117 protein-coding genes and 1 pseudogene (2 of these 118 cut by a window edge) are annotated in these 115,343 nt (G+C 38.5%); 90 read left to right on the top strand and 28 right to left on the bottom strand.

Features of this window, described 5'->3' with window-relative positions:
• A protein-coding gene (locus SJW71_RS17090) for a CamS family sex pheromone protein (protein WP_431811252.1) crosses the window boundary here: on the top strand, positions 1-420 show its 3' portion. Its footprint begins 684 nt before the window's first position; 420 of the gene's 1,104 nt are visible here — the last part of the coding sequence; its start codon lies beyond the left edge, outside the window; it ends in the stop codon at positions 418-420.
• A gap of 275 nt (positions 421-695) precedes the next feature.
• Here the strand turns inward: SJW71_RS17090 and SJW71_RS17085 are convergent, their stop codons facing one another.
• From SJW71_RS17085 to SJW71_RS17075, 3 genes are all read right to left on the bottom strand, one after another.
• Entirely contained in the window at positions 696-1,604 is a 909-nt protein-coding gene (locus SJW71_RS17085) for a TIGR03943 family putative permease subunit (protein ID WP_274796287.1), read from the bottom strand.
• A gap of 11 nt (positions 1,605-1,615) precedes the next feature.
• A complete protein-coding gene (locus tag SJW71_RS17080) occupies positions 1,616-2,614 on the bottom strand; it encodes a permease (protein WP_431811251.1) in 999 nt (332 codons plus the stop codon).
• A 132-nt stretch (positions 2,615-2,746) separates the two neighbouring features.
• Positions 2,747-3,946, bottom strand: coding sequence for an AraC family transcriptional regulator (locus tag SJW71_RS17075; RefSeq protein ID WP_431811250.1), 1,200 nt, complete (start codon positions 3,944-3,946; stop codon positions 2,747-2,749).
• 155 nt (positions 3,947-4,101) lie between these two features.
• Here SJW71_RS17075 and SJW71_RS17070 point away from each other — a divergent pair, with 155 nt between their 5' ends.
• On the top strand, positions 4,102-4,860 hold the full coding sequence (locus tag SJW71_RS17070) for an SDR family NAD(P)-dependent oxidoreductase (RefSeq protein WP_274796290.1): 759 nt from the start codon (positions 4,102-4,104) through the stop codon (positions 4,858-4,860).
• Between the two features lie 57 nt (positions 4,861-4,917).
• Here SJW71_RS17070 and SJW71_RS17065 read toward each other — a convergent pair whose 3' ends face one another.
• The 6 genes from SJW71_RS17065 to SJW71_RS17040 form a co-directional block, all read right to left on the bottom strand.
• On the bottom strand, positions 4,918-6,579 hold the full coding sequence (locus SJW71_RS17065; RefSeq protein WP_431811249.1) for a methyl-accepting chemotaxis protein: 1,662 nt from the start codon (positions 6,577-6,579) through the stop codon (positions 4,918-4,920).
• Complete coding sequence (locus SJW71_RS17060) at positions 6,576-7,562, bottom strand: BMP family lipoprotein (RefSeq protein ID WP_431811248.1); 987 nt, start codon at positions 7,560-7,562, stop codon at positions 6,576-6,578. The genes SJW71_RS17065 and SJW71_RS17060 overlap by 4 nt, the downstream gene beginning before the upstream one ends.
• A 384-nt stretch (positions 7,563-7,946) precedes the next feature.
• A complete protein-coding gene (locus SJW71_RS17055) occupies positions 7,947-9,215 on the bottom strand; it encodes a PTS ascorbate transporter subunit IIC (RefSeq protein WP_274796295.1) in 1,269 nt (422 codons plus the stop codon).
• Between the two features lie 35 nt (positions 9,216-9,250).
• Positions 9,251-9,514, bottom strand: coding sequence for a PTS sugar transporter subunit IIB (locus tag SJW71_RS17050; protein WP_274796296.1), 264 nt, complete (start codon positions 9,512-9,514; stop codon positions 9,251-9,253).
• Positions 9,511-9,969 (bottom strand): PTS sugar transporter subunit IIA, encoded by a 459-nt coding sequence (locus SJW71_RS17045; protein ID WP_274796297.1) that lies wholly within the window; start codon positions 9,967-9,969, stop codon positions 9,511-9,513. Before SJW71_RS17045 ends, SJW71_RS17050 begins: the two co-directional genes overlap by 4 nt.
• Before the next feature lie 39 nt (positions 9,970-10,008).
• Complete coding sequence (locus SJW71_RS17040; RefSeq protein WP_431811247.1) at positions 10,009-10,947, bottom strand: LysR family transcriptional regulator; 939 nt, start codon at positions 10,945-10,947, stop codon at positions 10,009-10,011.
• A gap of 138 nt (positions 10,948-11,085) precedes the next feature.
• Between SJW71_RS17040 and SJW71_RS17035 the strand changes: the two genes are divergently transcribed.
• From SJW71_RS17035 to SJW71_RS17000, 8 genes are all read left to right on the top strand, one after another.
• Positions 11,086-12,051, top strand: a complete 966-nt coding sequence (locus SJW71_RS17035; protein WP_429979446.1) for an ABC transporter ATP-binding protein — start codon at positions 11,086-11,088, stop codon at positions 12,049-12,051.
• Entirely contained in the window at positions 12,048-13,073 is a 1,026-nt protein-coding gene (locus tag SJW71_RS17030; RefSeq protein ID WP_312505700.1) for an ABC transporter substrate-binding protein, read from the top strand. The genes SJW71_RS17035 and SJW71_RS17030 overlap by 4 nt, the downstream gene beginning before the upstream one ends.
• Positions 13,074-13,133: 60 nt before the next feature.
• A complete protein-coding gene (locus SJW71_RS17025; RefSeq protein ID WP_274796301.1) occupies positions 13,134-14,795 on the top strand; it encodes an ABC transporter permease in 1,662 nt (553 codons plus the stop codon).
• Positions 14,788-15,858 (top strand): MBL fold metallo-hydrolase, encoded by a 1,071-nt coding sequence (locus SJW71_RS17020; protein ID WP_431811246.1) that lies wholly within the window; start codon positions 14,788-14,790, stop codon positions 15,856-15,858. The genes SJW71_RS17025 and SJW71_RS17020 overlap by 8 nt, the downstream gene beginning before the upstream one ends.
• Entirely contained in the window at positions 15,851-16,660 is an 810-nt protein-coding gene (locus tag SJW71_RS17015; RefSeq protein ID WP_313470686.1) for a hypothetical protein, read from the top strand. Before SJW71_RS17020 ends, SJW71_RS17015 begins: the two co-directional genes overlap by 8 nt.
• Positions 16,661-16,847: 187 nt before the next feature.
• Entirely contained in the window at positions 16,848-18,146 is a 1,299-nt protein-coding gene (locus SJW71_RS17010) for a M48 family metallopeptidase (RefSeq protein WP_431812220.1), read from the top strand.
• An 84-nt stretch (positions 18,147-18,230) separates the two neighbouring features.
• A complete protein-coding gene (locus SJW71_RS17005) occupies positions 18,231-19,049 on the top strand; it encodes a YitT family protein (RefSeq protein WP_312505696.1) in 819 nt (272 codons plus the stop codon).
• Between the two features lie 123 nt (positions 19,050-19,172).
• Positions 19,173-19,544, top strand: a complete 372-nt coding sequence (locus SJW71_RS17000; RefSeq protein ID WP_431811245.1) for an MmcQ/YjbR family DNA-binding protein — start codon at positions 19,173-19,175, stop codon at positions 19,542-19,544.
• Positions 19,545-19,612: 68 nt separating this feature from the next.
• On the opposite strand, the gene SJW71_RS16995 is transcribed toward SJW71_RS17000, so the two are convergent.
• Together SJW71_RS16995 and SJW71_RS16990 are read right to left on the bottom strand one after the other, a co-directional pair.
• Complete coding sequence (locus SJW71_RS16995) at positions 19,613-19,957, bottom strand: GIY-YIG nuclease family protein (protein ID WP_274796307.1); 345 nt, start codon at positions 19,955-19,957, stop codon at positions 19,613-19,615.
• 17 nt (positions 19,958-19,974) lie between these two features.
• Positions 19,975-20,729 (bottom strand): annotated as a pseudogene (locus tag SJW71_RS16990) (DUF2087 domain-containing protein).
• Positions 20,730-20,986: 257 nt separating this feature from the next.
• On the opposite strand from SJW71_RS16990, the gene SJW71_RS16985 reads away from it, so the two are divergent.
• Positions 20,987-21,688: a metal-binding protein ZinT gene (locus tag SJW71_RS16985; RefSeq protein WP_431811244.1), complete on the top strand. Its 702-nt coding sequence runs from the start codon at positions 20,987-20,989 to the stop codon at positions 21,686-21,688.
• Between the two features lie 317 nt (positions 21,689-22,005).
• On the opposite strand, the gene SJW71_RS16980 is transcribed toward SJW71_RS16985, so the two are convergent.
• From SJW71_RS16980 to SJW71_RS16965, 4 genes are read right to left on the bottom strand one after another with little or no spacing between them, the layout of a single operon-like run.
• Positions 22,006-22,881: an ABC transporter permease gene (locus tag SJW71_RS16980; RefSeq protein WP_313470682.1), complete on the bottom strand. Its 876-nt coding sequence runs from the start codon at positions 22,879-22,881 to the stop codon at positions 22,006-22,008.
• On the bottom strand, positions 22,881-23,801 hold the full coding sequence (locus tag SJW71_RS16975; RefSeq protein WP_274796311.1) for an ABC transporter ATP-binding protein: 921 nt from the start codon (positions 23,799-23,801) through the stop codon (positions 22,881-22,883). Before SJW71_RS16975 ends, SJW71_RS16980 begins: the two co-directional genes overlap by 1 nt.
• A 5-nt stretch (positions 23,802-23,806) precedes the next feature.
• Positions 23,807-24,208, bottom strand: coding sequence for a DUF3021 domain-containing protein (locus tag SJW71_RS16970; protein WP_274796312.1), 402 nt, complete (start codon positions 24,206-24,208; stop codon positions 23,807-23,809).
• Position 24,209: 1 nt separating this feature from the next.
• On the bottom strand, positions 24,210-24,659 hold the full coding sequence (locus SJW71_RS16965) for a LytTR family DNA-binding domain-containing protein (protein WP_274796313.1): 450 nt from the start codon (positions 24,657-24,659) through the stop codon (positions 24,210-24,212).
• A gap of 218 nt (positions 24,660-24,877) precedes the next feature.
• On the opposite strand from SJW71_RS16965, the gene SJW71_RS16960 reads away from it, so the two are divergent.
• The 5 genes from SJW71_RS16960 (at position 24,878) to SJW71_RS16940 (ending at position 30,106) form a co-directional block, all read left to right on the top strand.
• The gene (locus SJW71_RS16960; protein ID WP_431811243.1) at positions 24,878-25,906 is read left to right on the top strand and encodes an AbrB family transcriptional regulator; all 1,029 of its coding nucleotides are present in this window, start codon (positions 24,878-24,880) and stop codon (positions 25,904-25,906) included.
• Between the two features lie 161 nt (positions 25,907-26,067).
• The gene (locus SJW71_RS16955) at positions 26,068-26,208 is read left to right on the top strand and encodes an RAxF-45 family protein (RefSeq protein ID WP_004232534.1); all 141 of its coding nucleotides are present in this window, start codon (positions 26,068-26,070) and stop codon (positions 26,206-26,208) included.
• 104 nt (positions 26,209-26,312) lie between these two features.
• Positions 26,313-28,115: a ribosomal protection-like ABC-F family protein gene (gene abc-f / locus SJW71_RS16950; RefSeq protein ID WP_431811242.1), complete on the top strand. Its 1,803-nt coding sequence runs from the start codon at positions 26,313-26,315 to the stop codon at positions 28,113-28,115.
• Positions 28,108-28,899, top strand: a complete 792-nt coding sequence (locus SJW71_RS16945) for a GNAT family N-acetyltransferase (RefSeq protein WP_431811241.1) — start codon at positions 28,108-28,110, stop codon at positions 28,897-28,899. The genes abc-f and SJW71_RS16945 overlap by 8 nt, the downstream gene beginning before the upstream one ends.
• Positions 28,900-29,371: 472 nt before the next feature.
• The gene (locus SJW71_RS16940; protein ID WP_274796317.1) at positions 29,372-30,106 is read left to right on the top strand and encodes a hypothetical protein; all 735 of its coding nucleotides are present in this window, start codon (positions 29,372-29,374) and stop codon (positions 30,104-30,106) included.
• 154 nt (positions 30,107-30,260) lie between these two features.
• On the opposite strand, the gene SJW71_RS16935 is transcribed toward SJW71_RS16940, so the two are convergent.
• Positions 30,261-30,638, bottom strand: a complete 378-nt coding sequence (locus SJW71_RS16935; protein ID WP_431811240.1) for a hypothetical protein — start codon at positions 30,636-30,638, stop codon at positions 30,261-30,263.
• Between the two features lie 153 nt (positions 30,639-30,791).
• On the opposite strand from SJW71_RS16935, the gene SJW71_RS16930 reads away from it, so the two are divergent.
• Entirely contained in the window at positions 30,792-31,322 is a 531-nt protein-coding gene (locus tag SJW71_RS16930; protein WP_431811239.1) for a hypothetical protein, read from the top strand.
• A gap of 15 nt (positions 31,323-31,337) precedes the next feature.
• Positions 31,338-32,891 (top strand): flotillin family protein, encoded by a 1,554-nt coding sequence (locus SJW71_RS16925; RefSeq protein WP_274796320.1) that lies wholly within the window; start codon positions 31,338-31,340, stop codon positions 32,889-32,891.
• Between the two features lie 39 nt (positions 32,892-32,930).
• Here the strand turns inward: SJW71_RS16925 and SJW71_RS16920 are convergent, their stop codons facing one another.
• Entirely contained in the window at positions 32,931-33,476 is a 546-nt protein-coding gene (locus SJW71_RS16920; protein WP_312505679.1) for a GNAT family N-acetyltransferase, read from the bottom strand.
• A gap of 14 nt (positions 33,477-33,490) precedes the next feature.
• A complete protein-coding gene (locus SJW71_RS16915) occupies positions 33,491-34,315 on the bottom strand; it encodes a methyl-accepting chemotaxis protein (RefSeq protein ID WP_431811238.1) in 825 nt (274 codons plus the stop codon).
• A gap of 293 nt (positions 34,316-34,608) precedes the next feature.
• Here SJW71_RS16915 and SJW71_RS16910 point away from each other — a divergent pair, with 293 nt between their 5' ends.
• Both SJW71_RS16910 and SJW71_RS16905 read left to right on the top strand, forming a co-directional pair.
• Positions 34,609-35,814, top strand: coding sequence for an MFS transporter (locus SJW71_RS16910; RefSeq protein WP_431811237.1), 1,206 nt, complete (start codon positions 34,609-34,611; stop codon positions 35,812-35,814).
• A 32-nt stretch (positions 35,815-35,846) separates the two neighbouring features.
• Positions 35,847-36,566, top strand: a complete 720-nt coding sequence (locus SJW71_RS16905; RefSeq protein WP_431812219.1) for a sulfite exporter TauE/SafE family protein — start codon at positions 35,847-35,849, stop codon at positions 36,564-36,566.
• Positions 36,567-36,613: 47 nt separating this feature from the next.
• Here SJW71_RS16905 and SJW71_RS16900 read toward each other — a convergent pair whose 3' ends face one another.
• From SJW71_RS16900 to SJW71_RS16890, 3 genes are all read right to left on the bottom strand, one after another.
• Positions 36,614-37,396 carry an enoyl-ACP reductase FabI gene (locus tag SJW71_RS16900; RefSeq protein WP_431811236.1) on the bottom strand — a complete coding sequence of 261 codons (783 nt, stop codon included), beginning with the start codon at positions 37,394-37,396 and terminating at the stop codon, positions 36,614-36,616.
• A 156-nt stretch (positions 37,397-37,552) separates the two neighbouring features.
• The gene (locus SJW71_RS16895) at positions 37,553-38,152 is read right to left on the bottom strand and encodes a hypothetical protein (protein WP_431811235.1); all 600 of its coding nucleotides are present in this window, start codon (positions 38,150-38,152) and stop codon (positions 37,553-37,555) included.
• A 130-nt stretch (positions 38,153-38,282) separates the two neighbouring features.
• On the bottom strand, positions 38,283-38,531 hold the full coding sequence (locus tag SJW71_RS16890) for a ferredoxin (protein WP_274796327.1): 249 nt from the start codon (positions 38,529-38,531) through the stop codon (positions 38,283-38,285).
• A gap of 106 nt (positions 38,532-38,637) precedes the next feature.
• On the opposite strand from SJW71_RS16890, the gene SJW71_RS16885 reads away from it, so the two are divergent.
• From SJW71_RS16885 to SJW71_RS16855, 7 genes are all read left to right on the top strand, one after another.
• Positions 38,638-39,669, top strand: a complete 1,032-nt coding sequence (locus SJW71_RS16885) for a helix-turn-helix domain-containing protein (protein WP_274796328.1) — start codon at positions 38,638-38,640, stop codon at positions 39,667-39,669.
• Positions 39,670-41,112, top strand: a complete 1,443-nt coding sequence (locus tag SJW71_RS16880; RefSeq protein ID WP_431811234.1) for a RecQ family ATP-dependent DNA helicase — start codon at positions 39,670-39,672, stop codon at positions 41,110-41,112. It begins immediately after the preceding gene.
• A gap of 86 nt (positions 41,113-41,198) precedes the next feature.
• On the top strand, positions 41,199-41,939 hold the full coding sequence (locus SJW71_RS16875) for a LysM peptidoglycan-binding domain-containing protein (protein WP_431811233.1): 741 nt from the start codon (positions 41,199-41,201) through the stop codon (positions 41,937-41,939).
• 113 nt (positions 41,940-42,052) lie between these two features.
• On the top strand, positions 42,053-42,808 hold the full coding sequence (locus SJW71_RS16870; RefSeq protein WP_341385837.1) for a metallophosphoesterase: 756 nt from the start codon (positions 42,053-42,055) through the stop codon (positions 42,806-42,808).
• A 113-nt stretch (positions 42,809-42,921) separates the two neighbouring features.
• Positions 42,922-43,887, top strand: a complete 966-nt coding sequence (locus SJW71_RS16865) for a YpdA family putative bacillithiol disulfide reductase (protein ID WP_431811232.1) — start codon at positions 42,922-42,924, stop codon at positions 43,885-43,887.
• Between the two features lie 59 nt (positions 43,888-43,946).
• The gene (locus tag SJW71_RS16860; RefSeq protein WP_274796333.1) at positions 43,947-44,507 is read left to right on the top strand and encodes a glycerol-3-phosphate acyltransferase; all 561 of its coding nucleotides are present in this window, start codon (positions 43,947-43,949) and stop codon (positions 44,505-44,507) included.
• A 4-nt stretch (positions 44,508-44,511) separates the two neighbouring features.
• A complete protein-coding gene (locus SJW71_RS16855) occupies positions 44,512-46,083 on the top strand; it encodes an aminotransferase class V-fold PLP-dependent enzyme (RefSeq protein ID WP_312505664.1) in 1,572 nt (523 codons plus the stop codon).
• Here the strand turns inward: SJW71_RS16855 and SJW71_RS16850 are convergent.
• Positions 46,063-47,031 (bottom strand): asparaginase, encoded by a 969-nt coding sequence (locus SJW71_RS16850; protein ID WP_274796335.1) that lies wholly within the window; start codon positions 47,029-47,031, stop codon positions 46,063-46,065. The genes SJW71_RS16855 and SJW71_RS16850 overlap by 21 nt on opposite strands.
• An 84-nt stretch (positions 47,032-47,115) precedes the next feature.
• On the opposite strand from SJW71_RS16850, the gene prsW reads away from it, so the two are divergent.
• The 37 genes from prsW to SJW71_RS16665 all read left to right on the top strand — a co-directional run bounded on the left by prsW (position 47,116) and on the right by SJW71_RS16665 (position 81,648).
• A complete protein-coding gene (gene prsW / locus SJW71_RS16845) occupies positions 47,116-47,790 on the top strand; it encodes a glutamic-type intramembrane protease PrsW (RefSeq protein ID WP_004232588.1) in 675 nt (224 codons plus the stop codon).
• A gap of 98 nt (positions 47,791-47,888) precedes the next feature.
• The gene (sleB, locus tag SJW71_RS16840) at positions 47,889-48,698 is read left to right on the top strand and encodes a spore cortex-lytic enzyme (protein WP_274796336.1); all 810 of its coding nucleotides are present in this window, start codon (positions 47,889-47,891) and stop codon (positions 48,696-48,698) included.
• Positions 48,699-48,713: 15 nt separating this feature from the next.
• Positions 48,714-49,997 carry a PepSY1/2 domain-containing protein gene (locus SJW71_RS16835; RefSeq protein WP_274796337.1) on the top strand — a complete coding sequence of 428 codons (1,284 nt, stop codon included), beginning with the start codon at positions 48,714-48,716 and terminating at the stop codon, positions 49,995-49,997.
• Positions 49,998-50,083: 86 nt separating this feature from the next.
• A complete protein-coding gene (locus SJW71_RS16830; protein WP_274796338.1) occupies positions 50,084-50,743 on the top strand; it encodes a flagellar brake protein in 660 nt (219 codons plus the stop codon).
• 95 nt (positions 50,744-50,838) lie between these two features.
• A complete protein-coding gene (gene cmk / locus SJW71_RS16825) occupies positions 50,839-51,513 on the top strand; it encodes a (d)CMP kinase (protein ID WP_274796339.1) in 675 nt (224 codons plus the stop codon).
• 102 nt (positions 51,514-51,615) lie between these two features.
• Positions 51,616-52,752, top strand: a complete 1,137-nt coding sequence (gene rpsA, locus SJW71_RS16820; RefSeq protein WP_274796340.1) for a 30S ribosomal protein S1 — start codon at positions 51,616-51,618, stop codon at positions 52,750-52,752.
• Positions 52,753-53,716: 964 nt separating this feature from the next.
• Positions 53,717-55,027: a ribosome biogenesis GTPase Der gene (der, locus tag SJW71_RS16815; protein ID WP_274796341.1), complete on the top strand. Its 1,311-nt coding sequence runs from the start codon at positions 53,717-53,719 to the stop codon at positions 55,025-55,027.
• A gap of 107 nt (positions 55,028-55,134) precedes the next feature.
• Positions 55,135-56,151, top strand: a complete 1,017-nt coding sequence (locus SJW71_RS16810; protein ID WP_274796342.1) for an NAD(P)H-dependent glycerol-3-phosphate dehydrogenase — start codon at positions 55,135-55,137, stop codon at positions 56,149-56,151.
• 224 nt (positions 56,152-56,375) lie between these two features.
• Positions 56,376-56,588, top strand: a complete 213-nt coding sequence (locus SJW71_RS16805; RefSeq protein ID WP_155590613.1) for a DUF2768 domain-containing protein — start codon at positions 56,376-56,378, stop codon at positions 56,586-56,588.
• A 23-nt stretch (positions 56,589-56,611) separates the two neighbouring features.
• Positions 56,612-57,394: a hypothetical protein gene (locus SJW71_RS16800; protein ID WP_274796343.1), complete on the top strand. Its 783-nt coding sequence runs from the start codon at positions 56,612-56,614 to the stop codon at positions 57,392-57,394.
• Between the two features lie 92 nt (positions 57,395-57,486).
• Positions 57,487-58,965, top strand: coding sequence for a stage IV sporulation protein A (gene spoIVA, locus SJW71_RS16795; protein WP_274796344.1), 1,479 nt, complete (start codon positions 57,487-57,489; stop codon positions 58,963-58,965).
• Between the two features lie 198 nt (positions 58,966-59,163).
• A complete protein-coding gene (locus SJW71_RS16790) occupies positions 59,164-59,436 on the top strand; it encodes an HU family DNA-binding protein (RefSeq protein WP_004232618.1) in 273 nt (90 codons plus the stop codon).
• Positions 59,437-59,646: 210 nt separating this feature from the next.
• Positions 59,647-60,216 carry a GTP cyclohydrolase I FolE gene (folE, locus tag SJW71_RS16785; protein WP_036126769.1) on the top strand — a complete coding sequence of 190 codons (570 nt, stop codon included), beginning with the start codon at positions 59,647-59,649 and terminating at the stop codon, positions 60,214-60,216.
• A gap of 62 nt (positions 60,217-60,278) precedes the next feature.
• Positions 60,279-60,497, top strand: coding sequence for a trp RNA-binding attenuation protein MtrB (mtrB, locus tag SJW71_RS16780; protein WP_008180408.1), 219 nt, complete (start codon positions 60,279-60,281; stop codon positions 60,495-60,497).
• Positions 60,498-60,810: 313 nt separating this feature from the next.
• Positions 60,811-61,581: a heptaprenyl diphosphate synthase component 1 gene (locus SJW71_RS16775; protein WP_274796345.1), complete on the top strand. Its 771-nt coding sequence runs from the start codon at positions 60,811-60,813 to the stop codon at positions 61,579-61,581.
• 15 nt (positions 61,582-61,596) lie between these two features.
• Positions 61,597-62,301 (top strand): demethylmenaquinone methyltransferase, encoded by a 705-nt coding sequence (locus SJW71_RS16770; RefSeq protein ID WP_274796346.1) that lies wholly within the window; start codon positions 61,597-61,599, stop codon positions 62,299-62,301.
• Positions 62,302-62,320: 19 nt separating this feature from the next.
• The gene (hepT, locus tag SJW71_RS16765; protein ID WP_274796347.1) at positions 62,321-63,295 is read left to right on the top strand and encodes a heptaprenyl diphosphate synthase component II; all 975 of its coding nucleotides are present in this window, start codon (positions 62,321-62,323) and stop codon (positions 63,293-63,295) included.
• Positions 63,296-63,381: 86 nt separating this feature from the next.
• Positions 63,382-63,798: a nucleoside-diphosphate kinase gene (gene ndk, locus SJW71_RS16760; protein ID WP_016994415.1), complete on the top strand. Its 417-nt coding sequence runs from the start codon at positions 63,382-63,384 to the stop codon at positions 63,796-63,798.
• A 250-nt stretch (positions 63,799-64,048) separates the two neighbouring features.
• Positions 64,049-65,197 carry a thiolase family protein gene (locus SJW71_RS16755; protein ID WP_313471474.1) on the top strand — a complete coding sequence of 383 codons (1,149 nt, stop codon included), beginning with the start codon at positions 64,049-64,051 and terminating at the stop codon, positions 65,195-65,197.
• Between the two features lie 16 nt (positions 65,198-65,213).
• A complete protein-coding gene (locus SJW71_RS16750) occupies positions 65,214-65,981 on the top strand; it encodes a 3-hydroxyacyl-CoA dehydrogenase (protein WP_274796358.1) in 768 nt (255 codons plus the stop codon).
• An 82-nt stretch (positions 65,982-66,063) separates the two neighbouring features.
• On the top strand, positions 66,064-67,689 hold the full coding sequence (locus tag SJW71_RS16745; protein ID WP_312505633.1) for a long-chain fatty acid--CoA ligase: 1,626 nt from the start codon (positions 66,064-66,066) through the stop codon (positions 67,687-67,689).
• 125 nt (positions 67,690-67,814) lie between these two features.
• Complete coding sequence (locus SJW71_RS16740; RefSeq protein ID WP_274796360.1) at positions 67,815-68,045, top strand: hypothetical protein; 231 nt, start codon at positions 67,815-67,817, stop codon at positions 68,043-68,045.
• A gap of 81 nt (positions 68,046-68,126) precedes the next feature.
• Entirely contained in the window at positions 68,127-68,900 is a 774-nt protein-coding gene (locus SJW71_RS16735; RefSeq protein ID WP_274796361.1) for a CheR family methyltransferase, read from the top strand.
• A gap of 302 nt (positions 68,901-69,202) precedes the next feature.
• Complete coding sequence (aroC, locus tag SJW71_RS16730) at positions 69,203-70,384, top strand: chorismate synthase (RefSeq protein ID WP_274796362.1); 1,182 nt, start codon at positions 69,203-69,205, stop codon at positions 70,382-70,384.
• A 3-nt stretch (positions 70,385-70,387) separates the two neighbouring features.
• On the top strand, positions 70,388-71,479 hold the full coding sequence (gene aroB, locus SJW71_RS16725; protein ID WP_274796363.1) for a 3-dehydroquinate synthase: 1,092 nt from the start codon (positions 70,388-70,390) through the stop codon (positions 71,477-71,479).
• A complete protein-coding gene (gene aroH / locus SJW71_RS16720; protein ID WP_274796364.1) occupies positions 71,476-71,841 on the top strand; it encodes a chorismate mutase in 366 nt (121 codons plus the stop codon). Before aroB ends, aroH begins: the two co-directional genes overlap by 4 nt.
• Positions 71,842-71,863: 22 nt before the next feature.
• Positions 71,864-72,964: a histidinol-phosphate transaminase gene (gene hisC / locus SJW71_RS16715; protein WP_312505630.1), complete on the top strand. Its 1,101-nt coding sequence runs from the start codon at positions 71,864-71,866 to the stop codon at positions 72,962-72,964.
• Positions 72,961-74,058 carry a prephenate dehydrogenase gene (locus SJW71_RS16710; RefSeq protein ID WP_274796367.1) on the top strand — a complete coding sequence of 366 codons (1,098 nt, stop codon included), beginning with the start codon at positions 72,961-72,963 and terminating at the stop codon, positions 74,056-74,058. The genes hisC and SJW71_RS16710 overlap by 4 nt, the downstream gene beginning before the upstream one ends.
• Positions 74,059-74,117: 59 nt before the next feature.
• A complete protein-coding gene (gene aroA, locus SJW71_RS16705) occupies positions 74,118-75,410 on the top strand; it encodes a 3-phosphoshikimate 1-carboxyvinyltransferase (RefSeq protein ID WP_407133373.1) in 1,293 nt (430 codons plus the stop codon).
• 89 nt (positions 75,411-75,499) lie between these two features.
• Entirely contained in the window at positions 75,500-76,768 is a 1,269-nt protein-coding gene (locus tag SJW71_RS16700; RefSeq protein WP_274796370.1) for a tetratricopeptide repeat protein, read from the top strand.
• 14 nt (positions 76,769-76,782) lie between these two features.
• The gene (locus SJW71_RS16695) at positions 76,783-77,340 is read left to right on the top strand and encodes a ReoY family proteolytic degradation factor (RefSeq protein WP_036123193.1); all 558 of its coding nucleotides are present in this window, start codon (positions 76,783-76,785) and stop codon (positions 77,338-77,340) included.
• Between the two features lie 140 nt (positions 77,341-77,480).
• Complete coding sequence (locus SJW71_RS16690; RefSeq protein ID WP_274796371.1) at positions 77,481-77,930, top strand: DUF2487 family protein; 450 nt, start codon at positions 77,481-77,483, stop codon at positions 77,928-77,930.
• Positions 77,931-78,084: 154 nt separating this feature from the next.
• Positions 78,085-78,591, top strand: a complete 507-nt coding sequence (locus SJW71_RS16685) for a ubiquinol-cytochrome c reductase iron-sulfur subunit (RefSeq protein ID WP_312505623.1) — start codon at positions 78,085-78,087, stop codon at positions 78,589-78,591.
• Between the two features lie 17 nt (positions 78,592-78,608).
• The gene (gene qcrB / locus SJW71_RS16680; RefSeq protein ID WP_008181573.1) at positions 78,609-79,283 is read left to right on the top strand and encodes a menaquinol-cytochrome c reductase cytochrome b subunit; all 675 of its coding nucleotides are present in this window, start codon (positions 78,609-78,611) and stop codon (positions 79,281-79,283) included.
• 41 nt (positions 79,284-79,324) lie between these two features.
• Positions 79,325-80,092, top strand: coding sequence for a menaquinol-cytochrome c reductase cytochrome b/c subunit (locus SJW71_RS16675; protein WP_313471002.1), 768 nt, complete (start codon positions 79,325-79,327; stop codon positions 80,090-80,092).
• Positions 80,093-80,316: 224 nt separating this feature from the next.
• Positions 80,317-80,913, top strand: a complete 597-nt coding sequence (locus tag SJW71_RS16670; RefSeq protein WP_312505622.1) for a DUF1405 domain-containing protein — start codon at positions 80,317-80,319, stop codon at positions 80,911-80,913.
• Positions 80,914-80,973: 60 nt separating this feature from the next.
• Positions 80,974-81,648, top strand: coding sequence for a zinc metallopeptidase (locus SJW71_RS16665; protein WP_312505780.1), 675 nt, complete (start codon positions 80,974-80,976; stop codon positions 81,646-81,648).
• A 55-nt stretch (positions 81,649-81,703) separates the two neighbouring features.
• Here SJW71_RS16665 and SJW71_RS16660 read toward each other — a convergent pair whose 3' ends face one another.
• Positions 81,704-82,573, bottom strand: coding sequence for a YitT family protein (locus SJW71_RS16660; protein WP_274796374.1), 870 nt, complete (start codon positions 82,571-82,573; stop codon positions 81,704-81,706).
• Positions 82,574-82,688: 115 nt separating this feature from the next.
• On the opposite strand from SJW71_RS16660, the gene SJW71_RS16655 reads away from it, so the two are divergent.
• From SJW71_RS16655 to SJW71_RS16630, 6 genes are all read left to right on the top strand, one after another.
• Positions 82,689-83,024, top strand: a complete 336-nt coding sequence (locus SJW71_RS16655) for a nucleotide pyrophosphohydrolase (RefSeq protein WP_274796375.1) — start codon at positions 82,689-82,691, stop codon at positions 83,022-83,024.
• Entirely contained in the window at positions 83,024-83,821 is a 798-nt protein-coding gene (gene dapB / locus SJW71_RS16650) for a 4-hydroxy-tetrahydrodipicolinate reductase (RefSeq protein ID WP_274797290.1), read from the top strand. The genes SJW71_RS16655 and dapB overlap by 1 nt, the downstream gene beginning before the upstream one ends.
• 19 nt (positions 83,822-83,840) lie before the next feature.
• Entirely contained in the window at positions 83,841-84,245 is a 405-nt protein-coding gene (mgsA, locus tag SJW71_RS16645) for a methylglyoxal synthase (protein ID WP_431811231.1), read from the top strand.
• Between the two features lie 33 nt (positions 84,246-84,278).
• Positions 84,279-85,424, top strand: a complete 1,146-nt coding sequence (gene bshA, locus SJW71_RS16640) for an N-acetyl-alpha-D-glucosaminyl L-malate synthase BshA (protein WP_274796377.1) — start codon at positions 84,279-84,281, stop codon at positions 85,422-85,424.
• A complete protein-coding gene (locus SJW71_RS16635; protein WP_431811230.1) occupies positions 85,411-86,580 on the top strand; it encodes a CCA tRNA nucleotidyltransferase in 1,170 nt (389 codons plus the stop codon). The genes bshA and SJW71_RS16635 overlap by 14 nt, the downstream gene beginning before the upstream one ends.
• A 163-nt stretch (positions 86,581-86,743) precedes the next feature.
• Positions 86,744-87,727, top strand: coding sequence for a biotin--[acetyl-CoA-carboxylase] ligase (locus SJW71_RS16630; RefSeq protein ID WP_312505619.1), 984 nt, complete (start codon positions 86,744-86,746; stop codon positions 87,725-87,727).
• 43 nt (positions 87,728-87,770) lie between these two features.
• On the opposite strand, the gene SJW71_RS16625 is transcribed toward SJW71_RS16630, so the two are convergent.
• Genes SJW71_RS16625 through SJW71_RS16615 form a run of 3 tightly spaced genes read right to left on the bottom strand, consistent with a single transcriptional unit; the run spans position 87,771 to position 89,522 of the window.
• Positions 87,771-88,607: a DUF4097 family beta strand repeat-containing protein gene (locus tag SJW71_RS16625; RefSeq protein WP_431811229.1), complete on the bottom strand. Its 837-nt coding sequence runs from the start codon at positions 88,605-88,607 to the stop codon at positions 87,771-87,773.
• A complete protein-coding gene (locus tag SJW71_RS16620; protein ID WP_312505616.1) occupies positions 88,604-89,209 on the bottom strand; it encodes a DUF1700 domain-containing protein in 606 nt (201 codons plus the stop codon). The genes SJW71_RS16625 and SJW71_RS16620 overlap by 4 nt, the downstream gene beginning before the upstream one ends.
• Positions 89,202-89,522 carry a PadR family transcriptional regulator gene (locus SJW71_RS16615; protein WP_274796382.1) on the bottom strand — a complete coding sequence of 107 codons (321 nt, stop codon included), beginning with the start codon at positions 89,520-89,522 and terminating at the stop codon, positions 89,202-89,204. The genes SJW71_RS16620 and SJW71_RS16615 overlap by 8 nt, the downstream gene beginning before the upstream one ends.
• Positions 89,523-89,932: 410 nt before the next feature.
• Between SJW71_RS16615 and panB the strand changes: the two genes are divergently transcribed.
• From panB to SJW71_RS16560, 11 genes are all read left to right on the top strand, one after another.
• A complete protein-coding gene (gene panB, locus SJW71_RS16610) occupies positions 89,933-90,772 on the top strand; it encodes a 3-methyl-2-oxobutanoate hydroxymethyltransferase (RefSeq protein ID WP_274796383.1) in 840 nt (279 codons plus the stop codon).
• Entirely contained in the window at positions 90,769-91,623 is an 855-nt protein-coding gene (panC, locus tag SJW71_RS16605) for a pantoate--beta-alanine ligase (RefSeq protein WP_431811228.1), read from the top strand. The genes panB and panC overlap by 4 nt, the downstream gene beginning before the upstream one ends.
• 2 nt (positions 91,624-91,625) lie before the next feature.
• Positions 91,626-92,009 (top strand): aspartate 1-decarboxylase, encoded by a 384-nt coding sequence (gene panD, locus SJW71_RS16600; RefSeq protein WP_431811227.1) that lies wholly within the window; start codon positions 91,626-91,628, stop codon positions 92,007-92,009.
• Between the two features lie 218 nt (positions 92,010-92,227).
• Positions 92,228-94,375, top strand: a complete 2,148-nt coding sequence (locus SJW71_RS16595; protein ID WP_431811226.1) for a 5'-nucleotidase C-terminal domain-containing protein — start codon at positions 92,228-92,230, stop codon at positions 94,373-94,375.
• 207 nt (positions 94,376-94,582) lie between these two features.
• Positions 94,583-95,059 (top strand): IS200/IS605 family transposase, encoded by a 477-nt coding sequence (gene tnpA / locus SJW71_RS16590; protein ID WP_274797225.1) that lies wholly within the window; start codon positions 94,583-94,585, stop codon positions 95,057-95,059.
• A 231-nt stretch (positions 95,060-95,290) separates the two neighbouring features.
• Positions 95,291-98,062, top strand: coding sequence for an ATP-dependent DNA helicase DinG (gene dinG / locus SJW71_RS16585; RefSeq protein WP_431811225.1), 2,772 nt, complete (start codon positions 95,291-95,293; stop codon positions 98,060-98,062).
• Positions 98,063-98,215: 153 nt separating this feature from the next.
• Positions 98,216-98,983 carry an isocitrate lyase/PEP mutase family protein gene (locus tag SJW71_RS16580; RefSeq protein WP_341385849.1) on the top strand — a complete coding sequence of 256 codons (768 nt, stop codon included), beginning with the start codon at positions 98,216-98,218 and terminating at the stop codon, positions 98,981-98,983.
• A 25-nt stretch (positions 98,984-99,008) separates the two neighbouring features.
• Positions 99,009-99,566, top strand: coding sequence for a bifunctional transcriptional activator/DNA repair enzyme AdaA (locus SJW71_RS16575; RefSeq protein ID WP_312505604.1), 558 nt, complete (start codon positions 99,009-99,011; stop codon positions 99,564-99,566).
• Between the two features lie 13 nt (positions 99,567-99,579).
• Complete coding sequence (locus SJW71_RS16570) at positions 99,580-100,494, top strand: DNA-3-methyladenine glycosylase family protein (protein WP_341385850.1); 915 nt, start codon at positions 99,580-99,582, stop codon at positions 100,492-100,494.
• The gene (locus tag SJW71_RS16565; RefSeq protein WP_274796396.1) at positions 100,481-100,966 is read left to right on the top strand and encodes a methylated-DNA--[protein]-cysteine S-methyltransferase; all 486 of its coding nucleotides are present in this window, start codon (positions 100,481-100,483) and stop codon (positions 100,964-100,966) included. The genes SJW71_RS16570 and SJW71_RS16565 overlap by 14 nt, the downstream gene beginning before the upstream one ends.
• A 200-nt stretch (positions 100,967-101,166) precedes the next feature.
• Entirely contained in the window at positions 101,167-101,496 is a 330-nt protein-coding gene (locus tag SJW71_RS16560) for a DUF378 domain-containing protein (protein ID WP_274796397.1), read from the top strand.
• Positions 101,497-101,647: 151 nt separating this feature from the next.
• On the opposite strand, the gene SJW71_RS16555 is transcribed toward SJW71_RS16560, so the two are convergent.
• Positions 101,648-103,009, bottom strand: coding sequence for an aspartate aminotransferase family protein (locus tag SJW71_RS16555; RefSeq protein ID WP_431811224.1), 1,362 nt, complete (start codon positions 103,007-103,009; stop codon positions 101,648-101,650).
• 170 nt (positions 103,010-103,179) lie between these two features.
• Entirely contained in the window at positions 103,180-104,349 is a 1,170-nt protein-coding gene (locus SJW71_RS16550; protein ID WP_274796399.1) for a PucR family transcriptional regulator, read from the bottom strand.
• A 140-nt stretch (positions 104,350-104,489) separates the two neighbouring features.
• Between SJW71_RS16550 and SJW71_RS16545 the strand changes: the two genes are divergently transcribed.
• The 9 genes from SJW71_RS16545 to SJW71_RS16505 form a co-directional block, all read left to right on the top strand.
• Complete coding sequence (locus SJW71_RS16545; protein ID WP_341385852.1) at positions 104,490-105,734, top strand: Zn-dependent hydrolase; 1,245 nt, start codon at positions 104,490-104,492, stop codon at positions 105,732-105,734.
• 44 nt (positions 105,735-105,778) lie between these two features.
• Positions 105,779-107,182 carry a dihydropyrimidinase gene (gene hydA / locus SJW71_RS16540; protein WP_274796402.1) on the top strand — a complete coding sequence of 468 codons (1,404 nt, stop codon included), beginning with the start codon at positions 105,779-105,781 and terminating at the stop codon, positions 107,180-107,182.
• Positions 107,183-107,280: 98 nt separating this feature from the next.
• Positions 107,281-108,648 carry an NAD(P)-dependent oxidoreductase gene (locus SJW71_RS16535; protein ID WP_341385853.1) on the top strand — a complete coding sequence of 456 codons (1,368 nt, stop codon included), beginning with the start codon at positions 107,281-107,283 and terminating at the stop codon, positions 108,646-108,648.
• A gap of 81 nt (positions 108,649-108,729) precedes the next feature.
• Positions 108,730-109,992 (top strand): NAD-dependent dihydropyrimidine dehydrogenase subunit PreA, encoded by a 1,263-nt coding sequence (gene preA, locus SJW71_RS16530; protein WP_312505593.1) that lies wholly within the window; start codon positions 108,730-108,732, stop codon positions 109,990-109,992.
• 134 nt (positions 109,993-110,126) lie between these two features.
• The gene (locus SJW71_RS16525; RefSeq protein WP_274796406.1) at positions 110,127-111,632 is read left to right on the top strand and encodes an NCS1 family transporter; all 1,506 of its coding nucleotides are present in this window, start codon (positions 110,127-110,129) and stop codon (positions 111,630-111,632) included.
• A gap of 45 nt (positions 111,633-111,677) precedes the next feature.
• The gene (locus SJW71_RS16520; protein ID WP_274796408.1) at positions 111,678-111,887 is read left to right on the top strand and encodes a hypothetical protein; all 210 of its coding nucleotides are present in this window, start codon (positions 111,678-111,680) and stop codon (positions 111,885-111,887) included.
• 311 nt (positions 111,888-112,198) lie between these two features.
• Positions 112,199-113,566, top strand: a complete 1,368-nt coding sequence (locus SJW71_RS16515; RefSeq protein WP_312505591.1) for an amino acid permease — start codon at positions 112,199-112,201, stop codon at positions 113,564-113,566.
• A 142-nt stretch (positions 113,567-113,708) separates the two neighbouring features.
• Positions 113,709-115,142: a spore germination protein gene (locus SJW71_RS16510; protein WP_312505589.1), complete on the top strand. Its 1,434-nt coding sequence runs from the start codon at positions 113,709-113,711 to the stop codon at positions 115,140-115,142.
• A protein-coding gene (locus SJW71_RS16505; RefSeq protein WP_312505778.1) for a GerAB/ArcD/ProY family transporter crosses the window boundary here: on the top strand, positions 115,129-115,343 show its 5' end (the start). The gene runs 865 nt beyond the window's last position; only the first 215 of its 1,080 coding nucleotides appear in the window; its start codon is at positions 115,129-115,131; the stop codon falls past the right edge of the window. Before SJW71_RS16510 ends, SJW71_RS16505 begins: the two co-directional genes overlap by 14 nt.

Genomic DNA, 115,343 nt, shown 5'->3' with positions numbered 1-115,343 from the left:
ATTCCAGGCGTATTTTTAGCTGAAACATTTATGACACAAGGGGAAGATACCATAACAAAGTGGTCTGAGGTTGATAAAAAGTATTATTTATTCCCATCAGATGCGTTATATAGTTTAGACCAAAATATGTATAATAAATTATTAAATTTTAAAGAAGAAATACAAGATGGATTTAAACATTTAAACCCGAAAATTATAGGGAAACTTCAATATGAGGATGACCAATTAACTGATATTAAAATCGATGTAAATGTTCCTCTTATTAATGATACAGAATTGGTAGGGCTATTACAGCTGATTAGTACTAAACTAAATTTTGATTACATTCCCATTACAGTTCGAGTTATCGATCAGGGAGCGGATGTGGGCATTGTTCTTTGGGACCCAATTGAAAAAAAAATTTTTGCAACCCCTTTGTGAGTAGTTAATCATTTCAAACATAAAAAATCTAAAGGCTCAGCTACCTATTGTTAATTTCGTAACTTGTATTTACAGCTATGCTCTTTTATGAATTTGGTGCTCGTTAATAGAGTACCTATCTTTTATGGATAAATGGCATGGATGTTAGCGCCAAATTGATAACTATTCCCGGTTATTGTAAAAATGAAAAGACACTTTTTTTATGGGTAGGCATTTAGCTGTTTCTGGGATTAAATGATGAAAAAGGGCAAATTATTCGCTTTGCCCTTTTATTACTAGAAGCTCATTCGGATATTAATAGGATAAAGGTAAGGTGATTCGGGTTGTTCTATTGTTACCCAATCTTCAATATGGATAACAGGTAAGCTAGTTCCCTCATAGGTTGTTTGACTAATTGTACCAACCACTTCAATCCATGTATCTTCTGTGAGAGAGGGAGCCTCAGGAAATTCTGTTAGGAAGCCTACGATACTTGCATCAGCTACACAATGGGTAATAAGAAATCTTGAAATAACGAGTTGCTTTTCTGTAAAGCTTTCTTCTTTTAAAACAAAGCCCTTCAGCTGTATTTTCTTCCCTAAATAGTTGACCAAATTTTGATTAATCTCTTCATAATAAATCGTATAGTCCTTATCAGTCATTTTCAGTATAGGTTTTTGTGAGAGTTGTTGCTTTAATCGCTCATATTGCTTTTTTGTCATCTCCTGTTTTTCCTCCAACAGTCGGGGATCAGCCTCATGTTCATCGTAAATATTTTCATCAATCGTTTCATTTGAAGTGAGGTAATCCTCTATTTTAGATGATTGACTTTGTTGGGTGAGAATAAAGGCACCACCTTTTTTATCAGCAATGGCAGCATCTAAAATTTTAGCTGGTACGAAGAAGCCTGTCAGTATGGGGGTCATGATAATGAGATAGGCTATCCATGAGTAACCATGGTGGTGATGAGAGCAACAAGCTTGTCCAGCATGATCACAGTGATGGGGAGACTTTGAAAAAGATATAACTCTAGTCAATTGAACAAGAAAGAGTACAAAAAATAAAATGGCAGCTGTTTTACTGAGGCTTTCATATTTAGGGTTTATGAATTTTGTTAGTTCCCCGGTCCAATGCAGGCTGGCAATCATAGCTGAAAAGGCGAGTAACATCAAGGCTTTTAACGCTTGTTGAAAGTGAAATTTCATGGCTTTCCCCCTTAGAGATACGCTGAAAGAATCCATATACTAATGTAGACAACTGTAGCCACTAAGGCGATTAACCATAAGACAAATTTAATACGAAATACGCTCATCAACATAATAGTATTTTTTAAATCAATCATAGGGCCAAAAATGAGAAATGCCAGAATGGATGGAGTGGAGAAAATAGCACTAAAGGATGCACCAATAAAGGCATCGGCTTCCGAGCAAAGTGATAAAATGAAGGCTAAGCCCATCATAACTAAAATAGAAGAGGGGACACCTTCTCCAATTTCTACGAGTGTTTTGGTAGATACATATGTTTGTACAAAGGCAGCTAAAAATGCTCCGATAATTAAGTATTTGCCCATATCAAAAAATTCATCAATGGCATGTTTGAACATATTTATTAGCTTTGTGACAAAGGATGGTTGTTGATTAGTTGTTGTCAATGAAATGGGTTGTACAGAGCTCTTAAATTGTGAACCTTTAAAAAACAAGCTAATGAGTAATGCGATAATAATAGCAATGACAAAGCCAACTAGCATCCGAAGGCCAGCTATTTTTAAATCATTTCCAAATGCCATGTAGGTGGAGAGAATAACAATGGGATTAATGAGTGGACCAGTTAACATAAATCCTATAGCAGCATGTATTGGTACGCCTTTGGCAATCAATCTTCTAACAATAGGAACAATCCCACATTCGCAGGCAGGAAATAAGGCTCCTACAAAACAACTCATGACAACAGCCATCAACGTATTGCGAGGAATCCATCTTTGGATATGTTCCTCTTTAATGAAAATTTGAATAAAACCGGCAATCAGTATCCCAATTAAGACAAACGGTAATGCTTCAATTAAAATACTTAAAAATATAGTGTGTAGACTGAGTAAAGAAGAACTTAGATCTTTGAGTGCTGAGAAGTTGAATAAGATTAGTGGTAGCAGACTTACGAATAGAATAAAGAGGAACCAAAAATTCAATACATATCTAGTAATAGGGAGACGTTCCACATATACCTCCTTAAAGTGTAATGATTACGTTTTAATGTAAGGTATGTTTTAGGAGATACAGGTATTACTTCAAATCAGGAAAGAGAAAGTAAAAGTAGGTGGCTACAGTGCTTCACTTTCTCTTTTTTTACATCATTTACGAGAATACTCATTTCTATATTGCTTAGGGGTGATATCCGTAAATTTTTTAAAAACTTTAATAAAATAACTTTGGTCTGTGAAGTTCAGTAATGAGCCGATATCAAGGATTGGATAGTTTGTAAAGGTTAATAGTTTTTTCGCCTCCTCAATTTTTTGTTGCTGAATATATTCGCTTAAGGAAATTCCTACTTCTTTTTTAAATAAAGAAGAAAGATAATTTGGGCTTAAGTGGCAAATGGCTGAAAGTTGATCAAGCGTGATTTCACCATATAGTTGATTTTCGATCGTGTGGATGCAAGTTGTAATGGGTGCTGAATATTTCTGTTTATTTGTCTTTGACACACGACGCGTAAAATCGTAAATAGCTTCCTCCATTAATGAAAGAATGTCGATTAAGCTATTTTGATCCTCAAGCTTTTGTATGTAGAAATCATTTAATGTAAAGGCTGTTTCTTCATTTAAACCACCTTCAATTGCTGCACGACATATAAGGGCAACTCCTGTAATCATCAAGTACTGTACACTTCTTAAATTATTACGTTTGGAAAGTACTCCTAGTTCTGCTTGCTCCATAATGGAATAGTTTAAAACTTCATTTAGATTTTCCATACGTCCATTTTTCACATAGTCTAACAGTATTTTTTCGTAGTAAAGATTTGTATGAACAATAGCATTTCTTCTAGCATGTGAAAGTTCTATCGCAGTATTTTCCTCATGACGAATTAGGGGCTTTAATGCTTTGTTGTGTTGAATAACAGCCGTTTTAGTTAATTTCTTTTGATAGATTGAAAAATAAACAAATAAACTAATAGCTAAACATTGCTGATAATGAAGATGAGGAATCATCTCGTGCTTATGATAAGTAGTTGGATTCACAGCTTCTTCCATTTCTGGTGAAAGGGAAGGGCCAACGACAATGGCTCCTAAATATTGTTCATCGATTTTTAGGTTGATATAGAAAAAATTAAATTCAGCATGAGAGAAAAAAATTGGATAATCATTTGAAGCTCTATGATATGGATATGCTGTTAACTGTTCCTTTAAAGAATGATAGGAAGGATTTTCTTGATAGTCAGCTGATGAATAGTCAAAAATAACTTCTCCTAATGCATTGATATAAGAAACAGGAAGGTGATGGGTTTCATAGATGAGTTGACTTATGTATTGAAGATCAATTGTCGATATTTTCACGTTTCTCCCCCCGTTTATAATAGTAATGAAAGCAATTACAATTTTTATTGTATAGACAATGAGAAAGTTCTATTTTGTGTAGAATAATACAATAAATTAAGGAGAAGTAGCAATAAAATAGATACTGAATTCAAGATGTTAGGGAGGAATAGAAGATGGATCTTTTGAATAAAATTGCAGTTGTAACAGGTGGAGGAAGTGGTATTGGAAGAGCCAGCAGTTTGAAACTTGCTAGCAATGGTGCAAAAGTGGTAGTTGTTGATTTCAACAAGGAAACAGGGGAAGAGACATTAAACTTAATTAAAGAGCAAGGCGGAGAAGGCATTTTCGTTCAGGCTGATGTTTCAAAAAGTGAAGATGTTCAGAAATATGTCAATGCGGCAGTAGATACTTATGGACGTATCGATGTATTTTTCAATAATGCTGGAGTTATTCAAAAAATTTCTCCATTAACAGAGATCGATGATTCAGAATATGATCGTATTATGGCAATCAATGTGAAGGGTGTATTCCTTGGCTTAAAACATGTTTTAAAAGTAATGGAAGGACAAGGTAGCGGCTCTATTATTAATACGGCTTCAACAGCTGGCGTTCGTAGTGAGCATAGTATGGCTGTCTATTCTGCAAGTAAGCATGCAGTAGTAGGTTTAACAAAGTCAGCTTCCTTAGAATATGTAAAAAAAGGCATCCGTATCAATGGTATTTGTCCAGGTGGAGTAGAGACAGCGTTAACAAACAGCGTAACAAATATGTTTGAAACAGGTGGCTATATTCCTGAGGAACTTCCGAATATGAGAATGGGACGCTATGCGAAACCAGAGGAACTTGCTGAAATGGTTGTGTTCCTAGCATCAGATAAAGCAAGCTATATGACAGGCTCAATCGTGCTAGTAGACGGTGGCTTAACTTTATAACATTCAGAAATCCAGTGAAAGTCTTCACTGGATTTCTTTAGGTATTGCCTCTAATGGCTATAATGTAAATTTTTTTAGCTCATTCATCAATGTATCTGTCATTTCTTGAAGGTCGATTATTTTTGTATTAATTTTTTCGAAGGCTAGTAGCTGTTCCTGTGTCGATGCAGATATTTCTTCTGTACCAGCCGCTGTTTCTTCAGTAATGGCTGAAATATTTTCAATAGTACGATTTACTTGTTGGCTCATGTCATTCGTATGACCCATTTCTTTTATAAGATGTTGTAAATCATGATGGATATTTGCAATTTGGGTCGCAATCACTGCGAAAGATTTTTCTGTTTCTTCCATAGATTGTGCTTGCTCATTTGAAAGCTGATAGCCACGTTCAGCCGTAGTTAGTATATGGGTAATGCCATCTTGAATTTGCGTTACCATTGAAGATATTAAAGTCGTTGCATGCTCTGTTTCTGTTGAGAGCTTTTTAACTTCATCTGCGACAATGGCAAACCCTTTACCCGCTTCTCCCGCGCGTGCAGCCTCGATAGCGGCATTTAAGGCAAGTAAATTCGTTTGGCTTGCAATCGTGTGGACAGCATTAGCTGCTCCTTCAATTTCTGAGGTAAATTGGGAAAACTGCGTAACAGCCTCTTTAATATCAAGTGATGTGGTTGAAATATCCTTCACAATAGTAGCTTGCTTTTCTAATGAGTACTGCCCATTATGAACGGCTTCCAATGCCTGTTTACCTTTTGTAGCTGATTGCTCGCTTGTTAGCATGACACCTTTGAATTGATCAGCCATACCATTCATCAGAATTGCAACAGATTGGATGTCCTCTGACATTGTGTAGCTTCCTTTTGCTAATTCATCAGTAGATGTAGCGATTTGGTTACTGCTTTCATGAATATTTTTCATATGGCTCGTAACATCTTGTGTAAATAAATTAACATCCTGTCCGATATGATCAATTGATTGAACTGTACCTTTTAGATTATTCATCATCTGTGAAAAGCTTTCTGTTAATCGATCGATTTCGTTTCGACTGTTTGGGTGATAGGAAAGGGTAGCGGTATCAATCGTTAGATCCCCTGTAGCTGCGGCCTGTGCACATTCTACAATTTGATTAATCGGTTTGGTAATTCTTTTCGCAGCCAAATAGGAGTAAATAATTGTTGCGATAATTAATAACACACTACCTATGATTGTCGAATTTGTAATGAATCCTATTTTTTGCTTTGTGACTTGTATCATCTCCTGATACCATTCGTTCGTTTCTTTTTTCAGCAAATACATATCATTTAAAATACCTTTGATTCTGATGGACTGCTTTTTAATTTCAGAACGGTTGTTTTCTTGAAAGCCGCTTTCTGTAGCTTGTTCTAGATCTTTAAATTTACTAGCTATTTTCTCGATGATTGCTTGATGCTCTGGTATTTTTGAGAGAGCGGCTAATTCGTCTACATTACTTTTTGTTTCTTGTAATATAGCAAGTGCTTCGTTTTTATTGGCTTCACTTTCTAAATAGGTGTAATTATTTAATGATTGGCTGGCAACCACCAGACTTTGTTCAAGTTCCTTTACTACAAGTAAAAGTTCAGTGTCATCCTGTGCTGTTGTTTGAATCGTAAATGTTTGCATGATAATGAAACCAATCATAGCCATTGCCAGTACGATTGGGATCAGTGTATTCATAAATAATTTTTTACGTAATGTCACTGGCCATCCCTCTTTTCTGCATTTACTTTTATCGTACCTGCAACAATGGCTTCTCTTGCTTTTTCAATGGCAGCTTGTTGCTCGGTTGTCAGTTGAATAACGCGAATATCGGCTAGTCCCACGCCTTGATCGGCGAGACCTAAGGCAAACGATTTTTCCGTTATTTTTCCGTCTTCTACTAATGTCTTCGCAAGTTGATAGACGGCAAGGTCAACATTTTTTAGCATGGATGTAACCACCGTTTTTTCAGCAACAAAAAATTGATCAATATCAACACCGGCTGCATAAATGCCTTTTTCTTCGGCCTTTTTAATTGCCCCAAAGCCAGTAAAACCAGCGGCATGGTAAATAAAATCAACGTTATTTTTAATATATTGATCAGCTATTGCTGCGCCTGCCTGAGTATCATCAAAAGTACCAGCATATTTACTCAAAATTTCAATAGTAGGTTTTACGTAACGAGCTCCCTCAATAAATCCATTTTCAAAGTGATGGATAACAGGAGCATCTGCCCCACCAATAAAGCCTATTTTTCCTGTTTTGCTTGTCATAGCTGCCACCATACCAACTAAAAAGCTACCTTCCTGTTCTTTAAAGGTAATGGAAATTATGTTGTCGACCTCGGATTGTCCATCAATCAGTATAAATTGCTGCTCTGGAAATTGTTTTGCTGTCTTTTCTAGCGCTTCTTGTACTGAAAAACCTAGGCCGATGATGATATCGTATTTTTCAGCAACAAGCTCGTTCAGCTTTTCCTCGTAATTACCATCAGGTGCCTCTTTGTAATCAAATAAAATGCCAAGCTCATCTCGGGCCTTTTCTAGCCCCTTAAAAGCAGAATCATTAAATGACTCATCACCAAGTCCTGCATCTGAAAGTAAAATACCTATTTTATATTCCTCAGTTGATGATTCTGTCTGAGCTGTCGAGCAACCTGCTGCTAACAGAGCAATCAAAAGAAAAATAACCATTAATTTTTTCAAATTGTGTACCTCCTGTTGTTTATAGAGTATATATCGGCAAAATGTGAAGTTTTTTAGTCTGATGTCAGACATCGAGAAAAAATAAATATTAGTTTTCTGCTATATATCCATACTAAGTGACACATATAAAGGAGGATTACAAATAAAGTAATCGTTTTATTAAAGTTTCCGCAGCAAAAAGCCTACCGCTAATAGCGCTAGGCATTCATAATGTAATTTTTATGAAAATTGATAAGACTTTCCATGCCAGAATTGCTTGGTGATGAATTCCTGGTGGCATGCAATGAGCCGCGCGATGCCACTAGAAAAGAACGCTGGCATAACCAAAATCAACTCCACGTCAATCGTTCTTTATTAACAAAATGAAAGCTAATTACATCAGCTTTAAACCGCTCCAAATAATTTTAATAAATTAATAATAATAATACCGATAACACCGAAGTCTGAATCGCCAAAGGTTGTTCCTTCATAGCCAATGTCTCCCATAAAGATAAGAAGGATAGCTGGGATAAAACTAATTAATAAACCGTTAGCAAAAGCTCCTGCCATGGCACCAATTCTGCCGCCTGTGGCATTACCAAAGACGCCTGCTGCAGCACCTGTGAAGAAATGCGGAACAAGCCCTGGAACAATAACCTTTAGTCCGATGAAGGGGAGGATAAACATAGAAACCACCCCTGCTAAAAAACTAAAGATGAAACCAATGATGACGGCATTCGGTGCAAAGGGGAAGATGGTTGGGCAATCTAGTGCTGGCTTTGTATTTGGTACGAGTTTATCAGCAATTCCTTTAAAGGCTGGAATAATTTCTGCAATTAACATCCGAACGCCTGCTAAAATAATATAGACGCCTGCAGCAAATGTAATCGCTTGCATAATCGCGAAAATAATAAAGTTAGACCCATTAGACAATTGTGCCTCGATATAAGAAGGTCCTGCGAAAAGGGCAACAATGACAAAGAATATAGCCATTGTTAAAGAAATAGCGACAGAAGTATCACGTAAAAAGCCAAGTGATTTTGGTACTTGTATGTCCTCTGTTGTTCTCGCTTTATTACCAACTAACTTGCCGATTTTGGCAGAAACATAATAGCCAACACTGCCAAAATGACCGACGGCAAAATCGTCACTACCAGTGATTTGTCGGACTGTTGGTTGTAAAATAGCAGGGAACACGACCATACAAAGACCGAGGATAATAGATCCGACAATAATAAGTGGTATACCACTCATCCCACCTACAGACAATGAAGCAGCGATTAAACAAGCCATAAATAATGTATGATGCCCAGTTAAAAAGATATATTTTAATGGCGTAAATCGCGCTAATAATAGGTTCATAATCATTCCGAATACCATAATCAGTGCAGTAGCTGTACCAAAATTAGTCTGAGCAGCTGCCACAATGGCTTCATTGTTAGGAATGACCCCCTGTACTTGAAAGGCATGGTCGAACATTTTACTAAAATGATCTAAAGAGCCAATTAGGACAGTTGCTCCTGCACCAAGGATGACAAAGCCCATTATGGTTTTTAAAGTACCTGAAAGAACTGTAGAACTTGATTTCTTTTGAATCAGTAAACCAATCAATGCGAATAGGCCGACTAATATAGCTGGTGTTCCTAAAATGTCATACATGATAACATCTAACATATTCAACACCTCATCCTATCCAATTTTTTAAGTGCCTAAAGAAATGGTTCTAGCTTTTCTTTAATTTCCGCAATGCTCATCATATTAACGATGCTCACAATGATTCCTTTGTCTTTTGCTAGTTCATTTACAATGTCGGCGGCGCCTAAATAAATATCTGCTGTCTCCGCCTTTGCGGATGCTAAATCCGTATGTGATACCTCAGCTTCTTTCCCTAATGCCTCTAATGCTTTTTTGACATTTAACTCTAAAATAAAACTACTGCCTAAGCCGCTCCCACATACAACTAAAATTTTCATTCTGTTGACTCCTTTGTTGTATATTGTTTGATTTTCTCCCATAGCGTGTCTTGATGCTGACAGGCAATAAGGTCGTCAATCTGGTCAGGATTTTGTAATACTACTATCAAATCTGCCAAGGCTTGTAAATGTGACATATTATCGATGGCCGCTAACACAAAAATTAAGTAAACAGGCTGATTGGGACTGAAAAATACAGGCTTTTCTAAGCATAGCAAACTCATTCCTTGTTCATAAACGCCATCAGTTGGTCGCGCATGTGGAATGGCCACTTTCGGTGTGATAACGACGTAGGGACCATATTGCTCAATGGATTGAATCATAGCTTCGATGTAACGTTGTTCAATCTTGTTGTACTGTAATAATGGGCTTGCCGCTAAATGAATGGCTTCCTGCCACGAATGGACAAAATTTGCAAGCTGTATACAATCCTTTGTCAACAGCTTGGTTAGCAAGGACAACCCTCCTTTCTAAAAGAATAAAATGTCCCCATTTCATGTTATTACGGCTACCTGTGGAATTATGTCATGACGGAAGACTTTTTTTAATTGTTGTGCAACTTCATCAATCGACTGTTTGACAAATTTATCAATCGTGTGATCTAAGCGTGTTTTAGGATAAATAAATTGAATTTTTCTCTTAAGTGTCACATCATGTAAATCCTTTTTTACTAGTAATCCGGATTTTAATTCTTCCTCTATTAAAGCAACAGATAAAAAAGCCACATTTTTTTCAAAGGTCAGCATCTTTTTAATCGTGCTTACAGAATCCAATTCAATCGTATACATAGAGGGCTGAAAAGGATTCATCCATTTTTCAATAAAGTGATTCGTGGAGCTAGAGGACGTGTGCAATAATAGTTTGTTTTTAAGAACATCTTCTTTTGTGATGTTCTTTTTTGTTGCTAGCTCGTGTGTAGGACTGCATGCCAAAACGAGTGCATCTTCACCAATAGTCTCGTAATGAAGTAAAGGATTTTCCTGTTTAGTTTCCATAATAAGTCCGTAATCTAACTCTTGCAGTGCAACTTTTTCTTCAATTTCAGGTGCTGTTTTTACTTCCAATGAAATGCGAATCTCTGGATAAGCTGTTGAAACTTGATGGATTAAATCTGGCATGAAAATATGCGCAGGCAATCCACTTGCCCCAAGTCGCAATGAGCCAATATGTCCTGCCAAAAGGGTTTCGACAAAACGATTCATATCCTTTTGGAGTTGAACGATTTGACGGGCATAATGATAAACACCCTCGCCAGCCTCTGTTAAACGATATCCTCCTGCATTTGTTCGAAACAAGCGAATGCCGTATTCCTCTTCAATAGAGCGGATATGAAAGGACACTGTAGGGGCTGTAATGCCAAGTTCTTTGGCAACAGGGGCTAATTTTTTTAATTCTACGAGTAAGCAAAATGCCTGTAATTTACTATTATTCATTTTATCCTCCTAAAGCAAATTAGAAAAAATCTTGCATTTACTTTAGTTTATTAGATTTATTTTAACGAGTTATTAATAGTAGATTAATATTTTCTAAATATCTGGAATTTATAGTTGTACATAACGAGGAGGATATGTATGAAAATCTCATTAACCAATATCGAGAAAAAATATGGGCAATCCCAAGCATTATGGCCTATCGATGTGGAGTTAGATCAACAATTCATTACCATTCTTGGACAATCAGGCTGTGGTAAAACAACTTTACTAAAATTGCTTGCAGGCCTTGAACAACCAACGAAAGGGGAAATTCGATTTGATGACACCGTAATTTATTCTTCGGAATCTCGCAAAAATGTCAAACCGAATAAACGCAATATTGCCATGGTTTTTCAGGATTTTGCACTGTGGCCACATATGACCATCTATCAAAATATTGCCTTTGGCTTAAAGGGGATTGTTCCTAAGTCAGACATTCCGGCTCGAGTGGAGCATGTCATGCAAATGGTTAAAATGCAAGGCTATGAGCTACGGAAGCCTGGTGAATTATCGGGCGGCCAACAGCAACGGGTAGCATTAGCGAGGGCTTTAGCAACCAATCCTAAATTGATTTTATTTGATGAGCCACTGTCAGCTCTTGATGCTGTCCTCAGAGAGCAAATGCAAGACGAAATCATGCATCTTATTCATGAGCTTGATTGCCAGGCTATTTTTGTCACACACGATCAAACAGAGGCCATGACCATGTCTGATCAAATTATTGTCATGGAGGCAGGGAGGATTGCTCAAATCGGCTCACCAGAGGAAATTTATCGAGCACCAGCAACACCGTACGTAGCAGATTTTATTGGCAAAGTGAATTGGCTACAAAATGGACATTCCATTGTACGTCCTGAATGCGTTTCGAGTATCCAACGTCCAGGGACGATAGCGAAGCAAGCGGAGATTATGAAAAGTACGTTTGTGGGTGACCGTTATTTAGTGCAAGCACAGGTGGAAGGAAAGCCATGGAGTTTTTATGAAAATCATCCCTTAGAGCAGGGAAAACGACTACAAGTATTTATTGATGAAAAACAAATCTATCAATTGGAGGGTTTACATTGAAAAAACGACGTTTTAAGTTATGGGCAACTGCTGGGATTTTATTGACATTAGCATTAGCAGGTTGTGGTAATAAAGAGGCAAAAGATGTGAAAGAAGCAAGTGCAAAGACACCGGAGGAGAAAGTACTGACGGTATATTCTGCTGGTCCAGATGGTTTAGCTGCAAATATTCAAGAAGCTTTTGAAGAAAAAACAGGGATCAAGGTTGAAATGTTTCAAGGAACTACTGGTAAAATTCTTTCTCGTTTAGAGGCAGAAAAAAATAATCCTGCAGCAGATGTTGTGGTGCTTGCGTCCGTTGCCTCAATGGATGGCTTAAAGGCAACAGATCAATTGCAAAGCTATCAAGATGCTGCCAACAAAGACAACATCAACAAGGACTGGTCTGATGGAGAGGGCTATTTCTATGGCTATAGTGCTTCAGCTTTAGGTATTGCGTATAATACGAAAAATACAACACAAATACCTGAAGATTGGTCCGATTTAGCAAAAGCCGACTGGCAAAACAAAATCAATATCCCCGATCCTAGCTTGTCTGGTTCTGCTGTTGATTTCTTATTCGGCTATACGGAAGCAGATAACAAGGCTTGGAGCACGATTGATACGTGGAAGAAAAATGGCTTACAAGTCAATGGTGCAAATAAAGAAGCATTAGATGCTGTTATTACGGGTGAGAAAAATGCCACGATTGCAGGCGTAGATTATATGGCGTATAAAGCAAAAGCGGACGGTGAGCCGGTAGAGATTATCTACCCGAAAAGTGGGACGGTAGTTAGTCCTCGTGCTGTTGGTATTTTAAAGGAAGCTAAACATGTAGAAGCTGCAAAGGCCTATGTTGATTTTTTACTGTCAGATGAAGGCCAAAAACTTGTAGCTGATGCTTATTTATTACCTGGAAATAAAGAGATTGCTGTTAAAAATCGCGCCGCATTAGATGAAATTCCACAGCTACATGTCGATTGGATTGGTGCAGAAGCTAAGCAGCTGGAAGTATTAACAAAGTTTACTGATTTATTTCGTTAAATAGTTAAATAGGGGGGCTATACCTCCTTTTCAGTTTTCTATAGAAGGGTTGTAGTAGTCATGATTATGGAAGGAAGACGAGCTTTTGGATTTTTAATGGCACTTGTCACCGTTTTTGCTGTCGCTCCATTACTGGCAATATTATTTTATACCTTTGCAAAAGAGGGGCAATTCGATGTTTCTCAGTTTGGCCGAATGTTCGAGCATGAAAGATTATGGAAGACACTTGCCAATTCAGTAGGACTAGGGCTGTTCGTTATCATCGGGACAACGGTTATCGCTTTTCCTATGGCGTTTATCCGAACGAAAACAAGTTTATATCAATATGATTGGCTTGATATTGTGTTAACAATTCCATTTATGACACCGCCTTATATTGGTTCGATGGGCTGGATATTGTTTATGCAAGAAAACGGATTTCTTCAGCAACTAGTTCCAAGTGCGGCTTGGATGACGGACTCTTTCTTTTCTTTATTTGGCATGGTCATGATTATGAGCCTCCATCTCTTTCCGTTTTTGTATTTAATGTTAAAAAATACATTGCTTCGAATGAATGGCTCGTTTTTAGATGCGGCACTTATTTTTGGAAGAAGTTCTTGGCGGAATTGGCTAACAGTTGTTTTACCACTTGTACTTTCAAGCTATGTTTTAGGCAGTCTACTCATTTTTATCAAAACGCTTGCTGAATTTGGAACTCCTGCCACATTTGGTAGTCGTATTGGATTTCAAGTATTTACAACCGAAATTCACACGTATCTATCGAGATGGCCAGTCGATATTAGCATGGCGACCTCTCTCTCTTTATTTTTACTATCCGTTTGCTTAATCATTTGGTATTTCCAAAATCTTATTGGACGTCGTTATACGTATGGTGTACTTTCTGGAAAAACACCTGCTAAACGTGAAATCAAAGACAAGTGGTATATAAGAGCAAGCTCATGGATATTTGTAGGCATGGTCCTATTGCTGTCTATTGGTATACCTTATTTTTCTATTATCGTTACCTCTTTGCAAAAAGTAAGAGGAGATGGTTTACAAGCCGGAAATTTCAGCTTCGCTTCTTACCAGGAGGTATTTACAGGAGGAAGTGCAGGCTTAACGGCATTTATAAATAGCATTACTTTTTCAATTATGACAGCTATTATCACAGCCATTGTTGGATTATTAATTGCTCTTTATATTAAAAAAGGAGAAACCAAAAAACAACAGGTTTTAGATTTTTTTAGTTTAATGCCTAATATTATTCCAGGGATTGTTTTTGTTGTAGGGCTAATTATGTTTTGGAATGCTCCATGGCTGCCAGCAACCATTTATAACACGAAAGCAATGGTTGTTGTCACATATTGTGTTCTATTCCTACCCTACTCGGTACAGTATATTAAATCTTCGTTTTCCCAATTAGATGCTTCTATTTTTCAATCAGCCTCTATTTTTGGGCGTAGTAATTGGCATGTGTATCGTCGCATCATTCTTCCGTTATTAATGCAAGGGATTCTGACAGGAATGATGATGACCTTTATTATTTCAATGCGAGAGCTAGTAGCAGGTCTCCTCATTTTGCCGCCTTCTGTCGAGACAGGTGCCACATTTATCTATAGTCAATTTGAGCAAGGGAATGTAGGAGTAGGGATGGCGGTTGCTGTCATCACAGTCATTATGACAGTAATTTTTATGTTTCTATTAGATTGGCTGCAAAGACGAGGGGGTCAGGCCAATGCTTAATATTGACATTTTAGGTGGCGTTGGGGAGTATGGGCGCAATTGCTTTTATATTGAAAACCGAGGACAGGCCATATTATTGGATTGTGGCATTATGAAAAATGCTGAAAAAACGCCACCAAATTTAGCGCCTGCCCATATAAAAAAGCTACAAGCTGTCTTTATTTCTCACTCGCATATTGATCATGTAGGCGCATTGCCATTACTAAAAAAGATGGGGTATTCAGGACAAGTACTGATGAGCCACAGGACCGCACAGCAGCTTCAACAGCCTATACCAAATCTTCATACTTTCCATCCAGATTCCATAGGAAAATGGATTAAGGTTAATGACTGTATTGCCTTCCAATGGGGCTATAGCGGACATTTAATCGGAAGTGTGTGGTTCAAAATTCAATTTTTTGATGAAGTACTTTTTTTCTCAGGCGATTATGTAGCCGATTCTTATTTGTTAAAAGCAACCCTACCAGAGGAGGACGGGACCGTTTATGATGTAGCGTTTATTGATAGCGGCCATATAGAAAAATGTATTGATAATCTGGAAGTGTTACAGCAACTTGCTGCTTTCATTAAGGCTCAACAAAATCACGCTTTTATTTTTCCCTCCTCGTTTTCTGGCAAAACAGTTGATATGATCAGCTATCTTTCTGAACATACTTCGCGAGCTATCCATGTAGATACTAAATTACAAAATTTATTGGAGCAATATGATGAAGACCCTGACAACCTGTGGCCAAGCAAGAAGGTGTTGCCATTACGTCATCAGCACCTAGCGGACAGTGATCATATGCTTTATTTCGTTATGGAGCAGAATGACGCTCGGTTAGAGGAACTTGTAAAGAAGTATCCAACGGCCATTGTCATCCAAACTGGTTATGCTCATTCCTCGCTTAAGAGAAAAGATTTGAATCGTCCTGTAACGGAGTTTTTTTATAAAACGCATCCTGACTATCGAGATCTTATGAAGCTGTCGCAATGTATTCATGCGCGAAAAACTATCTATTTTCACAGTACTCATACAAATTTAGCAACAACATTAAAAAGGGAGGAAATCAATTATGGTTAACTTGAAAAAATGGGCTGTATATATGTGTGTGATGGGTTTGACAATTATCAGTATTATGGGTGTAAGCACAACAAAGGTGAAAGCAGCAATTGAGCCAGGACATGAAATTAAATTCAATGTCAAATCAGAGCTTTTCACAGAATCATCCAATATTCTAGAGGTTTTTCAGGCGGTTAAGAAGGATGATGTGAAGATTTACTTTTATGATACGCCTGATCAATCCTTTCTCCAAAACGATTATATTCACCGCTTGCGTGTATACAAAGGAAGCAATAAGATGGATATTACCTATAAAAAGCGCTTTTTGAATACACCATTGAGCAAAGCAATTGCAGAGACAGAAAGTCATGGTTTCACTGGTTCTGAATCCAATTACAAGTTTGAATTAGATATAAAGGGAAATCATCGTACGTTTACCATTAGTCGTAAAGAATCTTTAAAAACATCCTCGAATGTTTCTTACGATGAGGTAGATACGAGTACTGCAAAAAAACTGATTGTTGATAATTCACCAAAGAAAATTCTAAATTGGGATTCTGATGCTTGGTATAAAAATACTTTATCTCAAGCCGTTGTGTACGGTCCTGCTAATGCTACTACTTATAAAGGAAGCTTTTTTGGACAGGATGCAGATATTGAGGTGTGGCAGTATAAAGGAGACATTATGGTTGAGCTTTCTACAAAAGTAGATCATGAGGCTCAGGCAGCCGTAATTGAAAAGCAATGGTATGAGCAGCTACTATCAGCTGGCTATTTAAGTGAAGACCAACGAGGAAAAACAGCTTTTGTCATGGATAAATAGGATATAATATATTCGCAATATTTCGAAACAGTGAGAAAGCTTTTATGTCCTCGTTGATAGAAATGTTGCGAATTTTTTCTTAGTGAGCGGAGATGTTAAAAAAGTAGGTCCTTGTTTGTTCTAACTTTGGTAATTTCGCTTACACTTACTATAGGACAATCTTTGGGTGATATGAGGGGGAAATGACATAGCAAAAAAAATGGGCATTGTTACGCTGCTTCTATTCGGTGTTTACGTGCTTTGTATGTACTGGTATATATTCCATAGTGGTGGAGGGAAAATACCTAGTGCTTTACAAGGAACGGTTGCAGATCCAGTGATGTTTATGTCTGGCAAGGAACTTTTTTTGAGTGGTGAATATTCAAAAATACGGAACTTTTTATTCTTTGTAGCGACACCTTTGGAGTGGCTTGTTTACTTTATGATTTTATTGCTGGGCGTCTCGCGGTATTTTGAGAAGGTGTCTACATCTCAATCGAAATGGAAGCTATTACAAAATGCAGGCTACTTATTCCTATTGTCTTTATTAGTCTATGTAGTTTTATTCCCACTTAACTATTATCGCTACTATCTTAGTAAAAGCTATGGGATTAGTACTCAAGCCTTTGGATCGTGGATGAAGGATGGAGTCATCGATTTTTGGATCAACTTTGGAATGAGCCTGATTATCGTTACCGTTATTTATTGGCTTATTAAAAAAAGCGAAAAAAGATGGTGGCTCTATGCATGGCTATTAACTATCCCATTTACAATTTTTGTAATGTTCATCCAGCCAGTAGTCATCGATCCTTTGTACAATGATTTTTATCCGCTAAAAAATAAAGAGCTAGAAACGAAGATATTGTCACTTGCTACGCAGGTAAATATCCCGGCAGAGCATGTTTATGAGGTGAATATGGCGGAAAAGACCAATTCCTTAAATGCTTATGTGACAGGGATCGGTAGCAATTCGAGAATTGTGTTATGGGATACCACCTTAAATAGACTTACGGACAATGAAATTTTATTTATCATGGCGCATGAAATGGGACATTATGTAGAAAAGCATATATATTTTGGAATCGCAGGCTATCTTCTGCTTACCTTAATAGGGTTGTGGATAACGGCGAAACTTATGCGGCGTCTAGTTGCACGATATGGACAGGTTTTGAAAATTAATAAAGTGAGTAGTATCTGCTCGTATCCATTATTTTTACTCATCACCTCCATTTTATTATTTGCTTCCAATCCAATGTCAAATTTCGTGTCAAGATATCAGGAAACACGAGCAGACCAATATGCGATTAACCTCATGAATGATCGTGAAGCGGCAGTAACAGCATTTCAAAAGCTAACGATTTCAGGCTTAAGTGAAGTCAATCCACCACTATTGGTGAAATGGTTCCGTTATACCCATCCACCAATGCTAGAGCGTATTTATAAGGTTGCTGATACAAGCGTTCACAAGGAGAATGGCCCTTTGAAGGAAGAACAAAAGAAAAAGTAAGGTCGTTAGGTTTTTCATTTAATGAAGTTGGGTAGTCTAAGAGAAAGTTCTATCAAAAATCGGTCGATTATAGGGGACATCATTATGCGTAATGTGATTATAATTACACTTTCTTCCATCGTAGTGGCCTTTGCTTATAATTTTTTGTTAATTCCTCATGAAATTCTCAGTGGTGGATTGAGCGGGATTGCCATCATGCTTGGGATTGTGACACCTTTAAATACAGGAGTGTTAAATTTACTCCTTAACTTGCCCTTGCTAATTATAGGTGTAATGAAGCTTGGCAAACGTTTTATTAGCTATACAATTCTTTCTGTGGCTGTTTTGTCAGTAAGTTTATATATTATTCCGGTTTACAAAGCTACACAAGAGCCAATCCTTGCATCGTTATTTGGTGGTGTCATTGTGGGTCTTGCAATGGGGCTAATTTTCCGTGCTGCAGGTTCCTCAGGGGGCTTTGATATTATTGCGATGCTTCTGAGCCGTAAACGAGATTTTCCTCTAGGTACTTTACTTGCCGCAATGAATGGTATTGTAGTGGCTGTTTCTGGTTTTGTCTTTAGTTGGGATGCTGCATTATTAACGCTTGTTTCTATTTATGCTACTGGAAAAGTGGTTGATACGATTCATACTAGCCATATTAAATTAACACTAATGATTATTACGAATAAAGGTGAGGAAGTTAAACAGCAGTTATTAGAAAAACTTCATCGAGGCGTAACCATTATTGATGCCAAGGGAGCCTACTCTGGCGAAGGTCGGAAAGTGTTGATCACTGTAATTACGCGTTATCAACTTGCTGATGTGAAAAGCACAATCAAGGAAACCGATCCTAAGTCATTTGTCAATATTCTACAGACGACAGAAGTAATAGGGATGTTTGATCGAGGTACAAGTAAATAACGCTATTTTCTACACACGTTTTCGATTATACTGACTATAATCGAACGTGTGTTTTTGTTATCTTCATTCTAAGAACAAGATAACAAGTAAAACAAAGCTTATGGAATGAAAGGGAAATATAGGATGGAAAAGGAAAAGATTCATGCTTATTGTCTACAACTTCACGCAACAACCCATGACTATAAGGAAGAATGGCAGGCAGACCGTTATCATATTGGTGAGAAGATGTATGCCATGATTGGTGGTGATGGAAAGGGGAGACTAGTACTTACGTTAAAATGTGAGCCTGCTCGTGCAGAGGTTTTACGTGAATCATATGCCAGCATTATACCTGGCTATTATATGAATAAGACTCATTGGAATTCGATTTATATGGATGCTACAGATGTCCCTATGGATTTGATAGAGCAACTTATCCAACATTCGTATGAGCTCGTTTACAGTAAGCTAACAAAAAAAGCCCAAAAGGAAATTGGATTAAAAGAAACTAACTAAACGCAATGCATGCAAAAGTTTTAAAGCGCATTTACCTATCTTATTAGAGTAAATGCGCTCATGTAAAATTAAGAATGATAACCACGCTCACCAAAAGGCTTTAACGTGTCCAGCCATTTTTGCTCTAGTTTTTCGAGTTCTCTTTTAGCATCGAAATAGCCCTCTTCTTTTTTCTTCAAATATTCAACAATTTTCACTTCAAAAGCATCTTGGCCAAACGTATTGTAATCAGCTTGAAGCTCTTTATTGGTATGTGTATTTGTTTTTAGCATAAATTGAAAGCCATTTAGCCTTTTCAAGTTATTAAAGCTACCGACAAACACTTTTCCTGTTTGTGTATTAGTCATTGTAAAAACGCCTGCTTCAATTTTCATGTCTTTATACATTTCTTTTAACTCTTTTTTCTGATCCATGTGAAAAACCCGCTTTCTTATTTTTTTACCCAATAGGCACTACCGTCTGCTTTTCGGTCTAGAAATCCATATTCAATTAAGTAGCGACGAATATGGACATAGTCTTCATACATCGGTTTGATTACTTCATTCAATTCTTTTTCCGTGTATTGTTTTTCTGCGTCAAATAGCTTTGTTATGGCACGGAGTACTACAATTTTCTGTTTTCTCGTTTAGGGAAACGTACTAGCTCCTTGCCGATACCATGTGGAAAGAATTTTTCTAATAATTGCTGTTCTTCCGAGTGGGTGACGTTGTAGCGATCGTCCACCATTGTAGCTGTTTTATGAATAGGCACAAATGGTTCCTCCTTCTGATCTTGTTCCTTCAATAACTCCATCATTACCAACAATGTTTTGGCTTGGCGTTCTTTTTCTTTTAACGCAAAACGGTGGTGGCGAATAGTCGTGGCACTTCCAATCTCTAATTCCTCTTTTATATCCTGGTCGGATTTACCTTCATAAAATAAGCGTAAAATATGACTTTGGTGTTCTGTTAAGCCTGTCATTTTTTTATTGAGACCATTTAAATAATGAAAGACAGATTGGTGTGCAACTGTTATATGTTGCTGCATCATTTTTTCCGCTTCATACAGTAAGCCTTCATAGGGATATATAATCCCTTTCTCTACTTTTTCACCGCACAATAAGCAAGTGAAATGTGTCTTTTCGTCGATGTAGCCCTTTTTGAGGTCGTTGATAGGAGCTTGCCAAAATAGTTCGTTTACATCCATGAGAAATCCTCCTATTTAACAAACGTTTTTGATATTCGTTTGTTAATTTATATTTAAAATAACAAAATGTTTATAAAAAATCAATGAAAACAATTCGTTTTATAAACGATGTGTCAATATGTTGGGGAAGCTTTTAAATTTTTACTAATACTAGATAAGCGAAAAAATAACCCTAGATGATGAAAACTATTTACAAATCGTAATGATTACTATATAGTTTTAAATCGTAAACATTACTATTTATAAGGAGGGTAACAATGAATAAAAAATGGTTAGTGCCATTTGCAGTAGCAACAATTGCTTCTACTTTAGTGGCGTGTCAGGAGAAAGAAAAAGAGGAGGAAGTGGTTGCTAAAGCGACAGAGCATAGGGAGGACCATGAACAACATCACAATCACAGCCGTGGGGAACAAACAGATAAGGAGAAACAGATTTCCAAAGGTTATTTTGAGGATAGTGATATTACAGATCGCCCATTAACGAATTGGCAAGGTGAATGGCAATCTGTCTATACCTATTTGTTAGATGGTACATTAGATGGGGTATTAGAGCATAAAGCTGCTCATGGCGATAAAACGGCTGAGGAATATAAGGAATATTACAAAGTTGGCTACCAAACAGATGTCACACAAATTGAAATTGCCGAAAATACAATGATATTTTATAGGAATGGAGAAGTTGTTACAGGTACATATGTGTATGATGGATATGAGATTTTAACATATGACAAAGGTAATCGTGGCGTTCGCTATATATTCAAGCAAACAGATGAAAATTCACAAGCGCCAACATATGTACAATTTAGTGACCATATTATTTCAGATCAAGCATCAACACATTTTCATATTTACTTTGGTGATGATCGTGCAGAGCTGTTAGAGGAGCTGGATAATTGGCCCACATTTTATCCGAAATCATTAACAGGGGAGGAAATTGCTGAGGGAATGGAGGCTCATTAGTAGTAAACAGACACGAGGTTTCTGGAAGTCATTAAAATAATGGTTTCCATCGAAGTTGAAAATCATTTGTTTTAAAATTACTATATACGATAAAAACAGGCTGGAGCCAGCATTTTTTTTCCCATGTTTTATCCGTTAGAAGTAAGACTACTCGAAATGTAAATGCTTTCTAATTGGAAGTGATTGATCACAAAATACACATTATAACCAATAAATACCTCCCAGGTTATTAGATTACTTTGGGAGGTATTTATCTGACTTTATAGATAGCTGTTTCGACAGAGGGGATGACTTGGTACATATTCTATTGACTAATCTTATTTATATTTTCTTTTGAAAAGCATGATAGACGCAGCTGCTAGTATGATAGTTGTGCTGACTATAATGAAAAAGCTAGTTGACGTACTAAGTATATTTCCATGAAGGTCATAGATGATACCATAATTGATTTTATAATCCTCAACATAGGTAGTTGGCACACCATCAAATACTTGAGCAATAGAGCCTTCCATAAAAGCATTTCGTAATAATAATGTTGTATGACTAATAGGGAAGTACATAATTAAATTTTGAGCAAAACTTGGTAGTGCTCCCAAAGGTACATAGACACCACATAAAAAACCAAGTACTGTCCCGACGATTGTTCCTAATGTTGAAAAGGCACTTTGTGTTGAAACAAATAGCGAAAGAAATAAGTTAAAGACACTTGCAAGTAAGACAGCTAAAAATAAGATGCTGATGACTTGAACAAAACTTTGGAAGCTAAGAAGCTCACCACCGGTTGCTACAATAAATATCTCGCAGCCAATTAGGGCGATAAAGGTAAAAATACTTCCGATAATCAGTGCATTAACTACATAGCTCATCTGTATAGTTGCACGGGAAAGAGGAGCTGTTAAAAAATCCGCCTGCGTTTTGGATTCCTGATCCTTTACGGCAATGCCATATGCCCCAAGTGTAGTAGTAACAGCAATCATGGACAGTAATCCTGCTACAAGCCATTCATTGACAAGGGTAATTAATTCCGGTGTCGCTTCGGTTATTTGTTCAATGGCATCAATTTGCATCTTTTGGAGAAATACAGCGTAGAGCACAATGACAATCAGGACTGATAGTAGCGAAAAAAAGACTTGAGTCTTATCTCGCCTAAATACTTTACTATTACGCTGGACTAAAGTTAACAATGCTTCCACTAAGCTACATCCTCCTCTGCCATTATGTGAATAAAGACATCATCCATAGACCCTTTAATGACCTCGAAGGAGGAAATAAGTGGCTCAGCCTTTTTTAATAGGGAGAGCGCTTCTAGAGTAGAATCCAAACGGATCGTATAGATGTTCTGTTTTTCGGTGTAGGGAATGGCAAGCTCTTCAAGCCATTTGACGCCATCTATAGGATGCTTGAAAACAAGGGCCATTGAATCATAAGTATACTTAGTCTTTAACGCATCAGGAGTCCCTTGTGCGACAATTTTCCCTTGTTTTAGGACAACAACTTGATGGGCGACTGCAGCTTCCTCCATATAATGTGTTGTTAAAAAAACGGTCATATTGGTTTCAAGTTGAAGCTGCTTAATGGCCTGCCAAACAAATTGTCTTGTTTGAGGGTCTAGTCCTGTGGTCGGTTCGTCTAGAAATAGAATTTGAGGACGATGAATAAGAGCGCGAGCGATATCAGCTCGTCTTTTTTGTCCTCCAGATAATGTTCCATATTTGTGCTTGTCAATATCTTCTAAATGTAAATACGTAGAGATAAATTGATAGTTTTCGGCAAGCTGTTTTTTCGATAAACCGTATGTTCTGCCTCGATGTAAAATGTTTTCACGCACTGTTAATCGCTCATCTAATAAATTTTGTTGGAATACAACGCCGATCGATTTACGGATATCCGCATTTTGATTGCTTGCATCAAGCGTGAAACCATTAATGGTTACTTGACCACTGGATTTTTTTAATAATGTACATAGAATCTCAATTGTTGTTGATTTTCCGGCACCATTAGCACCTAAAAAAGCGAAGAGCGTGCCTTGTTCAACTGTAAATGAAATGCCTTTGACTGCTTGATGTTCACCATATTGTTTACATAAATTTTCAACTTCTATCGCAAGGGTCATCTAGGCTAATCCTTTCTCTTTTGAATTTCTTGATTCATTTTTTCAATATCATTTAATTGAAGAACATAGAGAATACACCAAACAATCAAGTAAATAATGGCTTCTGCGATCAGTACATACCATACACCGGAATCAAACCAATGACCAAAATAGCCCGCGGTTAATACACATGCTGTCACCGCTACTAAATGCAATAGAAGCTGTATCGTAAAAGGCAATGGCTCAATATCAAAAATGATGGATAGCAGTCCAATTGCAATGCCAAGAATGGCTGCGATAATAATTTGTTCTAGTAACTCTGTACCTAATGCAACTTCATTGCTTGATAGGAGGCTTAACGTGACTAAAATGTACGAAGAGCTAAGTGAAATGAGTAGTCCAATAATCATCATGCGTAAGTACCTCATGCTATGAATCCCTCCCAATACCTAAGTGTCGCTTTAATTCTTTTAAATATTTTCGACTGACATGAATGGCTACGTCATTTTCAAGAAGGAGTTGTGTTGTACCGATTTTGCCCATTTGAATGGAAGAAATTTTTTGAATATTAACAAGGGTGGATTTACTTACTCGTACAAAGTCTTTCGCTAGCTGTGCCTCTAGCTCATATAATTTTCGCTTTGACTCAAATTCATGTTCATCCGTTTGCAAAAATACTTTGGCATCCTCTGCGTAAATGGAATAAATTTCAGAGATTTTTAGTAGATGAATTTCTTGTTGAAAATATCCATCTAGCATAGTAGTTTGGGATGCTTGCAGCTGTTTCATCAGTCTTTCAATTTGTTCGTTATATTCCTTGGCGTGTATATGAACCTCTGTTTCTTCAAGTTCATGATTGATGGTTAGATGAATTTTCATAGGAGGCCTCCTTTATTCTCCGGTTGGAGAAACGCTGAATCAGGTAATACTAATGTAGCATAGAAAATTTTAGTCAGGATAAATTGTTGGATAAGAGGTTAAATTTCCTCCATAACAGGTTCTTTTTTAGCAATAGCAGACAGCTCAAAGTCAGTCTGGTAGAAAAAAGGGGTAATAAAGGTCATAATAGGCTTATCCAGTTGTAAGGGGTTGCTAAAATGTTTGTTTTTGATAAACATATGCTTATCACATTATGTATTGGCCTCATCGGCGCTGTTGTTTTTCAGTTATTACATATTCCTATGCCTTGGCTATTAGGTGCGATTACAGCGGTGCTCATTGTACAATTGTCAACTAATGTACAATTGAAATGGCATCATTATTTCCGTAATTTTGGTTTAATTGTAGCCGGATATTCTATCGGCTATGCCTTTACACCGGAGGCCGTTCAGGATATTAAGCTCTTTTTAGGGAGCATGATCCTTTTAAATGTGTTATTTATTGTGCTATTTTTCGCTGTGAGTCTTCTTGTAGCCAAACGTACAGATATAGATTTTGCTACTGCTCTGACATGCTGTGTACCAGGGGGAATGTCACAGGTTGTAGCATTTGCGGAGGAGCAAGGAAATATGGATATGGCTGTCATCACCTTTTTTCAAATCCTTCGTGTTCTTTTAATCGTTGGCTTTGTGCCATTAATGGTGGCAGGCGCTGGTAGCAATAGCTCCCTTATTGAGGGAACATATTCATGGAGCCTTGTTGCTATCCTCGTTGTTTGTGGACTAGCTGGGTGGCTTGCTCAAAAGCTTAAAATTCCAACAGGTTATATGCTTGGTCCAGTGTTTTTATTGATGGGCATTAATATGGCTGGGATAGAAGTGCCTAAATTGCCATTATCCCTTTTGCATATTGCTCAACTAATGATAGGTATTTATATTGGATTACTTTTGAAAAAAGAGGATTTACATTTATCAAAGAAGCATATTTTTTATGCCTTTGTATCAGCAGGCATTTTTATCGGCGCAGCCTACGGGTTAACATTTATTATGACTAGTTTGTATAAGCTCGATTTTAGGACAGGCTTTTTAAGCGTTGTACCAGGTGGGCTAGATCAAATGGGGATTATCGCTGCTTCTGTACACGCAAATGTCACGATTGTTACGGCTTTCCAATTATTTCGTGTATTAGTGGTCTCGGTTTTCCTTGTGCCTGTGGTGAAAATGTTTGTGAAAAAAACGAAAACATGAGGGAGAGGGTAATGACCCATCCTTCATGTTTTTTTAATTGTTCGAGCATCTAGTGTCAATGATGCCATGTAACATGGAAAAATCTAATAAATTTAACCCTTTCCAAATAATCTGAATAATGTTATGATACAAATAACTATGACGAACGGAGGTGAAAAGGAATGAATAAAAACGCTACGAAAACATGTGTAAAAGTGGATACAGCTATGTATTTTGCACGTGTAATTACTTTTGATTTTGCTAACAACGGGATAGGTCTGTCCATTTTTAAGCAAAATCAAATAACAAACGTAGCGAATTAACCATTCTTTTTCACAAATGTAAATGAGAAGAAGACTGCTTGTTAATGAGCAGTCTTTTTTGTGTTTAAAAGATGTTTTCGCACGTTTCATTGGAGGAAAAAACGATGCAAATGAAAGCTGAACAAATACAAAAAATTATGGGTGGAAATATATTATTTGAAAATTTACAGCTTGAGGTCAATAGCGGTGAACATGTGGCCATTGTTGGCGTGAACGGAAGTGGCAAAACTACTCTATTACAGCTATTGGCAGGCGTAGATATACCGGATAAGGGACGTATTATCAAAAGTAAAGATGCCACAATTGGCTACTTACATCAAATCCCGCAATATCCACTACATGCTGTGCAAGAAGTACTGGAGGAGGCATTTGCGGATATTTATGCTTTAAAGGCTAAAATGACGGCACTTGAGCAAGAGATGCAGTCGGCTGTAACAGATAAAATACTGCTACAATACGGGCAAGTTCAGGAGCAGTTTATGTTACTAGGGGGATATGAAGTAGAAGCACAGTTGGCAATGATTGCAAATGGACTTGGCATTACAGATATGCTGGATCAGCCTTTTAGTAGCTTAAGTGGTGGAGAAAAAACAAAGGTGATGCTTGGGCAAATTTTATTAAAAAGGCCTTCGATTTTATTACTGGACGAACCAACAAACCATCTTGATATGCAAGCAATTGAATGGCTGGAACACTATGTGCGAAATTTTGATGGCATTGTTATTGTCGTTTCTCATGACCGACATTTTATGAATCAAATAGCACATAAAATTATTGAAATTGAGGATGGAGAGGCATTCACATATAACGGTAATTATGATGCCTTTATGGCTCAAAAAGAGGCGAAGATTGAACAGCAGTTTGCTGACTATGAAGAGCAGCAAAAGAAAATTAAAAAAATGCAGGAAACGATAAAACGATTAAAGCAGTGGGCGAATGAAGCAAACCCACCCAATGCCTCCATGCATCGACGTGCTAAAAGTATGGAGAAAGCATTAGCGCGCATCGAGCGAGTGAAGAAGCCGATCACTAAAAAGAAAATGAATTTAGCTCTCACGATGGCTGAACGCAGTGGTAAAGAGGTGGTGCACCTACAGGCTATTCATCACGGATATGATAAACCTTTATTCAAGGACAGCAACCTTGCCGTCTATTTTGGGGAAAGGGTAGCCATTGTTGGGAGCAACGGTAGTGGGAAATCAACTTTATTAAAAATGATAGTAGGAGAAATTGTACCCAATCGTGGTGTCTGCCATATCGGTAGTAATGTAAAATTCGGCTATCTATCTCAGCAGTTTGAACATCATAATCCTACTATTCGTTTAATTGATGCCTTCCGAGAGAGTGTCGCAGTGTCCGAGGCTGAAGCACGTCATATTCTCGCACGATTTTTGTTCTATGGCTATGATGTCTTTAAAAAAGTGAAGGATTTAAGTGGCGGAGAAAAAATGCGCTTACGCCTGGCACAATTAATGCATGAGGATATTAATGTATTGATATTAGATGAGCCGACCAACCATTTGGATATTGAAGCAAGAGAGGTATTGGAAGAGACACTGGAATCCTTTGAGGGGACTATTATTGGTGTGTCACATGACCGCTATTTCCTACAGAAGATCTTTGCGAAAACGGCGTGGATTGAGGATCAAGTCATTCATGTTTTTGAGGGAGATTATGAATGGGCAAGACAAAAGAGACAGGAATTTTCCAAGAAAAAAGTGGTTGAAAAAGAAATACTCGCAAAAGTGCAGCCAGCAAAGAAAGAGCTTTCGATTGACCAACAAATTGAAAAAATAGAGGCAAAACTACAGGAACCTTCGCTTGCAACAGAGCAACGACAGAAGCTAGAAAAGCAATTAGAGGAGTTATATGAACGTTGGATGGAAGAGGGGACAGGAAATGCTTAATTTAGAACGTATTATGCAACTTGATATCGATTATTTAAAGAGTTTTAGTGAGATGGAAGAATGGAAAGAGGGAGCCTTATTTTACAATAAGACAATCCCAACCTATTATGATGCAAATCATGCACATATTTGGAGAAAGATTGATCATCCCAATGCTTTTTTGCAAGACATAAAGGATTTTTATCAATCAAAGTCACTGATCCCGCGGATGTATCTATACAACGTGGAAGACAATCATTCTTGTCTCGATGCACTAGAGAAGAACGGATTCCAATATGAAGATTTTCAGGATGATATCCAGTGTTGGAATGGTGAGTATGTGCAACTAACGCCTAATCCTGCGATTCAAATTGAACGGGTAACAGATACGAATATGGAGGAAGCATTAGCAATAGAAATGAGCATTTCTGCATTTGGGGAGCCTACTCTAATTAAACAGGCATTTGAGCAAACCTATCATTCACCAAACTTTACGTACTATTTATTAAAACTTGGTTGTGTGGCTTGTTGCACAGCAAATATATTTATCTCAGGAAATCAAGGACGGATTGAGAGTGTCGCAACGCTTGAAAGCTATCGAGGACGTGGCCTAATCGGCTATATATTGCAGCATATCCAACAACAATCAGTAAAGCTCGGACTAGAGTATCTTTGGATTTTACCGATTAGTGAGCAGGTTGCGAAAGTCTATGCCAAAGCAAACTTTCAATCAGTCGGCACTATTACATCCATTCATGCCTTTACAGAAGGTAAAAGCATTAAAGAAATACGACAAGACGCCTAAATCAATTAAACGTCGCCCATTTCCTGTGAAACTCACAAGGAATTGGGTGACGTTTTTTAGAACGTTACTTGCCAGTTAAGATTACAGGTTGCTTGGATGTAAGAATGCTTTAAAATATAATCAGCAATTAGCTCTGTCATGTCGATTTGTATTTCCTTTACCACATAGGGGCCCATTTAATTTTTGCGACGAACGCCTACAAATGGTCACAGGTAGGCTCTATTTTATTGGGGCTTGTTATTCTTATTCTAGTCGTGGAATATGTTTCGAATCGTGTGCGAACCAAGCTTGTAAAGGGGGAAGTCTTGATTTCTGAAAAATAGTAAAGTCCTGAATAGTATACTATTCGGGATTTTTGATTTATTCTTAAAAAGAAGGATTTTCAATTATTAAAAGTTTTTTACTTGAAAAATTACCGTATTCGATTTATTGTCTTTAGAGATACTTGTTTAATGGACTTGGAGGATATGGAATGCACGGAATTTATATATGCTATAATGTCTCAAAAGAAACCCCAGCAGCACAATGGCCCAAAAAAATGGATGCATTTGCGTATGTTCAACGAGGAAAACCACAACAAGACAATGACAACTTGCTGTCAATAGAAGAGCTAAAAAGCCATGCTATTCGCTATATTAAAAGCTTAAAAGATAATGCAAGTGTCCATTTAGTAGAGCAACGCAACGGCGAAATTGAGCATTTTGATCGACGCTATATGGAATCCTTAAAATTAAAGGAAAGCATCGATTCACAGCTTATTAATTTAGAAGAAATCCGTTTATTATTGCAATTAATGAATGTCTTGAATTTATCGCATGCATTCGGTGAAAATGCTGGAAAGCTCTTACGTCAAATTACTCCTTATGCAAAAGAGGTAGAGCATCCAACATTCCAAACTACTCGTGTTGAGCGACATTTTTATTCGGAATTAATAGAACAAATAGAAATGGTGTATGTTCGAATTATGCGACAACACAACCCATCTACAACGGAAATGCAGCAATCAGAAAAGCTGTGGACAACAGTCTGTGAGCAAGCAATAGAAAAGGTAGAGGCACGAATTGAACGTTTATCATCTATCAAATTAAAACATGAGAAAAATTTGCTAGAGTTTAGTCACTTAAAACAGCAAAATATCGAGGCAAAGGAACGCTTAGATTTAGCTGTTAATGAACTGGATGAAATTTTAAATGTATTAGAATCTTAAAAAAGCATGTCTACCGATTGGAGAGCCAGTCGGTGACATGCTTTTATCTTGAAGACAGATAGAAACGCCAAATTGCCCGATAAAAGCTACAATGTGACGGATAGAAAAGAAAAAACGGTGGATTAAGCCGTAGAAGTGACGGATACCACTAATCTTATTTTGTTTTTTCTTCTGTTTGTTCCCGTTTGCTTTGGCGTGAAATACGCAGTAAATCAAGTCCAAGTAACACAACAATGATATAGAATAGAGGACTTGTGAACGATAAGCCAATTTGTGATTGACCACCAAGCAATGTTAAAACAATCCATAGCGCGACTGTATATAGTGTTAAACCAATATAGGCCTTTTTGGATAATTTTTTATATCTACCTTTGTCGATAGCTAGCTGTATGATGACTAAAACAACTAATATCAGTAGAATTATTTTTTTAGTTAATAGTGCAGCCATCGCAGTGTCAGGAAAGAAATCATTGACGAATAATAACGTAAAAAATACTAAAATAACAATATTGATGATAGTCGAAAGCTTCATGCCGTATCTCCTTAGTTGCCAGAATTCCTTTTTATTGTAACATGGTTCGACATAAAGAAAAAAATAATACTTGAAGAAAATATTTGAAAATTTTTGAAACTTTCCTATGTGACATCCGTATAGTAGGTAATATGATGAAAAGGGGTGAGCAACTTGACGCTATTTGGCTATTCACTCGAACAAATCTTTTTAGTGGTTTTGATTTTCGCTGGCCTTGCCACAATATTAGTTATGTTTTTTGGTGATGCTGTCGAAGGTATTGGGGAAGGACTATCCATTTTGAATCCGAGTGTCATTCTATCTTTCATTACGTTGATGTCAGCAGCAGGATTTATTTTAGAAAAACTAGCCTTATTCTCTAGCGTTTGGAATATCATTGCTGCATGTATCATTGGCGCTATTTTAAGTACTTTATTTTATTTATTCGTTCTCGTTCCGCTACGGTCTGCTGATGTTTCTTTAGCTTATACCGAGGAATCACTAGGTGGGCAATTAGGGAGAGTCATTGTTCCCATTCCAGTAGATGGCTTTGGAGAGGTTGTCATCGAAACGACAAGCGGCATGATTTCAAAGCGGGCAACTGGCTATGATAATGAAGCGATTGCTTATGATGAGACCGTACTTGTAGTGGATGTGAAGGACGGTACACTTTTTGTTAGAACGTATGAGAAAAAATTTGTTTAAAGGGGAGATACATCTATGTCAACCGAAATTTTAACTGTATTAGGAATTGTAGCGTTTGTTTTAATTGCGCTAGTCGGATTGTATGTGACAAAGTATCGTACGGCGGGTCCTGATGAAGCACTGATTGTGACAGGTAGCTATCTTGGCTCAAAAAATGTACATAAGGATGAGTCAGGAAATCGTATAAAAATTATTCGTGGGGGAGGTACATTCGTATTTCCCATTTTCCAGCAGGCACAGCCGTTAAGTTTATTATCTAGTAAACTAGAAGTGACTACGCCAGAAGTGTACACAGAGCAAGGTGTTCCGGTCATGGCAGATGGTACAGCCATCATCAAAATTGGGGGTTCTATCACAGAAATTGCTACAGCTGCAGAGCAATTTTTAGGAAAGCAAAAAGCGGAGCGAGAAGGTGAAGCCCGTGAAGTATTAGAAGGTCATTTGCGGTCAATTTTAGGTTCCATGACAGTGGAGGAGATTTACAAAAACCGTGATAAATTCTCACAGGAGGTTCAACGTGTGGCCTCGCAGGATTTAGCGAAGATGGGTCTTGTGATTGTATCCTTTACGATTAAGGATGTACGAGATAAAAACGGTTATTTAGATTCACTTGGTAAGCCAAGAATCGCACAGGTGAAACGTGATGCTGATATTGCAACAGCAGATGCAGAGAAGGAAACACGTATTAAGCGTGCTGAGGCGTCTAAGGAAGCCCAGAAGGCGGAATTAGAGCGTGCAACAGAAATTGCGGAAGCAGAAAAAGAAAACCAATTAAAAGTAGCAGAATTCCGTCGCGAGCAGGATATTGCTAAAGCGCGTGCTGACCAAGCATATGAGCTAGAAACAGCTCGTGCAAAACAGGAAGTAACGGAGCAAGAGATGCAAATTCGCATTATTGAACGTCAAAAGCAAATTGAATTAGAAGAAAAAGAGATTTTACGTCGCGAGAAGCAATATGATTCTGAAGTGAAGAAAAAGGCGGATGCTGACCGTTATGCGGTAGAGCAAAATGCTGAAGCCGAAAAAATGCGAGAGCTTGCTCAGGCAGATGCAGAGAAATATCGCATAGAATCATTGGCAAAAGCGGAAGCGGAGAAAATTCGTTTGGACGGTCTTGCTAAAGCGGATGCAGAACGAGCAAAAGGGGAGACAGAGGCAGATATTATTCGTCTACGCGGTCTTGCAGAAGCTGAAGCTAAACGTAAGATTGCCGAAGCCTTTGAATACTATGGTCAAGCAGCTGTGCTGGATATGGTTGTGCGCATGATGCCAGAGTATGCAAAAGAGCTTGCAAGCCCACTTGGCAATATCGATAAGATTACAGTTGTCGATACTGGTGGTGGAGAAGGCAGTGGAGCGAATAAAGTCACATCCTATGCAACCAATTTAATGTCTACACTACAGGAAACGTTAAAAGAAACGTCAGGGATTGATGTGAAAGAACTGATTGAAAGTTATGCGGGTAAGCATACATTGCGACCAGAACTAGAACAAATTGCTTTAGGTCTAGAAAAAAAGCAAGCACCTGTTGAAGCCGTAGAGACGAAGGAAACAGTAGAACAATCCTAATAAAAGCGACCTGATGAATTTATCATCAGGTCGCTACTTTTATTTTTGTTGCTGCCATTCACTCTTGAGCATGCCATAGACCACATGATCTACATAATGATCATAGAGCCATTCTGCTGCACGAATCGTCCCCTCTTTTACTAGACCAAGTCGTTCAGGGATCGCGCGACTTTTGTAATTGGCCTCAGCAGCACGGATTTCTACTTTATGAAGCTGCAATGTTTCGAAGGCATATTGTAATAAGGCTTTAACTGTTTTGGTCATGATACCATGCCCTTGTGCTCCTTCACTAAGCCAATAACCAATCGTCCCAATTTTATTAGTAGCATTAATAGAATTAAAGCCAGCAATGCCAACAATTTCGTTTCTAAAGACAATAACGAGAGAGAGGCTACTGTTTGCTTCATGTCCTTTGATACAGCTCTCAATATAAGCGCGTGTATCTGCTACCTCCTTTGTATAATCCAACCATGGTAGCCATTCTTTTAGATACTCTCTAGAGGCATTCGTTAAGGCAAATACTTTTTCTGTGTCCCCAAGAGAAATTGTTCGTAAAGAGAGTTCTTGATTAATTGTGATCTGCAAATTGTTCACCTCACTTATTTTAAGGCATTATGCATAAAGCCTTTCATTTCACGACTAAGTACAGTCAGCTCTTCAATGATTTCGCTAAAATCCTGTACGAGCTGTGCTTGCTCATTCGTAGCATCATTGACTTGTCCCATATTTTGTCTTAGATTTTCAAGATTTCTATTAATATTTCGTAAAGAAGTTTCTATATTTTCAGTAGCGCTGGATGTCTCAAAGGACAATTTTCGAACCTCTTGTGCCACGATATTAAAGCCTGCACCATGCTGACCAGCACGAGCTGCCTCAATGGATGCATTTAAACCTAGTAAATTGGTTTGGCGTGAAATACTTTTAATTAAATCGGTCACTGCATTTGTTTTCTCAGAATCCTCTAATGCGTGCTGCGCTTGCTTATTAATTTCCTCACTTGTCGCCGCTAATTCCTCTGAATGAGAAGCAATGGTATGTACTTTATCTTGTAGACTGTTGATAATGTTATCCATGGTACTCATATATTTTTCGAGCTTTAGTTCATTATCAATCGGTAGACCAAAAGCCAATGCACCTACAACTTGACCATTTTCACGAATGGGAAATGAAAAAGCATTAAGGGCTACGCCGTATACCTCCTCTGGAATAATCACATCTGCATTTTGTCCATTAAAGGCAATGTAAACATTCTGATCATTAGGATTTACTTTTTGTCCATCTTTATCACCGGTATCCACACGTTTACCTGCCAAATATTTAACGACTGTTTCACTTTCCTTTTCAACAACAGCTACAATAGCTTCTTGTTTTAATGCAAGATGAATATAAGGTGCTGCTAGGGCTAAAGCCTCGATAATTTTCATAAAAATTCCTCCGGGTATAGTCAATGAAAAATAGGTAGATCATCTAATTTTTTTGTGACAATGGTTCTAGATGATTTCTAGTTTTACTGTAGCACAATAGTTGCCTAAGCTAAAATAGTAAATTTCAAAAAAATGAATAAATAGCATTATTTTTTTGTTGTCAACTAAAATTGGGAATTCCTCGTAAAAAAATGATAAAGATTTTGTCTATTTTTTGACAAACTGTTGTGTGTTTTGCGAAATATTGTATTAGAATAATAGTAGTACGTTGTAGAAATTAAGGAGAGAGATATATGGAGTATATACAAAAGGGCACGAGAGCATTTCATAAAACAAACTGGGCATTGTTTTTAGCGGGCTTTATTACGTTTGCGAACTTGTATATAACACAGCCATTATTGCCAACATTTGCAGACGTTTTTCACGTCTCACCAGCTATTGCTAGTTTATCTCTTTCGGTAACTACCTTTGCTTTAGCAGTGAGTTTAATTATTGTCAGTTCGCTATCCGAGGCATGGGGACGAAAATCGTTGATGACCATTTCGATTTTTGCAGCTTCTATCCTTACGCTTGCACTAGCATTTTCTCCTAATTTTGAAACGATTATTATATTACGCGTTTTTCAGGGGATTGTTTTCGCGGGATTACCTGCAATCGCCATGGCTTATTTAGGAGAGGAAATGGAACCAGCGAGCTTAGGGGTTGCAATGGGCTTATATATTAGCGGTAATTCAGTAGGAGGGCTTAGTGGGCGAGTTATCATTGGCACAATAACAGATCATTATAACTGGCATATAGGGATGATCGTGCTAGGGGGAATTAGCCTTCTTGTCAGTGTGTTGTTTGTCTGGATGCTGCCTAGTTCCAAACATTTTAGCGCCCGACCGCTACAATTAAAAGCATTGGCCAAAACACTTTATCAACATATGAAGGACCCTTCTATGTTATGTCTTTATGGTATAGGCTTTGTGTTAATGGGAAGCTTTGTCACACTTTACAACTATATTGGCTTCAAATTAATGGCGCCCCCATATAATTTGAGTGCAACCATTGTAGGCTGGATATTTGTCATTTACTTAGTCGGAACCTTTAGCTCTGCATGGTTTGGCAGTCTCGCTGATCGGTATGGTCGACAACGAATGCTATTACTAGCTATTGCGATTATGTTAGCAGGTGCCATTGTCACGCTTAACGGGCTGCTTACTTTAAAAATTATAGGCATTACGGTTTTTACCTTTGGTTTTTTTGCAGCTCATTCTATTGCTAGTGGCTGGGTGAGCAAACGAGCCTCCCACGATAAAGCACAAGCTTCATCTCTTTATTTATTTTTCTATTATTTTGGTTCGAGTGTTGGTGGGACAGTAGGCGGTGTATTTTGGATGAAATATGGCTGGGTAGGTGTTATAGCGATGATTGCCCTATTTCTAGTAATTGCTTGTGTGCTATCTTACTTATTAAATAGAATCATTGCTAAACAAAATAGCGCAACAACTTTATAGCATTTGATGATGTGAGGTGACGTTTTGCAGGAATTATTTTTTTCTTTTTTATTATCCTAACAGCAGCGATTTTGCAAACTAGTACAGGATTTGGTTTTTCTATTATGGCAACGCCTTTTTTACTGCTGCTTTTTTCACCGCAAGAGGCGATGCAAATGAATATAATTCTGTCCCTTGTTATTTCCTTTTCGTTGATTTTAAAAATTAGACAGGATATTGATCTGACCTTGCTCAAAAAGGTAATTATAGGAAGTGTTGTAGGCGCACCTTTTGGTAGCTTACTCTTTGCGTTGGTTGATGTGACGACATTTAAACTGCTCATCGCTATCCTTTTATTAGGGTTAACGATTCTCTTAATAAAAAATTTCTCCATTCAACAAACAAGCGGTAGAGATTACGGTGTTGGCTTCATCTCCGGTATATTTACAACGAGTATTGGCATGGCAGGTCCACCATTATTACTATATTTTGCGAGCACGAAAAAAAATAAAGAAATGATTCGAGCAACTTCATTAGCTTATTATATATTTATTTATCTAGTTAGCTTACTATCACAACTAACGATTGAGGGCACCAGTTTAATGGTTTGGCTCTATAGTCTATACGCCTTGCCAATTGTTTTGATTGGCCTTATTGTGGGACAAATCGTATTTAAAAAACTTCATCAAAGGCTATTTTTAAAATTGGTATATTTATTATTATTTGCTGCTGGCATGATGCTATTAATACAGAGCATATGGACAATGCTGTAGACATAAAAAAGTATGGAAGATTACTCATCTTCCATACTTTTTCGTTGTTAACCCATAATATTATAGCCAGCATCGATGTAGATTGTTTCACCAGTGACACCACGTGATAGGTGAGATAGCATCACAATCGTCATATCTGCTACTTCATCTTGTTGAACATTACGTTTTAAAGGAGCAGTTTCTTCGATTTTGTGTAAAATTGTGTTAAAGGATGGGACACCTTTTGCAGCAAGAGTACGAATAGCACCAGCTGAAATAGCATTGACGCGAATATTATCTTGGCCGATATCAGCAGCAAGATAGCGCATAGAAGCCTCTAATGCAGCCTTTGCTACACCCATAACATTGTAGCCATCCAGTACACGTTCTGCACCTAAGTAACTCATTGTGACAATAGAGCCACCCTCAGTCATGTATGGATGAGCTGCTTTTGCTGTTGAAATTAATGAATAAGCACTTGTATCTTGTGCAAATGCATAGCCTTCACGTGTTGTTTCAAGGAAGCGATTGTGTAAATCTTCTGCATGAGCAAAAGCTACTGAATGAACAATACCATGAATAACGCCAACCTTAGAGCCGATTTCATCGAAAGCTGCTTTTGTACTGTCATCACTATTTACGTCGCATTGAACAATGAGAGAATCGGATTGTCCAATATTGTCTAATTGTTTTTGTAATTTTTTTAATGAGCGTTCTTGACGATACGTGAAAATGACGTTTGCACCTACATCAAATAAGCGTTTCGCAATGCCCCAAGCAATACTTCGATCATTTGCAACACCCATAACAACAATGTTCTTATCTTTTAATTGTAATAAATTATCCATCATTATGAAGAACTCCTTTGTGAGATAATATCTGTTATTAGTACCAACTACTAAAATCTTATCATACATAAAATAGCGTTGCAATAATAAGATAAAAAGAGAGGCTGTTAAATAGCAAAAAAAATTCATCCCAGAAGAGACGAATTAAATAATGGCTATTTATTTTATAACATGATATTCATACATATCGATTGCTCGATTAACTGCATTGTTGACAGCAATTCTAAAGCAATTTTGAGTGCGAATAGCTTGCACAAGAACTTTAATTGCTCTTGTTTGATCTCTATGAAAAGAAGCGTTGTCAGTTTGAAAATCATCCTCTAAATAAGCGAGAAAATATGGCTTCTCCTCTGGTAGCTCTAATAAATCAGACTCAGCACTTTTTTCAACGGTATTGTAAATCCACAAGTCTATGGCATTCCCTAATTGAAAGGCAACGAAGTATTGTAAGTCATCATTATCACATTCTCTTATTTTTTGAATTATTTGAATTTTTTTGAGCTCATCTATTAAAAATGTATTGATTGAGTAGTAGATAGCTTTAGAAGGATTGAGAATAAGTTCATCGGTATGCTGAGATTTAAAGAAAACCCAGCTATTTAAAACGCTGGCCCATGAATCTAACGTATTCAAACATTTTGCATATACATCTGGAAAAACTGTTTGCCATTTTGCCGCAAGAGTTTTAAATAAATCAATATGGTCTTGATCAATATGAAATAAACTATGCTCTACTTGTAACTGCTTAAACATCATCATTCCTCCAGTAGATTGTTATGTATAGAATGGACCATATGATTATTATCTGATGCAAAAATTAGCAATAATTTTAATCAATAAGAAGGCATCCAATGAAGGATGCCTTTTAGGGTATACATTCAATTGAAGACTATTCGTATTTTAATGCGTCCCCATCGAAAGTTTCATCTGCTACTTTGATAGAGTCTGTTGGACAACCTTCAAAAGCATCTTGCATATCTTCTAATAGATCTTCTGGTACTTCAGCAGTTCCCATGTTATCATCTAAAATAACGAAGGCAATCCCTTCATCATCATAATCATAAATGTCTGGCGCTGCGGCTCCACATGCGCCACAAGCGATGCATGTATCTTTATCAACAATTGTGTATTTAGCCATTTTATTCTCTCCTTTAACGATGTTCCTACAAAGCTTCATACTCATTTTAAAGATGTTTATCTTACATTTCAACTTAAATACTATTAAATTGGAGGAATTTGCGTCAATGTTTCATCAAATTTTATTGCAAATCTTTCAAAAACTCAATAATGAACGTACAATTTCGGCTGCCTATCATGTTTTAAGAGGTAAGCGCTCAGGCCAGACAATTCAAGATATTGGCCTTTTTCAGTTACATTCATATTTCGGCTTATTACCAAAACTACCTCGTGCTACATTTGATGAGGCTGTTACATTATTTATGCAATATAGTTGGTTAAAAGTGCAGGAATCTGGTCATTTCTACATGGAAAAGCTAGGATTGCAGCGAGCCCAACAAACACCGAGCTTTTTCTTTGATGGCTGGCATTATCGTGGGAATGAGCATGTTTTTTTTGCCCGGCTATCTTTAATTGTCCAAAGTTTGTCACATCAAGCTGCAGCAGTTCGTTCTTTTTCTCCCATCAGTAGAGATCCAGCGATACAAGCATGGGTGCGGTCATTTTTACAGGGGCACCATTACAAAGAAGGGCATTTACAGCAACAATTATTAGTAGAATGTACAAATGTACTTAACATTCTTCCTATTTCAGATGCTAATAAGCAGCTAGTTCTATACCGTTTAAGCGGTCATCGATTACCTGGTTGGACGTGGCAACAGCTTGCGGATGAACGAAAGGAATCCGTGCTTGATAGTCAGTTAGCTTTTATTGAAACACTACATATATTATTAAATGAAGTGCATCAAACAAATAATGATTATCCTTTACTTGGGCAAATAGCAGAAGGATTAAAAGTGAAAATATTGTTAACCGATTCTGCACAACAAACAGCACAATTATATGAACAAGGCTATTCAATAGAGCAAATTGTACAATTGAGGAAGTTAAAACAAAGTACAATAGAGGATCATTTTGTGGAATTAGCAATGTATGAACCGAACTTTTCTATTGGACCATTCGTCTCATATGAAGAAGCACAAAAAGTTTGGCAGGCGTCGGCGCAATATCAAACAAAAAAATTAAAAATATTACATGAAGCTTTAAATGATATGAGTTATTTTCAATTAAGGCTTGTCCTTGCGAAAGGAGAAGTTTAAATGGAACTTGAACAATTATTGCAAAAGCATTTTGGTTATTCATCCTTTCGACCAGGGCAGAAAGAAGTCATTGAAGCTATACTGGAGGAACAAGATGTTATTGCGTTATTACCAACAGGAATGGGGAAATCACTTTGCTATCAGCTCCCAGCCTATACGTTAGAGAAGCCGGTATTAATTGTTTCGCCATTGCTCTCATTAATGCAGGATCAAGTGGAGGAACTGAAACGTTTCGGGGAAAAAAGGGTTGTTGCACTAAATTCCTTTTTAACCGTCACGGAAAAACGCTATGTGCTACATTATTTAGAACAGTATCGCTTTATTTTTACATCACCAGAGATGCTCCTTCAACAGCAGGTACAAGAAAAACTAGCACACATAAAGCTAGGATTAATTGTAGTAGACGAAGCGCATTGTATCTCACAATGGGGATTTGATTTTCGGCCGGATTATTTACGCATAGGTGAATGGTTTTCGAGGGGAAATCGTCCACCAATCTTAGCGTTGTCAGCAACAGCAACGAAAAAGGTTGTTCAAGATATTAGGGAGACCCTATCACTTAAGGCTCCATTTGAGTTTATGTATAATGTGGACCGACCAAATATTCATTTAGGTCGCATTGTAGTAGAGGATAAGGCTGATAAATCTAAGTGGCTCATGCAACATATTAAAGAAACGGCAGGCCCAGGTATTTTGTATGTTTCCTCTCGTAAACGTGCGCAACAATATAGCGAGGCCCTTTTACAAGCCGGTATTCGGACTGCTGCATACCATGCGGGCTATGGTGCAGAGGACCGTCAGTTTATCCAACAACAGTTTATAGATGGTGAACTGGATTGGATAGTAGCAACAAATGCTTTCGGCATGGGGATTAACAAACTAGATATACGCCAAGTAATACATGAATCTATGCCTGGCAATATTGCGAATTATATGCAGGAGATTGGACGTGCCGGTCGAGATGGTCATTCTGCGCTTGCCATTTTACTGTATAGTGATGGAGATGAAGAGCAGGCGAAATTTGTTGTGACAGGTGATTTGCCGACACCTCACCATGTTGATCGCTACCAGGAATTACTTAATCAGCAAATCCAGCCAGCACAAATGCTAAAGAATGGCGAGTTGAGTGAGACAGCCTTTCGAGTGTTGGACTACTGGATTCAACAAGAATCTACGGAACAAGTAAAGGCCCGACTAAATCATTTAGCCCTAGAGAAGTACCTTGCAGTGGACGAAATGCTTAAAATCATTCAGACAAAAGACTGTATTCGTGAACATTTAGTCGGGTATTTTGGGCAAAAATTGCAGAAAAGGCCGGAAAACTGTTGTGAAAATTGTGGAATCCATTATGATGAAATCAAGAAAACACGCTTACAAGAAGATAAGAAAATGGAAATGATGTCATGGGAAAGTCGATTGCAGCAACTTTTAATGGGTATTTAGACTAAAACTGACGGTCATTTACTTTTTTCGTAAAATTCGTCATAATAGAAATGATAGAAAGCGTAGTAAGGTTGGGGGAAAGGCGAATGAATAAAGAAGATTATCGCGATAAAATAGAAGAGCATCGTCAATCATTTGAAGATGAGCAAAAAGAGCAGTCTTTATCGAGAGTTTCCAGAATGAACAAAAATGGCAATAAAAACAAAAAGCCAAAAAATTCAAAACGAAAAACACCATTAATGACAATTCTTTTTGTTATTTTTATCCTTATTCCATTAACGATACTCATTTATTTTTGGAAGTTTTATGAACCAGGAAAAACGATTGAACAAGCTGAGAAGGATACAGCAGAACAGGTCGTCGAATTAGATCCTTCAGAAGCATCTGCATCAAATCAAGATAAAAAGGATCAAGACGGTCAGGCTGATAAAAAAGCTCAGGAGCAATCTCAAAAAGATGCAGATAAACTAGCGGCTGAACAAAAGGCCGCGGAAGAAGCGAAAAAAGCGCAAGAGGCTAAGAAGGCTGAAGAAGCGAAAAAAGCCGAAGCAGCTGAAAAAGCCGAAGCAGCAAAACGAGCTGAGGAAGCTAGAATAGCTCAACAACAGGCGGAGGCTGCGAGAAGAGCCGAAGAGGCTAAAAAAGCCGAAGAAGCAAAACAAAATGCTAAAGTAAGTACACATACTGTGAAAGCAAATGAGAACTTATACCGCATTGCATTAAATCATTATGGCGATGGCAGTGAAGCGACATTAGCAAAAATTCGCGCAGCCAATGGCATGTCTTCGAATACTGTCATGGTTGGTCAAGTAATAAAACTACCTTAATGTATAAAATAACAGACAAACGTTCACACCAAAACGTAAGTCTGATTTAGCAAAAAGGCGATTCGTTTGTTAAGAAGAATCGCCTTTTTGCTGTCGTAAGGAGAAGTGAGGGAATGCTATATTTAGGGCTATTGCTATTAATAGCTATTGCCTTTCTACTTTATATGTGGAAGGTAGCGCATGAAAACAATGTTTTGCATCACCAGCTAACATTACAGGGTGAGCAGGAGAAGGTACGATTATTTTTTATTTCAGATGTTCATTTGCGTAAAATAAATAAGAAAATGATTGACCGGTTAGAGGGCCATTTTGATGCTGTCATCATTGGTGGGGACTTTGCAGATAGTCGTACACCCATTGCACGAATTCATGAAAATTTACAATTAGTAACTTCTATCGGACCAACCTACTTTGTTTGGGGGAATAATGACAGAGAAGTTGGAGAGGAAAGGCTGAAGGCCATTTTACAAGAGCACCAGGTTCAAATCATCGTTAATGATGCTGTGCTACTTCCCACCAAAAATCGCTTTTGGCTAAGTGCCATTGAAGATACAACGGTGAAGGAATATAGTTTTGAAAAGGCCTTTGCGAAGGTTGGAGAGCAGGATTTGGTTGTTTTTATCGCTCATAATCCAGGTGTTTTTGCCAAAGTTCGTGCAAAGTTCCATGCTGATTTAATGATGGGAGGGCATTTACATGGGGGGCAGATTCGATTTGGTCCCTATGGTGTACATCCAAATGGTTCTTATCGAGAGCGAGATGGTGTCATGACCTTAGTTAGTAATGGCTATGGCACGACATTAGTACCTTTCAGACTAGGTGCTAAGCCGCAATGTCATATTATTGATATTGATATTGCGAGTAAATAACCAACCAAAATCTGTGAGAAGGCGTATAATAAAAAGATATCATCTATTCTATGATGATGTGAAAGTATGGAGCAGCAAATTGTGCTGGTCCAATTCGATTGGAGTGTCAAGAAATGCAGCAAGCAGATGCAATTATTGTTGGAGGAGGCCCTTGTGGCTTAGCAGCAGCAATAGCTTTGCAAAATATTGGATTACAACCTATTGTGATTGAAAAAGGAAATATCGTAAATGCTATTTATCATTATCCAACACATCAAACATTTTTTAGTGCAAGTGAGCGTTTAGCAATTGGTGACGTACCCTTTATTATTGAAGGACGTAAACCAAAACGCAACCAAGCATTGGTCTACTATCGTGAAGTTGTCCGTTTAAAAAATATACAGGTTAATCGCTTTGAAAAAGTACAAAGTGTTGTGAAAAATAAGGATATGTTTACGGTTACTTCCGATAAAGATACGTATGAAACGCCGTATGTTGTCATTGCAACGGGTTACTATGATCACCCAAATTATTTAAATATCCAAGGCGAACAGTTACCGAAAGTATTCCATTATTTTAAAGAGGGTCATGAATTTTTCGATACAGATGTTCTAGTTATTGGTGGTAAAAATTCAGCTGTGGATGCAGCGTTAGAATTGAATAAAGCGGGTGCCCGAGTAACGGTTGCCTATCGAGGAAGTGAATATTCTTCAAGCATCAAACCTTGGGTATTACCTGAATTTGAAGGGGTAGTTAAAACAGGGGAAGTTGCTATGCATTTTAATACGAATGTGTTAGAAATTCGCGAGCATGAGGTTGTTTTAGAAATAGATGGTCAAGAGCAAATAATCAAAAATGATTTTGTTTTTGCCATGACTGGCTATCATCCAGATCACTCATTTATTAAAGCAATGGGAGTAGAAATTGATGAAGAAACAGGGCGTCCTTATGTTACCCCAGAAACGATGGAGACTAATATCGAAGGATTATTTATTGCGGGCGTCATTGCAGCTGGGAATAATGCAAATGAAATTTTTATCGAAAATGGGCGTTTTCACGGAGAATGTATCGCTCAAATTATCGAGCAAAGAAGAAAATAATGAAATGGGCTGTATAGGCAATGTAGCTTATACAGCCTTTTTAGCAAGGAGGGCCTTTTTTGTTTGGGTGGTACTGGCTATTCAGTTATATAATAGGAAACTTTATGACGGCCTATTTCGTTGGAAAGATATATAAGGTTAATTTACAGCAAGAGCGCAGTAAAAACTTAGGTGCTCGAAATGCAGGAAGTGTTATTGGAAAAGCGGCCTTTATTTGGACTTTGCTCGGGGATTCACTGAAAGGTGTGCTAGTAGTCGGATTAGGCCATCTGTGGCATTTGGATGAATGGATCATTATTGGGGGTGCTGCATGGGTTATTGTGGGGCATCTATTTCCTATTTGGTTGAAATTTAATGGGGGAAAAGGTGTGGCTACTTTTATTGGTGTAGGTCTCGCTCTATCTCCGAGCCTATTTTTTTGGATGATTATAGGAACTGCGTTTGTGATGGTTTTTACAAGAAGTTTGACACTTGGCATGGTCGGGGGCTTTATATTCTATGTCGGTGCAATCATTCTTGCAGGGAAACTAGAGCTCTATAGTCTGTTAGTCTTAGCCATTGTATGTATGCTCATCAAGCATAGGTCTAATATTCAGGAGTCGTTGACAAGAGGGAAGTGAAGAGATGTATTGGTGTAAAATTGCACAAACGAATGAGGAATTTGAGGCCATTGCCCAACTGAATTATGAGACTTTTGTAGAAGAAATTCCACAGCATAAACCAAATGCGACAAGAAAAAAAGTTGACCGATTTCATCAACAGAATACGTATGTTGTCGTGTACAAGGAAACAGAACTAATTGGAATGTTGGCATTTAGAGATCAAAGACCATTTTCCATAGATGAAAAAATTGGTAAGGTTGAACAGTTTTTAGAGAAGGAAAATTGTGCTAAGCTATGTGAAATTCGCTTGCTTGCAGTAAAAAGAGGTTATCGGACAGGGCGTGTACTTTTAAAACTTACACAGGCCTTAAACACATTTGCCTACGAAAAAGGCTATACAGCGGCAGTGATTTCAGGTACAACTCGTGAAGAAAAGCTCTACCGACAAATGGGTTTTAGACAGTTTGCGCCAGCGGTAGGGGAAAAGGAAGCATTATTTTTACCGATGGTGCTTACTAGACATGAATTTGAGCAGTCACTACAACATAGACTATCTGCGGACCATTTTACTTTTTATCCAGGGCCTGTAAAGCAATTAGAGCAAATTGGTTATACAGATTTATCACACCGTTCATTACCATTTTATGCACTCTATGAACGTGTACAAAAAAAGTTACTGTATTTATCGAAAGCAAATCATGTTGGCATCATCGTTGGTACAGGGACGTTGGCAAATGAAGTGATGCTTGCGCAACTAAAGGAACAACAAGTTGGAAAAGGACTAATCTTAACAAATGGAGAATTTGGTGAACGTTTAAGAAAGCAAGCTATTCGTTGGTCATTACAATTTGATGTGGTAAGAAAAGACTGGGGGACAGCGTTTGATTTCGATGAAGTGGCGTCGCTGTTAGCAACAGGTTCTTATCAATGGATGCTAGCAGTACATGGCGAGACTTCTACAGGGACTTGTAATGATTTAGAAAGTCTTAGTAAGCTCGCCAAACACTATCAGGTAAAGCTGTGCATAGATAGTATCAGCACGTTCGGGGCCATGCCATTTTCTTTACAAGACTGCTATTTAGCAACTGCCGTGAGTGGTAAAGCTATAGGTGCATTAAGTGGGCTAGCTTTTGTTTTCTCTCAATCACTTGCACCATCATCTGCCACGCTTCCTACTTACCTAGATTTAGCTAATTATCAGCAAGGAGCCATACCATTTACGCTCCCAGCAGTGTTACTTGGCAATGTTGATAGGTCATTGCAAGCCTATCCAGAAAGGTATGAGCAACTACAGCAACGCTTTAAGGCATTGCTGAAGCTACCGATCATGCAGTATCAATATTCAACAGTTCAATATCCAATGTTGGTAACTGTTCAACTGCCGAGCACCTTTTCAAACTTACACATTGATTTAGCATTAAATGGACTATTCGTGCATGGTGATAGCCATTATTTACGTCAAAAGGGATTCCTCCAATTTTCGGTTATTCAACCAGATTTCGATGAAGCCCTCCAACGACTTGGCGAAATATTGAGCTACTATGAAAAGGTCATAAAGACAGAGACGTTGACTTTACAGGAAAAAGTCCTTTAAATTTAACGGAGAGCCTGTAGTATTAAGTCCAATTAATAATTTTAAACGTGCCTTTTGACCATTAATCCCTGTGGCAAAAATTGCGCCCAAATCTTCTAGCATTTTACCGCCGCCAACATAACCATAAACACCCTCTGCAATACCATTGAAGCAGCGGGAAACAAGTATAACAGGAATGTCTCGCTGTATAAGGCTTTCAATGCCCTTTACAACAGATGGTGGGACATTTCCTTGTCCTAAGCCTTCAAGCACAACACCATCATATTTACAAGCAAGCACAACATCAAGTAAATCTTCTTCCATACCGGCATAAACCTTTAACATTGCTACACGCTTTGATAAATTATCAACTTCTACATATTGTCTACGAATAGGTGCATGATGGAATAAGATACGTGATTTTGTAATCAATCCAATCGGTCCATACTGAGGGGATTGAAAAGTATTTACTGAACTTGTGCTTGTTTTTGTTGTATTAACCGCAAGATGAACTTCATCATTCATCACAACCAATACTCCTTTGTCACGAGCTTCATCATCAACAGCTACACGAACTGCCTCCACTAAATTATAAATGCCATCTGCCCCTAGTTCGTTAGATGAACGCATTGCACCTGTTAGCACGATCGGAATGGCTAAATTTGTTGTTAGCTCTAAGAAATAAGCAGTTTCTTCCAAAGTGTCAGTGCCGTGTGTAATGACAACTCCATCGATTTGCTGTGACATAATTTGTTCCATCATGACATGGCGTAATTGCAGCATTTCTTTCGGTGTAATATGAGGAGATGGAAGATTAAAAGCTTCTATTTCAATGATGTCTGCAAGGGATGCCAGTTTATTACTTTCCTTCATGAGTGGATTTTCTATATTTGGCATGACCGCTCCTTCAGCACTCATGGCCATGGAGATTGTGCCGCCTGTATGAATTAATAAAATTGTCTTTTTCATAAAAAATAAAATCTCCTTTTAAAAAGTTTTTTTTTCATTACATGGTATAATAATAGCAGTCTATTGTTGAAAGGAGCCGGCATCATGATCATTTTATTATCTGCTGCCATTGCTCCCGGTCTAGCGCTTTTTAGTTATTTCTATTTGCGCAATCAGATGGCTACGGAGCCAAGAAGAACTTTACTACAAACGTTTTTATACGGTGCATTCTTAACGTTCCCTATCATGTTTTTACAGTATGTATTAACAGAGGAAGGGGTATTTCGATATCTTTATCTTCAAGACGTCCTTTTTTCTAGTGTTATTGAAGAGTTTTTTAAATGGTTTGTTCTATTAATTGCCATTTACAATCATATAGAATTTGATGACCCTTATGATGGTATATTGTATGGTGCCAGCATATCACTTGGTTTTGCGACAATTGAAAATGTCCTTTATTTACTTTCTTTTGGCTTGGACACGGCATTCATGCGAGCCTTATTACCAGTCTCAAGTCACGCATTGTTCGGTGTCGTCATGGGCTATTACTATGGACGTGCTAAGTTTTCGAAGCTTGTAAAGACAAAAGAAATGATTGCAATGGCGCTTTGTGCACCTGTTGTACTTCACATTCTATACAATACAATATTATCATTCAAAGGTCACTGGGTTTATTTAATGATTCCTTTTATGTTGTTTTTATGGTGGTTTGGCTTGCGAAAAGTAAAGCTTGCCCATTACCATCTAGTTCAACATTTGCATATGCAAAAGAAAATTTAAAGCGTAGAAATCGTCAAAGATTTCTACGCTTTATTTCTTTATTAGCATGTATAAATTACTTCTTTTGTTTCAAGCTATAAAAAAAAGGAGTGATAAAAGTGCGTTTAGTCAGCATACTTTTTGCTTTGATATTAGGAATTAGTATAATTGCGATTCCTCAAAATGATGCAATAGCTTTTAGTGACCAGCAAATTACTCGTGGTGCCTACGGAGATGATGTCATTGAATTGCAATCCAGATTACAATACTTAGGTTTTTATAAGAGTAAAATCGATGGCAAATTTGGCTATAACACATACTGGGCTTTACGTAATTTCCAAGAGAAATATGGTTTACCAGTAGACGGGATTGCTGGCGCAAAAACAAAGAAAGCGTTAGCAGGCTACTCTGATTATGATGAAAAATGGGTAAAAGCACAATTAAATGCGGGTAATCAATTTACTTATTATGGTGGCAAGCCACTTGATCAGCAGGTACAAAAAGGTACTGGTGGCGGTAATAGTAGTGGGAGCAGCAATAATAATGGAACTCAAACGCAAGTCCCACCAAAATATACAGAACGTGATTTGCAGTTAATGGCGAATGCTGTATATGGAGAGGCTAGGGGAGAACCGTATGAGGGGCAAGTAGCAGTAGCAGCTGTTATTTTAAATCGTTTAGAAAGCCCCGATTTCCCTAATACAATTTCAGGTATTATATTCCAACCACTAGCTTTTACAGCAGTAGCTGATGGACAAATTTGGTTAGAACCTAATGAACGAGCAAAAGAAGCCGTTATTGATGCAATGAACGGCTGGGATCCATCTGAAAATGCGTTATATTATTTCAATCCAAAAACAGCAACAAGTAAATGGATTTGGTCACGTCCACAAATTAAACAAATAGGAGAGCATATTTTCTGTTCATAGAAAGGAGGAACATCGATGAAAACTTGGCTCGTGGTCTTAACGATTGCTGTTATTGGGTTAGGGGCATACAGCATAGATTTACATGGCGATAAAGAAGATTTACAACGTACCGTACTAGCGCAATATACAGATAAGTTAACAGATGCATCTGAAAAACTATCCCATCTCCAGCGGGCTGTATCACAATCCCTCTTGTTTCAAGACGAGCAGGCGATTCACAGTGAACTAGACTCGGTTTGGCGCTTAAGCTCAGAAGTTCGTTCTTCCATTGCTAATATCCCGATTGGACAAGAACTATCGAATGAATGGATGAATTATTTAGGAAGACTTGGCGATGAAGCAAAAAGAACAGCAAAAACAGGTGATTATGAGGCTTGGCGTGATAAGATGCCGCAGGTCTCCGCAAATTTACAATCCCTTTCTGATGATTGGACAGCTGCAACAGTTGATTTTTATAAGCATGATGGAAAAATGGATGTTTGGCTACAGCAAGTTGATAATAAAAATCCAAACACAAAATTTGATACTGTAAAAGATACGTTAAAGGGTTACGGAGAAAAGGATTTCCCGCTAACACTATCAGAATCTGATTGGCAGAAGAAAATCGAGTTAAAAGCATTGCAGGATGCTGTGATTACCGAAAAAGAAGCGTTAGAAAAAGTCAAATATTTATTCCCTGCCATTAAAGACGCAACATTTACGGTCACTAAAAGTAGTGACACCGCACCGTATCCTTTCTATCACATTCAATTCCATCAAGGGATACGTTTAGGCTATGTAGATTTGACGGAAAAGGGAGGACATTTACTGTCCTATTTAGTAGAACGTCCTGTTGATGAAGCAAAGCTCTCACAAGAGGAAATCCTCAAAAAAGCTCAGGAATATGTGAAGAAACTAGGCATGAAAGATGTGGCTTATGTGGAATCACGAGAAAATCATCAAGCATGGCATGTGACATTTGCCCGTGTACATCCTGGGGACAATGCGTTAATTTATGCGGATGGTGTTCAATTAAAAGTAGCGAAAGATACAGGTGAGCTGTTAGGTGCGAATGCAATGGAGTATATTCAAGAAGAGAATATTAAACCACAAACAGCGAAACCTATTGATTGGAAAACATTCTTCCAAGACGATATTCAAGTACAAGAGGTAAAAAATATTTATACAGATAATGGCCAATTTGAACAGCGACTTTGCTATGAGGTCATTGCATTACGTGACGGAAATACTCAGGAAACATTTAGAATTGTTATTGATGCGGAAAACCACAATGTATTAAAAGTGGAATATCTAACTTAATAATAAGAAAATACTACCAATTTTTATAGCCAAAATAAACTTCTCATGAGATAATTAAACCATATTTTTCGTACGAGGAGATGCTCATGGAAATAAAAATTGGTACACATTTACAACTTGAACCTACGTATACAGAGCAAGTGGAGAAATTCCGCTGTAAAGTTGTAGAGCAACAAGATCATATTCTTTATATTGATTATCCAATAAATATGGCAACGAAGAAAACAGCATTTTTAATAGATGGCTCAGAATTTAGAGCAACCTTTCGTACCGAGGATAAACAATCCTTTGCTTTTAATACAGAAGTAATTGGGCGTAAAGCAGGCAATATACCAATGATTATGTTGCATTGTCCAAAGCCCGAGGAATTTATAAAAATTCAACGACGAGAGTATGTTCGTGTTGAAACGCCAGTGGACGTTGCTATTCAGTTCAACGATTACAAGTATCAACTTGTGACTGTTGATATTAGTGCTGGAGGCTTGGCACTCATCTTGAAGGGAGAAGTAGCTTTCAATGATGGTGATGAGATAAAATTAACGATTGTATTACCTTTTGCGAATGGAGATGTCAAATACGTCATTACGGATGCAACAGTCGTGCGCATTTTTGAAAAAGACGATAAACGCATTGCGACCATTCAGCTAACGGATACAGATGATGTCGATCAACAGCATATTGTACGTTTTTGCTTTGAACGCCAATTAGTCAATCGTCGTAAAGAAGTGAATCCTTTCAATGTTTAATTTCCTTCATAATATTTTTACAAAGCCCTCTCCTAGCAGAGGGCTTTTTTGGGGTTATATGTTACAATATGAGGTGAAGAAAGTAGGGAAGAATAATGAAGAAAAACATTCAAATTGCGATAGACGGGCCTGCAGGTGCTGGTAAAAGTACAATAGCCAAAATAGTTGCTGAAGCACTTGGTTTTACTTATATCGATACAGGTGCCATGTACCGAGCAGTTACGTATAAAGCGATGCAACAAAACATACATTTAGATGATGAAGCAAAATTAGCAGAGATGTTAATGACTAGCACAATTGAATTAAAGCCATCTCCACAGGGCCAGCTTGTTTTTTTAGATGGTCGCAATGTATCGGCTGAAATTCGTTCAAATGAAGTTACTTCCTCTGTTTCTCAAGTAGCTGCCCATGCAAATGTTCGAGAGCTATTAGTTGCTCAACAACAAAAGCTTGCAGCTAATGGCGGTGTTGTCATGGATGGACGTGATATTGCTACACATGTTTTAAAGGATGCAGAGCTAAAGATTTTTATGTCTGCAACAGTAGAAGAACGTGCAAGAAGACGATTAATCGATAATCAAAAAAGAGGGATTGATTCTTCTCTTGAAAAACTTCAGGAAGAAATTGCGCTACGTGATAAAAAAGATAGTGAGCGTGAAGCATCGCCACTTATTCAAGCTGAAGATGCAATATTTTTAGATACAACAGCATTGTCCATTGATGATGCAGCACAAGCTATTTTAAAATTAGCAGAAGAAAAAATGCTATAAATCCTAAAATTTCAGACATTTTTTGAATTTAAAGGATTTATTTTTGTCTTTGTCTTCAATATCGAATAAAATAGTAAGGGAAGATGCGAAGGAGGGTTACATATGTCTGAAGAAATGAACTATGCAGAACAAACGTTTAACGAGGGTGATATCGTCAAAGGTATTGCAGCACAAGTTGATGAAAAGGCAGTATCTGTATCAATTCCAGGTGCACCGTTTGATGGTATTGTACCGATTAGTGAATTATCAAGCTTACACATTGAGAAAGCGTCTGATGTCATCTCTGTTGGGGATGAGTTAGAGTTGATGATTACAAAGGTAGAAGAAGAGAACTTTGTCCTATCAAAACGTAAAGTGGATGCTTTAAAAGCATGGGATACACTAGAGCAACAATTTGCCGCAGAGGAAATTTTCGAAGCGGAAGTAAAAGATATTGTTAAAGGTGGTCTTGTCGTAGATTTAGGTGTACGTGGCTTTGTACCAGCATCACTTGTAGAAGACTACTTTGTCGATAATTTTGAAGGCTATAAAGGAAAAACGTTAAGCTTTAAAATTGTTGAGCTTGATAAAGAAAAAAATCGCCTAATCTTATCTCATCGTGCAGTAGTTGAAGCAGAAAAAGCTTCACAGAAGAAAAATGTCATTAATCAAATTAAAGCTGGCGATGTATTAGACGGTAAAGTACAGCGATTGGCTTCATTTGGTGCATTCATCGACCTTGGTGGTATTGATGGGCTTGTTCATATTTCGCAAGTATCACATGAGCATGTGAGCGATGTGAGTGAGGTTTTAGCTGAAGGACAAGATGTAACAGTGAAAGTTCTTTCGGTGGACCCAGAAAATGAACGCATTTCATTATCCATCAAAGAAACAATTCCGGGACCTTGGTCAAATATCGAAGAACGCGCAGCTAAAGGCACGATTTTAGATGGCCGAGTAAAACGTCTAACTTCATTTGGTGCATTTGTAGAAGTATTCCCTGGTGTTGAAGGCTTAGTGCATATCTCTCAAATCGCCCATAAGCATATCAACACGCCACATGAAGCGTTAAAAGAGGGACAAGAAGTACAAGTAAAAGTACTTGATGTCAATGCAGAAGAAGGACGCTTAGCGCTGAGCATTAAAGAATTACTAGAAAATCCAGAAGCAGAAGAAGTGATTGACTACGAATTACCAGAAGAAAACACAGGCTTCTCATTTGGTGATGTAATTGGCGATCAATTAAAAAACTTTAAATAAAGTGCGGGGCGAGGATGCAAACATGCATCCTCGCTTTTTTGTTGGGGTGGAGGATAGAGCTTCTTAAATGATGGATAGAATTCATAAAGTAGTGGAAATAACTTAAAGTAGCGGATAGAATCTTCAAAGTGGAGGATAGAACTAATAAAGTGAAGGATAGAACTTAAAGTAGTAGATAGAACCTTCAAAATGGAGGATAGAACCCAAAAAGTAGTGGATACAATCCATAAAGTGAAGGATAAAACTTAAAGTAGCAGATAGAACTTCAAAGTGGCGGATAGAACTTGAAAAGTAGTGGATAGAGCCCTCAAAGTGGCGGATAGAACTAATAAAGTGAAGGATAGAACTTAAAGTAGTAGATAGAACCTTCAAAATGGAGGATAGAACCCAAAAAGTAGTGGATACAATCCATAAAGTGAAGGATAAAACTTAAAGTAGTGGATAGAACCTTCAAAGTGTTGGATAGAACTTGAAAAGTAGTGGATAGAGTCCTCAAAGTGGCGGATAGAACTAATAAAGTGAAGGATAGAACTTAAAGTAGTAGATAGAACCTTCAAAATGGAGGATAGAACCCAAAAAGTAGTGGATACAATCCATAAAGTAGTGGAAATAACTTAAAGTATCGGATAGAACCTTCAAAGTGGCGGATAGAACTTAAAAAGTAGTGGATACAACTTTCAAAGTGAAGGATAGGATTTATACAAGTGGATAGAGCTGCTAAAGTGGCGGATAGAACCCCTAAAGTGTTGGATAAAGCCCCAAAATTGAAGGATAGAATCCATAAAGTTCAGGATTTGAATCAAAATACCTATATCCCCATTAAAGTACTGCTTAGACTCTTAAAAATAAATCCCGAGAGTGATGATTGCCATACATAGCGTTCTACTTTATGGATATGATATGATATAATGGCATTTTTCGTGTATAATAGCGAAAGACAAGAAGTTGGAAGGATGAAGTACAGATGACGAAACCAGTAGTAGCCATCGTAGGTCGTCCGAACGTAGGTAAGTCGACGATTTTTAACCGTATCGTTGGAGAGCGTGTTTCTATTGTGGAGGATATCCCAGGCGTAACACGTGACCGTATTTATAGTTCGGCAGAGTGGTTAACACACGATTTTAATATTATTGATACAGGTGGCATTGAAATAGGGGACGAGCCGTTTTTAGAACAAATTCGTCAACAAGCTGAAATTGCCATTGATGAAGCGGATGTTATTATTTTCATGACAAATGGTCGTGAGGGAGTAACGGCAGCAGATGAGCAAGTTGCTAAAATTTTATACAAAACAAAAAAACCAGTCGTATTAGCGGTCAATAAAATTGATAATCCCGATATGCGTGAAATGATTTATGACTTTTATGCACTTGGCTTTGGGGAGCCTTGGCCAATTTCAGGGTCACACGGCTTAGGCTTAGGGGATTTATTGGACGAATGTGCGAAACATTTCCCGAAAGAGGATGAAGAGCAATATGGCGATGATGTGATTAAATTCTCTTTAATTGGTCGTCCGAATGTTGGGAAATCCTCTTTAGTCAATGCATTCTTAGGGCAAGAACGTGTTATTGTAAGTAATATTGCTGGGACAACACGTGATGCGATCGATACGCCTTATGAATATGAAGGTCAGGAATATGTCATTATTGATACAGCTGGTATGCGTAAAAAAGGGAAGATCTATGAAACAACTGAGAAATACTCTGTTTTACGTGCTCTACGCGCCATTGAACGCTCAGATGTTGTTTTAGTGGTACTGAATGCAGAAGAAGGCATTCAGGAGCAAGATAAGAAAATTGCTGGCTATGCGCACGAGGCTGGAAAAGCTGTTGTGATCGTCGTGAATAAATGGGATGCGATTGAAAAAGACGAGAAAACGATGAATGTCTTTACACAGCAAATTCGTGAGCATTTCCTATTCTTAGACTACGCACCTATTATTTTCGTATCAGCCAATACGAAACAGCGTGTACATCAAATTTTACCGATTATTCAACGTGTAAGTGAGAATCATGCGATGCGTATCCAGTCATCTATTTTAAACGAAGTAATTGAGGATTCAGTGGCGCGTAATCCTGCGCCAACTGATAAAGGTCGTCGTTTACGTATTTACTATGCTACTCAGGTTGCGATTAAGCCGCCAACATTTGTTGTATTTGTGAATGAACCAGAGCTTATGCACTTCTCATATGAACGTTTCTTAGAAAACAGAATTCGCGAAACATTTGATTTTGAAGGGACACCAATACGTTTAATTACACGTGCTCGTGCTTAAATGAAATAGCGGTACACTATAATACGCCAACCTGACAGAATTGTTGGGTGGCGTCTTTTTACAAAAAAGAGCGTATGATAGACAACCCAGTAAAGGGAGGATTTTTAATGGAAAAAGTTTGTGTGTTAGGGGCAGGCTCATGGGGTACTGCACTTGCAATGGTACTAGCGGAAAATGGACATGATACGCTTGTATGGACACATAGAGCTGAACAGGCAGAGGAAATCAATAACCTGCATACGAATAAAAAATATTTACCTGAAACCGTTCTGCCAGCAAATTTACATGCGACAAGTGATATTGCAAAGGCGGCTATGCATGCAGAGACTATTGTTGTGGCTGTCCCAACAAAAGCTATTCGAGAAGTTTGCGAGAAATTGACGGTTGAATTAACTAGGAAAGTGTTGTTCGTCCATGTCTCTAAAGGGATTGAGCCGGATTCTTTAAAACGGATTTCTGAAATTTTAGCTGAGAGTTTGCCAGCTGAGTATGTGGAAGAGATTGTCGTTCTTTCAGGCCCAAGTCATGCGGAGGAAGTGGTATTACACCACCCTACAACGGTAACTGCTGCATGTGCCAATATAGATGCAGCAGAAAAGGTACAGGATTTATTTATGAATCAATTTTTCCGTGTCTACACAAATGAGGATGTCATTGGAGTAGAGATTGGAGGAGCATTGAAAAACGTTATCGCTTTAGCAGCTGGTATTACAGATGGCTTAAATTATGGAGATAATGCAAAGGCTGCACTCATTACACGAGGTCTTGCAGAGATTTCACGTTTAGGTGTAAAAATGGGTGGTAATCCATTTACGTTCTCGGGGCTAACTGGTATGGGCGACTTAATAGTAACTTGTACAAGTGTTCACTCTCGAAATTGGCGTGCAGGGAATCTGCTAGGGCAAGGGATGAAGCTACCGGAAGTTCTGGATCAAATGGGTATGGTTGTAGAGGGTGTACGTACCACAAAGGCAGCCTATCAATTAGCAGAAAAGTATGGTGTAGCCATGCCGATTTCCACAGAGCTTTATAGTGTGCTATTTAATGATGTTGAACCAAAAGTGGCGGTTGATGCATTAATGATGCGTATGAAAAAACGAGAAATAGATGATATGAAACATTAATGACAATTTTTTGATTAACTTTGTCATAAAATGGACATAAATGAGGTGTCTCAACGAAACTGTTGTGACGCCTTATTGTGTGCTATTAATTGAATAGTGTAAGCAGCATAAAAGAGTTGTCCATTTCTTGATCGTTATGGGACAACTATTTCTTTTTAGCAGAGGCACATAGTATAATATACTTTGATTGTGTCTTGACATTGAAAGAAAGGTGGTTATTTGAAATGGGCCCGTTAGCTCATATGCCTGCACTAGATGTAATGTGGGTATCATTTTATTGCATCGCATTTATGATTATATCAGTCGGTTTAATTTATTTAGCTCGAAATAAAATTTCAAATGTATTTTTACGAACAATCGTAAATTTATGTGCATACATACTGTTTGGACTTGGCACATTTTTAATGGTACTAGTAGTTGCCACATGGCCAGCATAAAAATTTAATGAGGTGTCAGTAACATGAAAAAACTAAGTTCTTTTCTGTTGGTATTTGCAACCGCCATACTATTAGTTGGATGTGCGTACCCAGAAGACGAAAAAAGAGCAAAGGTCACGCCTGATGTCGACCAACTAGCTGCAGTTCAACGTGCTGTGAACGAATATCGTGAAGCAACTGGTGGGCTAGTACCGATTAAAAATAGTGAATTAGATACAGACATTTATATCAAATACTTGATCGATTTTCAAAAGCTTATGCCGAAGTATTTGACGACGATTCCTGGAAATGCCTATGAAAAAGGCGGGATATATCAATATATTATTTGGGATCCTGAACATGAAGCGACCGTCAAATTAGTAGATTTAAATGCGGCAGAGCGTATTCGTGAAATAGGTATTCGCAAATTATCTACACAATATTTACCGATAAAAGGTTCTTCATCTGACAATGTTTATCAAATTAATTATAAAGATTTAGGCTATAAAACAGATGTGACGGTGAAAAGTCCTTATTCTGGCGTCGAACTACCACTTTTTATGACGGGTGACGGTGAATTGCACGTAGATTATTCTGTGGATTTAGGGCAGCTTTTAAAAGAGGACAAGCCTGATGTGAAGCCTGGTGATGATATTCGCCAGCTACTAGTGGACAAATATCCCGTAGTGCCTGCTTATTCTATTCCTTATACTGTCGATAACAATGGGGAACCAGTTTATGATATGGAAACCTATAATGCAGATGTTCAAAAGGCCAAAGAGAGACAAAAACAAGAGGCAGAAGCTGCTGAAAAAAAAGAACAATAAGAAACAGGCTCCTTACATTTGTGAGGGGCTTTTTCATATTTGTCTACAAGCTTGCATATAGTGAAAAAGCGTAGATAAAGGAGGCAGAAACCTTGAGTGAAGCAGTATTTAGAGAAATTGCAGAGCGCACAAATGGCGATGTTTATATTGGTGTTGTCGGTCCAGTACGTGTAGGTAAATCAACATTTGTAAAAAAGGTAATGGAATCAGTCGTGTTACCAAACATTCTGGATGAGACGGAAAGAATGCGAGCACAAGATGAGTTGCCACAAAGTTCACCGGGGCCAGTCATTATGACTGCTGAGCCGAAGTTTGTGCCTGCCCAAGCAACACGTATTGTGGTCGGTGATGATGAGATGCCATTCCAAATCCGTTTGGCAGATTGCGTTGGTTATATTATCGAAGGAACGAAAGGCTATGAGGATGAAAATGGACCAAAATATGTTCATACTCCTTGGCATACAGAGCCGATTCCATTCCAGGAAGCAGCTAAAATTGGCACAGATAAGGTAATTCGTGATCATGCAAATATCGGTATTGTCGTAACCACTGATGGTACTGTGAACGGGATTAGCCGCCGTGCCGCAGAGAAGGCAGAGGAAGAAATTGTTGAGCAATTAAAAGAAATCGGCAAGCCTTTTGTGATTTTACTCAATTGCCAAATGCCAGCGAGAGAAGAAACGGTTCAGCTTCGCAATGAATTGTTTGAACGTTATAATGTACCTGTTATTGCTATGTCTATTGATCAAATGAGAGAAACAGATATTCAATATATTTTACAAGAAGCTTTATTTGAATTTCCGATTCGTACAATTGAGGTAGAAAAGCCAGATTGGCTGGATGTATTAGATGCCACGCATCCGTTGAATGTTGCGTTGATTGATTCAATGGAGGAAGTACTTTCGTCTGTGATGAAAATTAGAGACGTACAACAGGCATCAGATGCTTTTAAAGCGATTGATTTTATTGATCAAAGTGAAGTAGTTCATGTTGATGCAGGTGTTGGAACGGCTGTGATTCGTGTATCCTTACAGGGTGAATTATACAAATCGGTGTGTAATGAATGGCTAGAAGAACCGATTGAAACCAAAAAAGATTGGCTGCTCTTTATTAAAGAGGCTGCGGAGGCAAAAGAAGCACAAAAACGCTTTAAGAGTGCAATCCATGATGCGGATACGACAGGCTACGGCGTGACATTACCAATGATGCAGGAATTTGAGCCGACAGCACCAGAGCTCATTAAGCAAAATAATTTCTTTGGCGTTCGAATGAAGGCAAAAGCACCATCTTACCATATTATTCGAGTAGATATGGAATCAGAATTCGCACCGTTGATCGGCTCAGAGTTCCACAGTCAGCAACTACTTAAAGACTTAAATCATGCTTATTTACATGATCGTGAGGCATTATGGAATACGCAACTATTTGGAACTCCGTTACATGAAGTATTAAAAGAGGGTATACGCTATAAAATGGATGCTGTACCACCTACTGCCAAAAAACGGATGCGACAAACAATTGAACGAATGGTTAACGAAGGTGATAGAGGTTTAGTAACATTTATTTTATAGTAATAAAATTGAAAAAATGTGTGAAAAATAGGTGTAGGGCTTTTCGTTTTTAAGCGAAAAGTCCTTTTATTTTTGTTTTTTGGGTGAAAATCTAATTTTTTGGTTATAATCATGTATGAATACAGTTGCGTAGCGGTTTTCTATGTGTTACTCTTTTTACAGAATTGGTTCATGACCCTTTGAGAGGAGGTGAATGGTGTGAATAAAACAGAATTAGTAAACTCTGTTGCTGAAGCTGCAGGTCTTTCTAAAAAAGACGCTTCTAAAGCAGTTGAAGCTGTATTTGATACAATTCAAGATGCTCTTGCAAAGGGTGACAAAGTACAATTAATTGGTTTTGGTAACTTTGAAGTACGTGAACGTGCGGCTCGTAAAGGTCGTAACCCACAAACTGGTAAAGAAATCGAAATCGCTGCTAGCAAGGTGCCTGCTTTCAAACCAGGTAAAGCGCTTAAAGACGCGGTAAAATAATACACGTCTAGTAGTTACATAGAGCAGTCTTCATGTTAACGAACATGAAGGCTGCTCTTTTTAACTTTTTACATAAGAATTCTACGAGGATTTACTACTCTAAAGGCAATTTTTTTATGAAACAGGTAAGTCATTTTGCGCTAACCATTTGGATGTGCTACGATGCATAGGGAAATGTGTAATGTTTTGATACGCAGGAGGTTTTTTCGGATGTCGAATATTGATTTATTAAAAATAGAAGAAGCAGTAAAAATGATTTTAGAAGCGGTAGGTGAAGACGTAAATCGCGAAGGTTTATTGGATACACCGAAACGTGTAGCTAAAATGTATGCCGAAATGTTTAGCGGCTTGCATGAGGATGCTAAAGATTACTTTAAAACGGTATTTCATGAGGATCATGAAGAATTAGTCCTTGTAAAAGATATTCCTTTTTATTCAATGTGTGAGCATCATCTAGTGCCTTTCTATGGCAAGGCACATGTTGCATACATACCAAATGACGGAGTTGTTGCTGGGCTTAGTAAATTAGGACGTGCCGTTGAAACCATTGCTCGACGTCCACAATTACAAGAGCGTATTACGTCTTCTGTAGCCGAGACGATTATGGAGATGCTTGCACCAAAAGGAGTCTATGTTGTCATTGAGGCTGAGCATATGTGTATGACGATGCGAGGACTAAAAAAACCAGGTTCTAAAACGGTTACTTCGGTTGCTCGGGGTATTTATGAGGAAGATGAAGTAAAACGAAGAGAAGTGCTATCATTTATCCAAATGTCTTAAATTACATGTCTAATTATGTTATGATGTACTAAGAATTTGTCGGATTTAAGGAGTGTACAAAGATGTCACAAGATTATATTGTAATTCAAGCAGAAGAAGATGGTGTACATGTCATTGGATTAACACGTGGAACAGATACAAAATTCCATCATTCAGAAAAATTAGATGCCGGCGAAGTAATGATAGCTCAATTCACAGAACACACGTCTGCCATGAAAATTCGTGGTAAAGCACAAATTCATACAGCACATGGTGTGATCCATAGTGAAGCGAAAAAATAATAAAAATAGTTACTAACATTGTTATTATAAAGAATTTTTTGAGTAAGTCTGAAAAATTCCGATTACAGTGACACCTTGGTAACTGATTTGTACAATAAGCACATATAAAAGCACTAGATGTGAAAAACTGAGTATAGATCTTAAGGGCAGTTAGCATTCCTTCAGCCATTTGTGGGAAAGCTTTACTGCCTGTCGTTTGAAAGAAGCAAAAATTTTTTATTCCGCATCGTTGCGTATGCTATAATGATTCAGTAAGTAAGCGTTATGCCTTAGATAGGACTAGCGTATCTGAAAGTGAAATGGAGTAAGGTCTATGAATGCAACATACATTCAAAATTCAATTGCACAGTTAAAAACAGAGATTTTCATGGATGTTCGTCATAGAACTTTGCAAAAATACACAGGGGTACCTGTGATAGATGAAAATCAATTGTTTTATTTGTTAATCCCGTTTTTGAATGGTGAGGAGTGGCAACAAGAACAACAAGAGGCTGCAATTACTGTTGGCATTGTATACGCGGCATTAGCGGCTCACGATCATATAAAAGAATTAGATGCAACATCAAAAGAACAGCAGCTTACCGTTTTAGCTGGAGATTTTTATAGTGGTCGTTATTATGAACTATTAGCAATGTCAGGGAATGTTGCTTTGATTCGTAGTTTGTCACAAGGCATTGTGGCACGCTGTGAACATCAGATTAAAGTATATGAAGCGGAACAACGAACAAAGGAGCAATGGTACGCGTCGATGAGTACGATTGAATCGGGGTTAATTGCTCAATTTTTCGCTCTTTATTCTTTTAGTGAATATATACCACTTATAGAAAAAAGTTTATTAATCTTGCGTTTAGAAAGAGAATGGACGGCTTATCAACGTGGGCAACAAATGTCTTTAATGGGTAAGGCACTAGAAGAAAGTGTCAGACGAAATGACGCAACCTTTAATAGCGTCATCCAGGAAAAAATTGTGCATTTAAAAACAGAGCTTTTACAGTTGATCGAACAGGCAAGTTTTTTACAAAGTGATATCAAACAAGCTTTACATGCACATGTAGAGGCATCTATTGCTTCTACTAACGGATAAGAGAGGTTTTTCAAAATGGCTAAAACGAAAGAAGAACACGTTCACGAAGTATTTGAGAGTATTTCGGAAAACTACGACAAAATGAATGGTGTGATTAGTTTCCAGATGCATGTTGGCTGGCGTAACGATACGATGAAGCACATGGCTGTTAAACCTGGAACAAAAGCACTCGATGTATGCTGTGGCACAGCAGATTGGACGATCGCATTGGCAGAGGCAGTTGGTGAAAGTGGAGAAGTAAAAGGACTCGACTTTAGTCAAAACATGCTGAAAGTTGGCGAACAAAAAGTAAAGCCGTACCCACAAATTGAACTAATTCATGGAAATGCAATGGAATTACCTTTTCCAGATAATTCATTTGATTATGTGACGATTGGCTTTGGTCTTCGCAATGTACCTGATTATTTACAAGTCTTAAAGGAAATGCATCGTGTTGTAAAACCGGGTGGTATGGTTGTGTGTTTAGAAACATCTCAATCAGAAATTCCTGGTTACCGTCAACTGTTCCGTTTTTATTTTAAATATATAATGCCGATATTTGGTAAAATATTTGCGAAAAGCTATAAGGAATATTCTTGGCTTCAGGAATCTGCGAATGATTTCCCAGGTATGAAGAAGTTAGCGGCATTGTTTGAGCAGGCAGGATTAGAAAAAGTAACGTACAAAGCATACAGTGGCGGGGCTGCGGCAATGCATATGGGCTTTAAAAAGGTACGTTAATGGGGGAAGGTTTTCACACGTGGAAAAGATGAAGTTAAAACTACTCTATTCCGATTTGAAATCAGATATTGATATCATTGAACGAGAGTTAGAAAAAGCAGTGGACTCATCTTCATATTTGATCAACGATGCTTCTCTCCATTTATTACAAGCTGGTGGCAAACGGATACGACCAATTTTTGTGTTATTAGGTGCAAAATTTGGCGATTATGATATTGAGAAGATGAAGGATGTAGCGGTGCCTTTAGAGCTCATTCATATGGCATCACTTGTGCATGATGATGTTATTGATGATTCCGATATGCGAAGAGGACGCCCGACTGTCAAATCACAATGGAATAATAGGGTAGCAATGTACACGGGCGATTTTATTTTTGCACGTGCGCTAGAATATATTACAAAGCTTGAAGACCCACTTGTTCATCAAATTTTAGCACGTACCATGGTAGAGATTGTTAACGGTGAAGTCATTCAAATTGAAGATAAATTTAGATTAGATCAGGGCTTAAAAGATTATTTTAGAAGAATCAAACGTAAAACGGCATTACTTATTTCCTCTAGCTGTGAGCTGGGGGCGGTCGCTGCAGGCGTTGATGCAAAAACAGTGAGACATTTAAAGCGCTTCGGCTACTTTGTGGGCATGAGCTTCCAAATTATCGATGATGTTTTAGATATTATGGCAACAGATAAAGAATTAGGTAAACCCGCGGGTAGTGATTTGTTGCAGGGCAATATTACCTTACCGATCTTATTACTGAAAGATGATCCAGAGATGCAACCTTATTTAGTTAAAGTATTTGCAGGTACACTAACAGAAGCGGAACGTCAAAATATGTTGCAATATGTGCGTAAATCTCATGCAATTGAACAAGCTAATCGTATGAGTGATAAATATTTGAAAAAAGCCTTACAAGAAATAGATGCTTTACCAAAACATCCAGTTAAGAAAAAGCTGCGAGATGTTGCATTGTTTATGGGTAAGCGCAAATTCTAGCTTTTTGTTGTATAAAGGCTCGTTTTTTGTTAATATTTATCGGTAGGTGTAAAACCTGTTAGACGAATTTAAGGAGTGTTTTAAACATGGCAATTGAACAAACTTTTTTAATGGTTAAGCCTGACGGCGTTGAACGTCAAGTAGTTGGAGACATCGTTGATCGTTTCGAACGTCGCGGTTTTGTAATGAAAGGTGCTAAATTAATGGTAATTCCTAAAGAATTAGCAGAAAAGCACTATGCTGAGCATGCTGAGCGTCCATTCTTTGGTGAATTAGTTGATTTCATCACTTCTGGTCCTGTATTCGCTATGGTATGGGAAGGCGAGAACGTAATCAAGCTTGCTCGTACAATGATGGGTGCAACTAAACCTGAAGAATCAAACCCAGGTACAATCCGTGGAGACTACGCAACAACTGTTTCTCACAACATCATCCACGGTTCTGACTCTCTTGCTTCAGCAGAGCGCGAAATCGGCTTATTCTTCGGTGAAGATTTAGTTTAATTCGTGAATAGATTAGGCAATTCCAATTCATTTGGGATTGCTTTTTTTATTACCTTGAGAAACGGAAGAATTACAAAAGGTAATGTTCTATTGCAACATCTAAATAAACTTCTTCTAGATACATATAGAATTGTTAAAAACTTCTTACTCATGTACAATAAAAATATAATATTCAGACAATTAAGTTAGGAATAGAATTGTAGACCTGTCAATAAACTGTGAAGGATGACGAGGAAAAGGGGTTATAGAAATGAGAGAAGTGGTAATTGTCGCAGCAGTTCGAACTGCTGTTGGCCGAAGTAAAGGGGCATTAAGCCAAGTTCGAGCAGATGATTTAGCAGCAGATGTGCTAGAAGAGGTTGTAAGGCGTGCAGGGATTGACAAGGAACAAGTGGATGACGTTATTTTGGGCTGTGTAACGCAAACAGCAGAACAAGGTGCCAATATTGCGCGGACATCCTTATTAATGGCTGGCTTCCCGGATAGTGTGCCAGGGGTAACCATTGATCGTCAATGTGGCTCTAGTCAGCAAGCCGTTCATTTCGCCGCTCAGGCAATTTTAGCGGGAGATATGGATATTGTCATTGCTGGTGGCGTGGAAAGTATGTCGAGAGTACCGATGGGGTCAAACATGCAATATGCGCATAGTAGTAAACGCTTACAGGAGAATTATGACATTATCCATCAAGGGTTATCTGCGGAGAAAATAGCAGCAAAATGGTCTTTATCGAAAGAACAGCTAAATAACTATGCTTACCAAAGCCATCAACGGGCAATTTCTGCTATTGAAGCGGGTCATTTCAAACATGAAATACTACCTATTCAAGTGCCACAAGAGGATGGATCAATGACAACGTTTGCTGTTGACGAGGGACCACGTGCAGAAACAACTATCGAAATTTTAAATGGTTTAAAGACTGTTTTTCAAGAGGATGGCGTCATAACTGCAGGCAATGCAAGTCAGATGAGTGATGGGGCATCAGCAGTTGTGGTGATGGCTTTGGACAAGGCGCAGGAGCTTGGCATTCAACCACTTGCCAAAATTGTGACAAGAGTGGTCGTTGGCTCTGATCCAACATTGATGTTAACAGGGCCAATCGAAGCAACTAGAAAGGCGTTAGAACGAGCAGGCCTCAACATTGAAGATATCGACACTTATGAAGTTAATGAAGCCTTTGCACCAGTGCCACTTGTATGGCTACAAGAAATTGGTGGAGACCCGAATAAGCTTAACCCAGATGGCGGTGCTATAGCACTGGGGCATCCGTTAGGGGCTACAGGCACTAAATTGTTAACGACCATGCTACATCGTATGGAGCGAGAGAATTATCGTTACGGTTTACTTGCCATTTGTGAAGGGATGGGAATGGCTAATGCCACGATCATTGAAAAAATGTAAAAGGGGATAGAGTTGGATGAAAAATCATGAAGTGATTGCAGTAGTAACGGGCGGTGCCTCAGGTTTAGGTGAGGCAACTGTCCGTAAGCTGGTTGAACAAGGTGGCAAAGCAATTATTTTTGATGTGAATGATGAGCGTGGACAAGCTCTAGTACAGGAATTAGGGCAAAGCGTACATTATGTGCGAGTGGATGTCACAAAAGAAGAAGATGTGGCAACAGGTCTTGAGCAGGCCATTGCAGCATTTGGTAAGGTGAATGTGGCGGTAAATTGTGCAGGCATTGCAGATGCGAGTAAAGTCATCTCGAAGCGAGGGGTTCATGCTCTTGCTTTATTTGAAAAAATAATCTCTGTTAATTTAATTGGTACGTTCAATGTAATCCGTCTAGTTGCTGAGAAAATGCAGCATAACGAACCAAATGAGGATGGACAACGTGGCGTCATTATTAATACTGCATCGGTAGCAGCATTTGATGGGCAGATTGGACAAGCGGCTTATAGTGCATCAAAGGGCGGTGTGGCAGCGATGACCTTGCCAATTGCACGAGAGCTTGCAGAAATCGGTGTCCGTGTAATGACCATTGCGCCTGGGATAGTTGAAACGCCAATGTTTGCATCGTTACCTGAGCCAGCAAGAACGGCTCTTGCCCAAATGACACCATTCCCTAAGCGACTTGGTAAACCTTCAGAATATGCCCTGTTAGTTGATAGTATTATCCACAATGGTTTGTTAAATGGGGAGGTCATTCGTCTAGATGGGGCCATCCGCATGCAGCCAAGGTAACTATAAAGTCTATTTTTAATTGGTTTGTAGCAGCTGTAGAGTTGATCGTTTCAAAAATTCGTTTATGAAGGGAAGCGGTAGAATGCATATGATGGATACACCTTTATTATTAACAAGTTTTTTGAATCGCGCAGAACGATTTTTTCACTCAAAGAAGATTTATTCACGAACAAATGCTACAACCATTCACGAGTTCACGTACAAAGAATATGTTAAACGTACCCGCCGTTTAGCTGATGCTCTGACGAAGCTTGGAATGGAGCGAGGCATGAAAGTGGGCACATTTGCTTGGAATCATCATCGCCATTTGGAAGCCTATTTTGCTGTACCGTGTGCAGGGGCAGTACTGCATATGATTAATATTCGATTAGCACCAGAGCATATTGCCTATGTCATCAATCATGCGGAAGACGAAATATTATTAATCGATGACAACCTAGTGCCTTTAATTGCACCAATTGTGTCACAGCTTAAAACGGTAAAGCACTTTATCATTATGGGGGATGCTGTCGAGGTAGAATCTGTGCCCATTGCAAATGCTCTTTCTTATGAGGCATTACTAGCTGAGGCCGATGAACATTTTACATTTCCAGATGACTTAGATGAGAATACGCCTGCAGGCATGTGCTACACAAGTGCAACGACAGGTATGCCAAAAGGGGTTGTTTATACTCACCGTAGCATTGTCCTGCACAGTTTAACGGCTGGTCTTGCTGATAGTATTGCTATTTGTGAATCCGATGTGGTGTTACCTGTTGTACCGATGTTTCACGCTAATGCATGGGGCCTACCCTTTGCTAGTGTTGCATTTGGTTCTACACAGGTGTTACCAGGCCCGATGTTTACCCCACAGCTTTTGCTTGAGTTATTTGAAGTGTATAAAGTCACGTTAACTGCAGGAGTACCTACAATTTGGCTCGGTGTTCTACAAGAGCAACGTCAACATCCACGTGACTTATCGTCTATGCGATTAATTGTTTGTGGAGGATCTGCGTCGCCAATTGGTCTTGTCCGTGGCTTTGAACAAGAACTCAATATCCCATACATGACAGGCTACGGTATGACAGAGACATCACCGCTCGTTAGCCTATCCACGTATTTAACACATATGCAGGACTACACAGCTGATGAAAAGATGAATGTTCGTATTACGCAAGGTATGACGATGCCTCTCATTGAAACTCGAATTGTTAATGAAAATGGTGAAGTGCCATGGGATGGTAAAACAATGGGAGAATTAACGATTAGAGGACCGTGGATTGCCCATGAGTACTATCAAGATGAACGAACGGAAGAAGCGTTTAAAGACGGTTGGCTATACACAGGTGATATTGCCGTGATGACAGTAGATGGCTATATAAAAATCACAGACCGTACGAAGGATTTAATTAAGAGTGGAGGGGAATGGATCTCCTCTGTTGAACTTGAAAATGCATTAATGTCCCATCCAAAAGTATTTGAGGCGGCTGTCATTGCCATTCCGCATGAAAAATGGCTGGAGCGACCATTAGCCTGTGTCGTAGCAAAGCCAGAATTTAAAAATTCTATTACCAAAGAGGAGCTATTAGAGAGTTTACAGGCACAATTCCATAAAACGTGGATCCCTGATGATATTGTCTTCATTGAAGAGGTACCGAAAACGTCTGTTGGTAAATTCCTGAAAGCTAAATTACGAGAAGATTTAAAAGAGTATCGCATTGAAGTTTAACGAAAATGGATAGAATGAAGGTGGTGAAAAGCTACCTTCTTTTTTTAATTGAAATATATCCTAAAAAATGAAACTATTTTTTCCATTTTGCCGTATAATCTTAGTAATGAAAGGAAGTGGACGGAGTGTCAATTGCGATTGTAGCGATTATTGGAGGCGTCATCATCTCATTAGCAGGGATTTTTACAGATGCTCGTACAAGACAGCAAAAAATTAAATTAAAGGCTATCGAAAAAGAGGTGGAGTTAGAAAAGCTTAGGCTGGAAAACTATACAATAGAAACAGAAAAAATGCGTCTGGAATTAGAACAGTCTAAAATGCTATTATTAGAGGAAAAGCAAAACGCAAGCAAGTAGATAGGCAGTTAGAAAGACTATTTCAGGATTGGGACTTTTCCGCTATAATGGAAATACGACGCTAGAGGGGAAGATGACCATATGTCTGATTATGAACAGTTTATAGAAGGTATAAAGCGCAAAACAGGAATAGATTTAGCGTTATATAAAGAGGCGCAAATGAAAAGACGATTAACCTCTCTTTATGAGAAAAAGGGCTATCGTAATTTTGTAGACTTTCTAAAGGCACTTGAACAAGATCGTGATTTAATGAATGAATTTTTAGATCGTATGACGATTAATGTTTCTGAATTTTATCGCAATGGGAAGCGTTGGGAAGTGTTACAAAAGAAAATATTTCCGAAGCTGTTACAAACAAATAAGCGTTTAAAAATTTGGAGTGCTGCTTGTTCAACAGGAGAGGAACCTTATTCTTTAGTGATGGTATTATCTCAATTGTTGCCTTTATCTCAAATTCAAATTATTGCTACTGATTTGGATGAAAATGTAATCCAAAAAGCGAAGCTAGGTGTATACCCTGAACGATCTTTAGCAGAGGTTCCCAATGATATTAAAGCGAAATATTTTGAACAAGAAGGATCCTTTTATCGTGTGAAGGATGAGATTAAGCGTTGTGTTACCTTTAAGAAACATAATTTACTGAACGATTCCTATGACAGCAATTATGACTTAATCGTTTGTCGCAATGTTATGATTTATTTCACTGAAGAAGCGAAAGACCAAATTTATAATGATTTTAGTAAAGCACTGCGCAAGGATGGCGTTTTATTTGTTGGATCGACAGAGCAAATTTTTAATCCAGCACGTTATGAATTTGATGTAGAGGATACATTCTTCTATCGGAAAAATAATTAATAATATGGATGAAAAGCTTTGTACAAATGACCAGAATAGTCATGTACATATAAGTAAGCCGGCATTAAACATAGATATTTCGTACGCTTTTCGCTTATCATAAGCAAAGGCGTATTTTTTATAAAATTGAGCACTTCACTTCAGTAGTGAAGTAAGTTTTTAGAGAAGTCATTCAGAATATTCGCATTTGACTATGAAAATGGTAAGCATTTAAAAGACATTTGTAAAAGGACTGTTTTTTTAAAGAATATATGTTATAGTGAAAAATACATACTTTAGCGAGTTGAAGGGAGAAAGTGTTTATGCGTTACTTAACAGCAGGTGAGTCACACGGACCACAATTAACAACAATTATTGAAGGTTTACCGTCACTCTTATCTATTACAGCAGAAAAAATTAATCACGATTTAAAACGACGTCAGGGAGGTCATGGACGTGGGCGCCGCATGCAAATCGAAACGGATACAGTAGAGATCGTTGCAGGTGTACGTCATGGACAAACACTTGGATCTCCAGTCGCACTTGTCGTAACAAACGATGACTGGAAGCACTGGACTAAAATTATGGGGGCTGAGCCTTTAGCCGATGATATTAATCCAGAGGATATCAAACGTCAAATTTCCCGACCTCGACCAGGTCATGCCGATTTAGTTGGGGGCATGAAATATGGACATCGTGATTTACGTAATGTATTAGAGCGATCTTCTGCACGCGAAACTACTGTTCGTGTTGCAGTCGGGTCAGTGGCGAAAGCTTTACTGAATGAATTGGGTATTTCTATTGTTGCTCATGTCACTGAAATTGTGGGGATTAAAGCTGATACCTCTTTAATAGAAGGAAAAACAGCTGATGAAATCCGTGCCATTGTCGAAGCAGATCCATGTTACTGTGTAGATCCAGAGGCTTCTGCCAAAATGGTTGAGGCAATTGATGAGGCGAAAAAAGCAGGTGATTCCATCGGTGGTGTCGTAGAAGTCATCGTTGAAGGTATGCCAGCAGGAGTTGGTTCATATGTTCATTATGATCGTAAGCTCGATGCAAAACTAGCAGCAGCGATGCTATCTATTAATGCATTCAAAGGTGTTGAATTTGGGCTTGGCTTTGAAATGGCACGCCGAAAAGGCTCTGAAGTGCATGATGAAATTATTTGGTCTGACGAAGAGGGCTATACACGTGCAACAAATCGTTTAGGTGGCTTAGAAGGTGGCATGTCTACTGGAATGCCAATTGTTGTTCGAGGTGTCATGAAGCCAATTCCTACATTATATAAACCATTACAAAGTGTGGATATCGAAACAAAAGAGCCGTTTAAAGCAAGTGTAGAGCGCTCTGATAGCTGTGCAGTACCAGCAGCATCTGTAGTGGCAGAACACGTTATTGCCTGGGAAATAGCTAATGCTATTTTGGAGCAATTTCATAGTGATCAACTTCCACAATTAAAAGCTCAAATTGATGAGCATCGACAATATACAAAGGGGTTCTAATATATGCGAGTACCAGTAGCAACAAAATCCCATCATTATGAGGTTGTTCTTGGTCATCAATTTCTAACGGAAGCTCTTCAAGCATTTGCTGATAAGCTTCAAAAAGCAGATAAGCTGATTGTATTTACAGATGCCAATGTATGGGCTGCACAGGGAGACTATTTCAAGGCTCATTTCCCATATGAATTTAACGTGTTTATTTTGCCTGGTGGCGAAGCATGCAAAACCTTTGAACAGTACAATGCTGCTCAAACATTTTTATTGGAACAAAAATGCTCACGAAAATCATTTATTTTTGCCTTTGGTGGAGGAGCTGTTGGAGATTTAACTGGCTTTGTTGCAGCAACCTATATGCGAGGGATTCCGTTTATTCAAATTCCAACGACCATTTTAGCTCATGATTCTGCGGTTGGGGGTAAAACAGCTATCAATCATCCGTTAGGAAAAAACATGATAGGTGCATTTTATCAGCCAGAAGGTGTTATTTATGATACAGCTTTCACGGAAAGCTTATCTGAGCGCGAAGTACGTTCAGGAACAGCAGAGTTAATTAAGCATGCGATGATTTCTGATCCAGCATGGCTTGAGGAATTAATGGCAGCAGATTCAATCATTCATTTTAATCAACATGAACTAGCAAAACAGCTGAAAAAAGGAATTGAAGTGAAAGCACAAATTGTGGCAGAGGATGAAACAGAGCAATCTGTTCGGAAATTTTTAAACCTAGGCCATACATATGGACACGCCATTGAAGCGGCTGCGGGCTATGGCAAAGTAGCGCATGGTGAAGCGGTAATGATAGGTCTTGTTTATTGTTTATTGCTAAGTGAACGCTATGGAGAATTAGATCGTGCGTTTACCAAAGCGTTTTTACAATTTGCGTTGAAAAATGGTTATCCTTTTGAGGCTGTAAATGATTATTCATTCGACCAGTTAACAGGTTATTTAATGAAAGATAAAAAAACGGAATATGGCATTTTGCAATTTGTTTTACTGGAAAATATAGGTAAACCGTTTGTGAGGGCCATTGAGTTAGAAGAATGCAAAGAAGTAGATGCAGAATATAGACAGTTATTAGCGGAGGTGCTTGTATGATTCGTGGACTAAGAGGGGCAATAACAATTGAATCTGACAAGCCAGAGCTTGTATGGGATGAGACAGCAAGATTAGTACGTGAGGTTGTGGCAGCAAATAACGTGGAAGTAGATGATATTGCATCCATTCTTATTTCCACTACGCCAGATATTACCTCAGCATTTCCTGCTCGTGCGGTACGCATGATGGATGGGTGGCAATATGTGCCTGTAATGTGTACACATGAAATGGATGTGCCCAATGCGTTACCATTGTGTATTCGTATTTTAATCCATGCAAATGTTGAGGTAGCGCAAAAAGATGTCAAGCACTTGTATCTCAATGATGCAGTGAAATTAAGACCAGATTTGGCTAAAGGCTGAATAAGTAGAGGAGATGTTTTAAATGAAGTGGAAACAACAATTGGACGGTATGCAAGCATATAAGCCAGGCAAACCAATTGAAGAAGTTCAGCGTGAATACGGCTTAAAGGAAGTCATTAAATTGGCATCTAATGAAAATCCATTCGGATGCTCACCTAAGGTAACCGCTTATTTACAAAATAATACAGTGAATCATGCACTATATCCTGATGGCTACGCACAAAATTTACGTACGGCTGTTGCGAATCATCTTGATGTTCAAGAAACACAACTTCTTTTTGGTAACGGATCTGATGATATCATTGCTATTATTACTCGTGCACTGTTGTATCCAGGGGTAAATACGATAATGGCTGACCCTTCCTTCTCTCAATACTGGCATAATGCGGAAATTGAAGGGGCTGAAGTACGTAAAGTTCCTTGTATTGAAGGCGCTCATGATTTAGATGCTATGGCAGCTGCAATCGATGACAAAACATCTATTTTGTGGGTATGTAGTCCGAATAATCCTACAGGGGTTGTCATTCCAGATGCTCAATTACGTGCCTTTCTCGCCAAAGTTCCGAGTGATGTACTTGTCGTATTGGATGAAGCGTACATTGAATATGTTACACATCCTGATCATAAAGATACGCTACCTATTATTGATGAATATCCAAATGTTCTTTTATTACGTACTTTCTCTAAAGCGTACGGACTAGCATCATTCCGAGTTGGTTATGCAATAGGGCAACCGGACATTATTGCTAAGCTCGATCCTGTCCGCTCACCGTTTAATAATACGATTTTAAGTCAAGCTGTTGCGGCCATTGCTCTTAGTGATCAAGATTACATTGAAGCATGTCGCAAAGCGAATGAAATCGGTAAAAAGCAATATGTAGAATTCTGTGAAAAGCATAACTTAACATACTACCCATCTGATACGAACTTTATTTTCTTTGATACACATGCTGATAGTGATGTTGTCTTCCAGGAGCTTATGAAAAGAGGATTTATTGTCCGTAGTGGCAATGCTCTAGGATTACCAGGGTTCATCCGTGTCACAATTGGTACAGAGGCGCAAAATGCAGCCTTATTGAATCAACTTGACGAAGTTTTAAAGGAACAAGGAGTATTTGCATGACACGCAAAGTACTCGTTATTGGGCTAGGATTAATTGGCGGTTCCATAGCCCTTGCTTTACAAAAAGCACCTGAAACAAAAATCATTGGCTATGATATGGATGCTCAAACACGTGAACAAGCGAAAACATTGAATATTGTGCATGAAATTGTGACAGATCCGCAAGCTGTTGCTGCTGAAGTTGATATTATTATCTTTGGTACGCCTGTTAATGCAACGCTTGATTGGATGGAGCAATTAAAATCATGGCCGTTAAAAAATAAAGTCATCGTAACAGATACAGGGAGTACAAAAAAATTAATTATGCAAAAAGCCAGCGAATTACGTGAACTCGGCATAACGTTTATTGGAGGACATCCAATGGCAGGTTCACATAAAAGTGGTGTGTTGGCAGCGAAGGCGCATTTATTTGAAAATGCATACTATATGCTTACACCGCTCGCTGGAGAAGAAATTATTCATATGGCGCAGCTTGAAAGTTTACTAAAGTTTACGCACGCAAAAGTCGTTAGCGTTTCGGCCAGTGAACATGATCATATGACAGCTGTAGTAAGTCATTTCCCACATGTCATCGCAGCCTCACTTGTACATCAATTAGGTGGGGAAAATGGGGAATATCCAATGACACGTTCTTTGGCAGCTGGAGGTTTTCGTGATGTTACACGAATCGCCTCTTCCAATCCGATTTTGTGGCGAGATATTACGCTACAAAATCGTGAGGAGCTACTCACGCAATTAGAGGGCTGGGAAAAAGAAATGACTCGTATTAAGGAGCTGCTGACGAATGGTTCTTCGCAGGACATTGAAAACTATTTTTCTGTTGCTAAAGAACTGAGAGATGAATTACCGATTAGTGCAGGGGCAATGTACACACCGTTTGACTTATATGTGGATGTTCCTGACTATCCTGGTGTAATTTCGGAAGTGACGGGCTTTCTTGCGGATGAAGCAATTAGTATTACGAATTTACGAATCGTCGAATCACGCGAAGATGTTTTCGGTATTTTAGTCATTAGCTTTCAAAGTGAAAACGATCGTGAACGTGCTGCTGCATGTATTCAAAAACGAGCAAATTTCGAAACGTATATTTCATAGTTCAAGAAAGCGTCGGTATTGCGGCGCTTTCTATCTTCATATTGGAGGGAAGAAAGTTCATGAGTGAAAAAGTTTTGCAATACAATAAGCCATCTTTACAGGGAGCTTTAACTGTCCCAGGCGATAAATCTGTATCTCACCGCTCTGTGATGTTTGGTGCCATTGCAAGTGGGACTACAACAGTAGAGGGCTTTTTATTAGGAGAAGATTGTTTAAGTACCATCGATTGTTTCCGAAAGCTAGGTGTTGATATTGAGGTGGAAGGAACAAATGTAACCATCCATAGTCCAGGTATGGATAGTTGGCAGGAGCCATCAGAAGTGTTATATACAGGAAACTCTGGTACTACAACACGTCTAATGCTAGGCATTTTAGCCGGATCTTCTGTCCACACTGTGATGACAGGTGATGCATCTATTGGAAAACGTCCAATGCGACGTGTCATAGATCCACTGCGTCAAATGGGAGCACATATTACAGGGCGTGCAGACGGGCAATATACACCACTTGCCATTCAGGGTACGACACTACAAGCCATTGATTATAATATGCCTGTAGCAAGTGCACAGGTGAAGTCTGCTATTTTACTAGCGGGCTTGCGAGCAAATGGAACAACGATAGTTCGAGAAATGGAAGTATCTCGAGATCATACAGAGCGAATGCTACGTCAATTTGGGGCGCATGTTGCAGTAGATAATGGGGTTGTTTCAATTGAAGGAGGACAAGCTCTAAAGGGGACACATGTTTCTGTTCCAGGAGATATTTCTTCAGCAGCCTTTTTCTTAGTGGCAGGAGCAATTTGCGAAAATAGTCAAATAACCCTTCATAATGTTGGCATCAACCCAACACGTGATGGCATTATCGAGGTTCTGCAAAAAATGGGAGCAACGATGACCATAACGCCAAATGATGATAATCAAGCTGAACCTACAGCAACGATTCAAATAGCAACATCTACGTTAAAAGCTACAACGATTGAGGGAGATATTATTCCACGCTTAATTGATGAGATTCCGATTCTAGCATTACTAGCTACACAAGCACATGGTCAAACTATTATTAAGGATGCAGAGGAGCTAAAAGTGAAAGAAACGGACCGTATTACGGCTGTTGTAACGGAATTGAAAAAGCTTGGTGCGCAGATTGAAGCTACAGAAGACGGTATGATTATCAATGGACCAACACCTTTAAAAGGAGCAAATCTTCAAACATATGGTGATCATCGTATTGGCATGATGGGAGCGGTCGCGGCTTTAGTAACGGATGGAGTCGTTACGTTAGATGATGCACAATGTATTGCTGTATCCTATCCATCTTTCTTTGAGCATGTTGAGGCAGTGAAGAACAATTAAAGATAGACTCTCCAAGCTTTTGGGGAGTTTTTTCTTGTTTCAAAGGTAAATGTTTTGTAGCATAAAGGTATCAATGAAAGAATAGGTGAATGACTGTGAACAATGCGATGACTGAAATGATGCAAGCACTTGAACAAGGAGACTTAGCATTAATAGATCAGCTACTAGAATCATTTTTAATGAAGGAGCTACCCGAAGAGATTTATGCACTTGCTGAGATTTTTATGCAATATGGGTATATGAAAGAAGCTGACCGTGTGCTGGAGCATTTACAATTTTTATTCCCAGAAGAGGCACAGTTAAAAATAGATCGTGCAAATGTATTAATGGAGCTTGGTGATGAAGATGAAGCATTAGAATTATTATTAGAAATCGAAGAAACATCACCAGAATATCCTCAAGCTTTATTAGTTTTAGCTGATTATTATCAAATGCAAGGGTTATTTGAGGTGGCAGAAAAACGTATAAATGAAGCATTAGTGATTTTACCAGACGAGCCATTATTACATTTTGCAAAAGCAGAGCTGTTATTTGAAACAGGACGTTTTTTAGAGGCAGCAAGATTATATGAGGAACTATATGAACAGCAAGAGGAATTCGCTGGGATACAACTGGTTGAACGATTGGCCGAGGTGTACCGAGCAGGGGCAGCCTATGAAACAGCTTTCGATTATTATGTAAAGGCTCTTGAGGATGAGGTAAAGCCAGATATTTTATTTGGAGCCGCTTATTCTGCCTTTCAATCACAAAAATACGAGATGGCTATTAAACAATTAGAGGAATTAAAGGAATTAGATCCTGATTATTTTTCAGCCTATTTATTGCTTGCTGAAAGCTACGCTATGACAGAGGATAATTCAAAGGCCTATGCTGCCATTCAAGAGGGATTAAAACGCGATGAGTATGATAAATCACTTTATTTATTTGCTGGTAAAATGGCATTGAAAAATGGTTTACCAGAAGAAGCAGAACAACACCTAAGAGAAGCCATAGCGCTTGATCCTGAATATATGGAAGCGGTACTGGCACTTATTTCTGTGTTAGGCCAACAAGAGCGCCATGAGGATGTTATTGAATTATTTGAATCTTTACAGCAAAATGATTTTGAATGGAGCGCATTATATCCTTTTGCGGCAGAAGCATATGAAAATTTAGAATTGTACGACCGTGCATACGAATTTTACCGTTTGGCATATAATGATTTTAAGGAAGACGCAACATTTTTAGAGAAATATGTTTACTTCTTATTAGAGGAAGGAAAACGTTCAGAGGCAAAAGAGGTTCTTGGACAATTAATCAACATTCAACCGGGTGAACCAGAGTGGCAAGAGAAGTTAGAAACCTTAGAATTTGAGTAAAGGAGGGAGTGGGTATGACTGCTTCTGTATCAGTTGTTGATAAAAAAGCATTTGTTCGATGGTTTTTAAAAAATTATCAATTGAAACGTCGTGAGTGTGTATGGATTTTAAATTACTTATTAAGTAATGATGACCTATTAAAAAGAATCCGATTTGTGGAAGAAGCTCATTATTGTCCTAGGGCAATGGTGATGTCGACAGTAGACTCAACAGGTGTGCCTTTTCGTTTCTATAAAGGCAATGTAATGACGGCAGATGCTGAGAAGTCTTTCCATGATTTACGACTACATGAACAAGAAGATATGTATATACAATTGAATTTTCCAAATATACCACCAAGTGCACAATACTTAGCAGTTCTCGAAGAAAACCCTTATATGCCAGAAACACTGTTAGTCAGTGAAAAAGATCGTTTACTGGCAGAAGAGCTGCTTTCCAATAGCTTACTCGTATTCCAGGAAGAAAAATTACTCGCACAAATTGATGAAGCCCTCGACCAGGGAGATGAAGAGCGTTTTTATGAATTGTCTAATTTGTTACAAGCACTAAAGGAAACGGCCAATTTACGTTAATCATAGGTAAAATTTGAATGTCCTTTATCCACTTCAATATGGTAACATTACTAGTGAATGATTGTTTTCACTTTTAATTGGGTATCCTATTGAAGAGTGGATAAGGGATTTTTATTTTGCAATAAAAGGAGGTTTGTTGGATGTATTTTAATGCAAACGATGTGACATCGTTTATGGCACAGAAGGATTTCATTGATACTGCAATTGTTCCACTCGTATCCATTGATCTATCTTCTGAAAAAATGAAACAGAGTGGTGCGGAAGTAGATTTTGTTATGTCTTTAACTTCATTTATAGAGCAACAGTTCAAAGGCCGTTTACTAGTCATGCCACCATTTTCTTATATGACAACTTTAAAAAACGAAGATTTACCACAGCAATTAGAAGCACAATTACATAATGCTGGATTTAAGCATGTGTTCTTCATTACTTGTGACCATTTTTGGACAAATAGTGGGGATATAGTAAATATTATATGGTTACCAGCTATTCCATTAGAAAGTATGGATGCCAGTGTGAAAAAATCCATTCTGGAAGATCAACTACGACAAGTGATTCCGATGCTTTCGACCAAATGGGCACAGATTTAACAATTAGTTTCAATAAATGTTCACATTCTCCAGCTTTCCACAGAATGCTATATTGACCAAGCTATGGACTTGATATATCATATATATGTCCTAGTATTACTATTTGTAAAAGTATGTCCGTTGGACTGACCTTTAAGTTAGAGGGGGGAAAATAATGAGTAATAATCGAGTTTCACGTCGTCAATTTCTTAGCTATACACTAACTGGTGTAGGTGGATTTATGGCGGCAGGTATGCTAATGCCAATGCTTCGATTCGCAATTGATCCAGTGTTACAAAAGCATGATGGTGGAGATTTTGTTAAAACAGAGCATAAAATCGCTGACCTCACTGAAGAACCTGTAAAAGTTGACTTTTCATTCGAACAAGTTGATGCATGGTACAAATCGGATGTTACAAACGTAGCGTGGGTATACAAAAATGGCGATCAAATCATTGCCCTATCACCAGTATGTAAACATTTAGGATGTATGGTTGACTGGAATGGAGATTCTGCACACCCAGAACAATTCTTCTGCCCATGTCACGCAGGTCGTTATGAGAAAAACGGGAAAAACATTGCAGGTACACCACCTCTAGGTCCGTTGGATGAATTTGAAGTAAAAGAACAAGATGGCTATTTAATGATTGGTCCAGCAAAAGCAAATACTCTAGTTAAATAAGTAAGGGGGTACGACAAGTGCTAAATAAAATTTACGATTGGGTCGATGAACGCCTAGATATTACACCTATTTGGCGTGATATTGCCGACCACGAAGTGCCAGAGCACGTTAACCCTGCACATCATTTTTCAGCATTCGTTTACTGCTTTGGTGGATTAACATTCTTCATCACAGTAATTCAAATTCTATCTGGTATGTTCCTAACAATGTACTATGTACCAGACGTTGTGAATGCCTGGAAATCAGTTTATTATTTACAAAACGAAGTAGCATTTGGTGAAATCGTCCGCGGTATGCACCACTGGGGAGCTTCATTAGTTATCGTAATGATGTTCTTACATACGCTTCGTGTATTCTTCACAGGTTCTTATAAGAAACCTCGTGAGTTAAACTGGATGGTTGGTGTAGGTATTTTTGGTGTAATGATGGGTCTTGGCTTTACAGGATACTTATTACCATGGGATATGAAAGCATTATTCGCTACTAAAGTAGGTATCGAGATTGCTGCATCTGTACCGTTTATCGGTTCAATGATTAAAGTATTATTAGCGGGTGACACAACGATTCTAGGTGCTCAAACGTTAACACGATTCTTTGCGATTCATGTATTCTTCTTACCTGCAGTATTGTTTGGGTTACTTGCAGCGCACTTTATCATGATTCGTCGCCAAGGAATTTCAGGACCGTTGTAATTGTCTTGACGGTTCGATGATCTTTAAAAGGAGGGGACACTATGCATCGCGGAAAAGGAATGAAATTCGTCGGCGATTCTCGTATTAAAGCGAATCACAGAATGCCGAACGTTCCAAAGGATTATTCCGAATATCCAGGTAAGACGGAAGCTTTCTGGCCGAACTTCTTACTGAAGGAATGGATGGTAGGTGCTGTATTTTTAATTGGATACTTATTATTAACTGTCGCTCACCCGTCACCACTTGAAGGGCCGGCAGATCCAACTAGAGCATATACACCGCTACCGGACTGGTACTTCTTATTTATGTATCAACTTTTAAAATACTCATTTGCTTCTGGTCCATACAATGTAATCGGAGCAATTGTTATTCCAGGTCTTGCATTTGGAGCGCTATTATTAATGCCATTTTTAGACAAGGGTCCAGAACGTCGTCCATCTAAACGTCCATTACCAACAGCGTTTATGTTATTAACTTTAGCTGCTATGTTCTACCTAACTTGGGAGTCAGTTGTTAACCACGACTGGGAAGCTCAAAAAGCTATGGGTGCAATCGTAGAAACAGTAGAGTTCGATAAAGAATCTGAAGGTTATAAAATCTACGCTGGTTCTGCATGTATTACATGTCACGGTGAAGGCTTAGAAGGTGGGGCTGGTGCACCATCTCTAATGAACACTGGTTTAACAGCTGATGAAATTAAGGACATTGCTCATAATGGTCGTGGAAACATGCCACCAGGATTATGGACAGGTTCAGATGAAGATCTTCAAAAACTTGCTGAATTCATCGAAAGCTTAAAAGCAGAGTAATAGTAAAAGAGTCAGGAAACTGGCTCTTTTTTTCTACCTTGTTATAGTAATGGGACTGAAAGCCAAACTAAAAGGTTCCCGTGTGTAAAGAATTTTAGCGAAAAATGTCGAAAAGACGTTTAATCTAGGAATTAATAAGCGAATTAAATCAAAAAAATAACATATCCTAGGTCTCAAAGCTATACATACTGAATGTTTTTAAAAAGAGGAAGGAGTTGATGATGATGCAATTAACAAGAGCAAATATTTGGTTTCTTCTTACTCATAAAACTTTTTTAATCGCGCTATTAATTATTAATTTACTAGGTACAATCTATGGATATTATTGGTATGGATGGCAGTTAGCCATTACAAAGCCTATTTTTTATATTTTTGTGCCAGATAGTCCGACAGCAAGTCTTTTCTTTTGTTTTGTGCTGATAGCTTGGATTATGGGTAAAAGCTGGCCACTCATGGAAGTGCTGGCACTCGTTACATTGGTAAAGTATGGCCTTTGGGCAGATGTCATGAATATTTGGACATTAATTGAAACAGGAACGATAGGCTGGCAAGGCTGGATGCTTGTAGGATCGCATTTTGCAATGGCCGTTCAAGCCATATTATATATGAAGAAATATGTTTTCTCTTATTGGCATGTAGCTATAGCTGCTGTATGGACGCTCCATAACGATGTTATTGACTATGTATTTGGTCAAATGCCTATGTATCGAGATTTAGCCGATTACACAAGCTATATTGGCTACTTCACGTTTTGGTTATCAATTGCATGTATTTTTCTTGCAATTTTCTCAATTAGATGGCGCAAATATTTGCCGAATTAGGGTATAAATTATAGAATTATAGTATCGAGGTAGAAAGGGGTTAGGATATTGTCAACAGGCATGTATATCGTTTATTTTGTTATTATTATGCTGCTGCCACTTTACGCACAAATGAAGGTAAAAGGCACGTATAATAAGTTTGCAAAACAACGTACAATGAAGGGACAGACTGGTGCAGAAGTAGCGCGTGCGATTCTAGATGCGAACGGACTATATGATGTACGAGTTGTGCCAACGCAAGGTGTGTTGTCTGATCATTATAATCCGGCAACCAAAACAGTTGCTTTATCAGAAAGTAACTTTTATGAAGCGAGTGTTGCAGGTGCTGCGGTAGCTGCCCATGAGGTAGGTCACGCCATCCAACATAAAGAAGCTTATTCTATGCTTACACTACGTAGTAAGCTCGTTCCAGTAGCAAATATTTCTTCCAATATGTCTTGGCTTTTTGTGATGGTTGGTATTTTTACGAGTATGTCGAATTTATTGCTGTTAGGTATCATATTATTAGCAGCAGGTGTTGTTTTCCAATTAGTGACACTGCCAGTGGAATTCGATGCTTCGAAGCGTGCGTTAGTTCAAATGAATTCATTAGGTATCATTACTAACGAAGAAGAACGTCCAGCTCGAAAGGTGTTAAGTGCAGCCGCACTCACATATGTAGCAGCGGCAGCAGTAGCTGTACTTGAGTTATTACGTTTAATATTAATTTTCACAAATATGCGTAGCGACGACTAAGAAAAAACTTGTTATAGTGGTACACCACTATAGCAAGTTTTTTATCTTCGTATGCTTAATGAAGTGGCTGCTTTTGGTCATCTAGCGTGAAGCCTTCACCCGCAACATCTCGAACTTCTATTATCGAAACGAATGCGTGAGGATCAACTTCATGGACAATTGATTTTAAACGTACAACTTCATTGCGGCCAATTACACAGTATATTACCTCTTTAGGTTGCTTAGTAAAATGACCATGACCTTCTAAAATGGTGATACCTCGTTCCATTCTTAAGGCAATTGTTTCAGCAATCATACCCGACTTTTCAGAAATAATTAGAGCACCACGTGCAGCGTAGGCACCTTCTTGTACAAAATCAATGACACGTGCACCGACAAATACAGCTACTAGTGTATACATCATAGAACGTGCATCTAAGAAAGTTAACCACGAAAGAATGATAACAATGGCATCGAAGACAAACATGGTCTTACCCATACTCCATCCAAAGTATTTATGTCCAAGTCTCGCCAAGATGTCGACACCACCTGTTGTGCCGCCAAATCGGAAAACAATACCAAGACCAAGACCAACAAATACACCAGCAAAAAGGGCAACGAGTAGCATATCGTCCTCTAAATGAATGGTAAATTGATATTTTTGGAAAATTTTTAGAAAAAGAGATACAGATAAAGTGCCTACAAGTGTATAAACAAATGATTTTTTTCCAAGCAATCGATAACCTATAATAAACATGGGAATATTTAATAACAGGTTCATTAAGGCGGGATCCCAACCTAGTGTAAAATAAAGGATGAGAGTAATCCCACTTAGTCCACCTTCACCTAGCTGATTTTGAATGTTGAAGTGAACAAAGCCGAAGCTGAAAATGGCAGCTCCGAGCATAATTGCGATAATATTGCGAATTTTAATCTGTTTTAGCATTTGACCTCCTGAAGTTCCAAACAAATGAAGTTGTGTTATCTATTATCTGACATTTTATTGGTTTTGACAACAATGGTGTAAATTTTATACGATGGTAAATAGGAGTGTGATTTTTATGACAGAGCAACTATCAATGCAAGCATTGCAACAGCGTGTTGATGATTATATAGGACAATTCAAGGAAGGATATTTCCCACCATTCGAGCTACTTGCGCGTTTAACAGAGGAATTAGGTGAGCTGTCACGCGAGGTTCAAGATGTTTACGGACAAAAAAAGAAAAAGAGTACAGAGGACACAAATAGTATCGAAGAAGAGCTAGGAGATTTTTTCTTTGTACTAGTATGCTTTGCAAATGCACAAGGTATTAAACTAGATGAAGCACTTTTACGCGTCATACATAAATTTGAAACTAGAGATAAGGATCGCTGGACTAGAAAGGATGAAGAATGATGTCGATTCGTGTAGCTATTGCGGGAGCTAGAGGAAAAATGGGAGCTGAGGCTGTACATACGGTCATGAAACATGACAAAATGGAATTAGTAGCTGTACTAGATTATAAGGAAGTAGGAAAAACATTAGCTGATTTAGATATGTTTCCAGCAAGCTATACGATACCTATTTTTACAGAAATGCATGATCTTGTAGAAGCAACTGCACCCGATGTGTTAGTCGATTTAACTAACCCTCATGCAGTATACAAGCATACTAAGGAAGCATTGCATTTAAATGTCCGACCTGTAATTGGTACAACAGGATTTACAGACGCACAACTAGAGGAATTATCAGCCATGGCTAAAGAAAAAGAGTTAGGCTGTATTATTGCACCTAACTTTGCGATTGGCGCTATCCTGATGATGAAATTTGCGAAAGAAGCGGCCAAATACTTGCCAGATGTAGAAATTATTGAAATGCACCATGATCAGAAGCTTGATGCACCATCTGGAACAGCAGTAAAAACGGCACAATTAATACAAGAGGTTCGTACGCCTAAGACGCAAGGACATCCAGAAGAAAAAGAAACCATTGAAGGTGCAAGAGGTGGAGACTTTGATGGCATGCGCATTCACTCCGTCCGTTTACCTGGTTTAGTGGCACACCAGCAAGTATTATTTGGAGGAGATGGGCAGCTACTAACGATTCGTCATGATTCATTAAACAGAAACTCCTTTATGTCAGGTGTTGCCTTTTGCATAGAAGAGGTTATGAAAATGGATCAGCTTGTTTATGGTTTAGAAAACATCATCTAAAGATTGGGATGGAAGCTATATGAAAATCGCATTGATTGCACATGATCGTAAAAAAGATAATTTAGTACAGTTTGTTATTGCTTACCAAGATATTTTACATGAACATACGCTTTATGCTACCGGCACAACAGGACAACGTGTAATCGAGGCTACTGGCTTAGAGGTAACGCGTTTTCGCTCAGGGCCACTTGGTGGCGACCAACAAATTGGCGCTATGATTGCCAATAATGATATGGACATGGTTATTTTTTTCCGTGATCCATTAACAGCACAACCACATGAGCCAGATGTTTCTGCACTTATCCGTCTTTGTGATGTTTACCAAGTGCCACTGGCGACAAATATGGGAACAGCAGAAATATTACTAAAAGGCCTACAAGAGGGCTTTGTGGATTGGAGACTGATACAAGAAAGACGCAATTAATAAAAGACGTGATTTAGAAAGGATGATCATCGAATGAAAAAGCTAAAAATCGGCATTACCTGTTATCCTACAGTTGGTGGCTCTGGTGTCATTGCAACAGAATTAGGCAAAATGCTTGCAGAAAGAGGACATGAAATTCATTTCATTACCTCAAGCGTACCATTTCGATTGAATAAAATTTATCCAACCGTCTTTTTCCATGAAGTCGAAGTTAATAATTATTCAGTGTTTCAATATTCTCCATACGATATTGCATTAGCGAGTAAAATGGCAGACGTCATAAAGGATGAAGAGTTGGATGTGTTGCATGTGCATTATGCCATTCCACATGCAGTATGTGCGGTATTAGCACGTGAAATGAGTGGTAGAGATATTGGCATCGTCACAACCCTTCATGGCACAGATATTTCGGTGCTGGGGCAAGATTCTACGTTATCACAGGCCATTAAGTATGGAATTGATAAATCTGATATTGTGACAACCGTGTCACAAGCATTAAAAGAACAAACCTATGAGTTAATTGATACAGTAAAACCAATTGAAACGATTTATAACTTTGTGGATGAACGTGAATACTTCCCTCGTAATTCAGGAAACTTAAAAGAGCAATTTGGTATTCAAGAAGATGAAAAAGTCCTCATACATGTATCTAACTTCCGTAAAATTAAAAATCTTCCACATGTTGTAGATGCTTTTATGAAAATTCGTGCAAACATGAAGGCAAAGCTCCTACTAGTTGGAGATGGTCCTGAAAAGCATCGTGTTATGGACCAAGTAAAGGGAAGTCCCTATATGAAGGATGTTTTATTTTTAGGAAAACAAGAAAACTTGGCTGAATTATATGCGATTAGTGATTTGAAACTATTACTTTCACAGCAGGAATCGTTTGGACTGGTTTTATTAGAAGCAATGGCTTGTGGTGTACCTTGTATTGGGTCCAATGTAGGTGGCATCCCAGAAGTCATTGAACATGGCGTAGATGGCTATATTGTTGAATTAGGGGATACAGATGCAGTAGCTGAGTATGCTACTCAATTATTGCAAGATGAAGAACAACTATTGCGTTTCCGAGAAGCGGCTATTCGTGCAGTAAGTGAAAAATTCCATTCAACAAAAATTGTTAAACAATATGAAAATTTGTATGAGAAGGTTGCGGAAAGAAATCATGCAAAACAATAATGAATGGCAGGCAGCCTTTTTTGTAATCGAACAGCTAGAACAGGCAGGATTTGAGGCTGTTATTGTTGGTGGGGCTGTAAGAGATGCTTTACTCAATCGGCCTGCCCATGATGTAGATGTTGCAACAAATGCCTTGCCTGAAGAAGTAAAATCTGTCTTTCCACGGACAGTTGATATTGGGATTCAGCATGGGACGGTACTTGTTATCGTGCCCGCTGGACCTGTTGAAGTGACTACCTACAGGACAGATGGGGAATATACGGACCACCGCCGTCCAGAAAAAGTACAGTTTGTACGTTCCTTGCAAGAGGATTTACAACGTCGTGATTTTACGATGAATGCCATTGCTATGCGTCGTGACGGTTCTTTTGTAGATTATTACGGTGGGCGTCAAGATATCGACAAGCATATTATTCGAGCTGTTGGTGATGCACCAAATCGCTTTGCAGAAGATGCTTTACGGATGCTGAGAGCGATTCGCTTTTCCGCGCAGCTTGATTTTACAATCGAGGCAAATACATTGACAGCCATCCAACAAAAAGCCGCTGATCTGGCTTTTATTGCAAAAGAACGTATAAAAGCAGAGCTGGATAAGCTTTGGGTAGGACAAACAGTTTTTGGTGGTCTACAGAAATTAGAGGAAAGCGGTTTGACTGCCTATTTAATAGGAGATTTTCATGCTGCGCATTGGCTTGAATTTCATACACAGGACAAGCGCTTGGGCTGGGCCTATTTTGCTTTACTGCAAGGGACAGATTGGCGGGGGGTTTTGCGAGATTATCGACTATCAAATAAAGAAATGGCGTTTGTCAAATCGGTTTTAAGTGCCTATGATGCTCTAAAAGGTGGATGGACAAACACACATTATTTTATGTACACAGAGCAGGAGCTAGAGGCGGCACGCTATTTTGCCCAGCTGACTCAATTGGACGCTCCTATACCTCGGCTGTCTGTAAGAGAGTTACAGACAATGCTACCCATTAAACAGAAGCAAGAATTAGTGGTGAATGGGGCAGATTTACTGAAATGGTCAGGAAAAAAAGGTGGACCTTGGGTAAAAGAAGCCTTGGAGGACATGCTGACAGCCATTCTTCATCATGAGCTTCAAAATGATCGACAACAAATACGAAACTGGCTGGAGCTACACTATTTCTAGAAAGCCTTCACTTACTTTAAGCCATATTATATACAGCAAATTGCCGTCTCAAAAATGTGGGACGGCTTTTTTCTTTGGTGGTCATTTACGTTAATTTACAGTATGATAAAGACAAAATAGGTACATAAAAAATAGCACAGTTGACTAAAGGATTGATATGAAGATGACAATTTCGATGAAGGATGAAATTTTAAAAAGAATACTAGCTGCAGATGGTGAAGCTGTTTCAGGTCAGGAACTAGCAGATTCTCTTGGTGTCTCAAGGACGGCAATCTGGAAGCACATGCAGACATTACAGGAGGAAGGCTATACATTTGAAACAATTAAGAAAAAGGGGTATGTTTTGACAGGCGTACCAAATAGCTTGAATCCAACACAAATCGAGCTTTTTTTAAAGACCGAGCATTTTGGTCGTGAAATTCATTATTTCGATGTAGTGGATTCTACACAAACTATTGCACATAAGCTTGCCCAAGAAGGGGCTCCACATGGAACGATTATCATTGGGGAGGAGCAAACAGCGGGTCGTGGTCGAATGGCTCGTCCTTGGGAATCGGCACATGGCACAGGAATTTGGATGACGATTATCGTACGTCCAGATGTGACACCCCAGCAGGCATCCTCTTATACACTTGTAGTGGCAGTAGCGGTAACGATGGCCATCAAAACATTATATGAGCATGTAGAACCATTAATTAAATGGCCAAATGATTTGTTGATTAATGGCAAAAAGTGTACTGGAATATTAACAGAGATGCAGGCAGAGGCAGATCTTGTTCAGGCTTTACTTGTTGGCATTGGCATAAATGCAAATCAAGAGGCTACTGATTTCTCCCCTGATATTGCAGATATTGCTACTTCTCTACGTCTAGAAGCTGGCGAAGAAATCAATCGGGCAGCATTGGTGGCCTCCATTTTACACTATTTAGAACAATTTACAGAGCTCTATGTAAATGAAGGTTTTGCAAGTATTAAAACACTGTGGCAGCAATTGTCCTGTACCATTGGTCAACGTATTGAGGTGACAACATTACGAGAACGTTTTGAAGGGGTTGCTAGTGGAATTACAGACGATGGCGTCCTCCAGCTTACCCAAGATGATGGGACAATACGGACGATTTATGCAGGTGACATCAAAATTATATAAAAAAGAAGCTGCAATGAACGTCTTGTTCTTGCAGCTTCTTCATTTACTTGAAAGTTACATCTAAATCACCTTGTGATAAAGATATATGTAGCTGATCATTACCATTGTTTACTTGAGTAACTGTACTACTTTGTTCTTCGTCATTAATTGTGAGATCACCGAAGCTTGTTATGAAGTTATAGCCTAGATTAGATTGTTTGTTTTGTAAGCGAAGGGTCGTATCACCAAAGCTTGACGTAATGGTTGATTGACCATTTAATGTCCCATCTATACTGATATCTCCATGTTCACTTTTAATACTAATACCGTTACTAGCAAGGCGTTGGAGCGTCAAATCACCAAAGGACTGAGTAATCTCTGTGTTGTTACCAATTATGTTGGTAAAGGTAGCATCTCCGTAATCTTGCACTAGGTTAAGCTGCTGATAATGTAGCTCGTGAATGGCTATATCACCGAAGTCGCTATCTATAGTAACAGCATCTATATTTGCATCCTTTGGTACATAGAGCTTGATCGAAGGAGATGAAAAGCTTCCAAAGCCAATTTGGAAATCACTCTTTTTCTTCGCTACGGTTTCAATCGTTAAAGTCCCATCTTCAATATGATAGGTCACATCCTGCTGCTTAAGGACCTTTGTGTCTAATTTATAGTCGTTATTACTAGCAACAATATCAATATCGCCATATTCATTTACGATCTTGATATTTGTAAATGCATCTAATTTGTGAGAATGACTTACTAATTTAGTAGAGCTTGGTACGTGAAGACCCTCTGCATCTTTTTCAATAAACCAGCGACCACCTGAAAAATAGCCGACCAGTGCAAGTAAAATACCTAAAGCAATCATGGTCATAGCAATTAGCGTATTTTTTGATGTCATTTAGAAGCCCCCTTTCCCTTTTTTGTTATTTTGTGAAATAGTCTCCCTAATGTTTCAACTGAGACAAGAACCGTTTTCTTGATAAAACGAGCGACAATAGGAAAGAGTAGGACACCTAAGCCCGTTACAATCAATCCGACACCCATAAAGAGCAGAGCGGTAGGCCAATGCTCTGTTAAAATCAGGAGGCCAGATATAAGCGCCACAACACCACCGACAAAGATACTAATGACTGTAGCGATAATAGCAAAGATTAAACTGACAATGACTGCGCCAAATGAAAAAATAAGTGCGATTGCAGTAGCAAGTAATGGCAATGAAAGGGGCGCAGATAGGATGGCTAAAATAATAAGCCAAATAGCCGATATATTCTTTTTTGTCGATTTTGCCGAGGAGGTATCCAAATCCTTCAATGCGAAATCAGCTAATATTTGTGAGGCGACATGTGAAGGAGAGCCAAGTTGTGAAATAACTTGTTGCTCATTTTCTTCTCCTGCTTCCTCGAAGTATTCCTCATAATAGGCAATTGCAGCGTCAAACTCATGCGCAGGAAGCCGACGCAATTTGCCTCGTAGCTGTTTCAAATAGCTAGCTCTATCCATCTAATTTCCCTCCTAAAAGTACACAATCAACCTTTTCCTTATACACTTGCCATTCTTTTAATAGCTCTAATAACCGAATACGTCCTTGCTCTGTAATTTGATAATAGCGTCTATTTCTGCCTTGATAGGGCTGATCGTAGGTTGTTAAGTAATGCGCTTTTTGTAAGCGACGTAAAACGGGGTACAGTGTAGATTCCGAAATCTCCATGACGGATTGTACTTGCTGTGTTAGTGAGTAACCATAGGCGTCCTCTTTGTCGACAATAGCGAGTACACAAGCGTCAAGTAAAGCTGAACCAAGCTGAAATGTCATCTTTCCACCTCACATGTAATACTTATATTTCATTTTATATTATATATCGTATAGTATGTGGATAGTATATGACGTATAGTATTAATTGTCAATTAGTTAAAATAAACTCTGTTATTATAAGAAAATAATATTTGAAGATTACGAGGATTATTGTTATAGTATGTGCTGAAGGGCAGTATCCATTGTGAACGGCACCTTCACAAGCGCAAGATCCAATACAACAAATATCTGCCTTGATCTTTTCAGACAGGGACGGAAGAAAACATACGTTCAACATAGCTGCTAGCTATCGCCTCTTGTCAACACTTCATCAAGAGGTATTTTGTGACGAACGAAACACTACCCTTCTGTCTATTTTCGAAAACAGAAGGGTTTTTCTGTTTTCTTCCCTTAAAAAGGAGGACTACAAATTGAAAACGACTACAGATTTTTTAAAGATGAAAGCGGCCGGTGAAAAAATTGTCATGGTGACAGCCTATGATTATCCCGCTGCTAGATTTGCTGAAGACGCTGGTGTAGATATGGTACTAGTCGGTGATTCACTTGGGATGGTCGTGCTTGGCTATGATTCTACAATGCCAGTGACTGTAGCGGATATGGTGCATCACGCTAAGGCGGTTCGACGTGGTGCGAAGAATACGTTTATTGTCGTTGATATGCCATTTGGTTCTTATCATGGCGATGTCAATGAAGCATTAAAAACGGCTGTTGACATGATGCAACAAACAGGAGCCGATGCTTTAAAGGTTGAGGGTGCAGGAGAGGTCATTTCGGTCATACGTAAACTTACATCAGCCGGTATTCCAGTAGTAGCGCATTTAGGTTTATTACCACAATCAGCAGGTGTGCTTGGTGGTTATAAAGTACAGGGAAAAACGGCAGAACAGGCTGCTACCCTTATAGAGGATGCAAAGAAATGTGAAGAAGCAGGAGCTTGTGCTGTCGTGTTAGAATGTATCCCACATCAGCTAACAAAAATTGTTTCAGCTAGCCTTGTGATCCCGACGATTGGTATAGGTGCAGGAGTAGAAGCTGATGGACAAGTGTTGGTTTATCATGACATGTTAAGCTATGGCTCACACCATGTGCCTAAGTTTGTTCAGCAATTTGCTAATATGGGGAAAGAAGCAAGTACTGGTATGGTTCACTATGTTGAAGCAGTCAAAGCGGGTACATTCCCTGCACCTAAGCATTTCTTCACAATGAAAGAGGAAGCGTTAGATCAGCTATATGGGGGCGTCAAAGCATGAAAGTAGTCACTACCATACAAGCATTAAGAGTAGAAATTGATGCAGCAAAGCAGGCTCATAAAACGATAGGTCTTGTCCCAACGATGGGCTATTTACATGAAGGTCATTTGACATTGGCAAAAACAGCACGTGCAGAAAATGATCTAGTTATTATGAGCATTTTCGTCAATCCAACACAATTTGGACCGAACGAGGATTTTGAAAGCTATCCTCGGGATTTACCTAGAGATACCGCTTTAGCACAATCTGTCGGTGTTGATATTGTGTTCGCTCCAAGTGCGGAAGAAATGTATCCGCATGATGGTGGTATTCGAATACATGCTGGTGAACAGGCAACAATTCTTTGTGGTGCGAGTCGACCAGGTCATTTTGATGGTGTGCTACAGGTTGTCTCAAAATTATTCCACTTAACACAACCAACTCGGGCTTATTTCGGACAAAAGGATGCACAGCAGGTTGCGATTATTGCCACAATGGTACGTGATTTTAACTTCCCATTGGAATTGCAAGTAGTCCCAATAGTGCGTGAGGAGGACGGTTTAGCCAAATCTTCTCGCAATATCTATTTAAGTGAATCAGAGCGACAGGAGGCTCCTGCGATTAATGAAGCTTTGCAATTGGCACGTGATAGCTTTTTAGCGAATGGTGATGCTGAGCGCGCACTGGTTAAAGCGAAAGCGCATATTTATGCACGAACGCATGGCCGAATTGACTATATTGAGTTATTAGCGTACCCCGATCTAACACCAGTAACTGCAACGACACAGCAAGTCCTGTTGGCAGCAGCCGTCTATATTGGCAAAACACGCTTAATTGATAATTGTATTTTTACTGTGAAAGAAGGACTGTAAAGATGTTACGAATGATGATGAATAGTAAAATCCACCGTGCAACAGTGACACAGGCCGATCTAAATTATGTCGGCTCCATAACAATTGATGAAGATATTTTAGATGCGGTAGGTATGCTGGCGAATGAAAAGGTACATGTCGTTAACAATAATAATGGAGCCCGCTTTGAAACATATATTATTGCTGGTGAGCGAGGTTCTGGTGTAATTTGCGTTAATGGCGCAGCTGCACGACTTGTACAACGTGGCGATATTGTAATTATTATTTCCTATGTATATGTGGATAATCATGAGGCAAAAGAGCATAAACCAACCGTTGCCATTATGGATGAGGGTAATAGGATTAAAGAAATGATTACACATGAGCCTGAAGCCACGGTGATGTGATCAGATTATAGATAGAAGAAAGGAGGATTGGCAAATGCTTTGTCAATCCTCCTTTTTTGATTGCATCTATTACAAAAGTAACTGGTAAAATTTTGTTTTTCTTACTATTAAACTAGTTTTTAAAATTATAATTTTACAAATGTTCTAGTATTTTGGGTCATATTTATGTAGAATTTAGTTGTAAGTACATCAATTTACTAGTGGAGGTATCATTTGTAATGGAAAATAAACGTAACAAGTTTTTAACAGTAACTGCCGCGGCATTGGCTGTAACAGCGGTAGCAGTAGCGCCAGCATCTGCAGCAAGTCCTTTTTCAGATGTAAAAGAAAGCCATGCAAACTTTGAAGCCATTTCTACACTTTATGCAGCAGGGATTATTAGCGGGTATCCAGATGGTACATTCAAACCAGATACAAATGTCACACGTGGACAAGCAGCAAAAATGATTGCAGGCGCATTAAAGCTAGATACAAAAGATGTGGAGAATCCAAACTATAAAGATATTGATGTTTCTAATCCATATTACGGTTCAATTGCAGCACTTGCAGGATTAGAAGTGATTACAGGCTATGGTGATAATACTTTCCGTCCAAATCAAACAATTACACATGGTGATTTAGCTAAAATTTTAGCGTCTATTCCAACATTACCAGAGCTAGAAAGTGCTAAAAACCACGCGGCAACTGATAAAGTTACACGTGGACAGCTTGCAACATTGATTGCAGAAGCTTTAACAAAATCAAGCACAGAAACACCAGAAACTCCTGAAACACCAGAGAAACCTGAAACGCCTGAAGGTGCATTTTCTCTATCTATTTTACATGTGAATGATACACATGCTCGTGCTGAGAAGTTACCTCAATTAGCAACAGCGGTTAAGGAGCAACGTGAAACGAAGAAAAATGTCTTAACTTTACACGCTGGAGATGCATTTAGTGGAACACTATACTTCACTGAATTCCAAGGACAAGCTGATCTTAAGCTGTTAAATGAAATTGGCTTTGATGCGATGGTATTCGGTAACCATGAATTTGATTTAGGTGGATCAAATGAAGGTCATCAAGCATTAGCAGATTTTGTGAAAGGTGCTAAATTCCCATTTGTTGATGCTAATACAGACTTCTCAGCAGATGATAAATTCACGGGTTTATTTACCGACTTAATTTCCAGTGAGCCTGAAAATGGTAAGATTTATTCAGGAATTGTAAAAGAAATTGATGGCGAAAAAGTAGGTATTTTTGGTTTAACAACAGAAGAAACGAAGGGTATTTCCTCGCCTAATAAAGTAACCTTTACTAATTATATCGATGAAGCGAATAAGGCAGTAGCGGCATTTGAAGGAATGGGTGTCAACAAAATTATTGCATTAACACATATTGGCTACAACGACAATTCAAATGTGGATAATGATATTTTACTTGCTAAAAATGTACCAGGGATTGATGTCATCGTTGGTGGACATGACCATACAAAATTAGAAGAGCCAGTTGTTGTTGATACAAACACAGTGGGGGAAGCAAAAGAAGCAACATTAATCGTACAAGCTAATGAATATGTAAATTATTTAGGCACACTTGACGTAACATTTGATGGAAATGGTGTTGTGACTGAATATGGTGGCGAATTAATCGACCTTGGTAAAGTTGCGCAAGATGAGGCATTAGTGAAATTATTAGAGCCATATAAAGCAAAAGTAGATGAAGTAAACAATAAGGAGATCGGCGTAAAAATTGCAGAAAAACTAGAGAATCCACGATCAAGTGAAACAGGTCCAAGTGTTCGTAGTAATGAAACTGCTCTAGGTAATATCATAACGGATGGTATGCTTGCTAAGGCACAGCAATATACAGATAAAACTGTAATTATGGCATTACAAAACGGTGGTGGTATTCGTGAAGAAATTCCGGCTGGTAATATTACAGTTGGTCAAGTGAATACAGTACTGCCAAATGGTAATACACTTGCATTGATGGATGTAACAGGTGCAGAATTAAAGGCAGCATTTGAAGTCGCTGTAAAAAATGCACCGAAAGAAAACGGTGGTTTCCTACACATTGCCGGAGGAAAACTAAAATATGATTCATCAAAAGAAGTAGGCTCACGTGTTGTGTCTATTGAATATTTAGACAAAGCAACTGGTAAGTATGTTGCTTTAGAAGATAATAAAACATATACAGTAGCAACAAATGCCTACACTGCAAAAGGTGGGGATAGCTTAACAATGTTTGGTAAAGCATATGATGAGGGCCGTGTTACAGATCTAGGTTTATCTGATTGGGAAAATCTACAAGAGCATTTACTATCACTAAAAGAAATAAAAACAACAACAGAAGGTCGTATTGTTGATCTTGCTAAAAAACAATAATCGAATAGCTTGAATTACTATTTTATTTAACTACTATTCATCTACGCAACCTTAGGGGCTTCCTCTAAGGTTGTTTTTTTGTATCTTTTGAAAACCCCTTGCTATGCGAGGGGTTCCAAAGGGCTTCTAGCTATGGACAAGAAAAAAACCCCAGCCGTACAATGAAATCAGGTCTGGTCAACCGACTTCGTACGAAAGGGGCTCCAAATGGATAATAAAAGTTTAGCACACACGACATGGAATTGTAAGTATCACATCGTCTTTGCGCCAAAATATAGAAGGCAGATTATTTATGGAAAAATCAAAGCAGATATAGGTAGAATTCTTCGCCAGTTATGTGAAAGAAAAGGAGTAGAAATCATTGAAGCTACAGCCTGTCCTGATCATATTCATATGTTGGTGAGTATTCCACCAAAAATAAGTGTTTCATCGTTTGTAGGTTATTTGAAAGGGAAGAGTAGTTTAATGATATTCGATCGGCATGCGAACCTGAAATACAAATATGGAAATAGGAAGTTTTGGTGTCGCGGATATTATGTAGATACAGTAGGTCGAAACAGAAAAATCATACAGGAATATATAAAAAATCAATTGCAAGAGGATATTCTTGAGGATCAAATGACTATGAAAGAATTCATTGATCCATTTACAGGAGAAGAAATACAAGCAAAAAAGCGAAAATAATAAAACCACTTTAGTGGTAGCGTGAAAACGGAGTGCGGTTGGCGGACCTTTCAGTGTGTCTTTAGACATGGGCCAGTACCCCAGCGTTTCACGCGTAGAGCAAACCACCAGTTAGACTGGTGGTTCTGATTTGTATAGATTAAGTGATTTTACAAGGAGGAGAAAGGATGCTGCAAAGCCAAATCTATGATAAAATTCAACTTATCTAATGTGAACTGTGAGTTGAGATGTATGATGGAAAGTCAAAAATATGCCATTGTCGATTTGGAGACAACGGGTCATTCACCAGCCAATGGGGACCGGATGATTCAAATAGCAATTGTTATTATGAAGGATTGGAAAATTGAGCGTACTTATACGAAGTTCATTAATCCAGGAAAAACCATTCCATCTTTCATTCAAGATTTAACGCATATAACGGATGAAGATGTAAAGGATGCCTTGCCATTTGAGGCACATGCGGATTACATATATGAGCTATTAGCAGACTGTGTGTTTGTCGCACATAATGCAGATTTTGACTTATCCTTTTTACAAGCAGAGTTTAAGCGAGCAGGACTTCCGAAGTGGCAAGGTAAAAAAATGGACACGGTGGAGCTTGCTAAAATTTTATTTCCTATGTCCCTTGGCTTTAAGCTAGGCGATTTAGCGGCAGATTTAAATATTGAGCTAGCCAATGCGCATCGGGCAGATGATGATGCACTGGCAACAGCAGAATTATTCAGATATTGCTGGAGGGAGCTTTTAAACCTTCCTCAGCTAACGTTGGAACAGATGCATAAACGTTCTTTCCGTTTGAAATCAAATGTTTCCCAGCTCTTTTTTGAGGCTTTGCAAATTAAACGACAGCATGTGACAGGTCATGAGAATGTACATTATTACCGTAATTTTGCCATTTGCAATGGTCGCAATAAGCATGAAAATGCATCAGAACCACTAGTCTATCCGCAAACAGTAACTGAAAAAATAGCTTTAATGTCAAAGGCCCTTGCGAATTTTGAGGAACGTCCAGCACAATTTGAGATGATGGACACGATCTGGCAGGCATTACATGAACAAAAGGAATGTGTGATTGAAGCCTCCACTGGTATTGGCAAAACGGCTGGCTATTTATTGCCTGCGATTTTGTACGCCCGTACTGTCGATAAAAAGATTGCCATTAGTACGTATACATCGTATCTACAGGAACAGCTTGTAGAGGAGGAACTACCTAAGATTGAAAAAATCCTAGGAACAAAAGTAAATGTATGCGTATTAAAGGGAATGCAACATTATATTGATCTTGAACGCTTTGAGCAATGTATGGCCCATGCAGATGAGTCCTATGATGAAACATTTACTATTCTACAAATACTTGTGTGGCTTACTAAAACAGAGACAGGTGTGTTAAGTGAATTAAATGTTTCAGGTGGCGGACAACTATTTTTAGAGAAAATCCGAAAAATACCAAGTGACAAGCCTTCAAAGGGCTTTGATTTCTATGAACAAGCTTTAAAAAATAGTGCCGTTGCGGATTGTATTGTGACGAATCATGCTATGGTATTAAGCGATTTAGTTCGCCAAACACCACTCTTTACCCAAATCGATGGATGGATTATTGATGAAGCACATCAATTTATTCAGGCAGCCATGCAGCAGGATGAAATTGCCTTCTCCTATACACAATGGAAGTATATCTTTGGACAAATTGGTACGATGGAGGAGACCGCCCTTTTTCACCAGTTTTGTGAAGCAGCGAAGAAAAAACAGCGCGTAGCCATGCAAAATTTGCAGCGTCTGGATGCCCAATTTATACGCTTGCAGCGGTCATTTGATGAAACCATTCAGTTAGTTATTCAAAAAATACAGCAACAAGTTAAAGGGAAGCAAGTAGGTAGTAAATGTACCCTATTTTTAGAGGATCTATCATTTGCGAAAGAATCATTCGTGCAAGTTAGTAAGCAGACACAACAATGGCTAGACCTTGCAACTGTAATTACGCAGACATTCGAAAATAATATTGAGCAATTAGATAAAAATGATCTTTATGTTTTATCTGAATGGCAGTATTGGATACGAGAAGTGAAAATAAAAATTGCTGAATGGGAAGATATTTTTCTATCACCACATGAGGGTAATTCAATATGGCTAGAACTGGATCTCCGTAGTGTTCCTGGCAGTCTTCATGTCTTTAAGAAACCAGTCAATGTCACACCGATTATTGAACAAGTATTAGCACCGCTTCGTAAAGAGGCAAGCATTGTTTGGACATCAGGTACATTAACCGTACCAGGCAATGAGCGCTTTGTCACACGCCAGTTAGGAATCTCTGATGATGTTGAGATCATAAAACTCCAAGCACCTCCAGCCTATTACGCTGGTGCCAAGGCTTTTATTGTAACTGATATGCCAGATATTCAGCATGTTAGCCAGGAAGAATACATTGAGGCTGTTGCACATGCAATTACTCGGACAGTCCGCATGACGGAGGGACGCTGTTTTGTGCTCTTTACAGCACAGGATATGCTTCGGAAAACAGTCGAGCTCATTCAAGAAAGTGAACTTTTAGATGACTACATGCTTTTTGCACAAGGTGTTACTGGTGGAAGCCGTATGCGCATTCTAAAATCATTCCAAAAATTTAGCCATGCTGTTCTGTTTGGGACAAATAGCTTTTGGGAGGGTGTTGATGTACCAGGAGATGCTCTCGCTTCTGTCATTGTGGTACGATTACCATTCTCTTCACCAGAAGAGCCAGTATTTAAGGCAAGAGCCAAGCATCTGACAGCTCTAGGTGGCAATTCATTCACGGAGCTTTCCTTACCAGAGGCCATTATGCGCTTTAAACAAGGCTTTGGTCGATTAATTCGTTCTTCCCAAGATAAAGGAGCCTTTATCGTCCTCGACCGACGTATCACTAATAAGTCTTATGGGAAAGAATTTATTAAGGCATTACCGCCTATCGATGTGAGGAAAGTTCAGCTACCTGAATTATTAAAAGAGTTGAACCGTTGGCAAAAATAACATGAAAAGGCGTCAGGACAAGGCTATTGTCTTAGGCGTCTTTTTTTTGTAAAACAATCCGCTTCGCTAGACCATAACAGCAAGATTGAGGACGAAGTGAAGAAATCATTCCTGATAAAATGAGGTCTATCAAATAGTATGGAGGCTTTCGATATGTCTAAAATTCATGAATTCAATGATTTACATTCTTCACAAGAGCTCTTATTTTTAGGGAATGCTTGGGATTTATTATCGGCATTAATGTTAGAAAAGGCAGGTTTTCAAGCGATTGGCACAACAAGCTGGGGTATTGCTAATTCACTTGGCTATGCAGATGGTGAATTAATAGATTTTCAACGACATCTTAATATTATCCAAACCATTGCAGAGAATGTGAGCATACCTGTATCTGCTGATATTGAAGCAGGGTATGGATCTGATGAGCAGAGTATTATCGACAATGTATTAAGAACGGCCGATGTCGGTGTAGCTGGGATTAATATTGAGGATTCTCTCAAAAACCAAATAGGGTTAAAAAGTGTAACAGAACATTGTCGTCTACTAACAAACCTAAGGGCAGCGTTAGATTACCACGGTTTTAAAGATTTTTTTATCAACGCTAGAACGGATACGTATTTTCAATTGGAGCAACCATTTGAAGAAACCATGGTGAGAGCGAAGGCTTATGTAGAGAGTGGGGCTAGTGGTATATTTATTCCTGGATTAACGGATTTTAACGACATAAAAGCCATGACAAGTAACATAGAAGCACCCATCAATCTGCTTTCATTACCCGGCTTAACCAATTGTCAGCAGCTAAAAGAATTAGGGGTAAGGCGTTTTAGTTTTGGTAATGCACTATCAGATAAAATCATTGCAGATATAACGCAACATGCTGCACAATTATTAGAAGACCAAAATACTTCTTCTTTATATGTTTAATCAATGAAAATGAGGTGAGGTATACGTGGACCATCCAATCAATTTATCTTTTGAGGAGAAGTGGGAAAAGATTATAGCTTGTGATCAAACCTATGATGGGCTTTTTTATACAGCGGTTAAAACGACTAGGATTTATTGCCGTCCTTCCTGTAAATCCAGAAAACCGAAAAAGATGAATGTTGAATTTTATGAGGATTTACAAGAAGTAGAGGCTGCTGGCTATCGTGCATGTAAACGATGTCAGCCAGAGATTGAACATTCACCACATACACAATTGATTAAAAATGTAACAGCCTTTATTATCAACGAATATAAACAAAAGATGACATTACAAGATATGGCGGAGCATGTCGGCATCAGTCCATTTCATCTAGAACGGCTTTTTAAACAAGAAACAGCAGTGACACCCCGAACATATTTAGAAAAAATAAGAATTGATAAGGCTGCCCACTTATTAAGACATACAGATTTTACAAATTTAGAAATTTGCTATGAAGCAGGATTTCAAAGTCCCTCTAATTTTTATAAGGTGTTTCGACGATTGAAAAATTGCTCACCTACAGAATATCGAGGCCTTTCCTAAAAGGAGTCAGGATATGCACTGGATTAATGACGAAACTTATTTAGAAATCGTGCAGCCAAAAGAATTTAATTTTAAAGAGTGTTTGCTGTTTTTAAATAGATCCAATCAAGAAATTCTTCATTCAATAAAAGGGGATGTGCTTTACAAATTACTGAATATTGATGAACAGCTTATTTTATGTAAAATCAGTGAGCAAGACAATAACATAAAAGTGGAATTTCCAATGGATCAACCAATAGCCAATGTAAGAGAAAAAATCGTCCATTATCTAATGGAATGGTTTGATGTAAAGCAAGATTTGGCTTGTTTTTATAAGATGGCTAACCGAGATAAAATCCTACAGCCACTTGTTGAAAAATATAGTGGTCTACGATTAATCGGTATACCTGATTTATTTGAAGCGCTAGTTTGGGCTATTATTGGTCAACAAATCAATTTAACATTTGCCTATACACTAAAAAAACGATTTGTCGAGCAATTTGGAGAGTATGTAAGCTTCGAGGGGCAAAGCTACTGGCTATTTCCACCGCCAGAAAAGATCGCTGCCATTCAGGTGGAAGATTTAAGAAGTCTCCAATTTACGTTAAGAAAGTCGGAGTACATTATTGATATTGCAAAAAGTATGGCAAGTGGTCAATTGACAAAAGAGTTGTTGAAGCAAAAAGATAACTACGAGGACAAGAAAAAAAGTTTAATGGCTATTAGGGGCATTGGTGCATGGACCGCAGACTATGTGCTGATGAAATGTTTACAAGAGCCGTCTGCCTTTCCAATCGCAGATGTTGGTTTGCACAATGCGTTAAAAACTCAATTAGCGTTAGAACGAAAACCAACGATAGAGGAAATCAACCACTATGCGATACATTGGCAAGGTTGGCAGGCTTATGCCACCTTTTATTTATGGAGGTCTCTATATGAAAAAGTATAAAGTAGATTACAAATCACCAATTGGAGTAATTGAAATAGAGGGTAGTGATAGCGCTATTTATGGAATTAATTTTGCGGAGCGGGATGAAATTATCCATATTCCTCAACAAGATACACCGAAAGTTCTGATGGAGTGTGCCAAACAGTTGCAAGAGTATTTTATAGGTGAACGTCATGACTTTTCATTTCCCTACGTAGTTGAAGGAACAGACTTTCAACAAGCGGTTTGGCAAGCTTTACCGACTGTAAGCTATGGTGAAACGGCTTCCTATAAGGATATTGCTGTAGCTATTAACAATGAAAAAGCTGTAAGAGCTGTTGGTAGTGCAAATGGCAAAAATAATATTAGTATCGTTGTTCCCTGTCATCGCATTATTGGCTCTAATGGAACGTTGACAGGGTATGGCGGCGGGATGTGGCGCAAAGAATGGCTTCTTCAGCATGAACAAACCTATAAAAATCCATCAGAGTAATATTTGTTTGAGTACCCTTCTTTGGTGGCAATATCACTGTGCAGCCATTTCTTAGGACTGTATAAAAAAGTGGTTATTGCAAAAAATAAGACCGTCAAAATGGCGGTTTTAATGACTAGTCTTTGTCATTTTATCGCTTCTTATGACACCTCTCTGCTAAGAAATTAGCTTGGAGTATAGACGATAAAGGAGGTGTACTCATGAGCGTACTTTATAGAATTGCCTTAATATTAGTCATTATAGGTGCAATCAACTGGGGACTCATTGGATTCTTTAGATTTGATTTAGTGGCTTATTTATTTGGTGGACAAACTGCGGTCTTATCTCGATGGATATATGCCCTTGTTGGGCTTGCGGGACTGATCACGATTCCAATTCTGATGAAGCGATTTGAAGATGAGGAGGATGTAGATACATTCTCTCGTATGGACAGAAATCCTAGCTATGGTATGGAGGCTGGGGAAGAAGCAGATTTTACTGAAGTAACAAAAAAAGAAGTAAAAACTGTAGAGAAAAAAGACAAAAAATAATGTATGTAAAAACTGGGTCCACCCGTTTTTGAGAAACATTCGCCTAGTTCCTTCAAGGGAGCTAGGCGAATGTTTACTTTTAGAATTATTTATTTAGAAAAGGTTCAGCCCAAGGCCATGTTCCGAACAGCAAGTCAGCGATTTATTCATGCTATTGTTTAATGAAATGTAATGCTTGTACAAAATTTTTAACGATGAAATCTTTCTCATCAGAGGAAATAATCAATGGGGGAGATAATGTCAGAACATTATTAAACCCAGCAACGGTTACGCCATTTTTCCCAATGATTAACCCCAGTTCCTTACACTGTGCAATCACTTTGTTTACAAGTGTGACATCGAGTGGTGTTTTGCTGTCTTTATCTTGTACAAGCTCTACGCCAATTAATAAGCCCTTACCGCGAATATCCCCAACATGTGGGTGCTCCTTTAATTGCTCCTGTAAGGCCGTAAGAAGCGTAGCACCAAGTGTAGCAGAGTGAGTAAATAAATTTTCCTGCTCCATTATTTCAATATTTTTCAATGCTACAGCACAAGCTGCTGGTGATCCACCGAACGTATTGACATGGCGGAAAAAGTCATATTCCTCACTACCTGCAAAAGCCTCGTAAATTTCACGTCGAACGGCAGTTGCTGATAGTGGCATATAAGCGCTTGTCAAACCCTTTGCCATTGTAACAATGTCAGGCTGAATGCCGTAATTTTGGAACCCGAAAGCTTTGCCTGTACGTCCAAAACCACAAATTACTTCATCGACAATGAACAGTGCGCCATGCTTCTCACAAATAGCTTTGACTCCTTGTAGGTAGTTGTCGTGAGGCATAATCACACCACCACCAGTAATGATAGGCTCCATAATGACTGCAGCAATTGAATCTGACATTTCCCATGTCATTACATGATCAATCGCTTGCACAGATGGCAGTGCACAAGGATCTTTACTTTTAATATGGTCTTCATTTGCACGATACGAGTCAGGTGGTGTGACATGTAAAAAACCAGGTGCTAATGGCTCGTATTTATATTTACGTTGAGCTTGTCCTGTAGCGGCTAATGCACCCATCGAACTACCATGATATGCACGGTAACGAGAAATGATTTTTGTTCGATTGACGTGTCCTTTTTGTTGATGATATTGTCGAGCAATTTTAAAAGCAGCCTCATTTGCTTCAGAGCCGCTATTAGAGAAAAAGACGACATAGTCATCCCCTAATAGCTCACTTATCTTTTCACTTAGCTGGATGGCGGGAATATGGCCAACAGATAAAGGTGTATACGTATTTTCAAGTAACTGCTCATAGGCAACTTTCGCAATGTCTTCTCGGCCATAGCCAACATTTACGCACCATAAACCAGCCATAGCATCTAAATAACGTTTTCCTTCAATGTCGGTAATCCATGCACCTTTAGAAGATTGGACAATCATCGTAGCATTCGGATTATATGGTTTCATTGAATGCCATACATATTGTTCATCCTTCACTTGCCAATTTGGACTTGTTACATTTGTCACAAAGCTTCACTCCTTCTTAACAGGTAGATGATTAGCATGCATACGTTTTAGTCGGATGTGGACAACAAAATGCACAGTCGTCCCCATTTATACTTTATATGTATGCCGCCAAAATTTTAGAAGGAGGATTTATAAATAGAAAATCCAGATAATTAAACAACCTGCTAATTCTATTGATGTGTTAAAACATCCTCTATTAAAAAGGCAATATATAAGTTTGTCTTTGTAAAGGAGTTGCTTAAGTCAATATCCAATAGCATTTCGATTTTTTTTATTTTATAAAGGACCGTATTGCGATGAATAAATTGTCGTTCACTAATCCGACTTGTACTGCCATTCTCTTCAACAAATACACGTAAAAAAGGGACATAATCAGTATTGTGCATTTCATCATAGCGATAGAGCTGGCCTAAAATATCCTGACTAAAGGACTTCATCAATCGTTGGTTTTGCACCGCCATCAGAATTTTATAGGCACCAATTTCTTTATAGCTATATAAGTAACGGTTGTTATGGAGCTGTGCTAAATGAAGGACCATTAAAGATTCATCATAGCTTTTGCGAACATTTTCGAGCTCTTTATGGTAGTTGCCTTTTCCAATAATAATATCCAAGTAACCATTTTTTAATGTGATTTTATCGTAGATTTCTTCAACGATTTTTGAGAAGGGTGTATTTGGTGTAATGATTTGTGCTTTATCAATTAAAAAAATGAGGTAATTTTTATGCTTTAATTTTAAGAAGCGTTGATAGCGATTTTGAAAAGCAAATTGTATCATCACTTCATAACGATCGATGGTAGCTTGCGTGCCAGTAGTTGTGCAAGTAATGATCGCTAATTCTCTTCCTTGAGGAAATCCTAGCTGTGCTAATTGATCTTTTATAGAGTTAGCGTTTGCTTTGTAATGAAAAAGTAGATTGAACAGAACCTTTTCTTCGATGGAAAGCTCTTGATGGTGGTTGGCAATAAACTGAAAGGTAGTTTTTAATAGATCAGCAATACGGTAACTCCATGGCATTTGAAAAATAGGGAAATCATGTTGGTTTGCAAAAGAGATGACGGCTTCAGGAATAGTAGGAATGAATGGCCCTATGTTGATAATAAAGCCCGCTACTTTTTTCGCGTACGCTTGTTTGACAAGCTGTTCTAGAGAATCTTCCTGTGCATCTAAATTAATGCCTGTTGTGACGACTAATTCATTGGGTCTACAAAACATAATTAGATCATTGCTTTCCACAACATTAATACCAGTAACTCTGCGATACGTACCACTATGTCCAGCGACTAATGTAAGCATTGGGAATTGAATTCCCTCAACAATTTTACGAATCGTCCCCATATTTTCCCCCCTTAATTATGAACATAACTTACCATATATAATGTGCAGTTGCACATATTTTTTTAGTTTACTTTCCATATCTCACAAATTTTATCTATTTTAGAATGTTTAATAACTACTGTGAAAGAGAGGACTTGCATATGTATAAATGTAATAGTAGACGATTGCAAGAGTTAATTGAACAGTTCAGTCAATTTGGAGCCACTGACAATGGTGGCGTTACACGTTTATCTCTTTCGGATGAGGATGTTTTAGCTAGAAACTATTTTTGTGAATGTTGTAAAGCGTTAGGTATGGATATACAGGTAGATGATATGGGAAATATTTATGCCACTCTTCCTGGCAAAAAGGATATGCCACCTATCGTCATGGGTTCCCATCTAGATTCAGTTGAAAAAGGTGGGAGATTTGATGGCGTGTTAGGTGTACTTACAGCTATCGAGGCCATTCGAACAATTAAGGAAAATGAAATTGAGATGGATATCCCACTTATGATTGTGAATTTTACCAATGAAGAGGGCGCACGTTTTGACCCGGCCATGATGAGTTCAGGGGTAATTACCTCAAAATTCGACAAAGAAAAAATGCTGCAATCTACAGATAAAAATGGTATTCGCTTTCACGAAGCATTACAGGCAAGTGGCTATGAGGGAGAGCAAGAAAATCGACTAAAAGAAGCACTTGCTTATATTGAATTGCACATTGAACAAGGACCCGTTTTAGAGGCAAAACAACGTGAAATCGGTGTTGTCGAAGGTGTGCTCGGCATGGTCTGCTATGAAATTACGATTACTGGACAATCAAATCATGCGGGTACAACACCGATGTCGATGCGTAAAGACCCGATGATTGTAGCATCGACGATTATTACAGAGCTCCATGAGCAATTAGGGAAAATTGACGAACAACTTGTTTTTACCTTTGGTCGCATGAATGTTTCGCCAAATATTCATACAGTCATCCCGAATAAGGTGACATTTACCATCGATTCACGCCATCAAGATCCAGAGGTGATGCAACAGGTTGAGGATATTCTTAATGCGCTTCCAGAGACAGCAGGAGGTTGCAGCATTCATCCTACTAAACTATGGGGGAGAGAGACAGTGTATTTTGATGCAGCCATTTGCGATGAAGTAGAAAGAGCATGTCAGAGCTTCGGCTATTCTGCACATCGTATGTTTAGTGGGGCTGGACATGATGCCCAGTATATGGCGAGTATGGTTCCGTCCGCCATGATTTTTGTCCCAAGTATTGAAGGCAAGAGTCATTGTGAGGAGGAGGAAACAACATATGAGGATTGTGCAAAAGGTGCAGATATTTTGCTCGAAACAGTTTTAACGCTGCAAACAAAGTTTAGTATAGGGGAAACATATACATTGCATTGAACATCAAGCATTCTCTAATTTTGTAATGAAGGGTGAGGGGCACAATGAAAAAAATCATTAAAGGTGGACGAGTAGCAACAGCTGCTGATGTATTTGAGGCAGATATTCTAATTGACAACGGTAAAATTGTTCAAATTGGCCAGAACTTAACGGATGCTGGCGCTGAAATCATTGATGCGACAGGTAAGTACGTATTGCCTGGTGGCATTGATCCTCATACGCATTTAGATATGCCATTCAATAATACAGTGACAGATGACGATTGGAAATCAGGTACGATAGCCGCAGCTTTTGGTGGGACAACTACTATTTTAGATTTTTGTTTAACAGCAGGAGAAGAAAAATTATCGACAGCAGTGGAGAAATGGCATGAAAAGGCGAAAGGAAAGTCTGCTATTGACTATGGTTTCCATCTGATGATTGGTGATTTAACACCTGAAACAGAAGCTGAATTACCCCAACTATTAGAGCAGGAGGGCATTACTTCTGTAAAAGTCTTTATGGCTTATGCAAAAGAATTCCAAGCGACAGATCGTACACTATTTAAAGCCTTTAAAATCGCCAAAGATCTTGGCGCAGTGGTTATGGTGCATTGTGAGAATGGCTCTGTCATTGATGAGCTTGTCGAGGAAGCAAGACGTGCGGGACATAAAGAACCGATTTATCATGCACTGACTCGACCAGCCGAATTAGAGGGTGAGGCGACAAAGCGTGCCATCGAATTAGCTCATATAGCAGGAGCGAAGCTATATGTGGTTCATGTAACATGTAAAGAAGCAGTAGATGAAATTATTGCAGCTCGTGAAAAAGGGTATGACGTCTATGGTGAAACATGTCCACCATATTTAACACTCGATCAATCAGCTTTAGCGCAGCCAGGCTTTGAGGGAGCAAAATATGTCTGGTCACCACCACTTCGTCCGAAATATCATCAAGAACATTTATGGAATGCATTAAAGGCCAAGCAGCTACAGACAATTGGCTCTGACCAATGCTCTTTTAGCTTTAAGGGTAAAAAACAGCTTGGCTTAAATGATTTCTCAAAAATTCCAAACGGTGGGCCATTCATTGAGGATCGCTTTAGTATTTTATATTCGGAAGGTGTTGCAAAAGGTAGAATTACAATCCATGAATTTGTTGATATGATTTCTACAAGTGCAGCCAAAATATTTGGGCTATTCCCGCAAAAAGGAACGATTGCTATCGGTTCAGATGCGGATATCGTAATTTTTGATCCAGAGGCAAAACGCCAAATTTCTGCTAAAACACATCACATGAATGTGGACTATAACCCTTATGAAGGCTGGGACGTTACAGGTGAGCCGGTTAGCGTACTGGTTCGTGGGGAATACGTCATTAAAAATAAAGAATTTGTAGGGGTACTTGGTAGTGGACAATATATTAAACGTCCATTAAAAACAGTAGCTGCGGAAGCACTAAATATTTAGCTTCCTTCAGTATAGGACCGATTGTTTTGATGGAGAGCAAAGCAATCGGTCTAGTAATTGATGTACGGAAAAAATGCTCACATGAGGGGGATGTGGAAATGGTTCCGATTCAAGAAAATGAAATGACCATACAGCTTAGACGTAATTTTATGGAATTAAAAAGCAAAATGACAAAGAATGAGGCTATTGAGGAAGCCAACCGTTGTCTGTATTGCTATGATGCACCATGTATTAAAGCTTGTCCAACAAGCATTCAAATCCCAAATTTCATAAAAAAAATTGCATCTGGTAATATGAAGGGTTCTGCTACGACTATATTAGAAGCAAATCCTATTGGTGCAAGCTGTGCAAGGGTTTGTCCTACGGAAGAATTATGTGAAGGGGCGTGTGTCTTAAATTCTTCTACAAAGCCAATTAAAATTGGTGAGTTACAGCGTTATGCAACAGATTGGGCAATGGAAACCAATACACAGCTATTTAAGCCAGGACAAAATAACGGACAGAAAGTAGCAATCATCGGGGCGGGTCCTGCTGGCTTATCAGCAGCACGAGAGCTTGGCCGTTTAGGCTACCAGGTAACAATCTATGAGGCAGAAGAGAAGGCTGGCGGACTAGGAAGCTATGGAATTGTGGCATTCCGTTTACCTAATGAAGTAGTGGATTGGGAAGTGGAGCAAATTGAACAGCTTGGCGTGAACATTCAAACGAATACAGCAGTCGGTGTGGATATTTCTGCTGATGAAATTTTGGCGCAATATGACAGTGTAATTTTAGCTGTCGGTATGGGGGCTGTACCGAATCTGGGCATTGAAGGGGAAGATTTAGAAGGTGTGCATGATGCCATTGAGTTTGTTCGAAAAACAAAAATGGGACCGCTTACAAATGACATCGTTGGAAAAAAAGTAGCTGTTATTGGTGCTGGAAATACAGCAATTGATGGAGCTACAAGTGCGGTGCGATTAGGGGCAGAAAATGTACAAATTCTTTATCGCAGAACACAAAAAGAAATGACTGCTTACAAATTTGAATATGAATTTGCGAAGCAGGATGGTGTGGAATTTAAATGGCTGACTGCGCCGAAGAAAATTATTGGCGATGAAGCTGGCAAGGTGAAAGGTATTGAATGTGTAAAAATGAAGCTTGGTGAGGCAGGTCCTGATGGCCGACAAAGACCAGAAGAAGTAAAGGACTCTAATTTTATTATTGAAGTGGATGCTGTCATTAAAGCGATTGGGCAAACTCGTTTTGTTTCATTAATCGAAGCCTTTGGATTGGCTCATACAAACGGTGTTGTCGATATTGATGAGGCGACAATGCAAACGTCTAATGACAAAGTATTTGCCTGTGGAGATGTTGTCTTTGGCAATGGACAGGGTGAAGCGATGGTGGTGACCGCTGTGCAGCAAGGGAAAGATGCAGCATATAAGATTCATGAACGTTTAAGAAAACCAAGTGAGATTGCATAAAGTGAACCTTCAAACAGTGGGGGTTTTCTACATCCTTCACTGATTGTTAGTTTCACCAATCAGGATAAAGGGGGAACTTACATGGCAGACTTACGCATTAATTTAGCGGGCATCAAATCGCCGAATCCATTTTGGCTAGCATCCGCACCACCGACAAATTCGGGTTATCAAGTACAGCGTGCATTTGAAGCAGGCTGGGGGGGCGCTGTTTGGAAAACGTTAGGAGAACCGATTTTAAATGTGTCCTCCCGTTTTGCCGCTGTGAGTTTTAATGGTCAACGTGTAGCAGGCTTTAATAATATCGAATTAATTACGGATCGACCATTAGAAGTAAATTTACAAGAAATTTATGACACGAAAAAGAAATTTCCTAATCACGCAATTATTGCCTCCCTAATGGTGGAGCCGAAGCAGGAAAAGTGGCATGAAATTGTGAAGCGAGTAGAAGATGTGGGGGTTGATGGTCTTGAGCTTAACTTTGGTTGTCCACATGGGATGGCAGAACGAGGCATGGGTTCTGCCTCTGGTCAAGTCCCTGAATTGGTGGAAAAACAAACGTACTGGGTAAAGGAAGCGGCACGTACACCTGTGATTGTTAAGCTAACGCCAAACATTACGGATATTACAGTAACGGCGGAAGCAGCGACAAGAGGTGGAGCAGATGCAGTTAGTATGATTAATACGATTAATAGTTTAGCCGGTGTCGATTTAGATTCTTGGAACACTATACCGCATGTTGCAGGAAAAGGGGCGCACGGTGGCTATTGTGGTCCAGCTGTTAAACCGATTGCCCTCAATATGGTGGCTGAATGTGCGCGTAATCCATTAGTGAATGTACCGATTTCAGGTATTGGCGGCATCTCGAATTGGCAGGATGCAGCAGAATTTATTTTAATGGGTGCGACAGGCGTTCAGGTTTGTACAGCTGCAATGCACCATGGCTTTAGTATTGTAGAAGATATGATTGATGGTCTAAATAATTATTTGGACGATAAAGGCCTAGCTTCAGTTATGGATTTAGTTGGTCGCTCTGTACAAAGGTATTCAAACTGGGGTGATTTAGATTTAAATTATAAAATTGTCGCAGAAATTAATAACGATGTGTGTATTAATTGTAATAAGTGCCATATTGCCTGTGAGGATACATCTCATCAATGTATCGATCTGTATACAGAGGATGGCCGTCCAATGTTAAAAGTGCGAGAGGAAGATTGTGTCGGCTGTAATTTATGTTCCATTGTTTGTCCAGTCGATGGTGCCATTTCAATGGTTGAACGTAAATCAACAATTCCACCAATGACTTGGAATGAACGCCAATCACTGCTTAGCAGTCTTTCCAAATAAAGAACCTTTTATCGTGAATGAAGATTAAAGATAAATAAAATCGAAATTCCACCTTCCTTCAGCCATTTTTAGTGAGGGAAGGCTTAACTTCAAGTAGGTTGTCACGGAAATTTAAGAAAAAGGAGAGAAATAGGATGGAACGTGAAGGGAATTATTTAAAATCCCCAGATTTACTTCCAGTGACACATCAACAAAGAAATATTGGAACATTTGGTTTTGCGGTAATTTGGGTAGGAATGGCGATTGTATTAGCGGCTTTTGCTATCGGTGGTTCAGCAATAATGAACTTATCATTGCCAATGGTCATATTTGCAACATTGGTAGGTTCCTGTTTAATCGGTGTCTTTATGACGTTAATTGGTGATATTGGGATAGAGCATGGGCTTTCTTTCCCTGTCTATATGCGCGCACCATTCGGTACATTTGGTACCCATATACCATCCCTTGTACGTGGTGTTACTGCTGCATGTTGGTTCGGTCTTAATACCTATTTCGGTGCGTTAGCAATAAACGGTATTTTAAACTTATTATTTGGTTTTGATAATTGGTTTATCTGTTTCCTTGTTTTTGCAGCACTTCAACTCTTTAATACATCACTAGGCATTAAATCCATTGAACGCTTTGCTGATTTAGCAGCACCTGTCATTATTTTAATTTCTTGCTGGATGTATTACACATTGGCAGATAATGCTACATCTCAAGGGAAAAATGTTTGGACATGGGTGGAAACTCCAACAACAGGCTTTGCCGCCTTTACCGCGTTTATGGTAGTGGTAATGGCAAATATGGGCTTCTGGGCAACACTGGCAGCTGACATGCCGTCCTTGTCTCGGTTTTTTAAAGCACCTAAAAATGAGCGTAACTGGTTCAAACGTAATAAAACACAGCTCGTTGGGTCATTGATCGTTATGCCGATTACCAACACATTCATTGTAACAATTGGCGCTGTTTGTTATATGGCTGTAGCTTCTGCTGATCCAATCAATGCTTTACAGCAAAGTGCAAGCGGCTTTATTTTAGGGATTTTATTGTTGATGATTGTGTTAGCGCAATGGTCAACTAATACATCAGCCAATGTTGTACCAGCGGCTACTATTTTCTCTAATATTGGTGGACCAAAAGTACCGTTTTGGGTAGGGGTTGTTATTGCAGGTATAATTGGAATTCTGGCACAGCCATGGAGTCTATTTGATGTCATGGTCAATGTCCTATTAATAATTGGTGGTATTTTAACGGCCATCGTCGGTATTTTATTTGCTGATTATTACCTACTCCGTAAGCGTCGTGTACACGTTAAAGACCTTTATGAATTAAACGGACAATTTAAATATTATAAGGGCTTTAATATGGCTGGATTAATTGCCTGGGTAATTGGGGGCGCTATTGCGAATATATTTGCAACCTATTCCTCGCTAGTAGGGTTTGTTGTAGGAGCGGCTGTATATTATGTATTGGCGAAGTATTGGTGGTTTAAAAAGTATCCTCAGGCAGAGCTAGATGATCCAAGCGATGATAAATATTTAGGCATTACGGTTGGGCATAATTTGGATGAAATATTTGGCCAACCAGCAGCTGCTCCAGAGGAAGATGAACTGGTGGAGCAAGCAGATCCTCTGTTAGAAATGAAGGGTGCCGAGTAAGAAAGACAACATCTTGACATTTTCAAAAGAAGGTGAGGTGATGGCATGTCTGAATTCCAACAAAGCACAGAGGAAATCCAAAAAGTGGATCATTATTTAGATAGTGGCTTCAAAATCAAATATGTCTACGAAAACTTAAGTGGGATGTTTGTCGAATTTGCTCGCCAAGATGAAGTAACATTACTGCAAATTTTAACAGCAGATGCACGGAAATACTTCTCTGCTAAATTACAAGAACAAACTTTATTACAATAACGAAGTAAACTCTATTCCTTTCATCGTGATCGGAATAGAGTTTTTTGAATTTTCGGATTATAGTAGGGCTATATATGACAGGAATCAGCGGATGGATTCCGGGTTCTTAGAAAATGGATAAATAATTAAACAAAGAGGTGTCTCTACTGATGAGTAAAGGCATCTTTTTATTTCTATGAGCATAGCTATTCTATAAAAATAGCCATATTTTTTGTTTTTCCTAAAAATACATTTGTCTTTTTTAGAAAAATTGATTATTATTTTAAAGTAAAAACATCGTAGAAAGAACAACAGAAAAGAGGCGTAACAGAGTGGCCAATAAAGAATTAAAACGAGGATTAGAAGCACGTCATATCCAAATGATTGCGCTTGGCGGGACAATTGGAGTTGGCCTATTTATGGGCTCAGCAAGTGCTATTCAATGGACGGGTCCTTCTGTACTCCTTGCCTATGGGATTGCAGGTATTTTTATATTTTTCATTATGAGGGCAATGGGTGAGATGCTTTATATGGAGCCGAGTACTGGCTCTTTTGCGACATTTGGTTACAAATATATTCATCCGTTGGCGGGTTATTTAACTGCGTGGAGTAACTGGTTTCAATGGGTAATTGTTGGGATGTCGGAAATTATAGCAGTGGGAACGTATATGCAATATTGGTACCCTGAGTTACCAGCTTGGATACCGGGTCTTATTGCTATGGTGATATTAGGGGTTGCGAACTTTATCTCTGTCAAATCATTTGGTGAGTTTGAGTTTTGGTTTGCTATGATTAAAATCGTCACGATTATTTTGATGATTATTGCAGGGGTTGGACTAATTTTCTTTGGCTTTGGCAATGATGGTATTGCGATTGGCTTATCCAACTTATGGAGTCATGGTGGCTTCTTTACTGGTGGCTGGACAGGTTTCTTCTTTGCATTATCCTTAGTAGTCGCTGCCTATCAAGGGGTAGAGCTAATTGGGATTACGGCGGGAGAAGCAAAAAATCCGCAGAAAACAATTACCAATGCGATTCAAAGTATTATTTGGCGTATTTTAATATTTTATATCGGAGCTATTTTTGTGATTGTCACAGTCTATCCATGGGATGAACTTGGCACAATCGGTAGCCCGTTTGTTGCAACATTTGCTAAGGTTGGTATTACAGCTGCTGCAGGTATTATTAATTTTGTTGTCATCACAGCGGCTATGTCAGGCTGTAACAGTGGGATTTATAGTGCTGGACGTATGTTATATACGCTTGCTATGAATGGACAAGCACCCAAATTTTTCGCCAAGCTTTCGAGTAATGGTGTACCTTTATTTGGTACAGCTGGTGTGTTAGTTGGACTAGTTATTGGCGTTATTCTTAGCTATATTGCACCTGAAAATTTATTTGTCTATGTGTATAGTGCGAGTGTTTTACCAGGGATGATTCCATGGTTTATTATTTTAATTAGTCAAATTCGATTTAGAAAGGTGAAGGGAGCCCAACTTGCAGAGCATCCTTTCAAAATGCCTTTCGCGCCATTTACAAACTATGTAACGATTATCTTTTTAATTATGGTACTAATTGGCATGTGGTTTAATGATGATACACGTATATCATTAATTGTCGGCATCGTTTTTTTAGTACTTGTCACAGTCAGCTACTATGTATTTGGTATTGGCAAAAACCGATACGGTAAGATTCAATAGAATAGTTTAAGAGGATGCATCTCAAAATGGGATGCATCCTTTTTTTGCTAGCACAATTTTTACATAATTCAACTGTAAAAAGCCAAACTACTAAAAAGTTTATACGATGGACATGTCTTGGGAAATCAAGGAGTTGATATGGATGCGTGGGATACCTGAACAAATCGTTGCACATTTAAAGCAGGAATTAAATGAAATAGATGATGTAAAACTGAAAATGATGGCAACGGAAGAAGGGGACGTCACGGTCATTTATTTCTCCTCTCTTATTGAAAAAATGACCTTACAAACCATGGTAATAATACCGTTGGCCAATAATTTAAAACAGATACATCAAATGTCTCAATATATAGATGCAAAGGACGTAAAGGATGTCATTAAACGATTGAATGCTGGTCAAACCTTGCTATTCTTTCATGAAACAAATGCACTTGTAAGTATGGATACATTTAGTGCACCAATCAGAGCTATAACCAATACTGAAACAGAATCAACCGTGATTGGGCCACAGGATGCATTCACAGAATCATTGGAAACCAATATTTCTTTAGTAAGAAGACGTATTCAAAGTTCTATGCTAAAAAATGAAAACCGGATTGTAGGTTCTGAGGCTAATATTAAAATATCGATCGTGTATATGGACAATATTGTGAATGACGAAAACTTGAAAAATTTAAGAAATCGTATTGATCAAGTGAATTATCCATTATTTACGGATATTTCAGTTTTAAAGCAATTAATAGAAGATAATCCGTTATCACCCTTTCCACAATATTATATGACCGTACGTCCAGATAGTGTTTGTCGGTACCTTCTAGATGGTAGAATTGTTGTTTTTATGGATAACAGTCAATTAGCGATTGTCTGCCCTACATCCTTTTTTGAGATGTTCGTTTCGATTGAGGATTATTACAACCGCTGGACAACGGCATCTTTATTAAGGATGCTGCGCTTTTTTGGTTTTTTCATAACGATCATGATTACACCAATGTATATTTCAGCTTTAACCTTCCATCCAGAAATTTTGCCTTATGAATTATTGTTAAGCCTTCAAGAGTCGAGGAGTAAGGTACCATTTCCACCTTTGATTGAAGTGTTATTTATCGAGCTAATTATTGAAGTCTTACGAGAAGCGGGCTCTCGAATGCCTGCAAAAGTCGGCCAAACAATTGGTATCGTAGGAGGTATTGTAATAGGTACGGCGGCTGTAGAAGCAGGATTACTCAGCAATATTCTAATCGTCCTGGTCGCAACATCTGCCTTATTATCGTTCCTACCACCAATCTTTTTAATGAGTAATACGAGCCGCTTTATACGATATATTTTTATTTTATCCGCAGGGCTCTTTGGTCTATTTGGCCAGATGCTCGCCTTTGCATGGTTAATCCATCATTTACTAAGTCTAAAATCTTTAGGAACAAATTATATGACACCAGGGATACCAAGAAAGCCGACAGATTTATTAGATAATGTCATCAGATTTCCATTGAAATATTTAACGAAAAAAACGGGAATTTCAAGAACTCAGACAAAACAGCAAGAAGAGAAATTAGGTGAAGACGTTGAGCACAGCTAAATTAAAGGTTTTGAACCGCTACCATGTCATCTTTTTGGCTCAAAGCATTATGATTGGTACAGGTATACTTTCGTTGCCGCAAAAAATGAGTTCGATGGGGTATACTCAGTGGCTTGTGCCGATTATATTTGGAATAACTGCTACGTTAACTCTTTGGCCAATGGTTTGGCTTTGCTCTAAATATCCTACTGAGCATTTATT

This window comes from Lysinibacillus sp. FW12, from assembly GCF_050817245.1.
GTDB classification, from domain to species: Bacteria; Bacillota; Bacilli; order Bacillales_A; family Planococcaceae; genus Lysinibacillus; species Lysinibacillus irui.
This window is presented reverse-complemented; position numbering and strand designations above follow the sequence as displayed.

Bases quoted from the DNA above. Each gene is read 5' to 3' on its own strand.
- SJW71_RS17085 (WP_274796287.1), bottom strand. From the start codon at position 1,604: ATGAAATTTCACTTTCAACAAGCGTTAAAAGCCTTGATGTTACTCGCC.
- SJW71_RS17070 (WP_274796290.1), top strand. From the start codon at position 4,102: ATGGATCTTTTGAATAAAATTGCAGTTGTAACAGGTGGAGGAAGTGGT.
- SJW71_RS17055 (WP_274796295.1), bottom strand. From the start codon at position 9,215: ATGTTAGATGTTATCATGTATGACATTTTAGGAACACCAGCTATATTA.
- SJW71_RS17050 (WP_274796296.1), bottom strand. From the start codon at position 9,514: ATGAAAATTTTAGTTGTATGTGGGAGCGGCTTAGGCAGTAGTTTTATT.
- SJW71_RS17040 (WP_431811247.1), bottom strand. From the start codon at position 10,947: ATGAATAATAGTAAATTACAGGCATTTTGCTTACTCGTAGAATTAAAA.
- SJW71_RS17035 (WP_429979446.1), top strand. From the start codon at position 11,086: ATGAAAATCTCATTAACCAATATCGAGAAAAAATATGGGCAATCCCAA.
- SJW71_RS17025 (WP_274796301.1), top strand. From the start codon at position 13,134: ATGATTATGGAAGGAAGACGAGCTTTTGGATTTTTAATGGCACTTGTC.
- SJW71_RS17020 (WP_431811246.1), top strand. From the start codon at position 14,788: ATGCTTAATATTGACATTTTAGGTGGCGTTGGGGAGTATGGGCGCAAT.
- SJW71_RS17015 (WP_313470686.1), top strand. From the start codon at position 15,851: ATGGTTAACTTGAAAAAATGGGCTGTATATATGTGTGTGATGGGTTTG.
- SJW71_RS17005 (WP_312505696.1), top strand. From the start codon at position 18,231: ATGCGTAATGTGATTATAATTACACTTTCTTCCATCGTAGTGGCCTTT.
- SJW71_RS17000 (WP_431811245.1), top strand. From the start codon at position 19,173: ATGGAAAAGGAAAAGATTCATGCTTATTGTCTACAACTTCACGCAACA.
- SJW71_RS16995 (WP_274796307.1), bottom strand. From the start codon at position 19,957: ATGGATCAGAAAAAAGAGTTAAAAGAAATGTATAAAGACATGAAAATT.
- SJW71_RS16985 (WP_431811244.1), top strand. From the start codon at position 20,987: ATGAATAAAAAATGGTTAGTGCCATTTGCAGTAGCAACAATTGCTTCT.
- SJW71_RS16975 (WP_274796311.1), bottom strand. From the start codon at position 23,801: ATGACCCTTGCGATAGAAGTTGAAAATTTATGTAAACAATATGGTGAA.
- SJW71_RS16970 (WP_274796312.1), bottom strand. From the start codon at position 24,208: ATGAGGTACTTACGCATGATGATTATTGGACTACTCATTTCACTTAGC.
- SJW71_RS16965 (WP_274796313.1), bottom strand. From the start codon at position 24,659: ATGAAAATTCATCTAACCATCAATCATGAACTTGAAGAAACAGAGGTT.
- SJW71_RS16960 (WP_431811243.1), top strand. From the start codon at position 24,878: ATGTTTGTTTTTGATAAACATATGCTTATCACATTATGTATTGGCCTC.
- SJW71_RS16955 (WP_004232534.1), top strand. From the start codon at position 26,068: ATGAATAAAAACGCTACGAAAACATGTGTAAAAGTGGATACAGCTATG.
- abc-f (WP_431811242.1), top strand. From the start codon at position 26,313: ATGCAAATGAAAGCTGAACAAATACAAAAAATTATGGGTGGAAATATA.
- SJW71_RS16945 (WP_431811241.1), top strand. From the start codon at position 28,108: ATGCTTAATTTAGAACGTATTATGCAACTTGATATCGATTATTTAAAG.
- SJW71_RS16940 (WP_274796317.1), top strand. From the start codon at position 29,372: ATGCACGGAATTTATATATGCTATAATGTCTCAAAAGAAACCCCAGCA.
- SJW71_RS16935 (WP_431811240.1), bottom strand. From the start codon at position 30,638: ATGAAGCTTTCGACTATCATCAATATTGTTATTTTAGTATTTTTTACG.
- SJW71_RS16925 (WP_274796320.1), top strand. From the start codon at position 31,338: ATGTCAACCGAAATTTTAACTGTATTAGGAATTGTAGCGTTTGTTTTA.
- SJW71_RS16915 (WP_431811238.1), bottom strand. From the start codon at position 34,315: ATGAAAATTATCGAGGCTTTAGCCCTAGCAGCACCTTATATTCATCTT.
- SJW71_RS16910 (WP_431811237.1), top strand. From the start codon at position 34,609: ATGGAGTATATACAAAAGGGCACGAGAGCATTTCATAAAACAAACTGG.
- SJW71_RS16900 (WP_431811236.1), bottom strand. From the start codon at position 37,396: ATGATGGATAATTTATTACAATTAAAAGATAAGAACATTGTTGTTATG.
- SJW71_RS16895 (WP_431811235.1), bottom strand. From the start codon at position 38,152: ATGATGATGTTTAAGCAGTTACAAGTAGAGCATAGTTTATTTCATATT.
- SJW71_RS16890 (WP_274796327.1), bottom strand. From the start codon at position 38,531: ATGGCTAAATACACAATTGTTGATAAAGATACATGCATCGCTTGTGGC.
- SJW71_RS16885 (WP_274796328.1), top strand. From the start codon at position 38,638: ATGTTTCATCAAATTTTATTGCAAATCTTTCAAAAACTCAATAATGAA.
- SJW71_RS16880 (WP_431811234.1), top strand. From the start codon at position 39,670: ATGGAACTTGAACAATTATTGCAAAAGCATTTTGGTTATTCATCCTTT.
- SJW71_RS16875 (WP_431811233.1), top strand. From the start codon at position 41,199: ATGAATAAAGAAGATTATCGCGATAAAATAGAAGAGCATCGTCAATCA.
- SJW71_RS16870 (WP_341385837.1), top strand. From the start codon at position 42,053: ATGCTATATTTAGGGCTATTGCTATTAATAGCTATTGCCTTTCTACTT.
- SJW71_RS16865 (WP_431811232.1), top strand. From the start codon at position 42,922: ATGCAGCAAGCAGATGCAATTATTGTTGGAGGAGGCCCTTGTGGCTTA.
- SJW71_RS16855 (WP_312505664.1), top strand. From the start codon at position 44,512: ATGTATTGGTGTAAAATTGCACAAACGAATGAGGAATTTGAGGCCATT.
- SJW71_RS16850 (WP_274796335.1), bottom strand. From the start codon at position 47,031: ATGAAAAAGACAATTTTATTAATTCATACAGGCGGCACAATCTCCATG.
- prsW (WP_004232588.1), top strand. From the start codon at position 47,116: ATGATCATTTTATTATCTGCTGCCATTGCTCCCGGTCTAGCGCTTTTT.
- SJW71_RS16835 (WP_274796337.1), top strand. From the start codon at position 48,714: ATGAAAACTTGGCTCGTGGTCTTAACGATTGCTGTTATTGGGTTAGGG.
- SJW71_RS16830 (WP_274796338.1), top strand. From the start codon at position 50,084: ATGGAAATAAAAATTGGTACACATTTACAACTTGAACCTACGTATACA.
- cmk (WP_274796339.1), top strand. From the start codon at position 50,839: ATGAAGAAAAACATTCAAATTGCGATAGACGGGCCTGCAGGTGCTGGT.
- rpsA (WP_274796340.1), top strand. From the start codon at position 51,616: ATGTCTGAAGAAATGAACTATGCAGAACAAACGTTTAACGAGGGTGAT.
- der (WP_274796341.1), top strand. From the start codon at position 53,717: ATGACGAAACCAGTAGTAGCCATCGTAGGTCGTCCGAACGTAGGTAAG.
- SJW71_RS16810 (WP_274796342.1), top strand. From the start codon at position 55,135: ATGGAAAAAGTTTGTGTGTTAGGGGCAGGCTCATGGGGTACTGCACTT.
- SJW71_RS16805 (WP_155590613.1), top strand. From the start codon at position 56,376: ATGGGCCCGTTAGCTCATATGCCTGCACTAGATGTAATGTGGGTATCA.
- SJW71_RS16800 (WP_274796343.1), top strand. From the start codon at position 56,612: ATGAAAAAACTAAGTTCTTTTCTGTTGGTATTTGCAACCGCCATACTA.
- folE (WP_036126769.1), top strand. From the start codon at position 59,647: ATGTCGAATATTGATTTATTAAAAATAGAAGAAGCAGTAAAAATGATT.
- mtrB (WP_008180408.1), top strand. From the start codon at position 60,279: ATGTCACAAGATTATATTGTAATTCAAGCAGAAGAAGATGGTGTACAT.
- SJW71_RS16775 (WP_274796345.1), top strand. From the start codon at position 60,811: ATGAATGCAACATACATTCAAAATTCAATTGCACAGTTAAAAACAGAG.
- SJW71_RS16770 (WP_274796346.1), top strand. From the start codon at position 61,597: ATGGCTAAAACGAAAGAAGAACACGTTCACGAAGTATTTGAGAGTATT.
- ndk (WP_016994415.1), top strand. From the start codon at position 63,382: ATGGCAATTGAACAAACTTTTTTAATGGTTAAGCCTGACGGCGTTGAA.
- SJW71_RS16755 (WP_313471474.1), top strand. From the start codon at position 64,049: ATGAGAGAAGTGGTAATTGTCGCAGCAGTTCGAACTGCTGTTGGCCGA.
- SJW71_RS16750 (WP_274796358.1), top strand. From the start codon at position 65,214: ATGAAAAATCATGAAGTGATTGCAGTAGTAACGGGCGGTGCCTCAGGT.
- SJW71_RS16745 (WP_312505633.1), top strand. From the start codon at position 66,064: ATGCATATGATGGATACACCTTTATTATTAACAAGTTTTTTGAATCGC.
- SJW71_RS16735 (WP_274796361.1), top strand. From the start codon at position 68,127: ATGTCTGATTATGAACAGTTTATAGAAGGTATAAAGCGCAAAACAGGA.
- aroC (WP_274796362.1), top strand. From the start codon at position 69,203: ATGCGTTACTTAACAGCAGGTGAGTCACACGGACCACAATTAACAACA.
- aroB (WP_274796363.1), top strand. From the start codon at position 70,388: ATGCGAGTACCAGTAGCAACAAAATCCCATCATTATGAGGTTGTTCTT.
- aroH (WP_274796364.1), top strand. From the start codon at position 71,476: ATGATTCGTGGACTAAGAGGGGCAATAACAATTGAATCTGACAAGCCA.
- hisC (WP_312505630.1), top strand. From the start codon at position 71,864: ATGAAGTGGAAACAACAATTGGACGGTATGCAAGCATATAAGCCAGGC.
- SJW71_RS16710 (WP_274796367.1), top strand. From the start codon at position 72,961: ATGACACGCAAAGTACTCGTTATTGGGCTAGGATTAATTGGCGGTTCC.
- aroA (WP_407133373.1), top strand. From the start codon at position 74,118: ATGAGTGAAAAAGTTTTGCAATACAATAAGCCATCTTTACAGGGAGCT.
- SJW71_RS16700 (WP_274796370.1), top strand. From the start codon at position 75,500: ATGACTGTGAACAATGCGATGACTGAAATGATGCAAGCACTTGAACAA.
- SJW71_RS16695 (WP_036123193.1), top strand. From the start codon at position 76,783: ATGACTGCTTCTGTATCAGTTGTTGATAAAAAAGCATTTGTTCGATGG.
- SJW71_RS16690 (WP_274796371.1), top strand. From the start codon at position 77,481: ATGTATTTTAATGCAAACGATGTGACATCGTTTATGGCACAGAAGGAT.
- SJW71_RS16685 (WP_312505623.1), top strand. From the start codon at position 78,085: ATGAGTAATAATCGAGTTTCACGTCGTCAATTTCTTAGCTATACACTA.
- SJW71_RS16675 (WP_313471002.1), top strand. From the start codon at position 79,325: ATGCATCGCGGAAAAGGAATGAAATTCGTCGGCGATTCTCGTATTAAA.
- SJW71_RS16670 (WP_312505622.1), top strand. From the start codon at position 80,317: ATGCAATTAACAAGAGCAAATATTTGGTTTCTTCTTACTCATAAAACT.
- SJW71_RS16665 (WP_312505780.1), top strand. From the start codon at position 80,974: ATGTATATCGTTTATTTTGTTATTATTATGCTGCTGCCACTTTACGCA.
- SJW71_RS16660 (WP_274796374.1), bottom strand. From the start codon at position 82,573: ATGCTAAAACAGATTAAAATTCGCAATATTATCGCAATTATGCTCGGA.
- SJW71_RS16655 (WP_274796375.1), top strand. From the start codon at position 82,689: ATGACAGAGCAACTATCAATGCAAGCATTGCAACAGCGTGTTGATGAT.
- dapB (WP_274797290.1), top strand. From the start codon at position 83,024: ATGTCGATTCGTGTAGCTATTGCGGGAGCTAGAGGAAAAATGGGAGCT.
- mgsA (WP_431811231.1), top strand. From the start codon at position 83,841: ATGAAAATCGCATTGATTGCACATGATCGTAAAAAAGATAATTTAGTA.
- bshA (WP_274796377.1), top strand. From the start codon at position 84,279: ATGAAAAAGCTAAAAATCGGCATTACCTGTTATCCTACAGTTGGTGGC.
- SJW71_RS16635 (WP_431811230.1), top strand. From the start codon at position 85,411: ATGCAAAACAATAATGAATGGCAGGCAGCCTTTTTTGTAATCGAACAG.
- SJW71_RS16630 (WP_312505619.1), top strand. From the start codon at position 86,744: ATGACAATTTCGATGAAGGATGAAATTTTAAAAAGAATACTAGCTGCA.
- SJW71_RS16625 (WP_431811229.1), bottom strand. From the start codon at position 88,607: ATGACATCAAAAAATACGCTAATTGCTATGACCATGATTGCTTTAGGT.
- SJW71_RS16620 (WP_312505616.1), bottom strand. From the start codon at position 89,209: ATGGATAGAGCTAGCTATTTGAAACAGCTACGAGGCAAATTGCGTCGG.
- SJW71_RS16615 (WP_274796382.1), bottom strand. From the start codon at position 89,522: ATGACATTTCAGCTTGGTTCAGCTTTACTTGACGCTTGTGTACTCGCT.
- panC (WP_431811228.1), top strand. From the start codon at position 90,769: ATGAAAGTAGTCACTACCATACAAGCATTAAGAGTAGAAATTGATGCA.
- panD (WP_431811227.1), top strand. From the start codon at position 91,626: ATGTTACGAATGATGATGAATAGTAAAATCCACCGTGCAACAGTGACA.
- SJW71_RS16595 (WP_431811226.1), top strand. From the start codon at position 92,228: ATGGAAAATAAACGTAACAAGTTTTTAACAGTAACTGCCGCGGCATTG.
- tnpA (WP_274797225.1), top strand. From the start codon at position 94,583: ATGGATAATAAAAGTTTAGCACACACGACATGGAATTGTAAGTATCAC.
- dinG (WP_431811225.1), top strand. From the start codon at position 95,291: ATGATGGAAAGTCAAAAATATGCCATTGTCGATTTGGAGACAACGGGT.
- SJW71_RS16580 (WP_341385849.1), top strand. From the start codon at position 98,216: ATGTCTAAAATTCATGAATTCAATGATTTACATTCTTCACAAGAGCTC.
- SJW71_RS16570 (WP_341385850.1), top strand. From the start codon at position 99,580: ATGCACTGGATTAATGACGAAACTTATTTAGAAATCGTGCAGCCAAAA.
- SJW71_RS16565 (WP_274796396.1), top strand. From the start codon at position 100,481: ATGAAAAAGTATAAAGTAGATTACAAATCACCAATTGGAGTAATTGAA.
- SJW71_RS16560 (WP_274796397.1), top strand. From the start codon at position 101,167: ATGAGCGTACTTTATAGAATTGCCTTAATATTAGTCATTATAGGTGCA.
- SJW71_RS16550 (WP_274796399.1), bottom strand. From the start codon at position 104,349: ATGGGGACGATTCGTAAAATTGTTGAGGGAATTCAATTCCCAATGCTT.
- SJW71_RS16545 (WP_341385852.1), top strand. From the start codon at position 104,490: ATGTATAAATGTAATAGTAGACGATTGCAAGAGTTAATTGAACAGTTC.
- hydA (WP_274796402.1), top strand. From the start codon at position 105,779: ATGAAAAAAATCATTAAAGGTGGACGAGTAGCAACAGCTGCTGATGTA.
- SJW71_RS16535 (WP_341385853.1), top strand. From the start codon at position 107,281: ATGGTTCCGATTCAAGAAAATGAAATGACCATACAGCTTAGACGTAAT.
- preA (WP_312505593.1), top strand. From the start codon at position 108,730: ATGGCAGACTTACGCATTAATTTAGCGGGCATCAAATCGCCGAATCCA.
- SJW71_RS16525 (WP_274796406.1), top strand. From the start codon at position 110,127: ATGGAACGTGAAGGGAATTATTTAAAATCCCCAGATTTACTTCCAGTG.
- SJW71_RS16520 (WP_274796408.1), top strand. From the start codon at position 111,678: ATGTCTGAATTCCAACAAAGCACAGAGGAAATCCAAAAAGTGGATCAT.
- SJW71_RS16510 (WP_312505589.1), top strand. From the start codon at position 113,709: ATGCGTGGGATACCTGAACAAATCGTTGCACATTTAAAGCAGGAATTA.